At 66.1% G+C, this 114,031-nt stretch carries 108 protein-coding genes, 3 tRNA genes and 1 pseudogene (1 of these 112 cut by a window edge); 48 read left to right on the plus strand and 64 right to left on the minus strand.

Annotation, left to right across the window (positions count from 1 at the left end):
• Positions 1-389, plus strand: a 389-nt coding sequence (locus LH475_RS03775; protein ID WP_297412905.1) for an HNH endonuclease signature motif containing protein, incomplete at its 5' end; no start/stop codon positions are given.
• A gap of 100 nt (positions 390-489) precedes the next feature.
• On the opposite strand, the gene menD is transcribed toward LH475_RS03775, so the two are convergent.
• Positions 490-2,202 (minus strand): 2-succinyl-5-enolpyruvyl-6-hydroxy-3-cyclohexene-1-carboxylic-acid synthase, encoded by a 1,713-nt coding sequence (menD, locus tag LH475_RS03780; RefSeq protein WP_196842777.1) that lies wholly within the window; start codon positions 2,200-2,202, stop codon positions 490-492.
• A complete protein-coding gene (locus LH475_RS03785; protein WP_196842778.1) occupies positions 2,195-2,641 on the minus strand; it encodes a PLD nuclease N-terminal domain-containing protein in 447 nt (148 codons plus the stop codon). Before LH475_RS03785 ends, menD begins: the two co-directional genes overlap by 8 nt.
• Before the next feature lie 72 nt (positions 2,642-2,713).
• Here LH475_RS03785 and LH475_RS03790 point away from each other — a divergent pair, with 72 nt between their 5' ends.
• On the plus strand, positions 2,714-3,052 hold the full coding sequence (locus LH475_RS03790; RefSeq protein ID WP_196842779.1) for a DUF4229 domain-containing protein: 339 nt from the start codon (positions 2,714-2,716) through the stop codon (positions 3,050-3,052).
• Here the strand turns inward: LH475_RS03790 and LH475_RS03795 are convergent.
• The 3 genes from LH475_RS03795 to LH475_RS03805 all read right to left on the minus strand — a co-directional run bounded on the left by LH475_RS03795 (position 3,026) and on the right by LH475_RS03805 (position 6,125).
• The gene (locus LH475_RS03795; protein ID WP_297412949.1) at positions 3,026-3,883 is read right to left on the minus strand and encodes a 1,4-dihydroxy-2-naphthoate polyprenyltransferase; all 858 of its coding nucleotides are present in this window, start codon (positions 3,881-3,883) and stop codon (positions 3,026-3,028) included. The two genes, LH475_RS03790 and LH475_RS03795, sit on opposite strands and share 27 nt — an antisense overlap.
• A gap of 137 nt (positions 3,884-4,020) precedes the next feature.
• Positions 4,021-5,190 (minus strand): AMP-binding protein, encoded by a 1,170-nt coding sequence (locus LH475_RS03800; protein WP_297412906.1) that lies wholly within the window; start codon positions 5,188-5,190, stop codon positions 4,021-4,023.
• A gap of 23 nt (positions 5,191-5,213) precedes the next feature.
• Complete coding sequence (locus LH475_RS03805) at positions 5,214-6,125, minus strand: 1,4-dihydroxy-2-naphthoyl-CoA synthase (protein ID WP_196842780.1); 912 nt, start codon at positions 6,123-6,125, stop codon at positions 5,214-5,216.
• A gap of 219 nt (positions 6,126-6,344) precedes the next feature.
• Between LH475_RS03805 and LH475_RS03810 the strand changes: the two genes are divergently transcribed.
• The 4 genes from LH475_RS03810 to LH475_RS03825 are packed head-to-tail and all read left to right on the plus strand — an operon-like array spanning position 6,345 to position 8,984.
• Positions 6,345-7,328 (plus strand): sigma-70 family RNA polymerase sigma factor, encoded by a 984-nt coding sequence (locus LH475_RS03810; RefSeq protein ID WP_196842781.1) that lies wholly within the window; start codon positions 6,345-6,347, stop codon positions 7,326-7,328.
• Positions 7,329-7,362: 34 nt separating this feature from the next.
• A complete protein-coding gene (locus LH475_RS03815) occupies positions 7,363-7,698 on the plus strand; it encodes an ATP-dependent DNA ligase (protein ID WP_196842782.1) in 336 nt (111 codons plus the stop codon).
• Positions 7,695-7,949 (plus strand): hypothetical protein, encoded by a 255-nt coding sequence (locus tag LH475_RS03820; RefSeq protein WP_196842783.1) that lies wholly within the window; start codon positions 7,695-7,697, stop codon positions 7,947-7,949. Before LH475_RS03815 ends, LH475_RS03820 begins: the two co-directional genes overlap by 4 nt.
• 48 nt (positions 7,950-7,997) lie before the next feature.
• Positions 7,998-8,984: an o-succinylbenzoate synthase gene (locus tag LH475_RS03825; protein WP_196842784.1), complete on the plus strand. Its 987-nt coding sequence runs from the start codon at positions 7,998-8,000 to the stop codon at positions 8,982-8,984.
• A 37-nt stretch (positions 8,985-9,021) separates the two neighbouring features.
• Here LH475_RS03825 and ccsB read toward each other — a convergent pair whose 3' ends face one another.
• From ccsB to LH475_RS03850, 5 genes are all read right to left on the minus strand, one after another.
• Positions 9,022-10,032 (minus strand): c-type cytochrome biogenesis protein CcsB, encoded by a 1,011-nt coding sequence (gene ccsB / locus LH475_RS03830; RefSeq protein WP_196843032.1) that lies wholly within the window; start codon positions 10,030-10,032, stop codon positions 9,022-9,024.
• Between the two features lie 69 nt (positions 10,033-10,101).
• A complete protein-coding gene (locus LH475_RS03835; RefSeq protein ID WP_196842785.1) occupies positions 10,102-11,778 on the minus strand; it encodes a cytochrome c biogenesis protein ResB in 1,677 nt (558 codons plus the stop codon).
• Positions 11,762-12,523: a cytochrome c biogenesis protein CcdA gene (locus LH475_RS03840; protein WP_196842786.1), complete on the minus strand. Its 762-nt coding sequence runs from the start codon at positions 12,521-12,523 to the stop codon at positions 11,762-11,764. Before LH475_RS03840 ends, LH475_RS03835 begins: the two co-directional genes overlap by 17 nt.
• Positions 12,520-13,140 (minus strand): TlpA disulfide reductase family protein, encoded by a 621-nt coding sequence (locus LH475_RS03845; protein WP_196842787.1) that lies wholly within the window; start codon positions 13,138-13,140, stop codon positions 12,520-12,522. The genes LH475_RS03840 and LH475_RS03845 overlap by 4 nt, the downstream gene beginning before the upstream one ends.
• Complete coding sequence (locus LH475_RS03850; protein ID WP_196842788.1) at positions 13,137-13,781, minus strand: histidine phosphatase family protein; 645 nt, start codon at positions 13,779-13,781, stop codon at positions 13,137-13,139. The genes LH475_RS03845 and LH475_RS03850 overlap by 4 nt, the downstream gene beginning before the upstream one ends.
• Positions 13,782-13,858: 77 nt before the next feature.
• On the opposite strand from LH475_RS03850, the gene aspS reads away from it, so the two are divergent.
• Positions 13,859-15,187, plus strand: coding sequence for an aspartate--tRNA(Asn) ligase (aspS, locus tag LH475_RS03855; protein ID WP_196842789.1), 1,329 nt, complete (start codon positions 13,859-13,861; stop codon positions 15,185-15,187).
• Between the two features lie 98 nt (positions 15,188-15,285).
• On the opposite strand, the gene LH475_RS03860 is transcribed toward aspS, so the two are convergent.
• The 4 genes from LH475_RS03860 to LH475_RS03875 form a co-directional block, all read right to left on the minus strand.
• Positions 15,286-15,585 carry a Dabb family protein gene (locus LH475_RS03860; protein WP_196842790.1) on the minus strand — a complete coding sequence of 100 codons (300 nt, stop codon included), beginning with the start codon at positions 15,583-15,585 and terminating at the stop codon, positions 15,286-15,288.
• The gene (locus LH475_RS03865) at positions 15,582-15,851 is read right to left on the minus strand and encodes a glutaredoxin family protein (protein ID WP_196842791.1); all 270 of its coding nucleotides are present in this window, start codon (positions 15,849-15,851) and stop codon (positions 15,582-15,584) included. Before LH475_RS03865 ends, LH475_RS03860 begins: the two co-directional genes overlap by 4 nt.
• A gap of 104 nt (positions 15,852-15,955) precedes the next feature.
• A complete protein-coding gene (locus LH475_RS03870; protein WP_003792170.1) occupies positions 15,956-16,054 on the minus strand; it encodes an AURKAIP1/COX24 domain-containing protein in 99 nt (32 codons plus the stop codon).
• 129 nt (positions 16,055-16,183) lie between these two features.
• Positions 16,184-16,630, minus strand: a complete 447-nt coding sequence (locus LH475_RS03875) for a metalloregulator ArsR/SmtB family transcription factor (protein ID WP_297412907.1) — start codon at positions 16,628-16,630, stop codon at positions 16,184-16,186.
• A 118-nt stretch (positions 16,631-16,748) separates the two neighbouring features.
• Between LH475_RS03875 and LH475_RS03880 the strand changes: the two genes are divergently transcribed.
• The 3 genes from LH475_RS03880 to LH475_RS03890 all read left to right on the plus strand — a co-directional run bounded on the left by LH475_RS03880 (position 16,749) and on the right by LH475_RS03890 (position 20,312).
• A complete protein-coding gene (locus tag LH475_RS03880; protein WP_196843033.1) occupies positions 16,749-18,149 on the plus strand; it encodes a potassium transporter TrkG in 1,401 nt (466 codons plus the stop codon).
• Positions 18,142-18,813: a TrkA family potassium uptake protein gene (locus LH475_RS03885; RefSeq protein WP_196842793.1), complete on the plus strand. Its 672-nt coding sequence runs from the start codon at positions 18,142-18,144 to the stop codon at positions 18,811-18,813. Before LH475_RS03880 ends, LH475_RS03885 begins: the two co-directional genes overlap by 8 nt.
• A 113-nt stretch (positions 18,814-18,926) precedes the next feature.
• Positions 18,927-20,312, plus strand: a complete 1,386-nt coding sequence (locus LH475_RS03890; protein WP_297412908.1) for a chromosome partitioning protein — start codon at positions 18,927-18,929, stop codon at positions 20,310-20,312.
• Between the two features lie 34 nt (positions 20,313-20,346).
• On the opposite strand, the gene proC is transcribed toward LH475_RS03890, so the two are convergent.
• Complete coding sequence (proC, locus tag LH475_RS03895; protein ID WP_196842795.1) at positions 20,347-21,195, minus strand: pyrroline-5-carboxylate reductase; 849 nt, start codon at positions 21,193-21,195, stop codon at positions 20,347-20,349.
• A 96-nt stretch (positions 21,196-21,291) separates the two neighbouring features.
• Between proC and LH475_RS03900 the strand changes: the two genes are divergently transcribed.
• Positions 21,292-22,254: a cation diffusion facilitator family transporter gene (locus LH475_RS03900; RefSeq protein WP_196842796.1), complete on the plus strand. Its 963-nt coding sequence runs from the start codon at positions 21,292-21,294 to the stop codon at positions 22,252-22,254.
• A gap of 3 nt (positions 22,255-22,257) precedes the next feature.
• Here LH475_RS03900 and tadA read toward each other — a convergent pair whose 3' ends face one another.
• Positions 22,258-22,734, minus strand: coding sequence for a tRNA adenosine(34) deaminase TadA (gene tadA / locus LH475_RS03905; protein WP_297412910.1), 477 nt, complete (start codon positions 22,732-22,734; stop codon positions 22,258-22,260).
• A 45-nt stretch (positions 22,735-22,779) separates the two neighbouring features.
• Here tadA and upp point away from each other — a divergent pair, with 45 nt between their 5' ends.
• The 3 genes from upp (at position 22,780) to LH475_RS03920 (ending at position 25,468) form a co-directional block, all read left to right on the plus strand.
• The gene (upp, locus tag LH475_RS03910) at positions 22,780-23,412 is read left to right on the plus strand and encodes a uracil phosphoribosyltransferase (protein WP_297412911.1); all 633 of its coding nucleotides are present in this window, start codon (positions 22,780-22,782) and stop codon (positions 23,410-23,412) included.
• Positions 23,413-23,932: 520 nt separating this feature from the next.
• Positions 23,933-24,637, plus strand: a complete 705-nt coding sequence (locus tag LH475_RS03915) for a winged helix-turn-helix domain-containing protein (RefSeq protein WP_196842798.1) — start codon at positions 23,933-23,935, stop codon at positions 24,635-24,637.
• A gap of 354 nt (positions 24,638-24,991) precedes the next feature.
• Positions 24,992-25,468, plus strand: coding sequence for a MarR family winged helix-turn-helix transcriptional regulator (locus LH475_RS03920; protein ID WP_297412912.1), 477 nt, complete (start codon positions 24,992-24,994; stop codon positions 25,466-25,468).
• A 595-nt stretch (positions 25,469-26,063) separates the two neighbouring features.
• Here LH475_RS03920 and LH475_RS03925 read toward each other — a convergent pair.
• Positions 26,064-26,136: transfer RNA gene (locus LH475_RS03925), tRNA-Arg, on the minus strand.
• 149 nt (positions 26,137-26,285) lie between these two features.
• Between LH475_RS03925 and LH475_RS03930 the strand changes: the two genes are divergently transcribed.
• Together LH475_RS03930 and LH475_RS03935 are read left to right on the plus strand one after the other, a co-directional pair.
• Positions 26,286-27,023, plus strand: coding sequence for an NAD(P)H-dependent oxidoreductase (locus LH475_RS03930; RefSeq protein ID WP_196842800.1), 738 nt, complete (start codon positions 26,286-26,288; stop codon positions 27,021-27,023).
• 290 nt (positions 27,024-27,313) lie between these two features.
• The gene (locus LH475_RS03935) at positions 27,314-27,727 is read left to right on the plus strand and encodes a DUF1294 domain-containing protein (RefSeq protein ID WP_297412914.1); all 414 of its coding nucleotides are present in this window, start codon (positions 27,314-27,316) and stop codon (positions 27,725-27,727) included.
• Here LH475_RS03935 and LH475_RS03940 read toward each other — a convergent pair.
• From LH475_RS03940 to LH475_RS03955, 4 genes are all read right to left on the minus strand, one after another.
• The gene (locus LH475_RS03940; protein ID WP_196842802.1) at positions 27,714-28,283 is read right to left on the minus strand and encodes a hypothetical protein; all 570 of its coding nucleotides are present in this window, start codon (positions 28,281-28,283) and stop codon (positions 27,714-27,716) included. The two genes, LH475_RS03935 and LH475_RS03940, sit on opposite strands and share 14 nt — an antisense overlap.
• 234 nt (positions 28,284-28,517) lie before the next feature.
• Positions 28,518-31,046, minus strand: coding sequence for an MMPL family transporter (locus LH475_RS03945; RefSeq protein WP_297412915.1), 2,529 nt, complete (start codon positions 31,044-31,046; stop codon positions 28,518-28,520).
• Positions 31,047-31,051: 5 nt separating this feature from the next.
• The gene (locus LH475_RS03950) at positions 31,052-31,711 is read right to left on the minus strand and encodes a TetR/AcrR family transcriptional regulator (RefSeq protein ID WP_196842804.1); all 660 of its coding nucleotides are present in this window, start codon (positions 31,709-31,711) and stop codon (positions 31,052-31,054) included.
• Between the two features lie 493 nt (positions 31,712-32,204).
• Complete coding sequence (locus tag LH475_RS03955) at positions 32,205-33,227, minus strand: LacI family DNA-binding transcriptional regulator (RefSeq protein ID WP_196842805.1); 1,023 nt, start codon at positions 33,225-33,227, stop codon at positions 32,205-32,207.
• Between the two features lie 164 nt (positions 33,228-33,391).
• Here LH475_RS03955 and LH475_RS03960 point away from each other — a divergent pair, with 164 nt between their 5' ends.
• The 5 genes from LH475_RS03960 (at position 33,392) to LH475_RS03980 (ending at position 40,964) form a co-directional block, all read left to right on the plus strand.
• Entirely contained in the window at positions 33,392-35,428 is a 2,037-nt protein-coding gene (locus tag LH475_RS03960; RefSeq protein ID WP_297412916.1) for a beta-galactosidase, read from the plus strand.
• The gene (locus tag LH475_RS03965) at positions 35,425-36,375 is read left to right on the plus strand and encodes a sugar ABC transporter permease (RefSeq protein WP_196842807.1); all 951 of its coding nucleotides are present in this window, start codon (positions 35,425-35,427) and stop codon (positions 36,373-36,375) included. The genes LH475_RS03960 and LH475_RS03965 overlap by 4 nt, the downstream gene beginning before the upstream one ends.
• Positions 36,376-36,380: 5 nt before the next feature.
• Positions 36,381-37,295 (plus strand): carbohydrate ABC transporter permease, encoded by a 915-nt coding sequence (locus tag LH475_RS03970; protein ID WP_297412951.1) that lies wholly within the window; start codon positions 36,381-36,383, stop codon positions 37,293-37,295.
• A 94-nt stretch (positions 37,296-37,389) separates the two neighbouring features.
• Positions 37,390-38,715: an extracellular solute-binding protein gene (locus LH475_RS03975; protein WP_196842808.1), complete on the plus strand. Its 1,326-nt coding sequence runs from the start codon at positions 37,390-37,392 to the stop codon at positions 38,713-38,715.
• 149 nt (positions 38,716-38,864) lie between these two features.
• Positions 38,865-40,964, plus strand: a complete 2,100-nt coding sequence (locus tag LH475_RS03980) for an alpha-galactosidase (protein ID WP_297412917.1) — start codon at positions 38,865-38,867, stop codon at positions 40,962-40,964.
• Positions 40,965-41,060: 96 nt separating this feature from the next.
• Here the strand turns inward: LH475_RS03980 and LH475_RS03985 are convergent, their stop codons facing one another.
• The 4 genes from LH475_RS03985 to LH475_RS04000 all read right to left on the minus strand — a co-directional run bounded on the left by LH475_RS03985 (position 41,061) and on the right by LH475_RS04000 (position 45,619).
• Positions 41,061-41,852 (minus strand): carbohydrate ABC transporter permease, encoded by a 792-nt coding sequence (locus tag LH475_RS03985; protein WP_297412952.1) that lies wholly within the window; start codon positions 41,850-41,852, stop codon positions 41,061-41,063.
• A gap of 119 nt (positions 41,853-41,971) precedes the next feature.
• The gene (locus LH475_RS03990) at positions 41,972-43,234 is read right to left on the minus strand and encodes a sugar ABC transporter permease (RefSeq protein WP_297412918.1); all 1,263 of its coding nucleotides are present in this window, start codon (positions 43,232-43,234) and stop codon (positions 41,972-41,974) included.
• A gap of 10 nt (positions 43,235-43,244) precedes the next feature.
• Positions 43,245-44,498 (minus strand): extracellular solute-binding protein, encoded by a 1,254-nt coding sequence (locus tag LH475_RS03995; RefSeq protein WP_297412919.1) that lies wholly within the window; start codon positions 44,496-44,498, stop codon positions 43,245-43,247.
• Positions 44,499-44,500: 2 nt separating this feature from the next.
• A complete protein-coding gene (locus LH475_RS04000; protein WP_196842813.1) occupies positions 44,501-45,619 on the minus strand; it encodes a LacI family DNA-binding transcriptional regulator in 1,119 nt (372 codons plus the stop codon).
• 170 nt (positions 45,620-45,789) lie between these two features.
• On the opposite strand from LH475_RS04000, the gene LH475_RS04005 reads away from it, so the two are divergent.
• The 4 genes from LH475_RS04005 (at position 45,790) to LH475_RS04020 (ending at position 49,422) form a co-directional block, all read left to right on the plus strand.
• Positions 45,790-47,868 (plus strand): glycogen debranching N-terminal domain-containing protein, encoded by a 2,079-nt coding sequence (locus LH475_RS04005; RefSeq protein WP_297412920.1) that lies wholly within the window; start codon positions 45,790-45,792, stop codon positions 47,866-47,868.
• Positions 47,869-47,986: 118 nt separating this feature from the next.
• Positions 47,987-48,394 carry a DUF2256 and DUF3253 domain-containing protein gene (locus LH475_RS04010; RefSeq protein ID WP_297412921.1) on the plus strand — a complete coding sequence of 136 codons (408 nt, stop codon included), beginning with the start codon at positions 47,987-47,989 and terminating at the stop codon, positions 48,392-48,394.
• A 273-nt stretch (positions 48,395-48,667) separates the two neighbouring features.
• Positions 48,668-49,036, plus strand: coding sequence for a hypothetical protein (locus LH475_RS04015; RefSeq protein WP_297412922.1), 369 nt, complete (start codon positions 48,668-48,670; stop codon positions 49,034-49,036).
• A 242-nt stretch (positions 49,037-49,278) separates the two neighbouring features.
• Positions 49,279-49,422, plus strand: a complete 144-nt coding sequence (locus tag LH475_RS04020; protein WP_166786221.1) for a GPGG-motif small membrane protein — start codon at positions 49,279-49,281, stop codon at positions 49,420-49,422.
• A 357-nt stretch (positions 49,423-49,779) separates the two neighbouring features.
• Here the strand turns inward: LH475_RS04020 and LH475_RS04025 are convergent.
• From LH475_RS04025 to serS, 5 genes are all read right to left on the minus strand, one after another.
• Positions 49,780-49,870, minus strand: a tRNA-Ser gene (locus LH475_RS04025).
• Positions 49,871-49,958: 88 nt separating this feature from the next.
• Complete coding sequence (locus tag LH475_RS04030; protein WP_196842817.1) at positions 49,959-51,257, minus strand: LCP family protein; 1,299 nt, start codon at positions 51,255-51,257, stop codon at positions 49,959-49,961.
• A 100-nt stretch (positions 51,258-51,357) separates the two neighbouring features.
• A tRNA-Ser gene (locus LH475_RS04035) sits at positions 51,358-51,442 on the minus strand.
• 118 nt (positions 51,443-51,560) lie between these two features.
• A complete protein-coding gene (locus LH475_RS04040) occupies positions 51,561-52,376 on the minus strand; it encodes an HAD family hydrolase (protein WP_196842818.1) in 816 nt (271 codons plus the stop codon).
• Positions 52,373-53,653, minus strand: a complete 1,281-nt coding sequence (gene serS, locus LH475_RS04045; RefSeq protein WP_196842819.1) for a serine--tRNA ligase — start codon at positions 53,651-53,653, stop codon at positions 52,373-52,375. The genes LH475_RS04040 and serS overlap by 4 nt, the downstream gene beginning before the upstream one ends.
• A gap of 63 nt (positions 53,654-53,716) precedes the next feature.
• Between serS and LH475_RS04050 the strand changes: the two genes are divergently transcribed.
• Entirely contained in the window at positions 53,717-54,712 is a 996-nt protein-coding gene (locus LH475_RS04050; RefSeq protein WP_196842820.1) for a diacylglycerol kinase family protein, read from the plus strand.
• 24 nt (positions 54,713-54,736) lie between these two features.
• Here the strand turns inward: LH475_RS04050 and pheA are convergent, their stop codons facing one another.
• The gene (gene pheA, locus LH475_RS04055; protein ID WP_196842821.1) at positions 54,737-55,693 is read right to left on the minus strand and encodes a prephenate dehydratase; all 957 of its coding nucleotides are present in this window, start codon (positions 55,691-55,693) and stop codon (positions 54,737-54,739) included.
• Positions 55,694-55,728: 35 nt separating this feature from the next.
• On the opposite strand from pheA, the gene pgm reads away from it, so the two are divergent.
• Positions 55,729-57,345, plus strand: a complete 1,617-nt coding sequence (gene pgm, locus LH475_RS04060; protein ID WP_297412923.1) for a phosphoglucomutase (alpha-D-glucose-1,6-bisphosphate-dependent) — start codon at positions 55,729-55,731, stop codon at positions 57,343-57,345.
• A gap of 50 nt (positions 57,346-57,395) precedes the next feature.
• Here pgm and LH475_RS04065 read toward each other — a convergent pair whose 3' ends face one another.
• Together LH475_RS04065 and LH475_RS04070 are read right to left on the minus strand one after the other, a co-directional pair.
• Entirely contained in the window at positions 57,396-58,106 is a 711-nt protein-coding gene (locus tag LH475_RS04065) for an amidase domain-containing protein (protein ID WP_196842823.1), read from the minus strand.
• Between the two features lie 41 nt (positions 58,107-58,147).
• Positions 58,148-58,285: a hypothetical protein gene (locus LH475_RS04070; RefSeq protein WP_196842824.1), complete on the minus strand. Its 138-nt coding sequence runs from the start codon at positions 58,283-58,285 to the stop codon at positions 58,148-58,150.
• Between the two features lie 114 nt (positions 58,286-58,399).
• On the opposite strand from LH475_RS04070, the gene LH475_RS04075 reads away from it, so the two are divergent.
• Positions 58,400-59,818 (plus strand): GH1 family beta-glucosidase, encoded by a 1,419-nt coding sequence (locus LH475_RS04075; protein ID WP_196842825.1) that lies wholly within the window; start codon positions 58,400-58,402, stop codon positions 59,816-59,818.
• Between the two features lie 22 nt (positions 59,819-59,840).
• On the opposite strand, the gene LH475_RS04080 is transcribed toward LH475_RS04075, so the two are convergent.
• On the minus strand, positions 59,841-60,002 hold the full coding sequence (locus tag LH475_RS04080; RefSeq protein WP_196843073.1) for a hypothetical protein: 162 nt from the start codon (positions 60,000-60,002) through the stop codon (positions 59,841-59,843).
• A complete protein-coding gene (locus tag LH475_RS04085) occupies positions 59,999-60,904 on the minus strand; it encodes a DNA methyltransferase (protein ID WP_196842826.1) in 906 nt (301 codons plus the stop codon). The genes LH475_RS04080 and LH475_RS04085 overlap by 4 nt, the downstream gene beginning before the upstream one ends.
• A gap of 49 nt (positions 60,905-60,953) precedes the next feature.
• Here LH475_RS04085 and LH475_RS04090 point away from each other — a divergent pair, with 49 nt between their 5' ends.
• Positions 60,954-61,292, plus strand: coding sequence for a GNAT family N-acetyltransferase (locus LH475_RS04090; protein ID WP_297412924.1), 339 nt, complete (start codon positions 60,954-60,956; stop codon positions 61,290-61,292).
• A 50-nt stretch (positions 61,293-61,342) separates the two neighbouring features.
• Here LH475_RS04090 and LH475_RS04095 read toward each other — a convergent pair whose 3' ends face one another.
• Both LH475_RS04095 and LH475_RS04100 read right to left on the minus strand, forming a co-directional pair.
• Positions 61,343-62,395, minus strand: a complete 1,053-nt coding sequence (locus LH475_RS04095; RefSeq protein ID WP_297412925.1) for a biotin/lipoate A/B protein ligase family protein — start codon at positions 62,393-62,395, stop codon at positions 61,343-61,345.
• Between the two features lie 9 nt (positions 62,396-62,404).
• A complete protein-coding gene (locus LH475_RS04100; RefSeq protein WP_196842828.1) occupies positions 62,405-63,253 on the minus strand; it encodes an alpha/beta fold hydrolase in 849 nt (282 codons plus the stop codon).
• A gap of 82 nt (positions 63,254-63,335) precedes the next feature.
• On the opposite strand from LH475_RS04100, the gene LH475_RS04105 reads away from it, so the two are divergent.
• Together LH475_RS04105 and LH475_RS04110 are read left to right on the plus strand one after the other, a co-directional pair.
• Positions 63,336-63,842 carry a MarR family transcriptional regulator gene (locus tag LH475_RS04105; RefSeq protein ID WP_297412926.1) on the plus strand — a complete coding sequence of 169 codons (507 nt, stop codon included), beginning with the start codon at positions 63,336-63,338 and terminating at the stop codon, positions 63,840-63,842.
• Complete coding sequence (locus LH475_RS04110; protein WP_297412927.1) at positions 63,839-65,209, plus strand: MFS transporter; 1,371 nt, start codon at positions 63,839-63,841, stop codon at positions 65,207-65,209. Before LH475_RS04105 ends, LH475_RS04110 begins: the two co-directional genes overlap by 4 nt.
• 130 nt (positions 65,210-65,339) lie before the next feature.
• On the opposite strand, the gene LH475_RS04115 is transcribed toward LH475_RS04110, so the two are convergent.
• Positions 65,340-66,167 carry an SDR family NAD(P)-dependent oxidoreductase gene (locus tag LH475_RS04115; RefSeq protein WP_196842831.1) on the minus strand — a complete coding sequence of 276 codons (828 nt, stop codon included), beginning with the start codon at positions 66,165-66,167 and terminating at the stop codon, positions 65,340-65,342.
• A 266-nt stretch (positions 66,168-66,433) separates the two neighbouring features.
• Between LH475_RS04115 and LH475_RS04120 the strand changes: the two genes are divergently transcribed.
• The 3 genes from LH475_RS04120 (at position 66,434) to LH475_RS04130 (ending at position 69,823) form a co-directional block, all read left to right on the plus strand.
• Complete coding sequence (locus LH475_RS04120) at positions 66,434-67,330, plus strand: DMT family transporter (RefSeq protein WP_196842832.1); 897 nt, start codon at positions 66,434-66,436, stop codon at positions 67,328-67,330.
• A gap of 147 nt (positions 67,331-67,477) precedes the next feature.
• The gene (locus tag LH475_RS04125; protein WP_196842833.1) at positions 67,478-68,401 is read left to right on the plus strand and encodes a 2-hydroxyacid dehydrogenase; all 924 of its coding nucleotides are present in this window, start codon (positions 67,478-67,480) and stop codon (positions 68,399-68,401) included.
• A gap of 369 nt (positions 68,402-68,770) precedes the next feature.
• Entirely contained in the window at positions 68,771-69,823 is a 1,053-nt protein-coding gene (locus LH475_RS04130) for a glycerophosphodiester phosphodiesterase family protein (protein WP_196842834.1), read from the plus strand.
• Positions 69,824-69,877: 54 nt separating this feature from the next.
• Here the strand turns inward: LH475_RS04130 and LH475_RS04135 are convergent, their stop codons facing one another.
• Complete coding sequence (locus LH475_RS04135) at positions 69,878-70,630, minus strand: dienelactone hydrolase family protein (protein WP_196842835.1); 753 nt, start codon at positions 70,628-70,630, stop codon at positions 69,878-69,880.
• An 89-nt stretch (positions 70,631-70,719) separates the two neighbouring features.
• Between LH475_RS04135 and LH475_RS04140 the strand changes: the two genes are divergently transcribed.
• A complete protein-coding gene (locus tag LH475_RS04140; RefSeq protein ID WP_196842836.1) occupies positions 70,720-71,457 on the plus strand; it encodes an FCD domain-containing protein in 738 nt (245 codons plus the stop codon).
• A 7-nt stretch (positions 71,458-71,464) separates the two neighbouring features.
• Positions 71,465-72,829, plus strand: coding sequence for an alpha-hydroxy acid oxidase (locus LH475_RS04145; RefSeq protein WP_196842837.1), 1,365 nt, complete (start codon positions 71,465-71,467; stop codon positions 72,827-72,829).
• A 16-nt stretch (positions 72,830-72,845) separates the two neighbouring features.
• On the opposite strand, the gene LH475_RS04150 is transcribed toward LH475_RS04145, so the two are convergent.
• Genes LH475_RS04150 through ddaH form a run of 4 tightly spaced genes read right to left on the minus strand, consistent with a single transcriptional unit; the run spans position 72,846 to position 76,249 of the window.
• Positions 72,846-73,064 carry a Fic family protein gene (locus LH475_RS04150; protein WP_196842838.1) on the minus strand — a complete coding sequence of 73 codons (219 nt, stop codon included), beginning with the start codon at positions 73,062-73,064 and terminating at the stop codon, positions 72,846-72,848.
• Between the two features lie 16 nt (positions 73,065-73,080).
• On the minus strand, positions 73,081-74,043 hold the full coding sequence (locus LH475_RS04155; RefSeq protein ID WP_196842839.1) for an acetylxylan esterase: 963 nt from the start codon (positions 74,041-74,043) through the stop codon (positions 73,081-73,083).
• Positions 74,044-74,103: 60 nt separating this feature from the next.
• Positions 74,104-75,366 (minus strand): ornithine--oxo-acid transaminase, encoded by a 1,263-nt coding sequence (rocD, locus tag LH475_RS04160; RefSeq protein WP_297412928.1) that lies wholly within the window; start codon positions 75,364-75,366, stop codon positions 74,104-74,106.
• A gap of 28 nt (positions 75,367-75,394) precedes the next feature.
• Positions 75,395-76,249, minus strand: coding sequence for a dimethylargininase (gene ddaH / locus LH475_RS04165; RefSeq protein ID WP_196842841.1), 855 nt, complete (start codon positions 76,247-76,249; stop codon positions 75,395-75,397).
• Between the two features lie 226 nt (positions 76,250-76,475).
• On the opposite strand from ddaH, the gene LH475_RS04170 reads away from it, so the two are divergent.
• Positions 76,476-76,913 (plus strand): Lrp/AsnC family transcriptional regulator, encoded by a 438-nt coding sequence (locus tag LH475_RS04170; RefSeq protein WP_196842842.1) that lies wholly within the window; start codon positions 76,476-76,478, stop codon positions 76,911-76,913.
• Positions 76,914-76,922: 9 nt separating this feature from the next.
• On the opposite strand, the gene LH475_RS04175 is transcribed toward LH475_RS04170, so the two are convergent.
• Complete coding sequence (locus LH475_RS04175; RefSeq protein ID WP_297412929.1) at positions 76,923-77,690, minus strand: ABC transporter permease; 768 nt, start codon at positions 77,688-77,690, stop codon at positions 76,923-76,925.
• 149 nt (positions 77,691-77,839) lie between these two features.
• On the opposite strand from LH475_RS04175, the gene LH475_RS04180 reads away from it, so the two are divergent.
• The 3 genes from LH475_RS04180 (at position 77,840) to LH475_RS04190 (ending at position 79,653) form a co-directional block, all read left to right on the plus strand.
• A complete protein-coding gene (locus LH475_RS04180; protein WP_297412931.1) occupies positions 77,840-78,217 on the plus strand; it encodes a GntR family transcriptional regulator in 378 nt (125 codons plus the stop codon).
• Between the two features lie 69 nt (positions 78,218-78,286).
• Positions 78,287-79,294 carry a hypothetical protein gene (locus LH475_RS04185; RefSeq protein WP_297412933.1) on the plus strand — a complete coding sequence of 336 codons (1,008 nt, stop codon included), beginning with the start codon at positions 78,287-78,289 and terminating at the stop codon, positions 79,292-79,294.
• Positions 79,291-79,653, plus strand: coding sequence for a GntR family transcriptional regulator (locus LH475_RS04190; RefSeq protein ID WP_366145584.1), 363 nt, complete (start codon positions 79,291-79,293; stop codon positions 79,651-79,653). Before LH475_RS04185 ends, LH475_RS04190 begins: the two co-directional genes overlap by 4 nt.
• 32 nt (positions 79,654-79,685) lie before the next feature.
• Here LH475_RS04190 and LH475_RS04195 read toward each other — a convergent pair whose 3' ends face one another.
• From LH475_RS04195 to LH475_RS04210, 4 genes are all read right to left on the minus strand, one after another.
• Positions 79,686-80,687, minus strand: a complete 1,002-nt coding sequence (locus LH475_RS04195; protein WP_196842845.1) for an NAD-dependent epimerase/dehydratase family protein — start codon at positions 80,685-80,687, stop codon at positions 79,686-79,688.
• Positions 80,684-83,422, minus strand: a complete 2,739-nt coding sequence (locus LH475_RS04200) for an alpha/beta fold hydrolase (RefSeq protein WP_297412934.1) — start codon at positions 83,420-83,422, stop codon at positions 80,684-80,686. Before LH475_RS04200 ends, LH475_RS04195 begins: the two co-directional genes overlap by 4 nt.
• Positions 83,423-83,483: 61 nt before the next feature.
• A complete protein-coding gene (locus LH475_RS04205; RefSeq protein ID WP_297412935.1) occupies positions 83,484-84,506 on the minus strand; it encodes a 3-oxoacyl-ACP synthase III in 1,023 nt (340 codons plus the stop codon).
• A 207-nt stretch (positions 84,507-84,713) separates the two neighbouring features.
• Positions 84,714-88,295, minus strand: a complete 3,582-nt coding sequence (locus tag LH475_RS04210; RefSeq protein ID WP_196843043.1) for a bifunctional proline dehydrogenase/L-glutamate gamma-semialdehyde dehydrogenase — start codon at positions 88,293-88,295, stop codon at positions 84,714-84,716.
• A 157-nt stretch (positions 88,296-88,452) separates the two neighbouring features.
• Between LH475_RS04210 and LH475_RS04215 the strand changes: the two genes are divergently transcribed.
• From LH475_RS04215 to LH475_RS04225, 3 genes are all read left to right on the plus strand, one after another.
• The gene (locus LH475_RS04215; RefSeq protein WP_196842847.1) at positions 88,453-89,412 is read left to right on the plus strand and encodes a LysR family transcriptional regulator; all 960 of its coding nucleotides are present in this window, start codon (positions 88,453-88,455) and stop codon (positions 89,410-89,412) included.
• Between the two features lie 231 nt (positions 89,413-89,643).
• Positions 89,644-91,227, plus strand: a complete 1,584-nt coding sequence (locus tag LH475_RS04220; RefSeq protein ID WP_297412936.1) for an NAD(P)/FAD-dependent oxidoreductase — start codon at positions 89,644-89,646, stop codon at positions 91,225-91,227.
• A 71-nt stretch (positions 91,228-91,298) separates the two neighbouring features.
• Positions 91,299-91,805, plus strand: a complete 507-nt coding sequence (locus LH475_RS04225; protein ID WP_196842849.1) for an SRPBCC domain-containing protein — start codon at positions 91,299-91,301, stop codon at positions 91,803-91,805.
• A gap of 538 nt (positions 91,806-92,343) precedes the next feature.
• Here LH475_RS04225 and LH475_RS04230 read toward each other — a convergent pair.
• The 3 genes from LH475_RS04230 to LH475_RS04240 all read right to left on the minus strand — a co-directional run bounded on the left by LH475_RS04230 (position 92,344) and on the right by LH475_RS04240 (position 94,867).
• The gene (locus tag LH475_RS04230; protein ID WP_297412937.1) at positions 92,344-92,901 is read right to left on the minus strand and encodes a thioesterase family protein; all 558 of its coding nucleotides are present in this window, start codon (positions 92,899-92,901) and stop codon (positions 92,344-92,346) included.
• 228 nt (positions 92,902-93,129) lie between these two features.
• A complete protein-coding gene (locus tag LH475_RS04235) occupies positions 93,130-94,236 on the minus strand; it encodes an alpha/beta hydrolase (RefSeq protein ID WP_297412938.1) in 1,107 nt (368 codons plus the stop codon).
• A gap of 94 nt (positions 94,237-94,330) precedes the next feature.
• On the minus strand, positions 94,331-94,867 hold the full coding sequence (locus tag LH475_RS04240; protein ID WP_297412939.1) for a YbhB/YbcL family Raf kinase inhibitor-like protein: 537 nt from the start codon (positions 94,865-94,867) through the stop codon (positions 94,331-94,333).
• 78 nt (positions 94,868-94,945) lie between these two features.
• On the opposite strand from LH475_RS04240, the pseudogene LH475_RS04245 reads away from it, so the two are divergent.
• The 4 genes and pseudogenes from LH475_RS04245 to LH475_RS04260 form a co-directional block, all read left to right on the plus strand.
• Positions 94,946-95,176, plus strand: a pseudogene (locus tag LH475_RS04245) (hypothetical protein); the annotation flags it as partial.
• A gap of 155 nt (positions 95,177-95,331) precedes the next feature.
• Complete coding sequence (locus LH475_RS04250; protein WP_196842850.1) at positions 95,332-96,234, plus strand: ATP-binding cassette domain-containing protein; 903 nt, start codon at positions 95,332-95,334, stop codon at positions 96,232-96,234.
• Entirely contained in the window at positions 96,231-97,064 is an 834-nt protein-coding gene (locus LH475_RS04255) for an ABC transporter permease (protein WP_297412940.1), read from the plus strand. Before LH475_RS04250 ends, LH475_RS04255 begins: the two co-directional genes overlap by 4 nt.
• Positions 97,065-97,147: 83 nt before the next feature.
• Positions 97,148-101,143 carry a LamG-like jellyroll fold domain-containing protein gene (locus tag LH475_RS04260; protein WP_297412941.1) on the plus strand — a complete coding sequence of 1,332 codons (3,996 nt, stop codon included), beginning with the start codon at positions 97,148-97,150 and terminating at the stop codon, positions 101,141-101,143.
• A 14-nt stretch (positions 101,144-101,157) separates the two neighbouring features.
• Here LH475_RS04260 and LH475_RS04265 read toward each other — a convergent pair whose 3' ends face one another.
• The 12 genes from LH475_RS04265 to hemE form a co-directional block, all read right to left on the minus strand.
• On the minus strand, positions 101,158-101,508 hold the full coding sequence (locus tag LH475_RS04265) for a hypothetical protein (protein WP_196842852.1): 351 nt from the start codon (positions 101,506-101,508) through the stop codon (positions 101,158-101,160).
• A 100-nt stretch (positions 101,509-101,608) separates the two neighbouring features.
• Entirely contained in the window at positions 101,609-102,982 is a 1,374-nt protein-coding gene (gene hemL / locus LH475_RS04270) for a glutamate-1-semialdehyde 2,1-aminomutase (protein ID WP_297412942.1), read from the minus strand.
• Positions 102,979-103,962 carry a porphobilinogen synthase gene (gene hemB / locus LH475_RS04275; RefSeq protein ID WP_196842854.1) on the minus strand — a complete coding sequence of 328 codons (984 nt, stop codon included), beginning with the start codon at positions 103,960-103,962 and terminating at the stop codon, positions 102,979-102,981. The genes hemL and hemB overlap by 4 nt, the downstream gene beginning before the upstream one ends.
• A gap of 57 nt (positions 103,963-104,019) precedes the next feature.
• Positions 104,020-104,808, minus strand: a complete 789-nt coding sequence (locus tag LH475_RS04280) for a uroporphyrinogen-III synthase (RefSeq protein ID WP_196842855.1) — start codon at positions 104,806-104,808, stop codon at positions 104,020-104,022.
• 4 nt (positions 104,809-104,812) lie between these two features.
• Complete coding sequence (gene hemC, locus LH475_RS04285) at positions 104,813-105,766, minus strand: hydroxymethylbilane synthase (protein ID WP_196842856.1); 954 nt, start codon at positions 105,764-105,766, stop codon at positions 104,813-104,815.
• Complete coding sequence (locus LH475_RS04290) at positions 105,763-106,857, minus strand: ferrochelatase (protein ID WP_297412944.1); 1,095 nt, start codon at positions 106,855-106,857, stop codon at positions 105,763-105,765. Before LH475_RS04290 ends, hemC begins: the two co-directional genes overlap by 4 nt.
• Positions 106,857-107,609 (minus strand): hydrogen peroxide-dependent heme synthase, encoded by a 753-nt coding sequence (gene hemQ / locus LH475_RS04295; protein ID WP_196842858.1) that lies wholly within the window; start codon positions 107,607-107,609, stop codon positions 106,857-106,859. Before hemQ ends, LH475_RS04290 begins: the two co-directional genes overlap by 1 nt.
• Positions 107,610-107,679: 70 nt before the next feature.
• Positions 107,680-107,970, minus strand: coding sequence for a hypothetical protein (locus LH475_RS04300; RefSeq protein WP_297412945.1), 291 nt, complete (start codon positions 107,968-107,970; stop codon positions 107,680-107,682).
• Positions 107,957-108,376 carry a phage holin family protein gene (locus LH475_RS04305; RefSeq protein WP_196842859.1) on the minus strand — a complete coding sequence of 140 codons (420 nt, stop codon included), beginning with the start codon at positions 108,374-108,376 and terminating at the stop codon, positions 107,957-107,959. The genes LH475_RS04300 and LH475_RS04305 overlap by 14 nt, the downstream gene beginning before the upstream one ends.
• A 66-nt stretch (positions 108,377-108,442) precedes the next feature.
• A complete protein-coding gene (locus LH475_RS04310; protein ID WP_297412946.1) occupies positions 108,443-108,838 on the minus strand; it encodes a YtxH domain-containing protein in 396 nt (131 codons plus the stop codon).
• A gap of 116 nt (positions 108,839-108,954) precedes the next feature.
• A complete protein-coding gene (gene hemG / locus LH475_RS04315) occupies positions 108,955-110,448 on the minus strand; it encodes a protoporphyrinogen oxidase (RefSeq protein WP_297412947.1) in 1,494 nt (497 codons plus the stop codon).
• A 10-nt stretch (positions 110,449-110,458) separates the two neighbouring features.
• Positions 110,459-111,586, minus strand: a complete 1,128-nt coding sequence (gene hemE / locus LH475_RS04320) for a uroporphyrinogen decarboxylase (RefSeq protein WP_196842862.1) — start codon at positions 111,584-111,586, stop codon at positions 110,459-110,461.
• Positions 111,587-111,659: 73 nt separating this feature from the next.
• Here hemE and LH475_RS04325 point away from each other — a divergent pair, with 73 nt between their 5' ends.
• Positions 111,660-113,033: a glutamyl-tRNA reductase gene (locus LH475_RS04325; RefSeq protein ID WP_196842863.1), complete on the plus strand. Its 1,374-nt coding sequence runs from the start codon at positions 111,660-111,662 to the stop codon at positions 113,031-113,033.
• Here the strand turns inward: LH475_RS04325 and LH475_RS04330 are convergent.
• Positions 112,995-114,031, minus strand: partial view of an alcohol dehydrogenase catalytic domain-containing protein gene (locus LH475_RS04330; RefSeq protein WP_196842864.1) — the 3' portion only. 40 nt of this gene lie beyond the right edge of the window; 1,037 of the gene's 1,077 nt are visible here — the last part of the coding sequence; its start codon lies beyond the right edge, outside the window; its stop codon occupies positions 112,995-112,997. The two genes, LH475_RS04325 and LH475_RS04330, sit on opposite strands and share 39 nt — an antisense overlap.

Consider the following 114,031-nt stretch of genomic DNA (forward strand, 5'->3'; position numbering starts at 1 on the left):
CCGGCGGCACCCAACACGTCCTCGTCGGTGAAAACGGCGACGCGCTCTACCTCGGCGACAAAAGCCGCTGCTTCAGCCCGAAGCAACGCGCGGCCATCGCCGCCCGCGACGAAGGCTGCATCATCCCCGGCTGCACCATCCCCGCCCGCTGGTGCGAAATCCACCACATCATCCCCTGGCAACACGGCGGCCCCACCAACATCGACAACGGCACCCTGCTCTGCTGGTACCACCACCACACCATCAACAGCAACGGCTGGAAAATCCGCACAACCAACGGAAGACCCCAACTCCTCGGCCCCCTCCTCTGGGACCCCACCCAAACCTGGCGACCCGCCCACAGCCACCGCGCCAACACCCCCAGCCCAAAACCCCACTGGCGCACCTAGAACGCCTGATCCGCCTGAATTTCGTGATTTGCCGTGATTCAGTTACTGTCTGCGACCGGCGCTGGTGAAAGAGTCGCTGCTGAAACGGGCCGTGGCGAAGCTAGCGAACGAGCGGAACCTCGAGGATGGCGGGACGGGTAGGGGCGCCGGTGAGGGCGCGTTCGAGGTCGCTGCGGGTGGCGGCCATCTCGTAGTCCCAGCCATAGGCAGCGGCGAGCGCCTTGAGGTCCACGCTGCGCGGGGTGTAGAGCACCCGCTCCATCGCCTCGGCCGGAGCCGTCGCCGCAACCTCGAGGCCGTCGAAGATGCTGCCGCCACCGTCGACTCCGACGATGACCTGTAGTCGGGGTTGGGGTTCGCCGGGGGCGATCAGCAGCGAACCGACGTCGTGCAGAAAGGTCAGGTCGCCCATCAGAACCCGGGTCACACCGACCGAGCGCGGCTCCGGTTCAGCCTGGCTGGCCAGGGCCACACCGAGCGCGGTGGCGATGGTGCCGTCGATTCCGGCCAGGCCTCGATTAGCCAGCACGGGGATCTTCTTGCCGGGAACCCGTTTGTCGGCCTCGCGAATGAGCCGGGAGGCGCCGAGCACGAGCCGGTCGTGCGGCCACGACGCCCGCCAGACGGCGTCGACGAGCAGTGCCCGGGTCAGCGGCGCGCGCAACGCGGCCAATTCGGCGCGGGTGATGCCGCGTTTATCTATCGGCACCCGACCTTCGTCGGCCGCCGCCTCGGCTAGCGCCCGGCTGGTCATGATCCAGCGGCCCAGCCACGCTCGCCCGGCCGGCGTGCGGGCTGCCAGCGCGCACGAAGCATCCGCTCCGATCGAGCGGGTGAAGCCGCGCGCGGTGTGGCCCGGGTTGTACCATTCGAGTCCGGTCGGGGCGACCACGATGGTTTCCACCCCGTCTCGCTTGATGAGGGCCGGAATCTCCCGGCTGAGGGTGGGGTGGCCGAACACGATTACCCGTTCGACCTGGCCGCCGAGGTCGACCGCAGAGAGTAGCTCCCGGTAGTGCACGATCAGGTTGGGGCCGAATCGAGCGCCACTGGACACCTCGGCCAGCAGCGGCCAGCCACCGGCATGCGCCAGTTCTTCGGCTGCGGGCCCGGCGCCATCACCGGCGACGACGACCGTGCGCGGTCCCGGCGCGAGCAGCATGGCCGGCCCATCTGTTGACGTGGCCGGGGCAACACGGATAGCAGGTGTCGCGAAGGAGGACCCTGCAGGCAGCGCAGCCGACAGCGGCTCGCGAAATGCCAGGTTGAGTTGTGCCGGGCCGGGAGCAGTGGTGAACACGCCGGTCGCGGCATCCATCGCCTGACGGGCCAGCGCCACGGCGGTGCTGACCTCGTCGGGTTCGCCGACCGGTGCCGGAACGTCGAGGCACAGTCGAGTGGCGACCCCGAACAGGCCGGACTGCACGGTGGTCTGGTTCGAGCGGATACCGCGCAGCTCGGCCGGGCGGTCGGCGGTCAGCAGAATCATGGGCACCCCGGCGTGGTGCGCTTCGAGAACGGCAGGGTGCAGGTTGGCGACGGCGGTTCCCGAGGTCACCGCGACGAGGGCGGGAAGGCCGGTTTCGAGGGCGAGACCGACGCTGAGAAATCCGGCGCTCCGTTCGTCGGTGCGCACGTGCAAGCGGATGCTGCCGACCCGTTCCAACTCGGCCGCCGCCAACGCGAGGGCCTGCGAACGTGCTCCGGGGCACAGAACCAGGTCGCGCACCCCGAGCCGAACGAATTCGTTCAGGAGGGCTATGCTGAAATCGGTCGCCGGGCTGCTTCGGTTGCTGGTCGACCGCTCAGGCATCCCGACGGCCAGGCTGTTCGCCCTCGCCCGGTTCGTTCTTCTTCTTCTTCGTCGCCTCACCCGGTGTCGGATCGTTCTTGTCGAGGTCCGCGAGGTCCTGCTCCATCCGACGAATGCGTTCCTGCTGATCTTTCTCGTTGAACGGCCGGTTCTCGCCGCTGCCGGACTTCACGCTGCCGTCGCCTCTGAGACTACGCAGAAAATCAAGATCGTCATCTGGGGCGACCGATCGATACGACCGGGTAGTGGGGGCGGCACGGCCGTGGCCGACGAGCAGCCAGAGCAGCGGGCCGATTAACGGCACCAGAACGATGACGAAAATCCAGACCCAGCGCGGCAATCCGCGAATACGTTTGCGGTCGAACACGGCACAGTCCACGAGGGTGTAGACGGTGAGGATGACCAGGGCCAGTCCTAGTCCGATCAAGAGCTTGGGCATACCTAGATTGTAAGCCGCTTGACCGTGAGAGACATGTGCAGATCACCAGCCGGTGCATCCTAAGCTAGATTCATGAAATTCCTGCCTCCTTGGCTGTACTACTCCGTTCTGCGCGTGTTGATGTTTGCCGTTCCGCTGGCGATTCTGCTGTCCCTGGGATTCTGGCCGTGGGCATCTGCTGTCATCGCTGCCCTGGTTGGGCTGTGCCTGTCGTACCTCCTACTCGGCAAGTCACGCGAGAGTGTCGCCCGCGGCCTCTACAAAGCGCGGCACCCCGACAAGGAGCCGGTGAACCCCGATTCCGCGATCGAGGACTCGGCGCTTGATGCAGTTGACAGGCAGAGTGCAGTTGACAGGCAGAGTGCAGCTGACAGGCAGACCAACTCAGAACGCGAAAGCAAGTCCCAGTAGCAGGCCGTAAGCCAGCGCCGCCAGGCTCGTCAACTTGAGGGCGAGGATGAGTTCCTTTGCCGACGTCGCGGTGATCGTGATGAGGCAGGCTGGCAGGGCCAGCAGTAGCACGAAGAACGTAAAGATTCCCAGCGGATAGAACACGCTGAAGAAGCCGGTGATCACAAACGGCACCAGCAGAAAGACGCAGAACACGACCCGGGATGCCGTGCTGCCGATGCGTACCGAAAGGGTGCGCTTACCGGCGGCCTTATCGGGCACGATGTCGCGCAGGTTGTTGACCATGAGTACGGCGCTGGCGATCAGCCCCAGGGCGACACCGCCGAACACACTCTCGGTCGTGAAATCGCCGACCTGTACGTAGGTCGTGCCGGCGGTAGCCACGGGGCCGAAGAACACGAACACGAACACTTCACCGAGGCCCAGGTAGCCGTAGGGCTTCTTGCCACCGGTGTAGAACCACGCTGCGGCGAGGGCGACCACGCCAACGAGCAGCAACCACCAGTACTGGGTCAGGATAACGAGCGTCAGGCCGGCCATGGCGGCGAGGCCGAAGAAGACGAGGGCAACGCGCAGCACAGTGCGCGGGTTGGCGACACCGCCGCCGGTGAGCCGGGCCGGGCCGACGCGAAAGGCATCGGTGCCGCGAATGCCGTCGGAGTAGTCGTTGGCGTAGTTGACGCCGATCTGCAGCAACAGCGCCACGGCGAGCGCGAGGAGCGCGCGCACCGGATGGTAGACGCCGGGACCGCTCGCAACGATGGCCGCACCCGTGCCGAGCAGCACGGGCGCGACAGCGAGCGGCAGGGTGCGCAGGCGTGCGCCGGACACCCAGTCGGAGGCCGTGGCCGGTTTGACCTTGGCTGGTCCCTTGCGGGGTGGGCCGTTCTTGAAGGCCGGATGCCCGGACTTACCGTTGCCGCTGGTCTTGCTGCTCAGATCAACACCAGCCAGCTTCGCAGCGGGGTTCAATCGTTGTTGTTTGGGCCTGGTCGGCCGAGCTCCTTGTGCCACGCCCCCATGTTACTGGCCAGCGCTGCGCGGTCGGGCTTGCCCGAGGTCAGCAGCGGAATCTCTGCAACGCGAACGACACGCGCGGGCCTCGCCGCACGCCCGAGCATTGCCACAATGGATGCCATCAGATCCACCTCCGCACCTTCTCCCCCGGCCACCACGACGACCGGCACCTTTCCCCACTTCTCGTCGTCGCCGCCGATCACGACGGCCTGTTCGAACCCCGGATGGGACCGCACGATGTCTTCGACGGCATCGAGCGATACCTTCTCCCCACCCGAAATGATTACGTTGTCGGCCCGTCCGAGCACCGTGACCCGACCACTGTGCGGGTCGACCTCACCGAGGTCGCCGGTGCGATACCAGCGCACACCGTGCTCCACCAGAAAGCGGTCAGCGGTGCGCGCTTCATCGTCGAGGTAGCCCTCGGCGAGCACGGAACCCGACAGCTCCAGCTGCCCATCGACGACGCGCACGAGGGTGTCACCGATCGGAACACCGTTGTAGACGCAGCCGCCGGCGGTCTCCGACGACCCGTAGGTGCGCACGACCCGCACGTTGAGGGCTTCCGCCCGAGCGATGAGTTCGCCTCGAATCGCCTGCCCGCCGACCAAAATAGCGGTGAAGCGGCGCAGCACGGCCAACAGGGCCGGGTCATCCGCTGCGTCAATCAACCGGGCGAGCTGCACCGGAACGAGCGCGGTGTAACGCAGCGGCTCGGTCATGGTCTCGGCCAGCCGCCGAAAATTCTGCGGGTCGAAATGACCCGGCGGCAGCACGAGCGGGCTGGTCTCGGCGGCGATGGAACGCACGAGCACTTGCACCCCGGCGATGTAGTGCACGGGCAGGGCGAGCAGCCATTGTCCAGCCCCGCCGAGGGCAACCGTCGATGCCGCAGCACCGGCCAGTAAGGCGTTGGTCGCGAGCATGACCCGTTTGGGCACCCCAGCGGACCCCGACGTTTCGATCACAACGGCGACGCGCTTCGGCACGTCACCGACGAGCGGCTCCGCTGCGCCGGCCAGCACGGGCAGCAGGGCGGGCCCACTGCCCGCGAGCGCGTCGCGCACTGCGGCAAGAAAGTCGAGCGGATGCCCCGGCACGAGCACCCGCAGCGGCCTCACAACTCACCCCTGCGCGGCACGAGTCAGTACTGCCACGGGTACGGGGACCAGTCGGGTTCGCGTTTCTCCAGAAAGGAATCGCGGCCCTCGACGGCCTCATCGGTACCGTAGGCCAAACGAGTCGCCTCCCCAGCGAACACCTGCTGGCCAACCAGACCGTCGTCGACGGCGTTGAAGGCGAACTTGAGCATGCGAATAGCGGTGGGCGACTTGGTCAGAATCTCTCGAGCCCACTCCAGCGCGACCGTTTCCAGCTCAGCGTGCGGCACGACCGCGTTGATCGCGCCCATCTCGAGGGCGCGCTGGGCCGAATACTCCCGCGCCAGGAAGAACACTTCCCGGGCGGCCTTCTGGCCGACCTGGCGGGCGAAGTAGGCGCTGCCGTACCCCGCGTCAAACGACCCGACGTCGGCATCCGTTTGCTTGAATTTGCCGTGTTCGGCGCTCGCAATGCTCAGGTCGCACACGACGTGCAGCGAGTGCCCGCCGCCGGCCGCCCAGCCGGGAATAACGGCGATGACCACTTTGGGCATGAAACGGATGAGCCGCTGCACTTCCAAAATATGCAAGCGCCCGGCGCGGCCACGGTCGATGCCTGCTGCTGTCTCACCCTCGGCGTATTTGTAGCCGTCGCGGCCGCGAATACGTTGGTCGCCGCCGGAGCAGAACGCCCAGCCGCCGTCCTTGGCGCTCGGACCGTTTCCGGTGAGTAGCACCACACCGATCTTCGAGTTGGTGCGGGCGTCTTCGAGGGCCGCAAACAGCTCGTCGACCGTGCGGGGTCGAAAGGCGTTACGCACCTCGGGTCGATCGAACGCGATCCGGGCAATTCTGCCCGTCACATCGTGATGGTAGGTGAGGTCATCGAGGTACTCAAAGCCCGCAACGGCCTTCCACTGGCTCGCATCGAAGATTTCGGATACCTGTTCGCTCATGCCGTCAGCCTACGCGGAGCGAGAGGCCGTTTTGCAGCGTCGCAAACTCGTAATATCAAGGGTTGGAAGTCGAAATAACCTCATGTACTGTGAACCGAGCAAGAAGTCAATCCCTTGCCATCCACCCCATTCGGGGGTGTACTAATGACTTGAAAAGTATGGGGAGGTCGCCATGAAAATCACACACGGCATCAGCAACCACTGCGGGGGCACGTAACCATGACGACCACCGTTCAAGAGTCCCGCACTACAACGTCGTCACCTCGCCGCACCACGTCACCGGGCAATTACAACGCCGCTTCGACGGATGCCTTCGGCGACTACTTGCGCCGTATCGGCATGGGGAGCCTGCTCAACGCCGAGCAAGAGGTCGATCTGGCTCGCCGCATCGAAGTGGGGCTCTTCGCTGAGGCTCGACTGCTTCAAGATGGAAGCGCCACCGTGCGCGATCCGGTCGACGAGCGCGAGCTGGCCTGGCTCGTGCACGACGGGCGCCGCGCCAAGAACCAGTTCATCGAGGCCAACCTGCGTTTGGTCGTGAGCATTGCCAAGCACTATTCCGGCCGCGGAGTGCCAATCATGGACCTCGTGCAGGACGGCAATATGGGGTTGGTGCGCGCCGTCGAGAAGTACGACTTCATGACCGGGTACAAGTTCTCCACCTATGCGACCTGGTGGATTCGGCAAGCCATCCACCGTGGCATGGCCGACAAGTCACGCATGATCCGCATCCCGGTGCACACCGCCGAGAAGCTGAACAAGATCAAACGCATCCGACGCGACCTGACCAGCGTGCTCGACCGCGATCCCACGGCGCGCGAGATCGGCGAAGCGGCCCAGCTTCCGGTGCGCGATGTTCTGCGGCTGCTGCAATACGACAACGAGCCGATCTCCCTGCACACCCCGGTCGGCGACGGCGCCGGCGACATGGCGGAACTCATCATCGACGATGACCTTCCCCAGCCCGATGAGCACGCCACGCTGACCCTGCGGGCAGCGGATATCCGCTTTTTTCTCGACACGCTGCCGCCTCGGGAACGTTCCATTCTGCGGGCCCGGTTCGGCCTCGACGGCAACGAGCCACGCACCCTCGACCAGATCGCCCACATTGAAGGAGTGACCCGGGAGCGAGTGCGTCAAATCGAGAAGCGAGCCCTGGCGCTGCTGCACGTGCCGCGGCTGGAACACTACCTGAGGGACTGAACGCCGACCGATTGCACGCGAGCAGGAGCGAGAAATGGGAAAGCTGACCTACGACTCGACTCTCACTGCGGACTTCGACGATCGCGTGCTGGCCCACATTCAGGTCGTCATTGGCGCCAAGCTTCGGCGCGGGGAATCGTTCTACTTCACGTGGCGCGACGACCCGCAGGCCGGAGGCGGGCGCAGCACGATCTGGCTACACCCGGGTATTCCCCTTGCGTACAAGTATTTCGGCAGTCGCTCGCCCAAACTGAACCGCGAGTGGATCGAGGCGCTCATGGCTGCGGCCAATTCCTCCGGCGGATTGCAGATCATTCCGGAACCCTACTTCCCGGCCGCACATTCGAGTTCCGTGAAGGACGAACCATGAACCGCGTCGACATCGTCTACGGCGGCAAACCCTATTCACTCGGCGGCCGTTCCATTGAATCCATCCAGGTGGAGATCGACGGCGCCCTCGCCGCTGGTCTCGCCTACTGGTTGCGGGTGAACAGCGGTGAGGGCCGGTTTGAAGACGCCTACCTGCTCATCGCGCCCGGCATTCCCGTCGCCATGGTCAACGTCAAGCCGAACGGCTTCGACCACGGTAGCAACTCCGACGAGCTCTATGAGCAGGACTAGCCACAGGCTCTGGCTGTCTACCCAGCCGGAGGCTGGCACACTGGAACCATGATGCCCTCACTGGATGAGTTACTCGGTTCCGCGCACGTCGTCTCCCTGAAACTGTTCGACCGGTTTCGCGGCTTGGACAGTCGGGAAGCACTGGTGCTGGAAGGCCCCGAAGGCTGGACCGAGTTCTCGCCGTTCGTCGAGTACGACGACGCCGAGGCCGCCAACTGGCTGCGGGCCGCGATCGACTTCGGCTGGCAGAGTACGCCGCACGCGCTGCGCACGAGCATTCCGGTCAACGCCACGGTGCCGGCCGTGCCTGCACACAAGGTGGCGGAGGTGCTCGCACGTTTTCCCGGGTGCCGCACCGCCAAGGTGAAGGTGGCCGGCCCCGAGCAGACCTTGGCCGACGACGTCGCGCGGGTCGCTGAGGTGCGTCGTGTACTCGGCCCGGAGGGGCGCATTCGTATCGATGCCAACGGTCTGTGGAACGTCGACGAGGCCGAACACGCCATTCACGCGTTGAGCGCGTTCGACCTCGAGTACGTCGAACAGCCGTGCATGACGGTGCCCGAACTCGCCGAGATTCGCCACCGCACCACCTATCTGAGCGTTCCGATTGCCGCCGACGAGAGCGTGCGTAAGAGCGGCGACCCGCTCGCCGTGGCCCGGGCCGGTGCCGCCGACATTCTCGTGATCAAGGCTCAACCTCTCGGCGGTATCCGTGCCGCGTTGTCGATCATCGGCCAGACCGGTCTGCCGGTCGTGGTCTCCAGCGCCCTTGATACGTCGGTCGGGCTGTCGATGGGCGCTCACCTCGCGGCGTCCGTTCCGGGCCTGTACTTCGATTGCGGCCTCGGCACCGCCTCGCTGCTCGCCGACGATGTGACGAGCGAGCCACTTCTGCCGGTGAACGGTGCCGTTCCCGTGCGCCGGGTCGTGCCCGATTTGGCTCTGCTGCACCAGCGCGCGGCCAGCCCGGAGCGCCGAGACTGGTGGCTCGCCCGACTCGCGCGCACGCATGCATTGGTCGCCGCGGAGCAGTAGCGCCTATCAGCGACCTCCAGGCCGCGCAGTCGCTCCGTTAGAGGCCGGAGTAGGCGTGCAGGCCCTTGAAGAACACATTGACGACGCCGAAATTGAACATGACGGCAGAGAACCCGATGATCGCGAGCCAGGCCGATCGTGAGCCGCGCCAGCCGCGGGTCGCGCGGGCGTGGATGTAACCGGCGTAGATGACCCAGATAATGAAGGTCCACACCTCTTTGGTGTCCCAGCCCCAGTAGCGGCCCCAGGCTTGTTCGGCCCAGATCGAGCCGGCCATGAGCGTAAAAGTCCACAGAATGAAGCCGATGATGCTGATGCGGTAGGCCAGGTTCTCCAGTGTCGCCGACGACGGCAAGGTGGCCAGGAAGCGCAACCTCAGGGCGGATGCAACGGCCGAGCGCGGCGCGCTGGCGCCTGCAGGGTCGTCGAGCTCACTGTTTTCTCTACGGGACTGCAGCAGCTGCACGGTCGACAGCGCGAAGCCCAGCGCAAACATTCCAGTCGCCAGCGAGGCCACGAATACGTGAATGACCAGCCAAGCCGATTGCAGTGCCGGTGGCAGCGGGGCAACCTCGACGTAAAACTTCAGGGCGGCCACCCCGAGCAGAACGAGCACGAGACCAGTGACGAAGGTGCCGAGAAAGCGCAGGTCGGAACGGACCAGCACGATCAGGAACACCGTCATGATGAGCAAGGTGCCGGTCATGGCGAATTCGTACATGTTCGCCCACGGCACCCGATCGGCCGCGAAACCGCGCATGATCGTGGCCGCGAGGTGCACCGCCCAGGCCAGCACGGTCAGTGCGACTCCGACTCGCAGGCTGGACGACCGGCCGTACGGCAGGGCCGCATCGTTGTCGATGCGGGCGCTGATTCGCGACAGCACGGGCCGCTTCAGTGTGAGGGTGCTAGCGGCCGATGCTTCGAACCCGGCCGAGGGAGCAGTATCCATTTCGATCAGGTCGGCAGCCTGGATGGCGTCGACAGCACTCGAACGACGGGCTAGGTCGATAGCAAAAGCGATAAAGGCGAGGGCGTAGACGGCCATCGCTGAGTACAGTGCGTAGAGCGAGTACGTATTTAGCAGTGCGGAGTCAGTCAGATTCACTCTGTAAGCCTACGTCGATTCGGGGGTGGCTACGACGGGTTGGTGGGTTTTCAACAGTTTGAGGTGACGGTCGGCCAGAGCCGTGACGGCAGACTCGAGGGCGGCATCGTCGCCGCGAGCAAGGCCGGCGTATTCGAGGTGCACGGTTTTGTCGGGGCGGGTCGTGGCCTTCACCCAGAGTCGACGGCGTGGCACGAGGAGTCCGGTGAACAGGCCGAACAATACGAGCGTGGCGAAGCCGAAGAGCCAGATCTGTGTCGGATCGTGGTGAATGTCAAAGCTCGCAAATCGTGGAACCGACTTCGTGAAGTCTCCGACGGCCGACGCGGCCGGGTCATTGTCGACGAAGCTGACGGTGCCGAGGTCGCCCGGCAGCTTGGCCGATTCGCCGGGCTTGAGCTCGATCGAGTCGACGCCGGTTGTGCCGCCGGTCTGCTGTGTCAGGGTGTCGGTGGTGAGGGCATAAACGGATGTCGGTACGCCGGCATCCAGACCGAGATCACCGGTGTAGACGTTCAGTGTGAGCAGCGGGTATTCGAGGTCGGGATAGCTCGAGAAGTTCGCGCCGGACGCCGCTTTGTCCTGGGTCGGATAGAAGAAGCCGATCATGCCCAGCTGTTCAGCCAGGCCGTCGGGAACCTTCACGATACCGAGTGAGGTGAGATTGGCGTCCTGAGGCAGAAACGGCACCGAGTCGGAGAACACGACGGCGCCGTCCGGGGCCGTGACCTTAATGGTCGGCGCGTAACCATTGCCGAGCAGGTAGATGCTCGTGCCGTTTGTGCGCAACGGTCCGTTCACCTTCACGACGCCGGGCTCGGCAGCGTCACCCTTGGGGGTGACGGTCACGTCGGCGGTGAAGTCGATCGGCTGGCCGTAGGCCTGCAGGTTCCGTTGTTCGTAGGAGACCGAGAAGTCGTCCAGGCTCAGCGTGTACGGGTCGAGGGTGGTGTCATCGAAGAAACGCCCCGGGCTGAACGAGTCGTAGGCGAGCAGGGTATTCACAAAGGTCTGTCCTTCGACCAGCACGCGCTGGCCGGCAAAGCCGTAGCCGCCGCCGAAACCGACGGTGATCAAGATGCCGACGAGGGCACCGTGAAAGATGAGGTTGCCGGTCTCGCGCAGGTAGCCGCGCTCCGCCGAAACGGATGATTCGGTATCAGAATCAAAGCGAGCGACGCGGTAGCCGCTGGATTTCAGGAGGGTGCTGGCGTGCGTGATGGCGGCAGAGGCATCCGTTTGCGCGGGCGCCTCGCCCTCGGTGAAGCCGGACAGGCGGGCGAGGCGGACCGGTGTGGTCGGCGGCTTGGAACGCAGGGCCTGGAAGTGGTGTTTGGTGCGCGGAATGACGCAGCCGATGAGGGAGATGAACAGCAGCAGGTAGATCGCCGAGAACCAGGCCGAGGTGTAGACGTCGAAGGCCTGCAGCTTATCCAGCGTCGGCGCCAGGTCGGGGTGATCGGCGAAGTACTGGCTGACCCCGTTCGGGTCGGAGCTGCGTTGCGGCACGAGCGATCCGGGGATGGCCGCGATGGCGAGCATCAGCAGCAAAAACAGCGCGGTTCGCATGCTCGTGAGTTGACGCCAGAACCATCGCAGCCAGCCGATCAGGCCGAGCTTGGGCTGCACGACACCGGACGGGGGCGTCTGCGGGCGGGAATCGTAGTGGTCAGATGGCCGGGACAAAGTTGCCAATCACCCCTTGCAAATCGAGGAGCCAGGCGTTCCAGATACCGCTCACCATGAGTGCTCCGATGACGACGAGCAGAACGCCGCCGAACAGGTTGATGGCACGAATATGCCGTTTCAGGAATGCGACGGATCCGGTGGCCCAGTTGAGGCCGAGGGCGATCACCAGGAACGGAATTCCGAGGCCGAAGGAATAGAACAGCGCGAGCAGACCGCCCTGCCAGGGCGATCCGGTGCCGAGGCTGAGCGAGTTGATGGCGGTGAGGGTGGGCCCGGTGCACGGCGTCCAGCCCACCGCGAACACCGCACCGAGCAGGGGGGCGCCGGCCAGGCCCATTCTGGGGCGCCAATTGGTCTTGATGGTGCGTTGGAGGGCACCGAACTGGCCGACGAAGACCAGGCCGAGCAGAATGACCACGACGCCGGCGATGCGGGTGATCAGGTCACGGTAGGCGTTGAGCCAGAATCCGGCGGCGCCGAAGACCACGCCGGTGAGCACGAACACCACTGTGAAGCCGAGCACGAACAGGCCGACCCCGGCCAGGAGCCGGTTACGCCCGCGCCGGTCGCGATTGGAGGCGCCGGTGCGTCCGTCGGTGAAGCCGCCGATATAGGCGAGGTAGCCGGGTACGAGCGGCAGGATGCACGGGGAAGCGAACGACACCAACCCGGCGAGAAGTGCGATGGGAATAGCGAAGAGCAGCTGGCCGCTGAAGACGATCTCTCCGAAGGGATTGTTCACTCGATGGCGCCTTCGGCCTTCTCCGCGATTGTGTCGCGAATCAGGGTTTTCAGAATTGATGGCGAGGTGACCTGGCCCAGAATGCGCGCCGCGACCCGGCCCTCGGCGTCGAGCACGAGCGTGGTCGGCACCGCGTTCGGCGGAATACTGCCGCTGAACGCGAGCTGCATGGCTCCGGTATCAACGTCAAGCACCGAGGGGTAGGTCACGCTGTAGGTCTCGTTGAAGGCGATGGCGTTCGGAGCCTGGTCGCGCACGTTTACGCCGAGAAAGCTCGCGCCCTTATTCTCGAACTGCACGTTGATGCTCTGCAGATCGGATGCCTCGGCGCGGCACGGCGCACAGCTCGCGTACCAAAAGTTGACCACGAGAACTTCGCCGAGCGTATCGGCGCTCGTGACCGTCTCGCCCGTCTCCGTCACGCCCGAAAACTCGATGGCCTGGCCGCGGTCGGCGAGGGCGATCTCGGTGACGCTGCCGTCGCCGGCGATGAAGCCCTTGCTCGAGCCTTCCCGGTACTGATCTGCGAGCGGGTCAGAGGAGCAGCCCGAGAGCAGGAGGGCGCCGGCGGCCAGCCCGGCCAGCAGAGGGGCGAGACGGCGTTTGATCCGGTTCATACGGCACCCACATCATTGCTCGGGTCGAGAAGAGCCAGCGCCGGGCTGACGTAGGCGGTTTCGGCGAAGTGGTCGCCATGCCAGGAAAGCGTGGTGATGCTCGACAGGTCGCAGCGTCGTTTGCGCGGGTCATGGGCGAGGCGTTCATGGGCGAGGGCCCGGTGCACCATCCAGATCGGCAGCTGGTGGCTGACCAGAACGACGTCTCCCTCGGTGACCGAGTTCCAGGCGTCGTCGATCGCCGCCAACATGCGCGTGGCGACGGACGTGAACGGTTCGCCCCAGCTCGGCTTCAGGGGGTTGATCAGGGCCGGCCAGTTGCGGGGGTCGCGCAACGCGCCGTCAGGGCCGCCCATCCGCTTGCCTTCGAAGGCGTTGGTCGGTTCGATGATGCGTTCGTCGGTGTCGATCGACAGCACGAAGGCGGCGGCGATCGGAGTGGCCGACTCCTGCGCGCGCTGAAGAGGTGAGGCAATGACGCGCACGACTGCCCGACCGCGCTCGACCAGTTCCTCTGCGGCCGTTCCGGCCATGAGTGCGCCTCGCTCAGAGAGCCCATAGTTTGGCAGCCGTCCGTAGAGCACGCGTTCGGGGTTGAAAACCTCACCGTGACGCACGAGATGCACTTGACTAGCTACCACCTGACCAGTCTACGGAGGCCCCAGCCTAGAAACCGCCGTGAGAGCGGCCCCCGGGCGGCTCCGGCTAAACTCGACCTGTGACTTCGCGCGTATTGATCAAGAACCTGTCCGCTCTCGATGACGGCACCGTTTCGGTGTCCGGTTGGGTCGACACGGTGCGCGACCAGAAGAAGGTGCAATTCGTTGTGCTCCGCGACGAATCCGGCGCCGTGCAGCTGGTCAATCCGCGGACAACGGATGCCGATGGCGTCGTCGTCGCCGACGAGCCGGCCACGAGCATCTCGGGCCTCGCCCAGGGCACCTTCGTAACCGTCACCGGAGCGCTCAAGCACGACGAACGGGTCAAGCTGGGCGGCATCGAAATCAAGCTGGCCACCCTCTCTGTGGTGTCCGCCGCGATTCCCGAGACGCCGATCGCGCCCGACTCGAGCCTCGACAAGCGCATGGACTGGCGCTTTCTCGACCTGCGCAACCCCAAGCAGAACCTCATCTTCCGCATCCAGACCACGTTCGAGCACGCGCTGCGCACGTATTGGATCGAGCACGACTTCATCGAGCTGCACACCCCCAAGCTCATGGCGAGTGCGAGCGAGTCGCGCGCCGAACTGTTCGAAGTGGGCTATTTCGACACCAAGGCCTATCTCGCGCAGAGCCCGCAGTTCTTCAAACAGATGGCCCAGTCCGCCGGCTTCGGCAAGATCTTCGAGGTCGGGCCGGCGTTCCGCGCCGACCCCTCGTTCACGAGCCGTCACGCCACCGAGTTCACGAGCGTCGACTCCGAGATCAGCTGGATCAGCAGCCACGACGACGTCATGCAGCTGCACGAAGACCTCATGGTCGCCGGGTTCACCGCGGTCAAGGCCAAGCACGGCGACGAGGTCATGGCCCTGTTCGAGGTTGAGGTGAGCATTCCGAGCACACCGTTCCCACGCATCCCGCTGGCCGAGGCCAAGGAGATCGTCAAGAGCCGCGGCTACGAGGTTCCGCGCGACGACGACGACATGGACCCGGAGGGTGAGCGCCAGATCGCCGCCTATGTGGCCGAGAAGTTCGGGCACGAGTTCGTGTTCCTCACCGACTACGCCTCGAGCATCCGTCCGTTCTACCACATGCGGCACGAGGGCGACGCATCGATCACCAAGAGCTACGACCTCATTTTCAACGGCACCGAAATCTCCACCGGTGCCCAGCGCGAGCACCGCATTGAGGTGCTCGAAGCGCAGGCGATTGAGAAGGGTCTCGACCCGCAGGAGATCGAGGGCTACCTCGACTTCTTCCGCTACGGCGTGCCTTCGCACGGCGGCTTCGGCATGGGCCTGGCCCGTGTGTTGATGCTCATGCTGCACCAGGCGTCGATTCGCGAGGTCACCTACCTCTTCCGCGGCCCGACTCGCCTGGAGCCCTAGGCCTGGCCGGCCCGGGCTCGGCCCGGGCGTCGCCGAGCCGTGAGTTTGGGCCCGTTCTTCGCGGAAAATGGGCCGAAACTCACGGTTCGATGAGCGGTTTACACCTCGAGGTCCACCGCCAGGCGGTCCGCCACGACGGTGCGAATGAACGCGCCGACCTTTTCGTGCTCAGGGTGCTTCTGGTAGCGGTCGAGGGCCGCGAGGTCGTCGAAATCGGCGATCAGCGCGACGTCCCAGTTTTCGTTACCGACAACATCCGAGCCCACCGTCAAAGCACGAATCTCGGGAACGACGCCCACGAGGGCCTCGAGGCCGGTCACGATGCCGGCGGCATCATCGGCCTTCTTGCGCGGGGTGAGGGCGTTGAGCTTCCAGCAAACGATGTGACGAATGGTCATGAGACCTCCAGTAGGGCAGTGCGCAGGCGCACGGGATCGATGCGCCAGTAGTTGTGCACTTTGCCGTTGATGAGGAGCACCGGAATATCCTCCAGGTACAACTCGTGCAGTGCGGCGTCATCGAGAATGGAACGTTCCTCGAACGTGATCGTGGGGGCCGCCGCGTCGTCGGCGAGCTTGGCCACGACGCTGCCGACCAGGTCGCGTGCGTCGTCGCAGAGGTGGCAACCGGGCTTGCCGATCAGGGTCAGGTGTGCGGTAGGCATGGTTCCAGCCTAGGCCGACGGGCGCGGCACCCCGGCCGCCGGACAGCAAAAAGCGCCAGTCCCGAAGGGCTAGCGCTTTGCTCGAAGAACAGCTGAGTGTTGTTCTACTTCTTATTACGACGCTGGTGGCGAGTCTTGCGAAGCAGCTTGCGGTGCTTCTTCTTCGCCATACGCTTGCGTCGCTTCTTAATTACAGAACCCACACGGACCTCACAAGTATTGGTTTAGTCGCGGGAGCGACTGACACGAAAATACCATTCTATCGGACAAAACCGGCTCCAACTACTCAGTACCCGGATCGGGCGCTTCGCGAGCGGGCGAACGGGGTCGGTTTAGACGTTTCTCCGCCACTTTTTTGCGGTGGCATCTTTGACGACATGCGACATTTGCGAGGCGTCGGCGAAGGCCTTGCCGATGGCCGAAGCGAACGCCCGCTGTTCGTCTTTCAGACCGGCATCGGCCTCGTGATCGGCGTCCTTGACGGCCTGGTCGAAGTCGACGCTGAGGAACGGAATCAACCAATCCTCGATCTCTTCAAGCGGCGAATACTCCAGCCGGTAGAAGCGGTGCTGTCCGTCTTCACGCACGGTGACCAGGCCGGCTTCGCGCAACACCTTGAGGTGCTTGGACACGGTCGGCTGACTCAGCCCGAGGTGACCGACGATGTCGGACACGCTCAGTTCGCCACGGACTTCCCCGGAGGGAATGTATCGCTCTAAGAGGATGCGCAAGATGTCCCGTCGCGCTGAGTCCGCCACCACGGTAAAGATGTCTGCCATGACCTCAGGGTAGTCATTACGGTTGGGTAGTACCATGTCAAACTGTCCAGGGTCGCAGGTTAGTCAGGGGTTCTAGGTGCTGTCGAGAACCGGAACTGAACCATTTTTTCCGCGCCCGATGTCGATTCTGGTGCGCATTCGGGATGGCGTTGATTCGCTCGCCCACCAATCGCCATCGCGGTTCGCCATCCTCGTGTTCACCGCCCTCATCATGGTGTTCACCCTGCTGTTTTCGCTGCCGGTCGCCTCCGCCGACCGCACGATGACCCCGCTGCACGACGCCCTGTTCACCGCGGTCTCGGTCATCTGCGTCACCGGCCTCGCGACCGTCGATATGGCCACGCATTGGTCGACGTTCGGTGACATTCTGGTGTTCGTTGGCGTCAATATCGGCGGAATCGGCGTGTTGACGCTCGCGTCGCTCATGGGACTCGTCATCTCACGGCGGCTCGGGCTTCGCGCCAAATTGATGGCGGCGAGCGACTCCAACCCCTCGCGCATTCACGCCGGCCCGGTCAACGAGGGCCAGACCGTGCGGCTCGGCGAGGTCGGCAGCCTGCTGCTCACCGTCGCGATCAGCGCACTCGTCATCGAGGTCGGTGTCGCCGCCCTGCTTTTTCCCCGTATGCTGCAGGCCGGCGTAGCCCTGGGCGAAGCGCTGTGGCACAGCTTCTACTACAGCGCGATGGCCTTCACCAACACCGGCTTCAACCCGAACTCCGGCGGCCTGGACCAGTTCGCAAACGACTACTGGTTTCTCAGCGCGCTCATGATCGGTGTCTTTCTGGGCAGTCTCGGTTTTCCGGTGATCTACGCCTTCGCCCGCGGCTGGAGAAAGCCGCGCCGCTGGTCGGTGCACGTCAAACTCACCCTCGTCACAACGATCGCCCTCATGATCGTCGGCATGGTGCTGTACATCATTCTGGAATTCGACAATCCGAAGACCTTTGGGTCGCTCAATGCGGGCGACACCATCTTTCAATCGTTGTTCATGTCGGTGATGACCCGGTCGGGCGGCTTCGCGACGATCGAGATCAGCGACCTGAACGGATCCAGTCTGCTCCTCACCGACATGCTCATGTTTATTGGTGGCGGGTCGGCGTCGACCGCCGGCGGTATTAAAGTCACAACCCTGGCCATCCTCTTTCTCGCCGCGTTTGCTGAAGCGCGCGGCAAGCAGGAGATGGAGGCCTTCGGCCGACGTATTCCGAGCGACATTCTGCGCCTGTCGGTCAGCGTCGTGTTGTGGGGCGCGACTACCGTGGCTGTCGCGAGCATCCTCATTCTGCATATTTCGAAGCAACCGCTCGACGTCGTGCTGTTTGACGTGATCAGCGCGTTCGCGACCTGCGGCCTGTCAACCGGGCTCACCGCCGACCTGCCGCCGGAAGGCGTGTACGTGATGGCGGCGACGATGTTCATGGGCCGGGTTGGTACAGTGACTCTCGCGGCAGCACTGGCCGCGAGCCACAGCAGGCAACTGTTCAAACGCCCGGAAGAGAGACCCATCGTTGGTTGATCGCATCAAACACGATGCCCCCGTGCTCATCATCGGGCTCGGACGGTTCGGCGCGGCCACCGCTGGCCAGCTCGACCGACTGGGCCGCGAGGTACTCGTCGTCGACACGAGTGAGGTGCTCGTGTCGAAGTGGTCGGAGCGGGTGACGCATGCCGTTCAAGCGGATGGCCGTTCGCTTGAGGCCCTGCAGCAAATCGGCGCACAGGACTTCTCGATTGCCGTCTGCGCCGTCGGTTCATCGATTGAAGCCAGCGTGCTCATCGTCGCCAACCTGGTCGACTTGAAGATTCAGCAGATCTGGGCCAAGGCCATCTCCAAATCGCACGGTAAAATTCTTGAACGCATTGGTGCCAACCACGTCATCTACCCCGAGGCCGAGGCCGGCGAACGTGTCGCCCATCTGGTGTCGGGTCGCATGCTCGATTTCATCGAGTTCGACGACGATTTCGCCCTCGTGAAGATGATCCCGCCGAAGCCCATTCGCGGTCTCAACCTCGTCGATTCCGGGGTGCGCCGCAAGTACAACGTGACCGTCGTCGGCGTCAAGAGCCCCGGAAAACCGTTCACCTACGCGACCGCGGAGACCGTCGTCTCCAGCCACGACCTCATCATCGTGTCGGGCGCCGAGGCCGATATTGAACGGTTCGCAGCGCTCGGTTCCTGACGCTCCCCTATTCGGGGGAGACGACCGGCTATTCTCCTAGTACGGACATTTCTCGCCGCAGCTCACCTGAGGTTGCGCGCTGACGACGTGTGCGTGGACGGAAAGGCTCTCCCATGTCACACGACGTGCCCGCTCTCGCCAACACCCCGGCTGACATTGTTGCCGCAGTTCACACCGATACGACGGGCGAGGTGAACATCGATGGCTCCCGGCACCGCGTCACCGGTACCGATGAAGCCGGCGTTCGCGAGGAGATCATCGGCCTCGTGGTCGAGACCGCTCGCAGTCGCGGGCAATCCGTTCTGCTGCAGGTCAGTGATGAGCAAGGCGATTGGCCGCTGACCGTGCACCCGAACGGGCGGGTCGAGTCGGCCGGGCCGGTTGTGGTTGCCAGCCGCCCGAAGCCGGCGACTACGGCGCCTCTTCCAGTCGTGACCGAACTCGAGACATCGACACCCTTTGCCACGCTGATGCAGCCCTCCGTCACGGCGCCCGCCAACGCCCTGTTCGAGTCGCTGGTAGCGCCCAGAACGGATGCCGCGCCCGCGTCACCGGCCGCATCAAGCGTGGCGCCGAACCTCGCCGACTTTCTCAGCTCACGGCCACCGGCGCCCGCCGGACCGGCCGAGCAGGGCTGGCAGGGCGCCCTACGCCGCCTCACGGGCGGCCTGGTCTCGCCCACGCCGAGTTCGACCGAGCGCCAGCAACGCACCGCCATCACGGCCGTTCAGCGCAGCCTGAACGGCCCGCGCACGATCGTGGTGCTCAACCCCAAGGGTGGCGCCCATAAGACAACGGCGACGCTGCTCATCGCTGCCACGTTCGGCATCTATCGCGGCGGCTACACCCTCGCCTGGGACAACAACGAGACCATGGGAACGCTGGGTGTGCGCGCCCAAGCCGCCCGGCACACCAACACGGCCGTGGACCTGCTGCGCGACCTCGACCGGTTCGGCGATACCCGCTCCCGGGTCGGCGACCTCGACAATTACGTGCGCTCGCAGGGCGATGCCCAGTTCGACGCACTCGCCTCCGACCTCGATCCGGCGGGTGCAGCGAGTATCGACGACAACGCCTTTCGCAAGCTCCACAAGACATTGAGCCGTTTCTACCGGGTTCTCGTGATCGACACCGGCAACAACATGCGGGCCAGCAACTGGGAGGCTGCGGTCGATACCGCCGACCAGCTCGTGATCGTGTCGACGATTCGCGAGGACACCGGCTACGGTGCCGCCTCGCTGATCGACGGCCTGCGGCAGAAGGGTCACGCCGACAAGGTCGCCCAGGCCGTCACCGTGCTCGCGTCGCCGTCGAAAACCGCCGACGAGCAGCTGTCCAAGCGCCTGCATGACCATTTTCGCCAGCTCACCCGCACGGTCGTCGACGTTCCCTACGATGCCTCACTGGTCGGTGGCGGCCCGCTCAACGTCGACGCCCTGGCGCCGCGCACCCGCGCCGCGTGGCTGCAGGCCACGGCCGTCATCGCCGAAGGGCTGTAAGGCGCTGACGGGTGCGCTGGGAGGCGGGTGCGCGCTAGGAGGCGGCGAGTTCCCTGGCGCGCGCCAGGGCGGCATCCGTCGCGGTATCGAAGAGCTCCTTGAGGCCGCCCTTTTCGAGTTCCCAGACGGCACGTTCAGTCGTGCCGGCCGGGCTGGTCACCTGGCGGCGCAGTTCGCTCGGCGACTTGTCGGACACGGCGAGGAGCGCGCTCGCGCCGAGGAAGGTACCGTTGACCATGACGGCCGACTCCGCGGGGGTGAAGCCCTTTCCGATGGCCGTTTCCGTGAGCTGCTCGATCAGGTAGAACACGTAGGCTGGGCCGGAGCCGGAGATGGTGCTGAGGGCGTCGAGCTTGCTTTCGGGCACGACCAGCACGTCGCCGACGGTCGCGAACAGGGCGCTCGTGAGCGCGAGGTCGGCCTCGCTCGACCGGCTACCGGCGCTGATGCCGGTAACGGCCATGCCGACGACGGCGGGGGTGTTCGGCATGGTGCGAATGACGTGTACGGTCTCGGGCAGGAGCGACTCGAAGGTGTCGATCGTGACGCCGGCCGCGACGCTCAGAACGAGCGTGCCGGGGGCGAGGGAGGCGCCAATTTCGCCGAGCAGATCGGCCACCATGTACGGCTTGACGGCGATGATGACGATCTGGGCACCGTCGATGGCTTTGAGATTGGCGTCGGAGTCGACCTCGGTCGCGTAGGCGGTGACACCCTCGGTGTCCGCCAGCTCCGCGGCCTTCGCCGCGGTACGGTTGGTGACGCGAATGCCGCCGTCCACGGTCACGCCCGGCTTGAGCAGACCGGCCAGAATGGCGCGGGCCATGGAACCGGCGCCGAGGAAGGCGATCGTGGGCAGAGTCACATTCTGAGAAGAAGTCATCCGACCAGTCTACTTTTTCCGTCATCGGGCTGCCCATAACGATCGCCCAGAACCCTCCTGCTCCAACCCGCTGGCACACGGTTCTAAGATGTTTTCATGAGCGCACCGGGCGGAAACAAGGCAATCGTGGCCGCATTCGCGGCCAATCTGGGGATCGCAGTGACCAAGTTCGTGGCGTGGGGCTTCTCCGGCTCGTCCTCGATGCTCGCCGAGGGGGTGCACTCGGTAGCGGATGCCGGCAACCAACTGCTCCTGCTGCTGGGCGGTCGCAAGGCTAAGAAGCGGGCCGATTTGGAGCATCCGTTCGGCTACGGGCGTGAACGCTACGTCTACGCCTTCGTGGTTTCGATCATCCTGTTCTCGATCGGTGGGGTGTTCTCGCTCTACGAGGGCTTCGACAAGTTGCAGCACCCGCATCCGCTCGAAAATGCCTGGCTGCCGATTCTGGTGCTCGCCATCGCCATGGTGCTTGAGAGCTTTTCGCTACGCACTGCGATCAAGGAATCAAACCATCTGCGCGGAAACCAGACCTGGGTGCAGTTCGTTCGCCATGCCAAAGCGCCCGAGCTGCCGGTCGTGCTGCTCGAGGATGTCGCGGCCCTCACCGGCCTCGCCTTCGCGTTCGTCGGCGTCGGCTGGACTATCGTCACCGATGAGCCAATCTGGGACGCCGTCGGAACGCTTGCCATCGGCGTCCTGCTCGTGCTCGTCGCGATCATTCTGGGCATCGAAACCAAGAGCCTGCTGGTGGGTGAGGGCGCGAGCAGGAAGGACCTGGATGCGATCGAAGCGGCCATTTTGAATGGCCCGGAAACTAAACGCATCATCCACCTCAAGACTCTCTACCTCGGGCCGGATGAGATTCTGGTCGGCGCCAAGGTTGCCTTTGACGGCGAGCACCGCTTTGCCGACGTCGCCGCCGACATCAATGCCGTCGAAACCCGCATTCGCGCCGCGGTGCCGCTCGCCCGCACGATCTATCTCGAACCCGACATCTTCTTCGACCCGAACCTCGCCAACCCGCCGACCGACACTTTTGTGATCAAGGGACTGGAGTAGGCCTCAGCGGGCTGATCGACGAGCTGGATTCTCGAAAAACTCTCGAAGGAGCAAAGCGCACGCCTTCTCGTCGACGCCCGCGAAAACCTCAACCCGATGGTTGAGTCGACGGTCGCGCAGCACGTCGTAGACCGACCCGGCCGCTCCCGCCTTCTCGTCCCACGCACCGAACACGACGGTGGGCACTCGCGCGGCGAGGATCGCGCCGGCGCACATGACGCAGGGTTCGAGCGTGACGACCAGGGTGCATCCGATCAGGTGCCAGTCGTCGGTGTGCGCGGCCGCCTCCCGGATGGCCACGACCTCGGCGTGGAGCGTCGGGTCCTGGTGCAGTTCTCGCTCGTTTCGCCCCCGGCCGATCACCTGGCCCGCAGCATCGACAATGACGGCGCCGACCGGAACGTCGTCGGACGCCAGGGCCGCGCGCGCCTCGGTCAGGGCGAGCAGCATCCACTCAGTGTGCTGATCTCGTTCGCGCATGCGTCACCTCAAGCCGGGGGGATTGCCTCTAGTAGAATTGAGCCTATGCGAGTCCATGTTGCCGACCACCCGCTCATCACGCACAAGCTCACCGTGCTTCGCAATAAAGACACGCCGTCGCCGTTATTTAGATCGCTGGTCGAGGAGCTCATGACTCTGCTCGCGTACGAGGGCACGCGCGGCGTGCGCGTGGAGGCTGTCACCGTGCAGACCCCTGTATCGGCCGCTCCGGGCGTGCGCATCAGCGACCCGAAGCCACTCGTCGTGCCGATTCTGCGCGCCGGCCTCGGAATGCTCGAGGGCATGGTCAAGCTGCTGCCGACCGCCGAGGTTGGTTTTCTTGGCATGGCCCGCAACGAAGAGACTCTACAGCCCACAACCTATGCCGAGCGTCTTCCCGACGATCTATCGGATCGGCAGTGCTTTGTGCTCGACCCGATGCTCGCCACCGGCGGGTCACTCATTGCGGCCATCAATTTTCTGTTCGCCCGCGGCGCGGTCGACGTGACGGCGATCTGCATCCTCGCCGCCCCGGAAGGCCTTGCCGCCGTTGAGAAAGCCCTGGCCGGCCGCGAAGTGACGATCGTGCTGGGCGCCGTCGACGAAAAGCTCAACGAGCTGGGCTACATCGTGCCCGGCCTCGGCGACGCCGGCGACCGATTGTACGGACTGGTCTGACGACCTGACCGATACAACCCGACCAGCGCATGTAGGTCCTGCGACCAGCAACACGCCAGGCCCGGTTAACATTAACAATCTTTGATTGAATCACGCTTCATAACGGAATATTTCATAAAGACGTGATTGCGCACGGAATCGCCTAAATGGGCGCGGCCCTGCGAACGTGATGCACGTCATCCGGCGACTTCCCGTGACATCAAATTGACACACGGCGTCACATTCGGCTTTACTCGCAGTTATGACAACCAGCGCACGCCCCCTGACCTCCCTTGAGGCCCCCGGGACTGCCGCCATGATGATGGCCGGCACCCCCGCCATCCGCTGTTGCCGAATGTGCCGCTAACCAAGACGTTCCTCCTCGCGTCCTGCGCCTGACATCGTCAGGCCGACGCCTCGAATGCTGATTTGACGCATTCGCCCTCCGGCCCCACGGGCCACAGGGAGCCTCCACTTACGGAAAGCGCGCTTTCGCGCATCCGCCGGGCTCCCTTCGATCGAACAGTCAAGGACCCACGCCATGTCTCTCGCACACATCCACCCCACTCGCCCCACACACGTCAACCGCCCCGAACTCAATCTGGTCCCGCCGGTTGCCGCCCCGCGAATTCGCGCCGTGCCGACCGGCACCGAGGCTCGCGGTTTCGTGCTCTACGTCGGCATCGACGAGGCCAAGGCGGCCGCAGCCGGCACGAGCCTGAACCGCATCGTTGAGGCACTCAAGGCTCTCGCCGCCGAGATAGCTCCCTCGGCCGAGACTTACGCCGCCGTCGCACTGGCTCCCGAGGGCGCCGGCGGGCGCGATGTGGACGTCGTGCGCCTGGCCTTGCAGGACCCGGCCGCTCTGGCCCAGCGCCGCGCCGAGCCCGAGGAACTGGACCGTGCCCAAAGTGGCGTGGTCGTGGACATCTCCCGCAAGCGGGTCATTCTCGACAACGAGACCGCCGCGCTGACCTACAAGGAGTTCGAGCTGCTGCAGTACCTCGTGCTACGCGAGGGCCGCACCATCGACCGCGCCGAGATCGTCTCGTCGCTGTGGAACTCCGCCGACGAGGAAGACACCCCGAACGAGCGGACCATCGACGTGCACGTTCGTCGCCTACGCTCCAAGCTCGGCCGCTATGAAGACATCGTGCGCACTGTTCGCGGAGTCGGCTACCGCTTCGACCGCCACGCGGACGTCGCCATACGCCAGTCGACCACGCCGAGCCCCGACCTGTTCTAGGCCGGGGTTGCCGGGCAGAAATTTCGGTCTCTCACAGAGGCGTGAAGGTGGCGGCGTTAAAGTGATTGAGGGCCAGTCGCAGAGGCTACGACCGACCCTCTTCCCTTGCACCAAGAGTGTCCTGCAATCACATTTCACGTCATCCGCCACAGCAAACGATTGACGCACCTAAAACATATAACGAATAGGTAACGGGCGCCACCTTTCGTCAAGAAAATCACCTGCGAGTTTCATGCCAAGCACCTGACCATTGCCCCACGAGCGGATGCTGCCGGTGCAGCCATGTGCGATTCCCCGGCGACCTCCCCGAGTCTCTATCCTTGGAGAACAACTCGAAGAGGCAAGGAGCCGCAGGTGGTGGATCGAACGGCCGCGGTGAGCGCGTGGGAATCCCTGTTTCGCGCCCAGGTCGCCATCATGCGCAGCCTCGCGGCGAATTTTCCCTCCAAGGAAATTTCGCTCAACGAGTACGACGTGATGTTCAACCTGTCGCGGCAGCCGGACCGGCACATCCGCCTGCGTGATCTCAACCAACACGTGCTCCTGACCCAGCCGAGCGTGAGCCGGCTCGTTGACCGGCTCGTGTCCCGGGGCTATCTGCACAAGCACACCGACCCGGACGACGGTCGCGGTACCATCATCGAGTTGACGGATGTCGGCCTCGCCCTGTTTCGGCGAGTTGCCGTTGACCACATGGACTCCATTGCCGTGCGCATTGGCGAAACCCTCACCGACGACGAGCTGACGCAGCTGACGCTTTTGTGCGACAAACTGCGAGTTGATTGCCGCGGCGCATTGGGGGACGACTCGGTCAGTAGACCTGGAGGGTAGGGGGCGATGGAACGAGGGCCCTACCCCTCGTCCCACCGAGGCAATCCCTCGCAGGAATGCCTTCCTCACCGGGCGCCCGAACATTGCCCGGTGAGAAACTCGGACGCAACCTTGTACCGGATTCCTCTGAGAATCAAACGAATTCAAACTAGTGAATTTTGCTCACTTCGACCGATGCTATCCCAGCGCGGGGATGGAATTGTTATTCGTGCGCAACCACAGGGCATACCGTCCAGTCTGACTGTGTGACTTCCCTCGCCGGCTCATCCGTTCTTATCGTTGGAGCCGCTGGGGGGTTGGGCCGAGAAATTTAGCAGATTCTGAGCCAGGAAGGCGCCAAACTCACCCTGCACGCGCGCTGCGCCGAGCGCATTGCAGATCTGGGTATCGCCGGAGCCGTGGTCGCTGGTGACCTGCGTGTGCTGCCGGGCTCGTCGCTTTTGGAACTATGGCCGACGTCTCGGACGAGACGATCGACACCCTGATGGCGGTGAACGCGACCTGCCAAGAAAAGCCTTCGCCGCGTAACGACACGCAGCTGCGCGAAAAAAAACCCGTCTGACACGTAATAAGGCTTGTGCGACGGGTTTAGCTGTGCGCCCGAAGGGATTCGAACCCCCAACCTTCTGATCCGTAGTCAGATGCTCTATCCGTTGAGCTACGAGCGCATGTCAATCCCGCGAACAGTAGAGCCGGAGACAACTTGAAAACTATACCAGTTATCGGGGGCTTCCCGCGCCGCGCTGCGGTGCAGCGCGCCACCGGCACCGAAATCAACCCCCTTTTTTCCCGTATCAGTGAATGGTTTACTCAGTGAGTGAACGAGACGAGTGGTGCCCAGCGGAAATCCTTCGACTACTCCGGCCTGCGCGCCGTCTTCATCAATTGCACCCTCAAACGCAGCCCCGAAGTCAGCAACACCCAGGGCATCGTTGACCTCAGCGCGAGGATCATGCGCGAGCAGGGCGTGCAGGTCGACCTGATTCGCGCCATCGACCATGACATCGCCACCGGCGTCTACCCCGACATGACCGAACACGGTTGGCAAGCGGATGCCTGGCCGTCGCTGTTTACGACGGTGCAAGCCGCAGACATCCTCGTGTTGGCCGGGCCGATCTGGCTCGGCGACAACGGCTCGGTGACCAAGCGCGTCGTGGAACGGCTGTACGCTCACTCGGGTGAATTCAATGACAAGGGCCAGTATGTTTTCTACGGCAAGGTCGGCGGCGCCATCATCACCGGCAATGAAGATGGCGTGAAACACTGCACGTCCAACCTGCTCTACAGCCTGCAGCACATTGGCTATTCAATTCCGCCCGCCGCCGACTCCGGCTGGATCGGCGAGATCGGTCCCGGCCCCAGTTATCTCGACGAGGGATCGGGCGGACCGCAGAACGACTTCACCAACCGCAACACGACCTTCATGAGCTGGAACCTCATGCACCTCGCCTCGATCCTGAAGAAGAACGGCGGCATCCCGGCATTCGGCAACCTGCTCCGGGACTGGGACCGCGGCGAACGCTTCGGGTTTGAGCCGAACCCGGAATATCGGTAACAAACAACAGCAAGTTCGACAGATCGGGGTACTAGTGGTACTCCAAACGCTTTCGACAGAGTCTTCCTCCCTTCCACTCGTGCCAGCGCCGAGCGTGCTCGACGTGCGCGTCACCGGTGGTGTGGTGCGCGGCATTCGCGCACCACACCCGATCGTCGCGTGGTCGGGATGACGGCACGCCTCACGTTAGGGCGACGTCGCCCCGCAGCCGTGCCGCGGCTGCGTCACGGGCACCCACCGTCGTCTCTGGCAACGGTTTCTGCCTCGTCTGTAGCCTCTAGCATGGGGTCATGGTCATCGCCCGCTCCCGCCGTGCTGCGGGCCGTGGCAGTTACCTCGCGATCGCCGTCTTCGCGGTGCTCTACCTGGTCGGCGCCGTGTACTGGCCAAGACCGCTCTGGGTGGCCGTGCTCTACCTCGTCACCAGCCTGATGTGTTTCGCCCTCTACGGCGTCGATAAGCGCCGGGCGAGGTTCGGCGGCTGGCGGGTGTCGGAACGCATGCTGCTGTTCTGGGGCTTCATCGGCGGTTGGCCGGGCGCGATCGTGGCGCAGCAGGTTCTGCGGCACAAGACCCAGAAGAGGAGCTTTCGCGAGGCATTCTGGACCACTGTCGTCTGCAACGTCGTGTTCTTCGCCCTGCTCAGTACGCCTACATTCGACCAGCTGGTGGCCCAAACGATCACCGACTTCAGTACTCGTTGAATTCGGGGCTGGTGGCCGCGTCGTGCTTGGACTTCAGAATAGCCAGGTTGATGAGAACGAATGCTTCCAGACGTTCGCCGCGATGTTCGGCGTAGTCGGGCTCGCGCTGGTCGACGGCCAGCTCGATGAGCTTCGAGGAGACCGCTGAGCTGACCTCCTCGCTCGCCGACTGTTGTGCACTCGCCACGATCCGCGCCACCTGCTCATCGTCATCGGCCACGGCATCGAGAGCGAGTGTCAATCGCTCGTGCACGCGAAATCTTAGGGCGAACTGCTTCAGGTCGTGTCGTTGGTCGTCGGTGAGGCTCAACCGCCACTTCATTGCCGCGAGATCCCGACCCATCCGGCTGACCCGCCGGGCATACTCTTCGTTCTGCCGAGCCAGGCGATGCAGCTCGCTGCGGGCGTTGTCGGCGTAACGCCCGGGGTCGTAGTCGAAGTGCTCGCGCAGTGCGCCCACGATAATGTCATTCTTCACGGCCATCCGCACGGCCGACAAGGCGATGAGCAGGCCTTCATCGACCGTACGCTCAAGGTCGGGCAGCTCAGCGTTCACGTCGGGTTCACTGACGTGCGCGTGAGCGTCAGCACGACGCCGGGACCGGTTCCAAATGATTGCGCCACCACTTCCTCGTGCAGGTGACTTCTATTTTATCGGTGAATCCGGGTGCCGCTGCGCGCGGAACAGGGTGAGAACGTCACGGCCCCCGGAGCATGCACCCGCATTACCTAAGTTCTTCGGGAGCGGGCCCGCCGGGCGACAGAGTCAGATCCGTCGCCCGACAGCAGGTCAGGCAATCGGCGTCGTGACGCGCTCGGGTTCGCTCACGGGCACGACGGGGTGCAACCGTTCGAGCGAAGCGCCTTCCACATCGATGTTGGGCAGGATGCGGTCGAGCCACTTCGGCAGCCACCAGGCCGCGTCGCCCACCAGGTGCATCACGGCCGGGATGATGAGCAGCCGCACCACGAACGCGTCGAGCAGTACCCCGATGCCCAGCCCGAAGCCGATCGACTGGATCATCACCGAGTTCGAGAAGATGAAGCCAGAGAAGACCGAGGCCATGATGAGGGCGGCGGCGATGACCACGGTACGCCCGGCGTGAACACCGCGCTGGACAGCCAAGCGGGCCGAGGCACCATGAACGTACGATTCCCGCATGCCACTGACCAGGAACAGCTGGTAGTCCATCGCCAGTCCAAACAGAACACCAACGACGAGGATGGGCAAGAAGCTCAGGATCGGCCCTGGATCGTGGATGCCGAACACCACCCCGAGCCAGCCCCACTGGAAGACCGCCGTGATTGCCCCAAAGGACGCGAACAGAGACAGCACGAAGCCCAGCGTCGCGGTGACCGGCACCAGGATCGAACGGAACACGAAGATCAAGATGATCACCGAGAGCCCCACGACAACGAGAAGGTACAGCGGAAGCGCTGCGGCGAGTTTTTCGCTCACATCGATGTTGCCCGATGCGTTGCCTGCGACACCGAGGGCTGTGACACCGTCAATCTCGAGACCGCGCAGGTCCCGAACGAGCTGCTCGGTCGATTCGCTGGTCGGCCCCTCCGCGGGGATAACCTGGAACGCGAGCAGCAGGTCATCGTCGGATGCTCCGATCGGCGCGACGGCGACGACGTCGTTCTCCGCTTTTAGAGCGGCGCCGATGCGCACCTGTTCCGCGACCAGATCGTCTGCCGTGATGGCCGTATCAAGGTCTGCGACCACGAGCAGCGGGCCGTTCACTCCGGCGCCGAACTTTTCGTCAGCGAGTTTGTTGGCCTGGTAGGCGCTTGAGTTGAGCGGTTCTGAGGAGCCGGCGGGAAGCCCGAGGCGCATCGAGAGTGCGGGGATAGCCACGATGAGCAGCACGATGATACCGCCGACCACCGTCACGACGGCGCGCACGGTGTTCATCGGTTTGGCGGGCACCCGGGCGTGGTTGTCGGTGCTGCCGGCACGCACGCGGGCCTTCTTCGTGAGGATCCTCGTTCCGACCACGCTCAGCATCGCCGGCGTCAGGGTGATCGCGATGAGAATCGCGACGAAAACGCAGACGGCGCCCACCGTACCCATGAGCCCGAGGAAGGGTACGCCGGTGAGGTTGAGGGCGAGCAGGGCGATGAGCACGGTGGCGCCAGCGAACACGACCGCGTTGCCGGATGTGCCGTTGGCCAGTCCGATCGACTCATGCAGTTCCAGGCCGTTGCGCAGTTGGGTTCGATGCCGGTTGAGGATAAACAGCGAGTAGTCGATCCCGACCGCGAGCCCAAGCATCACACCCAGAACCGGGGTAACGGAGAGCATCTCGACGGTTCCGGACAGTGCAAGCGAGGCGAGCACGCCGACGCCCACCCCGATCAGTGCGTTCAGCAACGGGAGCCCCGCACCGATCAGGGTGCCGAGCATGACCCACAGCACGACGGCCGCAACAATCACACCGCCGATCTCGCCCGGGCCGAGGATCTCGGGAATACTGGCGGCTATGTCGTTGGAAACCTCGGCCGTGACGCCGTCAATTCCTGCGTCGTTCAGCTCCGCGACGACGGCGTTTTTCGATTCGGCTGGCACCTGGTTGAGCGACGTGTCGAACTGGACGCTCGCGACGGCGGTCGTCTCATCGGTCGATACCTGACGGATGCCTGCAGCCAGGTCAAGCAGAGCGGCTCCCTGCTCGAGCGTGGTGCTCTGCGCCTCGAGTTCGGTGCGGCTCGCATCGAGAGTCTCCTGCTGCCCGGCAATCGCCGTTCGGCCCGCATCGATCTGGGCCTGCTGCGCATCGAGCAGCGGCGCAGCGGCGGCGAGTTGCCCCGCCGACTCCGCCTGGGTGCGGCTGGCATCGAGCTGCGCCTGACCGGCATCGGCCTGGGCCATGGCCGCGTCAATCTGCACCTGCCCCGCCTTGATCTGGGCCGTTCCATTTGTGATTTTCTGCCGGCCGCTGATGACCTGCCCCGCCTGATCATCGATCTGGGACTGGGTGTCAAAGGGGTTCGTCGCCGATTTCACATTGTTGCGATCCACCGTACTCCGGAGCAGGTCTCCGATGGCGGTTTTTTGCGCCGCCGTGAACGTGGAGTCGTCAGTGGTGGTGAACACGACAGTGCCCCGCCCACCGCTGGCTGACGGAAATTTCGCGGCGAGCTCGTCGCTGACCTTCTGGGTGGCGGTGCCGGGGATACTGACGGCCGAGGTGAGCGTTCCGCCGAAGAGTGCGAACGCACCGCCGGCGAGAACGAGAATGGCCGTCCACGCGACGATGACCAGCCACGCTCGGCGCGCGGAGAACCTACCGAGTCGGTAGAGGAGGGATGCCATATTGATCAGGTTCTTTCTTGATGATCGGGAGTTTCGTAACCAGTGCAGAGGGTGGAGATGAGACGGTCGAGCAGCTCGTCCCACACGGTGCGCGAGGATGAGTCGAGCGCCCCGGCCGTGCGGGCTAACCAATGGCCAGACACCACGGCGATGCCGTTCATCACGGAGCTGACGAGGACCGCCACTTCGAATTCATCGATCGCGTTCGTTCGTTCGGCGATCTCGATTGAGAGCTGCTCGGTGGTGCGGGTGAAGACGTCGCCGATGCCGTGCTGGGAACGACCCGTCTCACCCTCCGCGGTGAGCACGCCGGCAAGGTAGGCGACCACGGGTGGCAGATCGACGTGACGAAGCGCCGAGGTGATCTCCTCAAACAGGCTTTCTCGAGTACCGTCTCCTGCGGGAGTCGACGCCGTCGCCGCACGGAACTCGTCGACGGTTGCGCTCAGCAGCCGGGTGCAGGTCGTCATGATCACGTCCTCGAGCGATGAAAAGTGGTTGAACACGGTTCGACGGGAGACGTCGGCACGCTCAGCGAGTTCGTCGACACTGAAATGCGGTTTACCCCGCTCCCGGATCAGGGAGTCGGCGGCATCCAGAATGGCCTGACGGTACCGTGCTTTGAGCTCGGCACGGCGATCGGGGGCGATGTTGAGGGAAGACACTTGCTTACACTAAGTGCAACGACGCACAAAGTGCAAGATGCGGCGGCGCACGATGCTGCGGTGCCAGATTTCGACCTCTACGCCGGTACACAGAACGGGCGGCCGTTTTTCGAGGACAGGTCGAGACAGGCGGTCACTCTCGGCCGCGCGCCAAAGGGTAGCTGACAACCCCAGTGATGTTCCTGCTTCATACAGGGTTTCAGGGCTCAATCTGGGTCTTTCTCAAATAGGTATATTTTGCCGTGCTCGGCCCACGACAGAGAAGGTATTGCGCTCTTCACTGTGAAGCCACTGGAGAACTTCGTGAAACCACTGGAGAACTTCGTGAAGCCACTGGAGAACTTCGTGATTGCTGGCTTAATCAATCAAGGGCAAAATGATGGCCAAACGGGGGGGATTCTCCACCACCGCCAGCGCCGACCGACTACTGGGCGCGGGGCAGCGGGAGCCGTTCCTGGCCCCGGTTTTCGCGACGATGAACCCCGGCAGGCGATCAGGCGGAATCGCGCCAGACGATGGGGGTCTCCAGCAGGATGCCGTCGGCCGGCTGCTCCTCGCCGCGCAGCTGGCCGAGCACGCACTCGGCAGCCGCGGCCCCGAGTCCGAAGGCCGGTTGGTGCACGGTGGACAGCTGCGGCTGGGTGCGGAGCGCCCAGGTGCTGTCATCGAACCCGACGATCCCCACGTCACCCGGCACGCTGCGCCCGGCATCGCGGAGCGCCTCGAGCGCGCCGGCGGCAACGGCGTCAGAGGCCGCGAAGACCCCGTCGATGTCAGGGTCGACAGCCAGCAGGGCGCGCATTCCGTCTGCGCCGTCCGAGAAGGTGTAGAGCGCCACGCGCGCCACGCGGGCCGGGTCGAAGCGGGAACCGAGGGCATCTGTGAAACCGGCCAGGCGATCGGCGCCGGAGTCCCGGTCCAGCGCGGCGGCGATCATACCGATCCGCCGGCGCCCCGTGCCGATGAGGCGTTCGGTGATCGCGCGCGCCGAGCGGCGGTTGTCGATTCCCACAAAGGGGAGCTGGCGCAGGTCGGGCGGATGCCCGACGAAGGCAGCGGGCATCGCCAGTTTCTCCACGACGCGGGTCATCGGATCCTCGTAGCGCGCCGAGACCATGATGACCCCGTCGACGAATCCGCCGCTCAGATAGCGGGCGACCCGGTCGGTATCACGTTGGGAATCGATCACGAGACTGACCATCTGATAGTCGGCGCGGGAGAGCACGGAGTTGGCGCCGAGCAGGATGCCGCCGATGTTGGGATCATCCAGGAATAGGGAGTGCGGTTCGTGCACGATGAACCCGATCGCCTGCGAGCGCTGCATGACCAGACTGCGGGCGGCGTTGTTCGGCACGTAGCCGACCTTCTCGATCGCCGCCTCAATTGCCGTGCGGGCCTGTTCGGAGACGTAGGGCTCGTTGTTGACCACCCGACTCACCGTGCCGCGGGACACACCGGCTTCCACGGCGACATCGTTGATGGTCGCACGCTTGCGTCGAGTCGGAACGGTCACCATTTGATAACTGTAGCCCCCGGTTTCGCCGATTCCGCTTGACACGGGCGCGAGCCAATACCTACTCTGTGTACGTTCACAGAATCTCAACGCGAAGTTGTCACTTCCCACCCTGTGCTCGTTCACAGAGCAACGTCGAGAGAAACGAAAGCACGGTCAGGGAGCACATGAATCCGGGAGCAACAACCGCGGTCCGCTTGCGTCCTGCCACCGTGTTCAGCCACGAGGGCATCGCCTTCGGCTGTGACTACAATCCCGAGCAGTGGAGCCCAGAGGTCTGGGTGGAAGATGTAGCCCTCATGCAGGAGGCGGGAGTCGACCTCGTCGCCATCAACATCTTCGGCTGGTCCCAGCTCGAACCGAGCCCGGGGGAGTACGACTTCGCCGCCCTCGACGCGATCATCGAGCTGCTGCACGCCGGCGGCATCCGCGTCAACCTGGGCACCGGAACCTCATCGCCCCCGCCGTGGCTGACCACGCTGCACCCCGAGATGCTCCCGATGGCCGAGGACGGCACCACCCGATTCCCCGGCGGTCGCCAGGCCTGGTGCTCGAGCTCCGCGGTGTTCCGCGAGCGCGCCCTCGCCCTGGTCGAGAAGGTCGCCGAACGCTACGGAAGGCACCCGGCCATCGCGCTCTGGCACGTGTCCAACGAACTCGGCTGCCACAATGCCCTCTGCTACTGCGACGACACCGCGGCCGCCTTCCGCACCTGGCTTCAGGACCGGTACGGCAGCATCGACGCGCTGAACGCCGCTTGGGGCACCTCGTTCTGGAGCCAGCGCTACGGCCAGTGGAACGAGATCCTCACCCCACGCATCACTCTCTCGAGCCGTAACCCCGGCCAGGTCCTCGACTTCCACCGGTTCAGTTCAGACGAACTACTCGAGTACTATCGCCGTGAGACCGCGGTGCTTCGCCGCCTCAGCGCGGTGCCCGTTACCACCAACTTCATGGTGACCACGCACATCAAGAATCTCGACTATTGGTCCTGGGCCCCCGAGGTGGACGTGGTCGCCAACGACCACTATCTCGACATCCGCCTGGCCGACCCCACCACCGAACTGGCCTTCGCCGCGGACCTCACTCGCGGCCTGGCCGGCGGCAAACCCTGGTTGCTCATGGAACACTCCACCGGCGCGGTCAACTGGCAGCCGGTCAACCTGGCCAAGACGCCGGGCCAGATGGCACGCAATTCCCTCACCCACGTGGCCCGCGGCGCCGACGCGGTCTGCTTCTTCCAATGGCGGGCCTCGCTGCAGGGCTCGGAGAAGTTCCACTCCGCTCTGTTGCCCCACGCCGGCACCGACACGGTGCTCTGGCGCGACGTGGTCGAACTGGGCGCGGCCATCGACCGGCTGGGAGAGCTCGCGGGCACCACCGTCGTGGCGGATGCCGCGATCATCTTCAGCTGGCAGGCACAGTGGGCCGGCGACGGCGAGTCCCGTCCGTCGCACGAGGTGCGCTACCTCGATCAGGTGCTCACCGCCTACACTGCCCTGCACGAGCTGGGCATCACGGTCGACGTCATTTCCCCCGACGCGGACCTCTCCGGCTACCGCCTTGTCGTGGCCCCCGCCCTCTACCTGGTCACCGATGGGCAGGCCGCGAACCTCGCCGACTTCGTCGCCGGCGGCGGCCACGCCCTCGTCACCTTCTACAGCGGCATCGTCGACGAGGACGACCGAGTGCGCACCGGCGGGTATCCCGGCGCCTTCCGGGACCTGCTCGGCATCACCGTCGAGGAGTTCGCCCCGCTGGCGCCCGGCCGGCAGGTCACCCTCGACTCCGGTGCCACCGCGAGCCTGTGGGTCGAACGGCTCCGCCCGACCGGAGCGGAGGTGATCGCCAGCTACCTGGACGGCCCGCTTCCCGGCATCCCGGCCGTCACCCGCAACGGTCACGGCGCCGGCACCGCCTGGTACCTGGCCACCGCTCTCGACGCCGAGGCCCTTCGCGACCAGATGCGCACGATCGCTCAGCAGGCCAGGGTCACCGCAATCGGCCCGGAGAGCGACGGCACGGTCGAGGTCGTACGCCGGACGAGCGACACCGCCAGCTACCTGTTCATCATCAACCACGGCGGCACCGAACTCACCCTGCCGGCAACCGGCCACGACCTCATCACCGGTGATCCGATCGGCCACGTCGTGCGCGTGCCGGCCGGAGCCGTTCGCGTCATCAGAGAGGACACCGCATCATGAGCGCATCAGCCGCTTTGTCCCCGGATGCCCAGGGCAGTGCAGCCCGGGTATCCAGGACCAAGAAGCCACGCGCGTCGAAGGTGCGGGTGCAGCACAAAGGGGCGATCCTCGCCTTCGTGCTCCCGTTCGGCATCCTGTTCGGACTGTTCTACCTTGTGCCGATCGGCTACGCGGTCTACGAATCCCTCCTGGTGATCAAGCGCGAGGGCACCTTCGGCGCGGCCACCGAGGTGTTCGGTGGCTTCACCCAGTACATCCTGGTCTTCCAGAACGGGCCCTTCTGGCAGTCGATCGGCCGAGTACTGATGTTCGGCGTCGTACAGGTGCCGGTCATGCTCGGCCTGGCGTTGCTGTTCGCGCTGCTGCTCGACTCACCGCTGCTGCGCGGCAAGCGCTTCTTCAGGCTCGCCTTCTTCGTACCGTATGCCGTGCCGGGTGTCATCGCGGCAATCATGTGGGGATACCTCTACTCGCCCAACCTGTCGCCGTTTCGCGCCGTCACCGAGAATATCAACTTTCTCTCGGCAGACCTGGTGCTGTGGTCGATCGCCAACGTCGTCACCTGGGTCTACGTGGGCTACAACATGCTCATCATCTACTCGGCTCTGCTGGCTATCCCCACGGAACTCTACGAGGCAGCCCGCCTCGACGGGGCAGGCCAGTTGCGGATCGCCTGGTCGGTCAAGATCCCGCTGATCATGCCCGCGATCGTGCTCACCGCGATCTTCTCCATCATCGGCACCCTGCAACTGCTCGCCGAACCGCAGGTGTTCCGCAGCTTCAGCTCCGCGGTGACCAGCACGTTCACCCCGAACCTGACGGTTTACTCGACCTCATCCATCCCGAACTTCAATCTCGCGGCCGCGTTCTCCGTCGTGCTGGCCCTGGCCACGTTCATCCTCTCCTTCACGTTCCTGAAGTTCACCCAGCGGAAGGAAACCACGTGAGCGCCATGAAGACCGACTCAGAGCGCCCGGCGCGCAGGGTCCGCCCGGTGCAATCGAAGAACCCGCACGCCCCGCGGGCCCCGCGCGAGAGCCCGCTGGCCCGCGGGGGTGCCCTGATCGTGATGGGCGTCTTCACCCTCTACTTCCTGGTGCCGATCTGGTGGCTCCTGGTCGCGGCGTCGAAGAGCCGCTCACAGTTCACCACCACGAACCCGCTCTGGTTCGCCGACTTCTCGTTGTTCGAGAACATCGGCAACCTGGTGGCCTACCGCGACGGCGTCTACCTCAAGTGGATGCTCAACAGTGCCCTCTATGCCGGCGGCGGTGCCCTCATCGGCACCATCATCGCCGGAATGTGCGGCTACGCCCTGGCCAAGTACAACTTCCCCGGCCGCGAACTCATCTTCAACGTTGTCCTCGGCGGGGTGCTCGTGCCCGCCACGGCCCTCGCGCTGCCTCTCTTTCTGATCTTCTCGCAGATCAGCCTCACCAACACGTTCTGGTCGGTGTTCCTGCCGAGTCTGGTCAGCCCGTTCGGGGTCTACCTGGCCCGCATCTACGCCTCGGCGAGTGTGCCTGACGAGTTGATCGAGGCCGCTCGTCTCGACGGCGCCGGCGAGGTGCGCACCTTCTTCACCGTCTCGGTGCGGATGATGGTGCCCGCCCTGGTCACGGTCTTCCTGTTTCAATTCGTCGCCATCTGGAACAACTTCTTCCTGCCGTTGATCATGCTCCGCGACGAGACCCTGTTCCCGGTGACGCTCGGGCTCTACGCCTGGAACTCGCAGGTCAACCAGATCCCCGTGCTGCGCGACTACGTACTGATCGGCGCCCTGCTTTCGATCATCCCCCTCATCATCATCTTCCTTCTTCTCCAGCGCTTCTGGCGAAACGGCCTCAGCGCCGGTTCGGTCAAGTAGTGCCCCACGCCGCACCTCCCGTTTTGCCCGCACCAGCCGTCTGGACAGCCCAGGCGGATTCCCTTCACCAAGAGAGAAGAAAAACAGAATGCACATGAAGAGAAGAGCAGTCGCCGTCGCCTTGCTCACGGCGGCCACCGTCGCCCTCACCGGCTGCGCCACCGCCAGCTCCCCCGACGGCACCGCGTCAGCCGACGCGTGTGCCCCCTCCACGGGCAAGGTCGACCTGACCTTCACCACCTGGATCCCGGGCGTGGAAGAAACCGTCGCCGTGTGGAACAAGGCCAACCCCGACATCCAGGTCAAAGTCCAGACCGGCCCGAACGGCAACGGCGGCACGTACCAGAACTTCTTCAACCAGCTCAAGGCCGGCAACGCGCCCGACCTGGGCCAGATTGAGTACGACGCCCTGCCGAACTTCCGCGTGCAGGACGGACTGACCAATCTGGCCGCCTGCGACGGCGTGCTCGACGCGAAGAGCGACTTCGTCGACTGGACCTGGGGACAGGTCAACTTCGGCGAGGACAAGTCGGTCTACGCCATCCCGCAGGACGCCGGCCCCATGGCCATGTTCTACCGTGCCGATCTGTTCAAGGCCAACAACATCGCGATTCCGACCACGTGGGCGGAATTCGCCACCGCGGCCGAGCAGGTGCGCGCCACTGGTGGGTACATCACCAACTTCTCCCAGAGTGACATCAACCAGTTCGCCGGATTTGTCTGGCAGGCCGGCGGCGAGTGGTTCAAGAACGACGGCGACAACTGGACCGTCGACCTGACGGACCCGACCACAACCAAGGTCGCCGCCTACTGGCAGGACCTGATCGACCGGGACCTCGTGTCGACGAACCCGCCGTGGACTGATGAGTGGAACAACGCCTACAACTCCGGCAGCAACTGGACCTGGAACTCCGCAGCCTGGGGTGCCAACTCCATCGCCAGCGGCGCCCCGGACACGGCGGGCAAGTGGGCCGTCGCCCAGTCCCCGCAGTGGAAAGCCGGCGACAAGGCCAGCGGCAACTGGGGTGGTTCATCGACCGCGGTCTTCAAGGGTTCCAAGCACCCCTACGAAGCCGCGAAGTTCGCCCTGTGGCTGAACACCTCCGACGAGGCGCTCACCATGCTGAACAAGTCCGCCAACCTCTACCCGGCGGCCAAGTCCGGCCTCGAACTGCCTGCGCTCAAGGCAGGCGTGCCGTTCTACGGCGACCAGGCGATCTACGACGAGTTCGCCATCGCATCCGCCCAGGTCTCCCCGAACTTCGTCTGGGGCCCGACCATGACCCAGACCTACAATGATGTCTCGGATGGCTTCAAGGCTGCGGTCAGCGGCAAGGGAACCCTCTCCGAGGCGTTGAAAGTCGGCCAGACCAACACGATCGCGGCCATGACGGCGCAGTCGATCCCGGTCAACAAGTAGTCGAAAAAGTAAGTCGGTCACCGGGTGGCCGGTCGCAGTGACCAGCCACCCGTTCCACCCGTTCCACCCGTTCACGCAGTGACAACCAGTTAGCAGCAGATCACGTGAGTTCTCCCGTCCGGACAACAACCGCCTCGGGTGTCCCGTCGATGGTCCACCACCTCCGTGCCGCGGGTACCAGTTTCGTACTGGACGCCCGCGGCACGGGCGTTCCCGTCGTGGTGCACTGGGGTGCCGACCTCGGTGCGCTCTCCATCACCGACCTGACCGCGCTGGCCGATTCGGCCGTGCCGGCCATCCCGCCGAGCTCGGTCGACATCCCCCTCCGCCTGTCCTTGCTCCCGACTGCCCGCGAGGGCTGGAGCGGCCGGCCCGGAATCACCGGATTCCGCTCGGGCGGCACCACCGCCGCGCTCGACCTCCGTCTCACCGAGGTGAGCTCCGCCGGCCCGCTCACTCTGGCCCTCCTACTGACGGATGCCGCCTTCGGCCTGAATCTGTGCACCGATCTTGAACTGTCCGTGCAGGGCGTGCTGCGGCTGCGCCACACCCTCACCAACACCGCGAACTCGGCCTTTGAACTCGGCTCGCTCGACGTCACCCTACCGGTGCCGGACCGCGCCGCCGAGATCCTCGACTTCACCGGGCTCTGGAGCCACGAGCGCCGCCCGCAGCGCAGTACCCTCGGCCACGGCGTCTGGAGTCGCGAGTCACGGCACGGCCGCCCGGGCCACGACGACGCGTTCCTGACCGTTGCCGGCAGCATTGGCTTCGGCTTCCGTGCCGGCGAGGTGTGGGCCACCCATCTGGCCTGGAGCGGCGACAAACGGTCCTGGGCCGAAAAAAGCTCGCTCGGCGCGTCCACCGTCGGCAGCGGCGAGCTCCTCGCCCCGGGCGAACTCAGCCTGGCGGCGGGAGAGAGCTACGCCTCCCCGTGGACCGTGGCGGTGTACTCGAACGCCGGGCTCGACGGACTCTCAGCGAGGCTGCACCCGTGGATCCGCTCCTGGCCTGCCCCCGCCCCACGGTCTCGCCCGGTCGTACTGAACACCTGGGAGGCGGTCTACTTCGACCACGACCTACCCACGCTGATCCGGCTCGCCGACGTGGCCGCGCGGGTCGGCGTCGAACGGTTCGTGCTCGACGACGGCTGGTTCACCGGCCGATCCGACGACCGGCGCGCGCTCGGCGACTGGTTCGTCGATTCAGAAGGGTGGCCGGATGGGCTGCACCCGCTGATCGACCACGTGCGCGACGCCGGCCTCGACTTCGGCCTCTGGGTCGAACCTGAAATGGTGAGCCTTGATTCCGACCTGGCCAGGCAGCATCCGGACTGGGTCCTCGGGCCAGACGGCGCACCGACCTGGCGGTTCCAGAGGGTGCTCGACCTCGACAACCCGGATGCCTTCGCCTGGCTGCTCGCGCGGCTCCACGCCCTGCTCACCGAGTACCCGATCAGCTACCTTAAGTGGGACCACAATCGCGACCTGCTGGCCGGCTCCGCACACCGGCAGACGGCTTCCCTCTACCGCCTCATCGACGCCGTGCGGGAGTCGCATCCCGGAGTGGAGATCGAATCCTGCGCATCGGGCGGCGCCAGGATCGACCTCGGCATCCTCAGCCGGGTCGACCGGGTCTGGACCAGCGACACCAACGACCCGCTCGAACGACAGGCGATCCAGCGCTACACGGGCGTGCTCGTGCCGCCCGAATACCTGGGCGGGCACCTCGGCGCAGCGACCGCGCACACCACCGGACGCACCGCCGACCTCGGCTTCCGGCTCGCCACCGCGCTCTTCGGCAGCGCCGGGATCGAATGGGACCTAACCCAGGCGAGCGAGGCCGAGCTGGCTTCGATCGCGGAGTGGGTCGGCCGGTACAAGGCGCTCCGGCCGCTGCTGCACTCCGGTACTGTTGTGCGGGCCGACCCGAGCGATCCCGCACTTGAGCTGCACGGAGTTGTGTCGGCCGACCGCGCCGCGGCCGTGTTCGCCTACGTCGCCTTGGCTGCTCCCCTCGCAGCCCTGCCCGCGCCGATCCGATTCCCCGGCCTTGACCCCGAACGGAGCTACCGGGTGACTCCGCTCGCGCTCGGCGGCGCCCCCCGCACCGTGCAGGATGCGCCGCCCGGCTGGCTGGGCGGCGGCGGCATCACCCTGCCCGGTTCAGTGCTCGCCCTCGTCGGGCTGCCAGCGCCGCTACTCTCCCCGGAGCAGGCCGCGATCTACACGGTCGACGCGGAGCCGTAGCGGCAGTAGCAGCAGTAGTGGCAGTAGCGGCGCGACTCGCCCCTCCCCGCCAGCCCTGTCCGTGACTCCCGCTATTTGCCGGGCCGACCGGCGGTGCTAGCCCTTCTCAGAGCCTTCCGTCGTGTTGGTGAGTCGCTTCTGGAATACGAAGAACATGATCGCGACCGGGATGGTCATCAGCACGGCGGCCGCCATCTTGAGGGGATACTCGTTGCCTGAGCCGAGCTGGCCGGAGAACAGCGACGCGATACCCGTCGTCAGGGTGTTCGTCTCCGGACTCTGCCGCGACACGATGAAGTGGCCGAACTCGTTCCATGAGCCCTGAAAGCTCAGAATGAACAGGGTCACCAGGGCCGGCCTGGCCATGGGCAGCACGATCGTCCAGAAGGTGCGGAAGACGCCGGCTCCGTCGAGGCGGGCCGCTTCCTCCACGCCGCTCGGGATGGACTCGAAGAACTGCTTCATAATGAAGATCCCGGCCGCATCGACGAGCAGCGGCACGATCATGCCCGCGTAGCTGTCGTACATGCCGAACTGCTTGAGGATGAGGAAGCGCGGGATGAGAAGCACGACCCCGGGGACGGCCATCACCGCGACGAGGGCTGCGAAGATGAGTCCGCGGCCGCGGAACCGCAGTCGGCTCAGCGCGTAACCGGCGAGGGAGTCGAAGAACACCCGGCCGAGAGTGATCGTGATGGTCACGAAGACCGTGTTCATGGTCCACAGCGGCAGCGGCACGTCCGTGAACAGCCGTTCGAACGAGGCGAACGACCACGTCTGCGGGATCAGTCGGAGCGGGTCGTTGGTGGCCTCATCGTCGCTCTTGAACGCCGAGGACACTGTTATCAGGAACGGGTAGATGTAGACCAGGGCGAGCACGCTGAGCATCAGGTAGCTGAGTCCCGCGCCGGTGCGGAGCCGCCAGCTGATCGATCGTTTACGCGGTCTGGGTGAGGGCGTCGACTCAGGGGCAACGGCAGCCGGGGCGTGCGGGGTGGTCACGGCGTTCATTTCTCTTCTCCGGTCTGGTTCGAGGAGGTGCTCCCGCCCGAGGAAGACGTCGAGGACCCCCGGTCTGCAGCGGATGCCACGGTGGTCGCCGCGACGACGACGGTGTGATCGGCGGCGATCGCCCCCGCCAGTGCCCGGCTCACCTTGCCCGTGTCTTTCCGATCCCGCAGCACATAGCGCTGCAGCGCGGTGAGCAGGATGATGATAACGAACAGGATGAACGAGATCGCCGCACCCTGGCCCCAGTTGAGGTCCTTGAACGAGCTCTGGTAGGCCAGGTACGCGGGTGTCAGCAGGGTCTTGCCCGGCTTGCCGCCTCCGGTGAGGTAGATCTGGTCGAAGACCTGCCAGGTGCCGATCAGCCCGAGCGTGAGCACGGTGAACAGGGTCGGCTTGAGCATCGGCAGTGTCACCGAGAAGAACTTGCGGAACGGGCCGGCGCCGTCCATCAGGGCTGCCTCGTCGACCTCGGCGCCGATCGCCTGCATGGCCGCGATGAAGAGCAGCATGAAGGTTCCAGACGTCGTGAAGACGGCGAGCAGGATGATCGCACACATGGCCACGCTCGGCCCGCTCAGCCAGTCCCACCAGCTGACCCCGAGCATCCCGCCGCCCGTGAGCGCATCCGGTGCGGAGGAGACGCCGACTGCGCCGAGGATGATGTGCAGCACGCCGCGCGGATCGGCGAACCAGACCGGGCCGCTCGCCCCGAAGAACCCGAGGATCTTGTTGACGGCGCCGGTCGCGCCGAAGAGGAACAACCAGATCGCGGTGATCGCGATCGAGCTCGTTACCGAGGGGAAGTAGAAGGCGGTGCGGAAGAAGCCGCGGCCCTTGAGGATGCGCCGGTTCACCTGAACCGCGAGGAACAGGGCCAGTCCGGTCTGCAGCGGCACGACGAGCAGCACGTAGTAGGCGTTGTTGCGGATGGACGTGCCGAAGTCTTTCTGGGCGAGTCCCGGGTCGGAGAGCACCGCCTCGAAGTTCTTCGAACCGACGAAACTGACCTGCGGGTTCAGCGGCGAGCCGAGCCCGCTCCAGTCGCTGACGCTCACCCAGATGGCGAGGAGCACCGGCACGACCAGGAAGATCCCGATGATGATGATCGGCGGCGTGATGAACAGCCAGCCGTACTTCGCCTCGCCGCGATGCAGGCTCGGCCGAGATGTGCCACGGCGACGATTCGGGGCCGCCCCAGCCCCACCGGGCGCCGTGCCGGCACCCGGTGTTGGTTTGATACTGCCCCGAATCGTGCTCATGATGTCCGGCTTACTTGTTCGCGGCGTCGAGGGCGTCTTGCAGGTTCGTCTGCAGGGTGCCGAGGATCGCCTTGGGGTCGGCCGTGCTCAGACCCTGCAACTGGGAATTGAAGTCGCCGATCACGGTGGATGCGCCGGCAAACGCGACCGGGCTGACCGCGTAGTCGTTGCTCTTGACGAAGGACTCGTTCTGCGGGTACGTCGTGGAGTAGACCTTGGCGGCCGACTCCTTCGACGGGATGACCCCGAAGGCATCGGAGAACTTCAGCTGCTGCTTGTCAGTGGTGAGGAACTTCACCAGGCTTTCGGCGGCGGCTGCCGTCTTGGACTGGGCCGGGATACCCCAGCAGTTGCTGAAGGTGAAGGTCGACTGTCCTCCGGGGCCGGCGGGAAGTTCAACGGCCTTGTATTTCAGGTCGGGGTAGTCCGTCTTGAGCCCGCTGATCCAGGGACCCTCGATGACCATGGCCGCCTTGCCCTTGCCGAGCGCTTCGCCGCTCCAGCCGGAGTCGAGGTCTGCCGGGAACTTGAGCACGCCGTCGGAGAGGAGCTTCTTCACCTCGGTGAGTCCGGCGAGGTTCTCAGCCGAGTCGGCCGTGACCTTCTTGCCGTCCTTGGAGATCATCGATCCGCCGGCCTGGTTCATGAATGTACCGATCCGGGCGTATTCGGCTCCGAAGGACAGCCCGGTGGTGTCGGCCGTGGTGAGCTTCTTGGCGACCGTCTCGAGGCCGGCCCAGTCGGTGGGGATGTCCGCGTCGGTGAGCCCGGCCGCGTCCCACTTCTCGGAGTTGATGATCAGGCCGAGGGTGGAGAAGTCCTTGGGCTCGCAGTAGAACTTGTCCTTGTAGCTGAACGCGCTCGTCAGCGACGGGTAGAAGGCATCCTTGTTCCCGGCCTTGTCGGCGTAGGGCTCCAGGTACTGCTTGCTCGCGTAGGTCTGGAACTGATCCCAGCCCATGTAGAACAGGTCGGGCGGGTTGCCGCCGGCGAAGCCCTGGCCCAGCTGTTGGGTGAGGTCGTTGGCGGCGACGACCTCGACGGTCGCCTTGTTTGCGGTGCCCCAGCTCGCGGCCGCGTCGGTCACGGCCTGCGTCTCGGCGTCGCCGCTCGAGCCGATCAGCACGGTGAGCTTCTGCCCGGCAACGTCGCCGCCGGTGCTGCCGGTGCCACCGGTGCCACCGGACGAACAGGCGGCCAGGCTAGCCAACAGTCCGCCAGCCACCAGAACAGCGCCCCAGCGTGTTCCTCGTCGTAGTTTCATTGTTATTCCTTTCCATTCCTGTGATTGCCGACCGCATTCTTGGTTGCGGTGGGGGTCGATACCGCGTCAGGGGCCAGCAGCCGCAGAGGCTGCCGGCTGACGAGGTGAGGTGTGATGAGCCGGTGACGGGTGTTCCCGGCGGCGGCGTCGCGGTGCACGAGGTCTCCCCCGGTCTCGCCGAGCAGCAGTTCGAGGGCGCCGGCGGCGACCTCGTCGAGGGTCTGGTCGACGCTGGAGAGGCCGATGGCCTGGCCGACGGGCGAGTTGTCGAAGCCGATGATCGGCAGGTCGCTCCGGCCAACGGATGCTGCGGCGATCATGGCGCCGAGGGCCAGCGTGTCGCTCGCGCAGACCAGGCCGTCGATCCGTTCGTCGCTCGGGAGGAGCGCGACCACGGCATCCCTCGCGTCTTCGAGACGGTCCTCCACACTCAGGTCGAGGGCGGCGAGGTCGTCGTCGCCAAAGGCCAGTCGCTCCTTGACGGCGGTCTGCCAGCCGCGGCGCCGGTCGTCTCCGGTGCCGGACAGACTCGGCCAGCCGATGAAGCCGATCCGGGAAGAGCCCTCGTCGATCAGGTGGATGGTTGCCTCGCGCATCCCTGCGAAACCGTCCACGTCCACCCAGAGGTGGCTCGGGTCGTTCATGTCATTGGCACCCCACGGCCGGCCGAAGGTGACGAACGGAACGTCGTTCTCCACCAGCCACTCGGTGCGCGGGTCGCCGTGGAAGGTGGCGGTGAGCACGAACGCGTCCACGTCGGCGCCGGCGCGCAGCTTGCGGATCTGCTCGATCTCAGCGGCAGGGTCGGCGGCGGTGAAGAGCAGGATCCGGATGCCACGGGCATCCGCCTGCTCGGTCAGGGCGTGCAGGAAGCGGTCGAGCAGCGCGCCGGAGATGCCGTTGGTCATCGGGTCGAGCCGGATGGCGATCGTGGAGGACTTGCGCATCCGCAGCCGGCGGGCCGAGGCGTGCGGCCGATAGGCCAGCTTGCGAATGGCGACCTCGACGCGCTTGCGGGTCGAGGGCTTGACGATGGCCGGGGTGTTCAACACGTTGGACACGGTCTGCCTCGACACCTTCGCAGCACGAGCGACGTCGTCGATCGTCGGTAACCGGGCCACGGTGCCTCCTTGCCATGAGCGGTGATTTGATCGTTCAAAAGTTTGATCGTTCAAATCTTGAGTGCTACGTTACCTGAATACGCGAATCTGTCAACAACCAGTCGCACATCGGGCCTCGAAATGCAGTGCTACCGGGCTCACCGAACCAACGAGGAGTCGTGAACCCAACCATGTCCGAGACACCCCAGCACCCCCACCAGCCCCTGCTCCACGACGAGTTGGTGGCGCTGTCCGCGCCCACCCAGGTCTGGTCCTCCCCCGACGGATCACTGGGCAGCCGCCCCCTGCACGGCATCTACCACTCCGATACCCGCATTGTGGGCGCCCTCACGCTGCTCGTGGGCGGCCAGGTGCCCGAGAATATCTCGCACAGCGTGACGGATGCCGCCACGCTCCGCTTCGTCTCCCTGCTGCGCCACCTCGACGGCCGCGGCGCCGACCCCCGGGTGCTGCTCAACCGGGTACGCCGGGTGCGGGACGGCCGAGTGACCGAGACGATCGAGCTCACCAGCGCCATCACCGACCCGATCGAGACGACCGTGACGCTCGAGCTCACGCCCTCATTCGACATCATCCACGACGTCAAGGGCGGCGTGCACACGCCCGACGTCGTGGTCGCCTCCGTACTCGACGATGTCGGGGTGCACTACTCCTCCGGCGCAATCACGGCCTCGTTCTCCTCCGCAGGCGCCGACCTCGTCGTCGACGCCAACGGGCTGACCACCGCACGTTGGAACGTCACGATCCCCTCCCACGGCAGCGTCAGCGTGAGCTGGGAACTGGACATCGTCGACCCGTCGGCCGTCGTTCGCGGCGCGAGCGGGGCGTCCGACTGGACCGGCGTCACAGCCAGAGCCGACGACTCCCGCCTCGGCGCCTGGGTGGACACCGCACTCAAGGACCTCGCCGGGCTGCGGATGGTCACCCGCGACCAGCCGGACGACGTGTTCCTCGCCGCCGGGGCGCCGTGGTTCTTCACCCTCTTCGGCCGGGACTCGATCTGGGCCGCCCGGATGCTGCTGCCGCTCGGCACCGGCCTCGCCGGGTCGACCCTGCGCGTGCTCGCCGCGCTGCAGGGCACCGAGACGGTCGCCGCGACCGCCGAACAGCCCGGCAAGATCATGCACGAGCTGCGCCCGGGCACCCTCGACATGCCCGGCGAGGAGACCTCCCTGCCGCCGCTCTACTACGGCACCGTCGACGCGACCGCCCTGTGGATCAACCTGCTGCACGACGCCTGGAAGTGGGGTATGCCCGACGCCGAGGTCGAGGCGCTGCTGCCCAACCTCGAAACCGCGCTGGTCTGGATGCGCTCCTACGGCGACAGCGATGGGGACGGCTTCCTCGAATACGTCGACTCGACCGGGCACGGCCTGGCCAACCAGGGCTGGAAGGACTCCGGCGATTCCATCCAGTGGCGGGACGGACGCCTCTCCGAAGGGCCGATCGCGCTCTGCGAGGTTCAGGCCTACGCCTACGAGGCTGCCATCGGCGGCGCGGCTCTGCTCGACCACTTCGGCCGCTCCGGCGGCGCGGGCTGGCGCGACTGGGCGGCCGCGCTGAAGACCCGGTTCAACGAGGCGTTCTGGATCGAATCCCCCGACGGCGCCTACCCCGCCGTCGCCCTCGACGCCCACAAACAGAAGGTCGACACAGTGACCAGCAACATCGGTCACCTGCTCGGCACCGGCATCCTCGACGAGGAAGGCTCGCGCCTGGTCGCCAAGCGCCTGGTCTCCCCCGAGCTGAGCTCCGGCTACGGTCTCCGCACGATGTCGACCGATTCCGCCGGTTACTGGCCGCTAAGCTACCACGGCGGCTCCGTCTGGACCCACGACACCGCGATCGCGATCGCCGGGCTCGGCCGTGCGGGCTTCGGCGCCGAGGCAGCCATCCTGATCGAGGGGCTACTGCGCACCGCGGAGGGCTTCGACTATCGGATGCCGGAACTCCACTCCGGCCACTCGACCGAGGAGACCGCCACCCCGATCCCGTACCCCGCGGCCTGCCGCCCGCAGGCGTGGTCGGCCGCGTCCGCCGTCGCCGTCATCGGCACGATCCTGGGCCTCGAACCCGACGCGCAGGCCGACGAGCTCCGGGTCTCCCCCCTCCCGATCGCCGGGGCGCTCGATGTGCGCGGCCTCGTCTTCGGTGGCCGCAGCTTCGAGCTCGCAACGGATGCCTCCGGCGCGGTGAACCGCAACTCGCTGCTCGAGACGGGAGCCGCCACCCTCGTCGCCAAAGAGTAGGTGTCTCACCGCGGTCGTACTGTCCTCGTCAGACGTCTATCGGCTTGCGTATGGGTGTGACCAGTTCACGACCGGGGTCCCCACCCCTGACAGCGACGGTCCACGGGTGCAGAATGGAATGGTGGCCCACCGACAGCGCGCATCCGACATCGATCAGGTCTCGCCGGTCGAGCGCACCTGCTCGTCCTGCGGCCGTCGGATCACCTGGCGGGCGTCTTGGGCACAGGACTGGGCCAACGTGAAGTACTGCTCCGACGCGTGCCGACGGCACGGAGTTGATGACACCGACCGAGAGTTGGAGCGCACTATCGAGCAACTGCTGTCGACGCGTGCTGGGAATGCCTCGATCTGCCCGTCCGACGTAGCGCGCGCGGTTGGCGGCGAATCGTGGCGCGCTCTCCTGGAGCCGACGCGTCGTGCCGCTCGGCGGATGGTCGCGGCCGGACAGGTGCAGATAACACAGGGCGGCGCGGTCGTGGATCCTTCTGCGGCGAAAGGTCCGATCCGTCTGCGCAAACCGCGGTAGAATTTGCGGCTTTCAGTGCGGGTAGTTTACGTAATTCCCACAGGCCACTCATAGAGCTAAAGGAAACCGAGACGAATAGTTTCGATTCCATCACATCGCCGACTTAATTCCATCTCAGTGCCTGATCGGTCGCCGTCCTAGCGGTGCCGGCCCTCCGTGTAGCGAATGGTGGGTTGCGCCGAGGAATCTGACATACCGACAGCTGACCAGACCCCAACGCCTCGAGGAGCTTGGCACAGCGAACAACTTGGCTTCTGTTGACGCCAACCGAAAATGAGGCCATTTCATCGAAGCGCGCTTATCTCGGAGGCGAGAAGAGCGAAGTACCTCGAGGACAACGACCTCGACGACCTGCCCCTCAGGCTTTCCGACTTCCTCGCGTTCTTTGGGGGACGGAGGAAACAAACCCGGAAGAAGCTTCTCGATGTGGAGTTTGACAAATGGCGGCGTTCCGTGGCCGCTCGATGTGCATTGCCGGACGGCTCCTTACAGCCGACCGCCACAGCGATCACCAACCTCCTTCAGGCAATCGTTCATGCTGATGACGCCGGGCTTCCTGCCAGCGAGCTCGGCGCTGAGCTCGTGGTGCAGCTGCTCGATTTCGCCGGCCGAAATCCGTTCAAGAGGATTACTAATGGTTAATCTCTCGTAGAGAAATTAACTAATGGGGGCACCTCGCGTGCCCTAACCCCCACCTGTCTGGTGCTTGGGTTCTCTTGGTCGTTTCGCATGGCCGCTAACAGCTGATGACAGAGTCTCACCTCCACGACATTCTGGATAAAACACAGTGGTCAGAGACCGAGCAGGGGGTACGTTCGCTTTAACAGATCAAAAACCGCTGTGGGCGTACGGCCCGTCGGCGCTGAATGAAATGGAGCAGCACCATGGCAACAATTCTCTGGATCATTGCAGTAATCCTTGTTATTGCAGGCATTTTCGCGCTATTTCGACGACAGATTCTCTGGGGTATTGTGCTCATCGTCGTGGGACTGTTGGTTGGTCCAGGTGGCGTGAGCCTCTTCACCTGAGACTGCGGATCGAGTAGCCGTTTCGAGGCGTGGCGAAGCTCCGGAACGGTTTCGGCGTGAAGGATCCACTGACGCTCTTCGTTGTCTGAGCGCTGCATGACGTCGAGGAGACCATAGCTTTTCCTGACACTTGCGATCGTCTCGCGGAGCGGACCGGCATGGACGGGTCTAACCGAGCCTTCCAAACAGGGCGTATCGCTGTTTAAGCAACGATCACGCTCCGAACACGACGTATTTCGGGGCGAACACCTTCAGAAACAGCGCATTAAAGCGAAAACCCGACGATGGGATCGCCGGTTTTTGGTTACCGCAAGAATTTCGTGAACAAATCGCCGGAATTACGTGAATTCCTCAGTGCGGAGACGGTGGGATTTGAACCCACGGTACCCCGTAAAGGGTACTCCACCTTAGCAGGGTGGTGCACTAAGCCGAACTATGCGACGTCTCCTTGGTGTTGCTTGACGCAAACACACTGGTCCATCCTAGCCGCATGGCATCCGTCGTTTACACCACGACGACGGATGCCGCACCGCGCACTATTGGTTTTTGAGCGTGCGGCCCTGGGTGCAGGTGTAGTCGCCCGCGGTTTGCCCGGTCACCTTCTCCGACAAGACGCCAGCCGAATCAGTGGCGGTTGGTTCCGGCGTCCCGGTTGGTTCCGGCGTCGCGGTCGGTTCCGGCGTCGCGGTCGGGTCAACCGGAACGGCCGGCGCTGGATCAGCGGCAACGGGTGCATTGGGATCAGCGGTCGTGCCCCGCCCAGTCGTACCGCTCAGCGTGAGCGGATCATCGGCGGCAACCGCCTGGAACAGGTTATCGAAGGCCGGCTGGGTGGCCGCGACGCCGCCGGCAACATTGCCCGTGGGCACCTGGGCGAAGACAACCTGATTCAGGTCGATGTCCTTGAGCGCAATGGCGATCGAGGCGATCGTCGATACGTTGTTGAGACTGTCGGAAAGGCGCATGTTCGCCGTCACGGCCTTGGCCAGCGAGTACACCTTGGTCGGGTCAGACAGGGTATCCGCGCTCTTGATCGTGCGCACGAGCGACGACATGAACAGCTGCTGGTTATTGATGCGAGTCAGGTCACTGCCGTCGCCAAGCCCGTGTCGGGTCCGCAGAAACTGCAGAGCGTCATACCCCGACAGCGTGTGCTCCCCGACATCGAGGAACATACCGGTGTACTCGTCTTCAATCTTGCTGGCCACACAGACCGGCACGCCGCCGACAGCCGTCGACATGGCCATGACGCCACTGAACTGCACCTCGGCCGCGAACGGAATCGACAGACCGGTCAGCTTTTCGACCGTCGCCACCGTGCAGGCGAGCCCGCCATAGCTGAGCGTCGTGTTGATCTTCTGGCTGCTCATGGCACTGTAGGTGCCGCCTCCCTCTTTCGGGCAGGACGGAATCGCCACGAACATGTCACGCGGAAAGCTGATGACGGAGGCGTTGCTATGGTCTTCGGAGATATGCAGCAGCATCGTCACGTCGTTGAGGTCGCCGGTGGAATCCACTGGACCAAAGGCCGCATCCTGGCCGACCCGACTGTCGCTGCCGACGATGAGCATGTTCACGCCGCCGTTGATGGCGCCGATCGAGGGAACGGGGCCGTTTGACTCATTGGCGAGGTGCACGCTGGGCTGCACGCTCGTGGCGACGTCATAGGTGGCGATGGCGGCCACGGAGAATCCACTGACCAGAACGACGGCCACGCTGGCCGCGATGAACTTTGCCACGGCGACGGCCGCGTTCGACTTCTTCAGCCGACCGTGACGAGCAACGGTTTTGAGGTTCGTTGAACCTGACTTGCGGGGGCGAAGTTGGTCGCTCACTCATGTCCTCTCATCGACTTGTTGGCGTGGTGTGCCTGAGGCGACAATCGTTGTGCGCCGGTCGTATTCAGTGCGGTGAAGCTGCATTGCGCTCGTGCTGCGGAGGGCGTGGGATTCGAACCCACGAGACATTTCTGCCCACCAGTTTTCAAGACTGGCTCCATCGGCCGCTCGGACAGCCCTCCCGGTTGCCCATTCCCCGCGCACAGTACAGCGCAGAAATATTGGGCGAACTGGGCCGATTCTAGCCGATGGCAGATTGCTCAGGCTGACAGAGCAGGCTGACAAACGGCTGGATACCCGTTAGAGCGTGCGTAACACCATGGCGAGGCCGTCGATGGACACGTTGCCGGTGACCTCCGAACCGGCGGCCAGAACATCATCGGGCGACTCTCCCATGACCACACCGCGACCGAATTCGGCGGCCCAGTGCAGCATGTCGATGTCGTTTCGACCGTCACCAACGGCCATTACCCGTTCGCGGGGAATACCGACCGACACCCGCACCCGCTCCATCGCCGTTGACTTGTTCACACCGTCGGGGGCGATGTCGAGCCAGGCCGTCCACCCGATCGCGTAGCTCACCCGGTTCAAACCCATGCGTTCAACGACCTGGAGAAAATCCTCCATGTCGTGATCGGGCGAGATGACGATCACGCGGGTCGCCTGGTGCTTCAGAAGCTCGTCGAAATCGACCCGTTCGCTGTCCATGCCGATCGTCGCATCCGGAATCGGCTCGGTGTAGCGGTAGAAGCCGTGCTCGTCTTCGACCGCAAACCGGGCCGAGCCGAGGTGCGCTCGAATCGAGGTGAGCACGTCGCTCGGGTCGAAGGTTTCGACCCATTCGCGGCGGTAGCCCATGGGCGCGGAGGCGTCGCGGTGCATGGTGATGGCACCGTTGGAGCAGACCACGTAGCGCGGAGAGATGCCGAGTCGGTCAAGCACCGGCAGGGCAGCGGCGGCGGAGCGCCCGGTGGCGAGCATGACCTCGTGGCCGGCAGCGGCGAGCCGGCTAACCTCGTCGATCACGGCCTGGCTGATCGACCCGTCTTCGTGCATGGTGGTGCCATCGATGTCGAGGGCGACGAGCCATGGTTCGGTGGTCACAACGCTGGTCACTTCGCTCCCCGCACCGGGAGGGGCATCAACACATCGAGGCCGCCGAGGTAGGGCCGTAGCGCGTCTGGAACGCGCACCGAACCATCGGCTTGCTGGTGCGTTTCGAGCATCGCGACCAGCCAGCGGGTGGTCGCGAGCGTGCCGTTGAGCGTGGCAACCGGCGCGGTCTTGCCCGAATCGGTGCGATAGCGGATGTCCAGCCGGCGCGCCTGATAGGTGGTGCAGTTGCTCGTGCTGGTGAGCTCGCGGTAGGCGTTCTGGGTGGGGACCCAGGCCTCAATGTCGAACTTGCGGGCGGCGCTCGAGCCGAGGTCGCCCGCGGCGACGTCGATCACTCGGTAGCTCAGGCCGAGGGATTGCAGCATGACCTCCTGCAGGGCGACGAGGCGCTCGTGCTCGGCTTCAGCGTTGTCGGGCAGCACATAGGTGAACATCTCGAGCTTGTTGAACTGGTGCACGCGGATGATGCCGCGGGTGTCTTTTCCGCCCGAGCCGGCTTCGCGGCGGTAGCAGGTGGACCAGCCGGCGTAACGCAGGGGTTCCTCGGACAGGTCGAGGATTTCGTCCTTGTGATATCCGGCGAGCGCGACCTCGCTCGTGCCGGTGAGGTAGAGGTCATCAGCGGGCAGGTAGTAGACCTCGTCGTTGTGTTCGCCGAGAAAGCCGGTGCCATCCATGATCTCGGGGCGCACCAGGGTGGGGGTGATGAGCGGCACGAAGCCGGCTTCGAGGGCCCGGTCGAGCGCCATGTTCATGAGGGCGATCTCGAGGCGGGCACCGATTCCCTTCAGAAAGTAGAACCGGGTTCCGGAGACCTTGGCACCGCGGGCCATGTCGATGGCGCCGAGCAGTTCGCCGAGCTCAAGGTGGTCGCGCGGCTCGAAATCAAAAACTGGTGCCGCTCCGTGAGTGCGCAGGGTCGCGAAGTTGGCCTCGTCGCCCGCGGGAACACCGTCAATGATCGGGTTTGCGATGGTTTTGACGATCGCGGTAAAGCGGGCGTCAGCATCACTGGCAATGACTCCGGCGGCCTTCACCTCGGCGGCAAGGCTCTGCGCTTCGGCGACGAGCGCCTTCTTTTCAGCTCCGGGCGCAGCCGCCACGCGCTTGCCGAACAGGTTCTGCGCGGCGCGCAGGTCTTCAAACGCGGTGATCGTCGAACGTCGTTCGGCGTCGGCGGCGAGCGCGGCATCCACCGCCTCAACGGAGTCGCCACGAGACTCCTGCGAACGCTTGAAGAGGTCAGGGTTTTCGCGTAACAGCACCGGATCAATCACTCGGCCAGTCTACAAGCGTGCGCTGTTGGGCAATCGCGAGTGCAACCCAGTAGCCTAGGCCTCGTGAGCGCCTCCGGAAAACTCAATCAGCACGCCGCCGTCGTCTACAACCCCGTGAAAGTTGACCTCGACAAGCTGCGGGCCAGCGTGGCCACGGCCGAACGAGCCGCCGGCTGGGCTGAAACACAATGGTTTGAAACGAGTGTCGACGATGTCGGTCAGGCGGCGACACGACGGGCCCTCGATGCCAACGCCGCCATGGTGCTCTCGGCCGGCGGCGACGGCACGGTGCGGGCCGTGGCCGAGGCACTGCGTGAGTCTGGCGTGCCCATGGCTATCGTGCCGTCGGGCACCGGCAACCTGCTCGCCCGCAACCTGCTGTTGCCGCTTGGCAGCATCGATGCCGCGACCACGATCGCGTTCAACGGCGTCGATAAGCCCATCGACCTCGGCGTGGCGAGCATGACCACCCAAGCCGGCGCCGTGGAGGAACACGTCTTTCTGGTCATGGCCGGGCTCGGCCTCGACGCTCAGATGATCGCCCACACCCGCGACGACCTCAAGAAGCAGGTGGGGTGGCTCGCCTACGTCGACGGGGTGGCACGAGCGCTGCCCAAAGCGCAGCCATTTCGTATCCGCTACAGCGTGGGGGGGCGAACCGACCGGCCAGCGCAGGTGAGCGCCATTCTCATCGCCAACTGCGGACTACTGCCGGGCAACCTGCAGTTTCTACCCGAGGCGCGCCTCGACGACGGCATTCTCGACATTGCCGTGCTGCAGCCCAAGGGCGTACTCGGTTGGCTGACCATCTGGCGCCGGGTGACCTGGGAGAACGGGGTGCTGAGGCGCTCAGCGGTGGGCCGACGCATGATTCAGGCAACCGAATCATCGAATGAGCGCGTCATGACAACCCTGCGTGGGCCCGATATTCGCATCGTGCTCGAACACGCGCAAGAATTTGAGCTCGACGGCGACGAGTTCGGCCTGGTGCACAAAGTGCGACTGCACGCCGATGCCGACGCGCTCATCGTGCGCGTGCCCGCTGACTCCGGCGCCTGAGCCCGGCGCGCGACTCGGTGCGCTTCAGTCGGTGGGCTCCCCGGCGATCAGGCCACGCAACCAGTCCCTGGCCTCGATGAAGATGCCGTCGTCGTAGCGGGAGGTGAATTCGATCCGGCGCTTGTCGGCTCGCGGATACGACCCGAGAAAGATCACCTTGGGGCTGAAGCGACGAAGGCCGAGTAGCGCGTCAGCGACGCGCTCGTCGAGAATATGTCCGTCAGCGTCAACGACGAAACGGTAGCGGCCGAGGGAATCGCCGATCGGCCGCGATTGAATGAGGCTGAGGTTCACGCCACGGGTGGCGAACTGCTCGAGCATCTCCAGCAGGGCACCCGAACGGTCGCTCGGCAGCTCAATGATGACGCTGGTCTTGTCCGCACCGGTCGGCGCGGCGACTTCCGACGTGCGGGCGACGAGCACGAACCGGGTCACCGCGTTCGGGTTGTCACCGATTTCTGACGCGAGAACGACGAGGTCGTGGTGCTTGTCTATGCCGGGCGGGGCGATCGCGGCATCCGCTTGATTGTTGCCGAGGAGGGCAGACGCGGCGGCGACGTTGCTCGAAGCGGGAATGTGACCGTGGCTCGGCAGTGTGCGTTCGAGCCAGTTGCGGCATTGCCCGTAGGCAACCGGATGCGCGTTGACGACACGCACGTCGGCGAGGGTGGTGCCGGGGCGCGCGACGAGCACGAAATTCACCGGTACGAGATATTCGCCGACGATGCGCAGGTTTGGCACGCTCGCCAGCGCGTCCTGGGTGGCGGTGACGCCGCCGTCGACCGAGTTCTCAATGGCGATCATCGCCGCCTGGCTGCGGCCCGATGCGATGTCGGCGAAGGCCTCGCCGACATTGTTGACCGGGCGCCAGATCTGCCCGCGCGCCTCGGGCACCTGGGCGAGTGCCGCTTCGGTAAACGTACCGGCCGGACCGAGATAACTGTAGGTCTGGCTTGTGGGCGCATTCGGCGAGTCGGGCATGGCTCTCAGCCTACTGGGGGTGCCAGACTGTGCTCATGAGCGAACGAGCGGGAACCCGAGCCCTGGAAACTGATTTGATCGATGTTGATGAGCTGATCAAGGCCTATTACGACCTGAAACCGGATGTGGCGGTGCCGGCCCAGCGGGTCGTCTTTGGCACCTCCGGGCATCGCGGCAGTTCGCTGAACACCGCGTTCAATGAGGATCACATCAGTGCGACGACGCAGGCGATCGTGGAATACCGCGCCGGCCAGGGCATCACCGGCCCGCTCTTCATCGGCACCGACCCGCACGCGCTCAGCGGCCCGGCCTACACGACCGCGCTCGAGGTGCTCGTCGCCAACGGCGTGCGCGTGCTCGTCGACGAGTTCGACGACTACGTACCCACTCCTTCCCTGTCGCACGCGATTTTGGCCTACAACCGCGCCGAGCACGGCGACCTGGCCGACGGCATCGTCGTCACGCCGAGCCACAACCCACCGATGGACGGCGGCTTCAAGTACAACCCGCCGCACGGCGGCCCGGCCGACAGCGACGCCACCTCGTGGATCGCCAACCGGGCCAATGAACTCATCGCCACTGGCCTGGTCGGCGTGCTGATGAGCGAGCCGAGCGCCGTGGAAACCTACGACTTTCGCGGCCACTACGTAAATGACCTCGAGAACATCATCGACATGCAGGCCATCCGCACCAGCGGAATCCGCATCGGGGCCGACCCGCTCGGCGGCGCCAGCGTGGGCTACTGGGGTGCCATCCGCGACCGCTACGAGATCGACCTGGTCGTGGTCAACCCCACCGTCGACCCCACCTGGCGATTCATGACTCTGGACTGGGACGAGAAGATCCGCATGGATCCGTCGAGTGCGTCGGTGATGGCATCCGTTGTCGCCCACAAGGACGAATACGACATTCTCACCGGGAACGACGCCGACGCGGACCGGCACGGCATTGTCACTCCCGACGGCGGCCTGATGAACCCGAACCATTTTCTGGCCGTCGCCATTGACTACCTGTACAGCCACCGGGAAGGCTGGAAGCCCGACGCCGCTGTCGGCAAGACCCTCGTCTCGTCGACGATGATCGACCGGGTGACCGGCTTTCTTGGCCGCGACCTGTGGGAGGTGCCGGTCGGCTTCAAGTGGTTCGTGCCCGGACTCATCGACGGTTCCGTGGCCTTCGGCGGCGAGGAGAGCGCTGGCGCAAGCTTCGTACGTTTCGATGGAACCGTCTGGACCACCGATAAGGACGGCATTCTGCTCGCCCTGCTTGCTTCCGAGATTCTCGCGGTGACCGGCAAGACTCCCAGCCAGCGCTACGCGGAACTGGCCGAGCACTTCGGCGCTCCGTCCTATGCCCGAGTGGATGCCGCAGCAACGCCCGCGCAGAAGGCAGCGCTGAGCAAGCTCGACGGCTCGATGATCACGGCCACTGAGCTGGCCGGGGAGAAGATCACCGGGGCGTTCAGTGTGGCCCCCGGCAACGGCGCGGCCATCGGCGGCGTCAAGGTGACGACCGAAAATGCTTGGTTCGCGGCCCGGCCCAGTGGCACCGAAGACGTCTACAAGATCTACGCCGAGTCCTTTCTCGGCCCGGAGCACCTGGCCCGGGTGCAGGCCGAGGCGAAGGCAATCGTCGACGACGCGATCGCCTAACCGAGCCCCGCCCTCAGCGCAGCACACGCGGTAGCGTTCACGCGATGCGGTTACGGAACGCTCCAGTAGTACGCTCGGCCGCCCGGGTGGTCGACCGTGATCGCCGTGTCGACCGAGCGGTAATCGGAATCCAGGGTGTGCCCGGCAAACGAGATTGAAATGGTGTCGCCGACCCGCTCTACCCTGGTGACGATCCCGGTGTGATCGCGGTCGCCGGTGTTGTCCCAGTCGAACTGCGCGATGTCACCGACCTTCACCCGGTCGCGCTGCTGATCGGTCAGGGCGGTCGCCTTGCCGGTCGAGGCGATGTAGTTCATGAATGCGGTGGAACTGCGCCAGGCCGCCGAGGCGTCGTAGGCGTTGCCGTTCTTCGGGCTTGACCAGACGCCGTCCATGGTCCAGCCGCGCGCGATCATGGCCTGGCTGGCGAAGTTGACGCAGTCGTTTTCACCGAGAACGCCCCACGCGGCGGCGTTGTAGTTTTCCAGCTTCCAGTGCGCCAAGGCGTAGTCCACCTGTGCGGTTACGGGGGCGCTGAGGGCCGGTTCGGCCGTCGGTTCGACTGCAACGGCAACGGCCGGGTCGGTGGGGGTGGCGCGAGCCGGGTCATCCGTTGCGGCGGGGGTGGCGGCATCCGTTGTCTGCGCGGTGTGCGCCGGGCCCCTGGGACCCTCGAGGGCCTGAACGACGAGCGCGGTCGCGCCGACCGCGAGTGCGGCTCCGATGGCCGTCGTCAGGCCGAGTCGCTGCCACCGGGTCAACTGCACAATGTACTCACTTCGATGGGGAGAGGGGGAAGAGGTCAGGCACTGACTGCGGCGCTCAGGTAAAGCGCGATCGCCGCGAGGGCAACGAGTACTCCAACGATGATGACGCCGATCAGAAACCGGCGTCGGAGACGCCGTTGGTCGGCCTCCGTGGGTTCGTTGTTCTGCAGCATGATTCGAGCTTAGCCGCGACGACTATCAGAGTCCTGAAAGCCCTGCGGCGAGGTGTCGACGAGGATACGGCCCAGTCACTGGTCGAACGCGGCACGGCAGGGTACCGTGACGTCATGTCGCAGATCGAACCCACACCGTTCCCCTGGCCGCGCGGATTCATCTGGGGGTCGGCGACGGCCGCCGCGCAGATCGAGGGCGCCGGCCACGAGGGCGGCAAAGAGGATTCGATCTGGGACACGTTCGCGCGCGTTCCGGGTGCCATCGCGGGCGGTGACGACCTCGAAAGGGCGGTGGATCACTATCACCGCAGGCCCGCTGACGTGCAGCTCATGTCCTCGCTCGGCCTCGACTCCTACCGGTTCTCGACCAGCTGGTCGCGGGTACGACCGGGCGATCGCGCCGTGAACCCGGTGGGGCTCGACTTCTACTCCCGGCTGGTCGACGAACTGCTCGGCGCCGGTATTCTGCCCTGGCTCACGCTCTATCACTGGGACCTGCCGCAGGCCCTCGAAGAGCGGGGGGGCTGGGCCAGCCGCGACACAGCGTACCGGTTCGTTGACTACGCGACGGATGTCTACTCCGCGCTCGGCGACCGGGTCACGCACTGGACTACGTTCAACGAACCGTTCTGCTCCTCGCTGCTCGGTTATGGATCGGGCGTGCACGCGCCGGGCCGGCAGAATGGCCGGGCGGCGGTGGCCGCGGTGCATCACCAGCACCTCGCGCATGGGCTCGCGGTGAACGCGCTGCGGTCAGCCGGGGCCGAGCACCTCGGCATCACGCTCAACCTCACCAATGCCGTGCCGCGGGATGCCGCCGACCCGGTCGACGTCGAGGCGGCCCGGAGGCTCGATTCGCTCGCGAACCGAATCTTTCTCGACCCGCTGCTGCGCGGCGCCTATCCGGACGACATCCTGCGCGACCTTGAGCCGTTCGGCCTGGCCGAGGTCATCCATTCTGACGACCTGGCAATCATCGGCGCTCCGCTGGATTTTCTGGGCGTCAACCATTATCACGATGACCTCGTGAGTGGGCATGCGGATGTCTCGGCGAGCGACGGACACACCGGTGGCGCCACCCGACCGGTCGGGTCACCCTGGATCGGATCGGAGTACATCACCTTTCCCAGCCGCGGGCTGCCGCGCACCGCGATGGACTGGGAGGTCAACCCCGACGGGCTGCGCCTGCTGCTGGTGCGGCTCGGCCAGGAGTACGACCGGCTACCGCCACTCTATGTGACCGAGAATGGCGCGGCCTACGACGACGCGGTGGGCGCCGACGGCGCTGTGCACGACGCCCTGCGCACCGACTACATCGCGGCGCACATCAACGCGATGGGCGAGGCGATTGCGGCCGGCGCCGACGTGCGGGGGTACTTCGTCTGGTCGCTGCTCGACAACTTTGAGTGGTCGTACGGCTACGAAAAACGGTTCGGTATCATTCGGGTCGACTATGACACGCTCGAGCGCACGGTGAAAGACAGCGGGCGCTGGTATGCCTCGCACATTCGGGCGGTGCACGCGGGGGTCTGACCAACGAGCTGCTCGCCTCAGTTCAGCTGCGGAACGACCCCAGCGGCGAGACGATCGTGTGCCACCAGACATCCGTCGGGCCGGGCAGGCCGTCGCCCTCACCCACGACCTGATAATGGTCGCTGCGCAAGAAGGCGTCGAAGCCGGCACCCTGCTGGGGCGCGGTGAAAATGCGAAGTCTCACCCGTTCTTCTCGGGTTCAGCGGGTAGTTCAAGGAATTCGACACCGGAAACCGATTCGAAGCGCGCACGCATGACAGCGAGCGCTTCGGGGTTCTGGTCGATGAGCACAAAGCGGCGGCCAAGCGCGGCCGCGACCGCGCCGGTCGTGCCGCTACCGGCGAAGAAATCGAGCACCCAGTCATTCTCCCGACTCGATGCCTGGATGATGCGGCGCAATATTCCAATCGGCTTCTGGGTGGGGTAGCCGGTTTTCTCCTTACCGGTGGGCGAGACGATCGTGTGCCACCAGACATCCGTCGGCAGTTTGCCCCTGGCCACTTTTTCGGGCGTGACCAGGCCGGGCGCCATGTACGGCTCGCGATCGACCGTGGTCGAGTCGAAGAAGTACCGGGCCGGGTTTTTCACGTAGACCAGAATCGTGTCGTGCTTGGTCGGCCACTTGTTCTTGGATTTCGCGCCGTAGTCGTAGGCCCAGATGAGCTCGTTGAGAAAACTCTCACGGCCGAACAGGGCGTCGAGCAGCACCTTGGCGTAGTGCGCTTCGCGGTAGTCGAGGTGCAGGTAGAGCGTGCCGTCATGTGCGAGCAGGCGCCACGCCTCGATCAGGCGCGGCTCCAAAAAGGCCCAATAATCGTCGAATTGGTCGTCATAGCCGAGCACGTCGCCTTTGATGCGTTCGTAACGCTGCCCCTTGAACCCCGTGATCGTGCCGACCGCGTGCGAGCCGTCGGTGCTGACCGAGCGCACCGAGGTGGTGCTCTGTCGTTTCTGCGATCGGCCGGTGTTGAACGGCGGGTCGAGATAGATCAGGGTGAAAGCGCCATCGGGCAGGCTCGGCAGCACCTCGAGATTGTTGGCGTGGATGACGCGGCTCGGGCTGGTCGGTGTCCACGCGGTTGGCATTTGTCCATTCTTTCAGCCTCCGCGCCAACAATCGGTTTAGTCTGTCGTGGTGACTGCTGAATCGACAACCATTCACTCGCAGAATCTGGCCGAGCTGGGCCTATTGATGGTGCGCCGCGAACCCGAGCAGAGCCGCTACACGGTGTGGCTCGGCGGCGAGACCGTGGGGCTCGCTGACTACGTCACGACATCGAATGCCGTGCATTTCACTCACACAGAGATCGATCCGGCGCAGCGTCAACTCGGTGTGGCGAGCATTCTCATCGAGCAGGCGCTCGACGACGTGCGTGCGCGCACCGACCTCGCCGTGGTACCGGCCTGCTCGTACGTTGCGCACTGGATCGACACCCACGCTGAATACCAAGACCTGCTGACGCGCGGACGGTAACGGCGAGCGGACGCTCTGGGCCCGGCCGGCAGCACCCGCTCGTGGCGCTTTCAGGGCACCCGCGCCAGCCAGGCCTCGGTGCTGAACTTATTGGCGACGAGCTCGGTGGCCTTGGCATATTCCTCGGTGGTGACGTCATCCTCGGTGGCATCGTAGAGACCGATGAAGGTCTCCTTCATGCGGTCGATGATCGCGGCCCGGCTGAGGCCGGTTTGCCTGCGCAGCGGGTCGACGCGCTTGGCGGCGCTCGTGATGCCCTTGTCGCTGAGCTTCTCCCGGCCGATGCGCAGCACCTGCACCATCTTTTCGCCGTCCATGTCGTAGCTCATGGTGACGTGGTGCAGCACGGCGCCACTGCCGAGGCGCTTCTGCGCGGCACCGCCGATCTTGCCGGTCGGGCTCGTGATGTCGTTGAGCGGCTGGTAGAACGCATCGATACCGAGTGATTTGAGGGCGATGATGAGCCACTCGTCGAGAAACGCGTACGAGTCGGCGAAGCTCATGCCCTGCACGAGGTCGGTCGGTGCATAAATCGAATAGGTGATGACCGAGCCGGCCTCCATGAACATGGCGCCGCCGCCGCTGATGCGCCGCACCACGGTGAAACCGTATTTCGCGGCGTTCTCCGGGTCGACCTCGTTCTTGAGCGATTGAAAACTGCCAATGACCACGGCCGGCTCATTCCACTCCCAGATGCGCAGGGTGGGACCGCGGCGTCCTTCGCCGACCTCGGTCGCGAGCACCTCGTCGAGGGCCATCTGCAGCACGGGCGCGTCGGGCGTCTGCGAATGGATGATCTGCCAGTCATAGTCCCGCCAGGTGCTCGCCTGAGCGAGTGAACGGCGAATCGCGACCGCCACCGCCTCCGGTGAAAAGCCCAGCAGAATGGCGCCACTCGGCAATGCATCGCGCACGGCAGCGGCGATTGTGGCCGCCGAGCTGCCGGCCGGCAGGCCGGTCACGGCGGCATTGATGTCTTCGAGGGCATCGTCGGGCTCGAGAAAGAAGTCCCCGGCCAGACGAAAGTTCGTGATGACATCGTCGATGACATCGAGATCGACGACGACCAGTTTGCCGCCCGGAACCTTATATTCACCATGCATGAAACCAGCCTACGGCTTACGCGGAAAGCGCGCGTCGAGCCAGGCCACCAGGTCGCCGATCACCTCGTCGCGGTTGGTCTCGTTGAAGACCTCGTGCCGCGCTCCCGGATACACGACCAATTGCACATCCCGCAGCCCGGAGCGCCGGATATAGGCGTTCACCAGTTTGAGCGCACTGCGCTCCCCGCCAACGGTGTCGTCGCCGCCGACGAGCACCAGCAGCGGCAGGGTACCCGGCAAATCACGGGCTGGCCGACCGAACAGGCGGGCGGCCTCGCGAAAGCCGAACAGCTTCGCGAGCGGCGTCGCCGTGGTCAGCGGGTCAGCCACAAAGCCGTGCGCGACGGCTGGGTCCCGGCTGAGCCACTCGACCCCGGTCGTACCGAGCGTCTGGTGTTTACGGTTGAGGTCGCCGCCGTCGAGGTAACCGGGCCAGCGGTACGCGGTGCCCGAGAGCACAATGGCGTCGTATTCCGCGGCATGCTCGTTGACGATCATCTGCACCATGAACGATCCCCAGCTGTGCCCGAGCAGCACGAGTGGCAGCGCCGGGTGCTGTGTGCGGATGATTCCGCTCAGCTGATGCACGCCGGCCACGGCAGCGCGCAGCCCGCCCGTGCCGAGCCGACCGAGCTGGGTATGGTCGCCGCCGTGTTGGGCGAGTCCGGTCTGGCCGTGGCCGAGGTGGTCGTCGGCGTAGACCGTATACCCGGCGCGGTTGAGGTCGGCGGCGAGCGCAGCATAGCGCTGGGCATGCTCACCGACGCCGTGCGCGAGTTGAACGACAGCTCGGGCAGCATCGACCGGCCAGAGGTAATAGGTGATAACCAGGCCAGAGGCATCCGTATATGTGGGCACGAGGCCAGTCTGCCCTGTTCGGAGCCGCTGGGGACAGGAAAACAATATACTTAGCGAGGCTAATTTGCTATGCTAAGTATCTATGGAATCGCGAACGCACCCGAAATCCGCAGCCCTGGGCGTCATCAAGGCGCTGCGGCCGGCCACCGCACACCGGCCGGCCGCAGCGCCCAACACCGCCGAACTCAGCCACGAATTTCGCCTGGCCAATGGCCGTCTGGCGCGGCGCCTACGTCAGGAGAAGGCCGACAACGAGTTGGGGAGCGGCCAGTTCTCGGCGCTCGGCGCGCTCTACGTGCACGGCCCGCTGACGCTCACCGAACTCAGCGAGTTCGAGCGGGTAACCCCACCGTCGATGACCCGCACCGTGAAGTGCCTCGTCGATGCCGGCCTCGTCACCCGCACCGATTCCACGCTCGATGGCCGCAAGATTGTGCTCAGTACAACGGATGCCGCGAGCGAAATGATGACCGAAACCCGCAAGCGCCGAGATGCCTGGCTGGTGCAACGCGTCGCCCAGCTCAGCCCCGAACAGCATCGCGTTCTCGCCGACGCAACCCTGATCATGAAGGAGCTCGCCGACAGTTGAGTGCCATGTTTCGCTCGCTGAGCGTTGTTAATTACCGCATCTGGTTCGCCGGAGCTTTGGTGTCGAATATTGGCACCTGGATGCAGCGCACCGCGCAGGACTGGATCGTGCTGACCCAGCTCACCGACTATAACGCCACCGCGGTCGGCATCACCATGGCGCTCCAGCTCGGCCCGATGTTGCTGCTCATGCCGTGGTCTGGCCTGATCGCCGACCGGTTCAATCGGCGCAAGCTGCTCATTCTCACCCAGACCCTGATGGGGCTGCTGGCCCTCGGCCTCGGCATTCTTTCTGTCACCGGGGTCGTTGAGCTGTGGCACGTGTACCTGTTTGCTTTCGGCCTCGGCGTCGTCGCCGCGATCGACGCGCCGGCTCGCCAGACGTTCGTCTCCGAGCTCGTCGCCGAAGAGAACCTCTCGAACGCGGTCGCACTCAACTCGGCGTCGTTCCACGGTGCTCGCCTGATCGGACCGGCCGCTGCCGGCCTGCTCACGGTCGCCGCCGGTGCCGGCTGGGTATTCATGATCAACACCGTCACCTTCGCCGCGACCGTCTTCGCGATGACTCTGCTGCGCACGCACCAGCTGCGCCGCCAGCCCAAAATCTCCCGCGAGCGCGGGCAGCTCATGGCCGGCTTCCGTTATGTGCGCGGGCGTTCCGACATTATCGTGGTCATGATCGCGGTCTTTCTGATCGGCACATTTGGACTCAACTTCGCCATCTTCACCTCGACCATGGCCACGATTGAATTCGGCCGGGGGGCCGCAGAATTCGGCCTGCTCAGCTCAATCATGGCCATTGGCGCCGTCGCCGGATCGCTGCTCGCCGCCCGGCGCAGTCGGGCCCGCTTGCGGCTCATCGTGCTCGGCGCCGCCCTGTTCGGAATCGCCTGCGCACTGTCCGCGATCATGCCCACCTATGCGAGTTTCGCCGTCTCTCTCGTGCTCATCGGATTGTCCTCGCTCACGCTCATGACGACCGCGAACGCCTACGTGCAGACCACGACCCGCCCCGAGATGCGCGGCCGCGTGATGGCGCTCTACATGGCCATCTTCGTCGGCGGCACTCCCCTCGGTGCACCGCTCGTCGGCTGGGTAGCGGATGCCTGTGGCCCGCGCTGGGCGCTCGGCGTCGCCGCGATCTCCGGCCTGTTGGCCGCAGCCGTCGTGCTGTTCTGGATGGTGCGCTATCGCCGACTACGGGTGCAATTGCATCCGTTCACCGCGCCCCGGGTGCGCGTGCTGCACTCCGGCGATGGGCGTGACCTGCAGCCGTCCAGGGACCGGGACCGGGAGACTGCCGCCGAACTCAACCGTGAGACCGCCACCCGCGAGATCGCGATCGTCGAGGCCACCGTCCCGCGCTGAGTTCTTTTTTTTCTGTCCGGGCTCGGGCCCGGAACGTGACTCGGTGCGGGGTGCGGGGTGCGGCAGATTGCACTGGGTTGGTTCGCGGCCCGGCACGAATCCGGCGGGCTGAGCGCCCACCAGGAACCTCCTAGATGCTGCGGTGGTCGCGGACCGCGAGTTCGAGGGCCTCGAGGCCGGGCGCGAGGGCGGCATCCACGGCCAGGGGGTCGGTGATATTCAGCTGCTGCATCGCCCGGCGGCCTTCCGGCGCGGTGTTGATTTCATGCTCGCCCGCCTCCAGCGCCGCAATCAGGTCGGTGATGACGTCAGCGAGCGATCGGCGCTCCCACCCAAGGTCGGCACCGGCGTTCTGCGAGGTCATCATGGCCGTGTCCGTCGCGCCGGGATACACGGTGGCAACATGCACGCCGGTTCCGATCAGCTCGCGGCGCAGCGATTCGCCGAACTGCGCGATGCCCGACTTCGTTGCCGCGTAGATCGAGTAGAACGGCATCCCGACGAGCGCAATCCCGCTGGAAATGTTCAGGAGAATGCTGCCACGGCCCTGCCCACTTCGTCGAAGGGCGGGAAGGAGGCTCTTGGTCAGCAGGATCGGGGCGGTGAGATTCAGATCGATCATCGCGTGGACATCCGCGTCGGCGGTCACGTCGAGTCGACCGGCTCGCACGTTTCCGGCGTTGTTGATGAGGAGGTCAACGACACTCCAGGGTGCAACCGCCTCCGCGATTCGCTCCACGGCGCCCGGCGCGGTCAGGTCTTCGACCAGGAGCTGGGTCGTTCCGCCCTCGGCGGCAACGAGCCGCGCGGTTTCGGTGAGGGTGGCGAGCTGACGGCCAACCAGGAGCAGGTGTCCGCCGCGTCGACCGAATTCGAGCGCGAGCGCCCGGCCGATGCCCTGTCCGGCACCGGTGATGATTCCGCGTCGATTGGTGAGATCAACAGTGTTGAGGTCCATGAGCGAGCTTCTTTCCGTTGGTTTCGCGGGGTGACAGCATTCGGGCTGTCCCGATCGCCGCCACACGTGCTCCTCTAGTCAACAGGCCACCTCGGTGAAAATTCCCGGTTCGCCCGCACCGGTCGACAGCGCCGGGATGATGGTCGCGCGCGGTCTAGGGTCGAAGGAGACCGTTCACCGAACGTCAGGTACACGATGACCCATTCCACGCCAGCCCTCCTCGGTCCGGTTCGCCGTGGCCGCGCGACCACCGGGGCGGGCTCCACATGAGGGCAACAATCGCGCTCGTTCTCGCCACACTCATGTGGGCCGGGAACTACCTCGTCGGCAGTATCGCGGTGCAGACCATGTCACCGGTGGAACTCACCTGGCTCCGCTGGCTGCTGGCCTGCGCGCCACTGCTGATCCTCGCCCAGGTCGTCGAGAGGCCCGACTGGCGACAGGTACTGCGCCATTGGCCGCGCCTTCTGCTGCTCGCCGGTCTCGGCGTGGGCGGCTACAACCTGCTGCTCTATACGGCTCTGCAGTACACGACCCCGCAGTCCGCCTCACTCATCAACGCGGCGAACCCGGCGGTGATGGTCGTGCTCGCCGCGCTTCTGCTGCGGGAACGTATCGGCTGGCGCGGAATCGCGGGGCTCGTACTCGGCCTCTTCGGAGTCGTGTTGATCATCACAAATGGCGCCCTCGCATCCGTTTTGACTCGACTACCAAACGCGGGCGACGTGCTCATGGTGGGCGCGATCGTGGTGTGGAGCCTCTACACCATCGTGGGCCGGGGGCTTCCTGTGCCACCGATCACCGCCACGGCCGTTCAGGGTACCCTCGTCGCGGTGTTACTCGCACCGGTCGCCGTTCTCAGCGGGGCACGTTGGCCAGCGGATGCCCAGATCGGCTGGGCTGTGATCTTCATCGCCATCTTCCCATCGATCGGCTCCTACGTGCTCTGGAACTCGGCCCTGAAGACCATTCCACCGGGGCGTGCGGGGCTGTTTCTCAACCTCATCACCGTATTCACCGTGATCATCGCAGTGATTCTCGGCGCGCAGCTCACTACGCCGCAGCTGATCGGAGGCGTGATCGTGTTCGCCGGGGTCGGCCTGAGCACCCTGCGGCGAGCGACGGCCACCGTGCCGCAGCCGCGGGAACGCCTGCGGCGGTAAGGGGCGAGGCGCAGGGGGCGAGGCGCCGGGGCCACCTGCGCCAATCGCACCCTCCCGGGCAGCGGGACGATGTGACGGCCGCCGGTCGACCAGTACGCGACCTGGGGCACGCGGCGACAGCACCGGTGTCGCGTCTAGGCTTGACCGATGAGCCCCCTTGCGTTGCGCGTCAGCCTGCCCGAGTCCGACCTGCGCGAGGCGCTCGGGCACATCGACGGTGTGGAGTTCGTACAGTGGTCGATGGAGGGCCCCGCTCCCGCTCCCGAGATAGACCTCGTGGTGACGCCGTACATGGGCGCCGCCAACCGGATGGCGCACCTCGCCGGCGTCGAGACCCGGCTCGTGCAGAGCCAATCCATCGGCTACGACGGCATCGACCAGCTGCTTCCGGCTGGTCATGTCTTCGCCAACGCAGCGACCGTGCACGAGACATCGACGGCTGAACTCACCCTTGCGCTCATCCTCGCCGCACAGCGGGGAATCCCCGACTTCGTTCGCGCCGCGCAGCAGGGCGACTGGGCGCCGGCGCACCACCCGAGCCTCGCCGATCGCACCGTGCTGCTCATAGGGTACGGCGGAGTCGGAGCCGCGATCGAGGCTCGGCTGCTCGCCTTCGAGACCACGGTGGTTCGGGTCGCGCGCACCGCCCGCACCGATGCGCGCGGCGAGATCTACGCCATGGACGCACTCCCGGAATTGCTGCCACGGGCCGACGTCGTCGTGATCGGTGTGCCGCTGAGCGAGTCCACCACCCATCTCGTCGACGATGCCTTCCTCTCGCGCATGAAAGACGGCGCCCTGCTCGTGAACATCGCGCGCGGCCCGGTCGCCGATACCGACGCGCTGCTGGCCCACGCCGGCAGCGGGCGTCTGCGGCTCGCGCTCGACGTGACGGATCCTGAGCCGCTGCCCCACGGGCATCCGCTCTTTGCGCTGCCCAACGTGCTCGTCACGCCGCATGTCGGCGGCGCGACGAGCGCGATGCGCCCGCGCATGGTTCGCCTCATTCGCGACCAAATAGAGCGGATGCAGCGTGGTGACGCCCCCGCGAACGTCGTGCTGCGCAGCTAGCTCGATTCACGTACAAAACGTCGAGGCGGGCGACGTCACCGGAGGACGAATAGTAGGTGTCGTGCCGGTTCTGGGCGTCGGCCCAGGTGGAGAAGTCGCCGCAGTTCTTGGTGTCGCCCGGGTTGGCCGGGTGGGCCGGGTTGGCCGGGTGGGCCGGGTCTCGGTCGCCCGTGGACCGGTTCACGTTGTCGGTCACGGCTTCGAGTCCCACAGCGAGGCCGCGAGGGCAGCGAGCGCAGAGTCGGCTCGGTGACCGCCCCCAAGCGTTCACCGAGCGGACAGGCCGACAACAGGCATCCGTCACGTTCGGTTTCTACCGTGGCAACACGGACCGAAAAATGGCCCGCCCGGCAACCAAAGGAATTCGCAATGCGCCTGCGCAACATTTTGACGATCACGGTCGTCGCTGCTCTCTCGGTGGGAGCCGCGACCGTCTCGGCCGCCCCGGCAACGGCAGCCCCCACCACGCCCACCGGAACGCCGCTCCAGGCCGACGACAGCAACGGCTCCTTCGACCTGCAGTCGCACCGCGGCGGCCGCGGTCAGTGGGGTGAAGAGTCGATCACCGCGCTCGCCCACTCGCTCGAACTCGGCGTGAGCACGCTCGAACTCGACACGCACCTCACCCGTGACGACCGCATCGTGGTGTGGCACGACGACGTGATGACCGCGAGCAAGTGCGCAGACACCGCCCCGGCGTTCGCGGACGACCCGCAGTTTCCCTACGCGAACGACCGCGTGCGCGAGCTCACGTATGCTCAGATCGAGACGATGGACTGCGGTTACCAGCAGCTGCCGGGCTTTCCCGAGCAGGTCAACACACCCGGAACGCGCATCGCGCTGCTCACGGATGTCTTTGGTCTCGTGAACGCGTACAAGGCCGCGAAGGTGGGCCTCAACGTTGAGACCAAGGTGGAAGTGGCCGGTCCGACCGGTGATGCCGAGATGCAAGCGCTTACTCGCAGGGTCGTCGCCGAGATCCAGCAGAGCGGAATGGCCGAGCGCACCACGGTGCAGAGCTTCGACTGGGCCTCCCTCAACCTCACCAAACAGATCGCCCCCGAGCTCTCTCTCGTTGCCCTCTCGAGCGGCGACGCGTGGATGGGCGTCGGTCAGCCGGGAATCAGCCCCAACCTCGGCGGGATCGACATCGATGACTACAACGGCTCCCTGGCCCAGGCCGCTGCCGCCCAGGGCTACGACGTTGTGTCGCCGACCTTCGCCTCGGTCACGGCGCAGATGGTGACCGAGGCACACGAGCTCGGGCTGCCGGTCATCCCGTGGACCGTGAACACCACGTCCGACATCACCGCCATCATGAACCTCGGCGTCGACGGAATCATCACCGACTACCCCACGCGCCTGCGTGACGTCATGACCGAGCGCGGCCTGAAGCTCCCGAAGAGTTACACGCTGCGCTAAAGCACTGCCCACCCAAGAGAGCGGATGCCGGGGTCACGCATCCGCTCTCGGCGTTCAGGGTTCGACGGGCCCCGGGCCCAGATGTTCGGAGAAGAACTCCTCGATGCGGGTCCACGCGTCGGCGGCGGCCACCGGGTCGGGGCCGGCGCCGAGAATACGCTTGAGCACGGGCCGGAGAACCCGCGGCCCGGTCTCTTCGTCGTTGAGGAAGGCATGGCCGGCACCCGGGTATTCCTTGACGTCGTGCTCGATCTTCAGCCGGTCCAGGGCGGAGTCGAGCGTGGCTGCCGCGCCGATCAGGGAGCGGTCGGCGCCGCCGAAGCTGCCGACGATCGGGCACGCGCCGAGCAGGTGATCGTCGAGCTCCTTCGGCAACCGACCATAGTTGACCGAGGCGGCATCGAAACCGCGCGTGGCCGTGGCGAGGGCAAAACCGCCGCCCATGCAAAAGCCGAGCACGCCGATGCGACCGGTGCAGTCGCTGCGCTCACTCAGGAACGTGCGGGCCGAGTCGATGTCGACGAAGGCCCGGCCGGCGCCGGCCGACAGGGCGCGAAAGGTCGCAACGAGGCATTTGCGGGTTCCACCCTCGGTGAAGAGGTCGGGCATGAGTGCAAGATAGCCGGCCTCGGCCATTCTGATGGCCTGGCGGCGCATGACGTCGGTGAGCCCGAACGCCTCGTGCACGAGCACGACGCCGGGCCACGGGCCGGCGCCGGCCGGGATCGCGAGGATGGCTTTCAGACCAGCGCTCCCGCCCGGTCCGTCGGGCAGTTTCAGGTCGATGAGCTGGGGTGCGGCGGTCATGGTCTCTCCCGGGTTGGCTGAAACTGTATCCCGCAATCCCGGAAAAATCGTGTATCCTGTGGTCAGACCACAGCGACCGAGAGGACACCATGACCGCGTTCAGCCCGCGTGCCTGGCAGGTCGTGCTCGACGCCGTCGAACTCGACCTGCTCGAGGGGCGGCTCAGCCCGGGCGATCATCTGCCGCCCGAGCGCACCCTCGCGGCCGACCTCGGTGTCGGCCGGTCGAGCGTACGCGAAGCGCTCCGCGTGCTCGACGTGCTGGGGCTCATTCGCACCGCCGTCGGTTCCGGGCCCTCCGCAGGCGCGATCATCGTTGCCCGCCCCGGCGGCGGCATGTCGGCGCTCATGCGTCTGCAGGTCGCGGCGCAGGGTTTTCCGGTGGCCGACGTCGTCAAGACCCGTCTCGTACTGGAAGGGTCGATCGTCTCCGAGCTGGCCGAGGCCTGCCGCACGACCTCCATCGATCTGGCTGGCTGCGCGCAAATCCTCAGTGCGATGGAATCCCAGCCCCTCACCGAAGCCGAATTCCTCGCCCTCGACACCCAGTTTCACCTCTCGCTCGCCGAAGCAAGCGGCAACCAGGTGATCACCGCGACCATGGCCGGCCTCCGCAGCGCGATCGAGGGGTACGCGCGGGCGGGCGTGGCGGGTCTTTCGAGCTGGCGGGCAACATCCGCTCGGCTGATGATGGAGCATCGCGGCATTCTCCGTGCCGTCCAGGCCGGTGACGCAGATGCCGCCCGCCTCGCCGTGCACGCCCACATCTCGGGGTACTACGCCGAGACGCATCTCACTCCAGCCACTTCCCTCCCGACGACACGATAGGACGACCATGGTTCAACGACGCATCCCCAAGATCACAGACCTCGCTCCGCTCATGAAATTCAAAAGCCCCGAGTTCAACGCGAAGAAGCGCCGCCTCGACGCCGCGCTCACGATTAACGACCTGCGCGCCATCGCCAAAAAGCGCACCCCGAAGGCCGCATTCGACTACACCGAGGGGGCCGCCGAGGCCGAGATCTCGATCAAAAGGGCCCGCCAAGCCTTCGAAGACATCGAGTTTCACCCCGCCATCCTGCGCGACGTGTCGACCGTGTCGACGGGTTGGGACGTACTGGGCGCCCCGGTGGCCCAGCCCTTCGGCATCGCGCCCACCGGCTTCACCCGCATGATGCAGACCGAGGGCGAGATCGCCGGGGCGCACGCCGCGGCCCGGGCCGGTATTCCGTTCGCACTCTCGACCATGGGCACGACCTCGATTGAAGACGTCAAGGCCGCCAACCCGAACGGACGCAACTGGTTTCAGTTGTACATGTGGAAGGACCGCGACCGCTCCATGGCTCTCGTCGACCGGGCCGCCAAGGCCGGCTACGACACCCTTCTCGTCACCGTCGACGTACCCGTCGCGGGCGCTCGGTTACGCGACCAGCGCAACGGTTTCTCGATTCCGCCCGCCCTCACCCTCGGTACCGTCGTCAACGCACTGCCGCGCCCGGAGTGGTGGATCAACTTCCTGACCACCGAGCCCCTCTCCTTCGCAAGCCTCGACCGCTGGAGCGGCACCGTGGCCGACCTGCTCGATACGATGTTCGACCCCACCGTCGATTTCGAAGATCTCGCCTGGATCAAGGCGCAGTGGCCCGGTAAGGTCGTCGTCAAGGGCGTGCAGAACCTCGAGGACGCCAAGCGTCTCGTCGACCTCGGTGTCGACGGCATCACCCTCTCGAACCACGGCGGTCGCCAGCTCGACCGCGCGCCGATTCCGTTTCACCTGCTGCCGCAGGTCGCCCGTGAGATCGGCGCCCACACCGAGGTGCACCTCGACACGGGCATCATGTCGGGAGCCGACATCGTCGCCTCGGTCGCCCTCGGCGCCCGCTTCACCATGATCGGCCGCGCCTACCTCTACGGGCTCATGGCCGGCGGCGAGGCCGGGGTCGACCGCACAATTGCGATCCTGTCGGAACAGGTTGCCCGCACCATGCGGCTGCTCGGCGTGAACGCGCTCGAGGAACTGAACCCCGCGCATGTGACGCAGCTCGCCCGGCTTCAACCGGTCGCCGCGCCCCTGGTCGCCGCCGCCGACGCCGCCCCCGCGCGCAAGACGCCCGTGCGAAAGGAAACCGTCAGCGTATCCGCTGCCGTCACGGGCACACCGGTACGGCGTGCGCCGAAGAAGGCAACCCCGGCGCAGTAGCGCTGTCTGAGGCACTTCACCACCACGAGTGTCGAACGGCCCGGTCAGTCCACTGCTGGAAGGAGGCCACGGTGAGGATCCAGGACACTCGTTTGTTGCCGTCGGCGAGTGGATCGTTCCGGGCCAGCGACGAGAAGAGGCCTGCAGCCTTCAGCTCCAGCGTGGAATCGGCGTCTTCCCGTCGTTGCAGGAGCTCGGCGTAATCCTGGGTCGGCGCGTCGGCGCTGGCCAGCACCCGCTCGCCCGGCGGTTCAGGCGAGGTGTTCGCGAAAGGCCCGCAGGGCGAGTGCGTCGTCTTCCCAGGCACCACCCTCGTGTCCGTTGTACGGCCAGAGGGTGATCTGCTTCGGTCCGGCGTAATTGTTGTAGGCCGCGAACACCGTCGACGGCGGGCAGATCTGGTCCATCAGGGCGGCCGTCACGATCACCGGCGCGGTGGCGCGCTTGGCGAAATTGACCCCGTCGAAGTAGGCGAGCACGTCGTGCACCCGCTTCACTTTCAACCGGTTCGTGGCGAGGTACTGGCCGAGCTCCCGGTACGGCAGGGCGTCGGTGATGACGGATGCCCGCGGAAAGTCGCACAGAAACGGTACCCGGGCAACGACTGCGGCCAGCTCGGGCACGAGCCCGGCCACGGCGAGCGCAATGCCGCCGCCCTGACTCACCCCGGTCACGCCGACCCGCGCTGCATCGACGAGATCGAGGCTGCGTGCCGCCGCGACCGCACGCACCGCATCCGCGAAGACCCTGCGATAGTAGTACGTCTCGCGGGCCCCAATGCCGCGCGTCATGAACCCCGGAACCTGCGGGCCACTGCCCGCGTCGTCGTCGGTGTCGCCGGTACTGCCGCCGAATCCCTGGCCGCGGACATCCATTTCAAAATGGGCGAAGCCAGCGGATGCCCAGAGCAGGTTCTCAAAAGCCTGGCCCCGCCCCCGGCCATAACCGTGAAACTGCACGATGGCCGGCATCGGGTCGGTCGTCCCGGCCGGAACCCGCAGCCAGGCCTTGACCCTCTGCCCGCCGTACCCGCAGAAGGTCACGTCGAACACGTCGAGGGTAATCAGGCCGGCATCGACCTGGGTGACCGTGACATTGAGGTCGTACATCTCGGTCTCGGCTAGCGTTCCCGCCCAGAATAAGTCGAAGTCGGCGGGGTCGGCCTGCGCGCTGACGTAGCGGCGCAGGTCAGCTTCGGGCAGGTCCGTGTACATGGCTGCCAGCCTACGGGGGCGAGCGCGGCGGTGCGCGGGCGCGAAAATCTCCGAACTTACCTACAGCGCAGCGAGGTCGGCGAGCACGAGGCGCAGCTGCTCGACGGCCCAGTCCACGTCCTCAGCCGAGACGACGATCGGCGGCGCGAGGCGAATGGTCGAGCCGTGCGTGTCCTTGGCGAGCAGGCCGCGGGCCAGGAGCGCCTCGCAGACGGCCCGGCCCGGGGCGAGGGAGGAGTCGATATCGATACCGGCCCAGAGCCCCACGCCGCGCACGGCGACCACGCCGTGGCCGATCAGCGCACGCAGCCCCGCGTGCAGGCGCGCACCGAGCTCGGGCGCGCGCTGCTGGTATTCGCCGGTGGCCAGCATGTTCACGACGGCCAGGCCGACGGCCGCGGCGAGCGGGTTGCCGCCAAAGGTCGAGCCGTGCTCGCCCGGGTGCAGCACACCGAGCACGTCGGTGTTGCCGACGACGGCCGAAACGGGAACGATGCCGCCGCCGAGAGCCTTACCGAGCAGGTAGAGGTCGGGCACGACGCCCACGAGATCACAGGCGAAGGTCGAGCCGGTGCGACCGAGGCCCGACTGAATCTCATCGGCGATGAACAGTACGTTGTGGCGCGTGGTGATCTCGCGCACCGCCGGCAGGTACGACGCCGGCGGCACGACGATGCCAGCCTCACCCTGAATGGGTTCGAGCAGCACGGCGACGGTGTTCTCGTCGATTGCGGCTTCGAGCGCCGCGGCATCGCCGTAGGGCACGGTGCGAAAACCGGGCGTGAACGGGCCGAATCCTGCGCGGGCCGACTCGTCGTCGGAAAAGCTGATGATGGTGGTCGTACGGCCGTGAAAGTTGCCGGCGGCGACGATGATGTTCGCCAGATCGGGCGCGACGCCCTTCACCCGGTAGCCCCAGGCGCGGGCAACCTTGATGCCGGATTCAACCGCTTCCGCGCCGGTGTTCATGGGCAACACCATGTCTTTGCCGGCGAGTTCGGCGAGCGCGGTCACGAACGGGCCGAGCTGGTCGTTGTAGAAGGCCCGGCTGGTCAGGGTGATGCGGCCCAGCTGCGCACGAGCAGCGTGAAGCAGCACCGGGTTGGAGTGCCCGAAGTTCACGGCGGAGTAGGCGGCGAGGCAGTCCAGGTAGCGATGACCCGCGACATCCGTTACCCAGGCACCGTCGCCGGACGCGACGACGACCTCGAGTGGGTGGTAGTTGTGCGCGGCGTGCGCGCTCTCCTGCGCAATCAGGCCGGCAGCCGCAGGCGAAACGGATGCGGCGGCTACGGCCCGCGCGTCGGTCAGGTTCGTGGTCATTTGTGCTCCTTCAGGGTGGTTCGGTCGGTCATCGGCGCAGCTCGAGCGTGCAGCACTTGACGCCGCCGCCACCCAGCAGCAGCTCGGACAGGTCGACGCCGATCGGGTTGTAACCGCGCGCGCGCAGCTGGCGTTCGAAGTCCTTGGCGCGGGCCGCGATGACGACGTTGTAGCCGTCGGAGTAGGAGTTGAGGCCGAGGATGGCGGCGTCTTCCTCGGTGACGATGATGGCGTCCGGGTAGCGTTCCTGCAGAATGGCCAGGCTCGGCGCGTCGAAGGCGCTCGGCAGGTACGCGATGTTTGTGTCGTCGAGCACGGCGACGGCGGTGTCGAGGTGGTAGAAACTCGGATTGATCAGGCGCAGGGTGATGACCGGACGGCCGGCGATGGCCGACAGTTCCGCGTGGCTGTTCGAGTCGCTGCGAAAGCCGGTGCCGGCCAGAATGACGTCGCCGACCAACAGAAAGTCGCCCTCGCCCTCGTTCGTCTCGACGGGCACGCGCACGTTGAAGCCGTTTGCACCGAACCAGTCCATGTAGGCGGGGCCTTCGGGCTGGCGCTCCACGTGGGTGAATTTGGCGCCGTAGGCCGAGTTGTCGATGACGAAGCCGCCATTGGCCGCGTAGACCATGTCGGGAAGGCCGTTGATCGGGTCAATCAGGTGCACGTCGAAGCCGAGGCCGATGTAGGCGTCATACAGGGTCTGCCACTGGGCCACGGCGAGGGAGGTGTCGGTGGGAAGTGCCGGGTCCATCCACGGGTTGATGCGGTAGACCACGGTGAAAAACTGCGGCTTGCACATGAGAACGGTGCGCTTGGTGGCGGTGCGCACGGGAACGGCGGCTTCTTCGGCAAGAACCGGGGTGGCTGAAACGATCGACATGAGGCTCCTTCGGGGATCCGCGGGCCTGTCGACCCGGCGGAACTCGGGGTGAATGGCGGACCAAGTCGCTCACGAGAGCCCGGAACGACTAACCTCAATCGTTCCGGGACGCCTTTTCCAGTCTCACACAGCATGATTCAACGTTTCACGCTTATATGCGCAAGAAAGCTTCGAGAATTGTGGCCTTGACGCAATTTTGCGCAGGGTGGTCGCCTAGACTCGGCCCATGGACAACCTCGACCACAGCATTCTCGACCTGCTGCGCCAGAACGCTCGCGCCGGCTATGGCGATATCGGCTCGGTCGTGGGCCTGTCGGCATCCGCTGTGAAACGCCGCGTTGACCGGTTGGTGGCCGACAAGGTGATTCGCAGCTTCACCATTCAGGTCGACCCGGCCGTCGACGGCATGAGCACGGAAGCGTACGTCGAGCTGTTCTGCCGCGGCACCGTGGCGCCCCACGAATTACTGCGCATTCTCTCGGGCGTGCCCGAGGTCGTCGACGCGGGAACCGTCACCGGCAGCGCCGACGCCATGGTGCACATTCGCGCCCGCGACATTCCGGGCCTCGAGGCGGCGCTCGAGAAAGTACGCCTGGCCCCCAACGTCGACCACACCCGCAGCGCGATCGTGCTCTCCCGCCTGATCCACCGATCGATCGAGTAGCGCACTCGTCTAGGCGGGCACCGGCTTGTGGCGCACCGGGGAAACCAGGTGCAGCAGGGTGACCGCGGCGATCGACCCGGCGCAGAGGATGCCGGCGAGCACGACGATCTGAAACCTCCCGGCCTCCAGCGGCGAGGCTCCCCCGAATATCGCGCCGACGAACGCTCCCGGTAGCGTGACCAACCCCGTGGTCTTGGTTTGGTCGGTGGACGGGATGATGGCGAAATAGACGGCCTGCCGGGCCAGTTCACGGGTGGACTGCCGCGGCGTGGCCCCGAGCGCGATCCAACCCTCGACCTCGTCCCAGTGGTCCCCGACCGCCTCGGAGAAGCGGCGGCCGCTGAGGGTCGCGATCGACATGGCATTGCCGATAATGATGCCGCCGATCGCGAGCACGTAGCGCGGTGAGAATTCGATCGCACCGGTCATGAACACAACGGTGAGTGTCACGGTCACGCCGAGCCCCATCGCAACGGCCACGCGCAGCAGATGCGACCGACTGAAGCCAATGCGCCGCGCGACGGTGCCGACCGCTGCCGCGAACATAACGAGTAATCCCACGCTGACCCACAGCGGATCGTTGATGATTCCACTGAGAATGAGACTGATCGCGGCCAGCTGCAGGGTTCCGCGCAGCACGGCAAGCGCCGGGGCGAACGGATGCTGCGTGCTCGAGGCGCGTAGCACCGTCACGACCACCGCGAGTAACAGCACAACCCCGATCAGGGTCGGCAGCAGCCCGGCCAGCTCGGCGCGGAGATCGGCCGGAAAGTTCATGAGTCGAGCCTACCCAGCCGCGCGTGCGCCGGTCGTTGTCGGCATTGTGCGAACGATTGCACAGTACCAACGAAACGTACCGAAGGTATGCGGTTGCAGCATCCGTTGTAGCGAGGCAATATTATTCCTAACGTTGATCGGAGAATGTCGTGCCCGCTTCATTTTTTGCCATTGATTCCCAGTCGCGTACGCCGCCGTTTGAACAGTTGCGCAGTCAGGTGATTGCGGCCGTGCGCTCCGGGGAGCTGACCCACGACACCCGCCTGCCAACCGTGCGGGCCCTCGCCGCCGAGCTTGGCCTGGCCACGAACACCGTCGCACGCGCCTATCGCGAGCTGGAGCGCGACAGCGTGATTGAAACACGTGGCCGATTTGGATCGTTCATCGCCCCCTCCGGCGGTGCGACCGAGCGGCACGCGCAGGCGGCCGCTGATTCCTTCGCTTTGCGCATCGAACAACTCGGTGTGAACCCGGCCGAGGCGCTCGTGCTCGTCACCGACGCCCTGAATCGTCGGTCCGACAGCTGAGCGTTCGGTCGGACACCTCGAGTTTCGTATTGCTACTCTGGTACAAAACGCACACAAAGAAAGGGTTTCGTGAATACGGTCTCAGTGATTCTGGTGGCGGTGGTCGTAACGGGCCTCGGCATCCGTCTGGCGTATCTCACGCGTGCCGAACCGCGTCAACGGATGCTGCACGCCTACTCTCGGCAGGTCGGGCTCGCGTTGGTTCCGGCGATCGTTCCCGAACTCTCGTACCGGATCTATTCCCGCGAACGGGCCGGAATCGTCGGGTCAATGGCTGGTCTCGTCGTCGGAACGGCGGTGCTGGTCGGGATGGTCGGGATGACCGACGGCCGCAGCCCCTGGAACGGGCTCTTCGCCGGTATCGCAATGACCGTCGGGTCAACGATCGCCCTCATCGCCAACGATTCCCGCTCGGCCTTTGCCCCGGTTCCCGAGGCGCCGCGACTGGCCCGCAGCCTGTCCCCCCGGCTGGCCGACTACGTCACGCCCCTCGATCGCACGTTCTCGCTGAGCCTGTTGACGTTGGCCACCCTCGGCTACATTGCCGTGCTCGCGGTCATCGCGGTCAACCCGGAGCGGGTGTTCGATGACGTCTCGGTGCGATCAATTCTCTGGCCGGCCGGACTACTGCTGGCCCTCGCGGCCGCCGCAAGCCTGCTGACCTGGACCGCGGCGAACGCGCTGCTCGGTCGCGGCCAGCCGGCCCGCACGTACATCGAACTGGCCTGGAGTGATGCCTTTCGCAGCACGACCCTGCGCAGCCTCGTTGGGATTCCGGGGATCATTGCCGCCGTGAGCACCTGCGTGTTGTTCCTGTCGTTGAGCGACGCAATCAACCTGCCCGCGCCCGGCTCGGTCGGCGAGATACTGCGCGGCTCCTTCACGATCATGGGGCCCGTGCTGGTGTTCGCCCTCATCAGCTGGGGCATCACCAGCCTGCGCAATCGTAGTACGACGCACTACCTGCGCCGCCTCTGGCCCGAGACGGCCGTCGAGCTCGACCGGCGCCGACGCGCGTGCGGCCCCGCGGTTGACGATCAGCCCGGCGAGGACAGCCGAGCGAAGACTCCGGCATGATGCTCCTGGTCGATCCTCGTTCGGCAACGCCGCCCTTCGAACAGTTGCGGGTGCAGGTGCTCGCCGCCGTGCATTCGGGCGATCTCGCCCCCGGCGACAAGCTGCCGACCGTACGCAAGCTCGCCGAAGAGCTTGGGCTAGCCGCCAATACCGTCGCCCGTGCCTACCGCGAGCTCGAGCGCGATGAGGTGATCGAAACGCGCGGCCGAAATGGATCCTTCATCGCCGCGAACGGCAACGCCGCCCAGCAGCAGGTGCAGGTTGCCGCCGCCCTGTACGCCGGCACGGCGCGGCAGCTCGGCGTCGCCCCCGAGGAGGCGCTCGCGTTTGCGCGCGCGGCCCTCGGCATCCGCTCGTAGCAGGCTAGCGACAGGCCGCTGGCGACGGGCAGCTAACGGCCGACGCGATAGTGGGCGGCGAGGCGCTCGAAGCCCTCGTCGAGCGAAACCAGAGGGGTCCAGCCGAGGTCGGCGCGGGTGCGCCGCTGGTCGAACCAGTGCGCCGTCGAGAGCTGCTCGGCCAGAAACCGAGTCATCGGCGGCTGGTCGGTTTGGCCGACACCATCCGGGCGACGCCGCCAGATGGCCTCGATGATCGAGCCGGCAGCGCGGGCAGCGGATGCCGGCACCCGCCAGGCCGGGGCCGCCACGTTCGCCGCACCGCAGATTCCGGCGAGGAGTTCCGCGACCGGGCGGGGTTCGCCGTTAGTGATTACGTAGGACTGCCCGTGCACTCTTTCGGCGGCATCGAGCGCCGCGTGGATCGCTGATGCCGCGTTATCAATGTAGGTCGTGTCGATGAGCGCCGCGCCGTGCCCGAGCAGCGGCAGCCGGCCGAGGCGGGCGCGGTCAACGATGCGCTCGATCAACTGGGTGTCGCCGGGGCCCCAGACCAGGTGGGGGCGCACGGCGACCACGCTGAATCCGGGAGCGTCCGCGGCGAGCGCCAGCAGCTCGGCCTGAGCCTTGGTGCGGGCGTAATCGCCGCGGGCCTGATCCGGCGAGGCCGGTAGGGCATCGGAGCCCATGATCGAGCTACCCGAGTGAGCCACGGAGGGCGAGGAGACATAGACGAAGCGGGAGACGCCGGCATCCTCAGCCGCCTGCAGCACGGTGCCGGTGCCGCCGACATTCACGGCCTCGAACTCAGCCGGGTCGCCGGTGAGCGACACCTTGGCCGCGAGGTGCACGACCGCGTGCATGCCGCTCACGGCATAGGCCAGGCCGGCGTAGGGCGTGTCGGCACCGGTCGTGATCGAGCCGTGCACGTCTTCGACGCCGGGCAGGCCCGACGGTCGCCGCTGAAAGGTGCGCACCTCGTGACCGGCCGCGCTGATGCGGGCAGCGACGGCTCGGCCGAGAAATCCGCTGGCTCCGGTCACCAGTACTCTCATGGCTTGACCCAGTGCCCGCCCGAGAGGATGCCGGTGGCCCAGCGCGATAGACGGCTGCGGTCGATCTTGGAGTTGTGCCGAATATCGGTGGGCAGCCCGGGCACGACGAGCACGGCGGCGACCGGCGAGCCCACCGCGGCGCGCACGGCGGCGGCGAGCGGCCCGGGTGCTCGGTGTAATCGGCGGGCCGGCGGCACGGTTTCGATCACGGCGACCTGCTGCTGCGTGCCGGGCGGGCCGACGCCGACGAAGGCCGCGCGGGCGACCTCGGGCAACGTTTCGATGCGCTGCTCGGGCCCGACCGGAGTGACCACGCCGGCGGCCGTCACGATGACGTGCGGCATCCGGCCCTCCACCCACAGGCGGCCGCTGCTGTCGAGATGGCCGACGTCGCCGGTGCGATGCCAGCGTTCGCCCGGTACCGCGCCGCGCCGCGAGGCCCGCTCGGTGAGCCAGAGCCGGTCATAGTGGTCCTTGACGTGTGGCGCCGACACGACGATCTCGCCGGTCACGTCGGGTTCCTCCGACAGCTCACCAGCGGATGCCCCACTCGCGTCGAGCGCACTGATACGGATGCGCGTGGTTGCGGTCGCCCTCCCGACGCAGACACCCCCGGCCGGGTTCACGCTGCCGTCCGGGGCCCAGGCCGCTGCCCGAATTCCCTCAAGAGTGATGTCGGCCATGAGCAGGCCCTCGGTCATACCGTACGGTGTGTGCGCGGTCGCTCCCGGCATGAGCGCCGCGGCCTGGGCGAGCAGGCTTTCGGAGATGGGTGCGCCGGCCGAGAGAAAACGCTGCACCCCGGCGAGGGCCGCGTGGTCGGCGGGCGTGAGTGCATCGGCCGTCGCGACGACGTTCACGAGCGCGGCGGGCGAGAGAAAGACGACCGTTGCGTCGATCGCGGCGACGGCGGCCGCGACCGCGGTGGCGGTGAGGGTTTTGGGTGCGGTGACGTCCATGTCGGGGGTGACCGAGCGGGCGCCGAGGGCGGGTCCAAGCAGCGCGAACGGGGCAAATCCGGCGACGAGACCGGTGCCGACGCCGACGCCGTACTGCAGGAAGAGGGCGCGGCTCACGGCGGAAAGCTGGCCGTGGGTGTAGACGACGCCCTTGGCCGGGCCGGTCGATCCGGAGGTGAACAGCACGGCGGCCGGGTCGCTCGGTGCAGGCTCGGGCGGGAGCTCGTCGCCGGCTGCGAGTCGAGCCTGGCCCAATCGGATCAGCTCGGCAAGGGTGTGCCGGGTACCGAGCAGCCGGGCCATCGGGGCCGGGTAGCGGGCGGTGGAGATCGCGCGCCCCGGCCAGCCGAGCACACGGGCGGCCATCAGGCCGGGAGCGGCCCCAATAATGTAGTCGGGGCGCGCGCCGCGCACGGCGCGAGTGAGGCCGACCAGCCCGAGGCCGGCATCCGCTACGACGACAATCGCGCCGATGCGCACGCAGGCGTAGAGCACCGCGGTGAGGTCGGCGCTCGGCGGTACGAGAAGCGAGACGCGGTCGCCGGGCCCCACGCCGATGTGCACGAGGCCGGCCGCGATCTGCCGCACGCGCAGCGAGAGCAGCCGCCAGCTGACCGTGCGCGGGGCAGGCTGCATGTCGACGAGGGCGGTCTCGTCGGAGTCACGCAGTTCGTCGAGGAAATACCACAGCGGATGCGTCCCCGCCACCGCCCAGGGTCCCGCGGCGGCGGCGGCGTTCCCAGGCGGCTCGACCGGCGGCACGACCGGCGGCGCGGCCGGCGGCACGACGGCGTCGCCCAGCCAGAGCAGGGCGGCGGCGGAGTAGTCCGCATCTTCAGCGAGCAGATGCCCCGCTCCCTCGAACCGGTGCACGCGGGCGTGCGGCATCCGTTCGAGCAGGTCATCGAGGTAGCGGTCGTTGAAGATCGGATCGCGCGGACCCCAGAGCAGCAGCGTCGGCACCGCGAGCGCTCGCACTTCCTCGGCGATGCGGTCGAGTTCGGGCCGGCTCTCGTGGGCGAGAGCGACCGGGATGTCGGCGACAAAGCCGCCGACACCGCCACGGCGGGCGCTCGTCAGGTAGGGCGCGCGATACCCGTGCTTCACCGCGGCCGACAGCGGCGGATGCGCGAGAGCCAGGGTGGTGGCCAGGAAGGCGGGCGTGGCCACGGTCGCCTTGCCGAGGACGCCCCGCCCGAGCACGAGCCGGAGCGGCGCCGGAATCGGGTCGCCAGCCGGTTGGTGCACGGCCGTGTTGAGCAGCATGACGCCGGCCAGTAGTTCGGGGTGGGCGGCGGCCCAGCCGAGCGAAACGACGCCACCCCAGTCGTGGCCGAGGGTCACGATGGGGCCGGTCAGTTCGAGAGCGTCGGTCAGATCACCAAGGTCTCGCACTCGGCGGGCGAGCGGGCGAAAACCTCTGGTGCGGGCGGAGAAGCCCATGTCGAGCTGGTCGACGGCGATCACGCGCCAGGCCGGCGCGCCCGACGCCGCAGCCTTCGTCGCCGACGTCAGGAGTCCGCGCCAGAGGTAGGACCAGGTGGGGTTGCCATGAACGCACAGAATGGTGCCGACCGGACTGACGCCGAGCGCGTCGAGCTGCGGGCCGTTGTCGAGCAGGTGCCAGCCGTGCCGTACCCCCGCAGTTCCACTCTCCACGACGTCGATCAGCCGCGACCACTCCGGTTCGAGCCCCACCAAGCCGGCTGGCGGCAGCGCGGCCGGTGCTGAAGCGGTGCGGGGCAGACGACGGGATGAGGTGCGGGTATCAGTCACAGGGCCATTTCTGAGCAGTCCGAGCGGGGTTACAGCGAACACAAAACACGGGGCGGCACCGTCACCAGACGAGTTCCATCATGGCGGTATTGAGGCCGGAGCCGACGCCCATGAGCAGTACCCGGTTGCCCGGCTGCAGCTTCGACGCCTCCTGCGAGAGCGTGATCGGAATCGACGCCGGGCCCACGTTGCCGAGCGTGGGATAGGTCAGCGGCACCTTGGTCTTGTCCATGCCGGTAGCCTTCACGATGGCGTTGGTGTGCACGTCCGACACCTGATGCACGATGTAGCGGTCCATGTTCGACCAGCTCCAGTCGCGTTTGGCTTCGGTCCAGGCCGAGACGACCAGTTCCATGCCGCCCTTGAGCAGCGCCTTGGCATCGGTGAACATGCCGTCGACGCTGCCGACGCACAGTCCGTTGAACTGGGGGGCGGCGCGGGTGACGCCGCCCAGGATGCGGTGTCCACCGGGGTGGGCATCCGCTGGACCGAGCACGGCGGCGGCCGCACCGGAACCGAGGGTGAGGCTCGCGAACTCGCTCATGAAGTCTTTGCGCTTGATGCCCGGGCGCCCGAGGCGGTCGATCGTGTTGGTCTGGATCTCGTCGGCGTCTTCGCCGTCGATGATGACGGCGTACGTGATCTGGCCGGAGTCGATGAGCTGCGCGGCGAGCGTCATACCGTTGACGAAGCCGAGGCAGGCGTTCGCAATGTCGAAGTTGATCGCCGACGAGGGCAACCCGAGTCCGTGGTGAATACGCACGGCCACGGAGGGTTCGAGATGCTTGCGGGTGACCGAGGTGTTGATGAGCAGGCCCACGTCGCTCGGCTTGATGCCGGCCTCGCGGAGGGCGATCTTGCCGGCCTTGACCGCGGCGTCGTCAAAGGTTTCGTTCGGGCCCCAATTGCGGCGCTCGTAGACGCCGGCCACGCGCTGCAGCAGCCCGGTGGGCAGTTTGAGGCGCGTCAGAACCGGCATGAGGCGTCGGTCGATTTCTTCCGACGTCGTGATGTGGGGCGCCATCTTACTGGTGACCGACAACAAAGCGACGTTTCGGTGCGTCGTCGTCGCGTTTCCGTTCAAGCGTGAACCCCTGTCGAAGTGTGGACAGCGGTAATCATACGTCCCCTATGAGTTTCCCCCACAAAACTGCATGTAAACCGCGCGTAGCCTGTGAACGCTCGTACGCGCTCGTGCAGAAATGCGAAAATTCCGCCGAAACCGCCCCCCAAATAACGCGATTGGGGGAGGCTCGGCCAAAAATCTTCGCAGTGACGTATCGTATCCGGCCTAGATCACACCCTCGGAGAGCGTGCTCGGGTTGCCGAACCGGTGCGCGGTGATCGAGATGGCCTGTTCGCGCAGGAACGGCAGGACCTCGATGCGGCCGGCCTGGGTGACCGCGTGCGAGTACACGGCAATGTCCGGGCTGCCGTTGACGGCATCGGCGAGAGCGGATGCCGCCTCCCACGCTCCCAGCACCGGGTCACTGCCGATCAGGCGCACGCGGCTGGCCGTGATTCCGCCGGAACGGGCCCGCGCGAGCCATTCCTCGTCGCTCTCGATGACCACCGGAATCTCGCGCTCGGCGAGGATGTTGCGCACGGCGGGCGGCACCGGGATGGTGCTCGACACGTCGTAGCGCGACGTCGACAGGGTCGCGGCGGCGATCACGCGCAGCAACTGGGCGAGCGTTCCGTTCTCGGTCAGGCGCACGGTGACCGGCAGTGCGCGGTAGCGGAACAGGTTGCGCTCCACGCCGAGGCCGGTGGCGTCGCGCACGACGTTGAATTCTTCGCGCCAGGCCAGGGCGTCGCTCACGGCCGAGCGGCGCAGCACGTCGAAGTCGGCGTAGTCGAGAAAGGGCTGGCTGGCCTCGATGATGTCGGTGACGCGCTGCTCAAGCCCGCGCAGGTGCAGTGTCGAGCTGTTGCGCCCCGGTTCGCTGACCCAGCTGCCGAGACCGAGGAGGTAGTTCGGTCCGCCGGCCTTGGTACCGGCGCCAACGGCGGAGCGCTTCCAGCCGCCGAACGGCTGGCGTTGCACGATGGCGCCGGTGATGCCGCGGTTGACATAGAGGTTACCGGCTTCGACGGTGTCGACCCAGAGGGCCAGTTCGTCGGTGTCGAGCGAGTGCAATCCGCTGGTGAGGCCGAAGTCGACGGCGTTCTGAAAGCGGATGGCTTCTTCCAGGTTGCGCGCGTGCATCACGCCGAGCACCGGGCCGAAGAACTCGGTGAGGTGAAAATACGATCCGGGCGCGACGCCGGTGCGAATGCCGGGTGACCACAACTTGCCGGTCTCGTCAAGCTGCTTGGGTTCGACCAGCCACTTCTCTTCGGCTCCAAGCGTTGTGAGGGCGTGCAGCAGCTTACCCTCGGCCGGCGACATGATCGGGCCCATCTGGGTGACCGGATCGCTTGCCAGGCCGACCTTGATCGAGGTCGCGGCGTCGACCAGCTGGCCGAGGAACCGCTCCGACTTCGCGACCGATCCGACCAGAATGACGAGGCTCGCGGCCGAGCACTTCTGGCCGGCGTGGCCGAAGGCGCTCTTCACGACATCGGCGGCGGCGAGGTCGAAGTCGGCCGAGGGGGTGACGATGATGGCGTTCTTGCCGCTGGTTTCGGCGAGCAGGGACAGGTCGTGCCGGAACGAGCGGAACAGCTCGGCCGTCTCGTAACCGCCGGTGAGGATGACCCGGTTCACGGCGGGGTGCGCGATGAGCTTGGCACCGAGGTCACGGCCCTGCAGGTTGACCAGCGCGAGCAGTTCCCGCGGGATGCCGGCTTCCCAGAGCGCTTCGACGACCACGGCGCCGGTGCGCTGGGCGAGGGCGGCGGGCTTGATGACGACGCCGGCACCGGAGGCGAGGGCGGCGAGTACGCCGCCTGCGGGTATGGCCGTCGGAAAGTTCCACGGCGGGGTGACCACGATGAGCTTCGAAGGCACAAAGATGGCACCCTGCACGTGGTCGAGGTCCTTGGCACGTTCGGCGTAATAGTGGGCGAAGTCCACGGCTTCGCTCACCTCGGCGTCACCCTCGGCGATGGTCTTGCCGCACTCGCTCGCCATGACCTCGATCAGGCGGTCGCGGTTGGCAGCGAGCGCGAGCCCGGCGCGGTGCAGCACGGCGGCGCGTTCGGCGCCGGTCTTCTGGCCCCAGGCGGTCCCGGCGGCCAGCACGCCGTCGATGATGGTGCCCAGCGCGGCCTCATCGGCTACCGCGGCGGCCGCGATGGTGTCGGTGCCGAGTGTGGACGCGTCGGCGCGGGCCAGAATACGGCGGCCCCAGGCCCGGTTGGCGGGAAGCGACGGGTCGGTGTCCGGCTCGTTGTGGAAGGTCGAGTGGCTGGGCACCGAGCCGCGCGTGATGCCGAGCAGCGCGCCGGTCAGCTGCGGGTCGGCGTCGGGGGCGGTCTCGGATGTCTGGCTGCGGGCATCCGTGTGGGCCGCGGCGAGGCGGCCCTGGTCGTAGCTGCTGGAGCGGTCCTGCACCCGGTTCGGGGTGGGCACCCGGTCGTCGAGGGCGTCGAGGGAGGCTTGAAAACGGGCCTTCTCACGGTCGAAAAGCTCAGGGTTGCTGGTCAGCTCAAACACGGCCGACATGAAGTTCTCCTGGCTCGCGTTCTCTTCGAGCCGGCGGATGAGGTAGCTGATGGCCACGTCGAACTGCGAGGGGTCGACGACGGGCGTGTAGAGCAGCAGCTGGCCGACGTCCTTGCGCACGGCCTGGGCCTGGCCGGTGGCCATGCCGAGCAACATCTCGAAGTCGACCCGGTCATCGACGCCGCGGGCGACGCTGAGCAGGTGCGCCCAAGCCACGTCGAACAGGTTGTGGCCGGCGATGCCGAGCTTGACCGCGTCGGTGTTCTGCGGGGTGAGGGCCCAGTTGAGCACCCGCTTGTAGTTGGTGTCGCTGTCCTGCTTGGTTGAGAAGGTGGCGAGCGGCCAGTCGTGCACGGTCGCATCGACGTGCTCCATGGCGAGGTTTGCACCCTTGACCAGGCGCACCTTGATCGGGGAACCGCCGGCAGCCCGGCGGTTCTGGGCCCAGTGGGTGAGGCCCTGGATGGCGCTGAGGGCGTCGGGCAGGTACGCCTGCAGCACGATGCCGGCTTCAAGCTGGGCGAGCTGCGGCTGGTCAAGCAGCCCTTCGAACACCGCGATGGTGAGGTCGAGGTCGCGGTATTCCTCCATGTCGAGGTTGATGAACTTCGGGGTAGGGGATGCCGCGGCGAACTCAAACAGCGGCGTCAGCCGTTCAATCACCCGGGCCACGGTCTCGTCGAAGGCCCACATCGACAGCTGGCTGGCGATCGATGACACCTTGATCGAGACGTAGTCCACGTCGGGGCGTTCGAGGATACGCTTGGTGCCCTCGAGGCGTTCGAGCGCTTCCTTCTCGCCGAGCACCGATTCTCCGAGCAGGTTGATGTTGAGGCGGTTACCGCCCTCTTTCAGGTGCACGAGTGCCGGGCCGAGCTTGTCGGGGGTGGAGTCGACGACGAGGTGGCCGACCATCTGGCGCAGCACCGTGCGGGCGGCAGGGATGACGACCCAGGGCAGCACCGGTCCGAGGATGCCGCCGAGGCCGATGGCCGCGCGCATGTGTGGCGGCAGAAAGCCGGGCGCCTTCTTGGCGACCTTCTGCAGGCTGTAGCCGGCGACCATCTTGTCCTCGGGGCGCATGACGCCGTCGACGAAGCCCACCGTGAAGTCCAGGCCGTTCGGGTCCTTGAGCACGCCGGCGAGCCGCTCGGCCGCGGCATCCGCTGGGATGGTGGCGCTCTCGTCGAGCCATTTCTTGACGAGCGCGACGACCTCCGAACTGAAATCCTCGTTGGCGGGGCGGGTGGAGGCGTTGGTCATGGTCACGAGACTAGTCTTTCGTTCGCGGATGGGTTGCTCGGGTGCTTCAAGTCTGCGGCCAGCCTATATTTAGCAAAAGCAATTGTTTATGCATAATATTCGTTACACTTTCTAATGATTCGGTTTTGAGTGCGGTGATGGGTGTAGGGGGCAGCGGATGCTGGATGTCAGACGGCTGCGCCTGCTGCGCGAACTGAAGATTCGCGGCACCCTCGCCGGGGTCGCCGAGGCCCTCGCCTACAGCCCCTCCGCGGTGTCGCAACAGCTCGCGTTGCTCGAAAAGGAGGCCGGCGTCGTGCTGCTCAAAAAAGTCGGCCGCCGGGTGCAGCTCACCCCGCAGGCGGAGATTCTGGTCGAGCACACCACCCACCTGCTGGAGCGGCTCGAGCTCGCCGAGGCCGATCTGCGCGCGAGCACCACGACGGTGTCGGGCACCGTGCGGGTGGCCGTGTTTCAGTCGGCGGCCCTCGCCGTGATTCCCCGCGCGCTCACCTTTTTGGCCGAGGATTTTGCGGCATTGCGGGTCGAGGTGACCGAGCGGGAGCCCGAGCGCGGCCTGTTCGAGGTAGCGGCGCGCGACTTCGACCTCGTGCTCGCCGAGCAGTATCCCGGGCACACCCGTGCGCACTGGCCCGACCTCGACCGGGTCAACCTGGCGACGGATGCGCTGCGGCTCGCGGTGCCGCCCGAAGAGAGCTCGCGGGTGCGCGCCGGCACGCTGGAAGAGACCGCCGGGCTGCCCTGGGTGATGGAGCCGGTGGGCACCGCGTCACGGCAGTGGGCGACACAGCTCTGCCGTTCGGCGGGGTTCGAACCCGACGTTCGATTCGAGACCGCCGATCTGATCGCGCACATCCGCTTGATCGAATCCGGCAATGCGGTGGGCATTCTGCCCGACCTGGTCTGGGCTGGCCGCATGCCGGCCGTGCAGTTGCATGACCTGCCCGGCACCCCGCATCGCACCCTGTTCTCGGCTGCGCGCCGGTCGAGCGCGCTACGCCCCGGCGTGGTCGCGGTGCGCGACGCCCTCGCCCGGGCGGTGAGCAAAGTGGCCAAGCCCACCGAATCCGACCCGCTCGAGCCGCCGCGCCCGTTCGAGCCGCTCGCGCCGGTGTAGCCGGGCCCGGAGCAGGCCACCGCCGAGCAGCAGGAGCAGAGCGGTACAGACCAGTCGTGCCGCCCTGCTTGTTGTCGGCATCCGCTTCGAGGCGCCCTCATTGGCGGTGACGGCGTAGGTACCGTCGGCGGAGAAGCTCACCGTGTCCGGCTGTGCCCCGACAGTGACCGCGCCGAGAACGGTGGGCGCACTGGCGTTGGCGAGGCAGGGTCGTCTCGATAGGCTCTGGGCATGAGCGAACCCAGACACGACGTCGTGATCATCGGTGGCGGCCACAACGGCCTCGTCGCCGCCACCTACCTCGCCCAGGCCGGTCGCAGCGTGCTCGTGCTCGAGCGCGCGCCGCAGGTCGGTGGCGCCGCCGTTTCAGCGGATGCCTTCCCCGGCGTCGACGCGCGCCTCTCCCGCTATTCCTACCTGGTGAGCCTGCTGCCGACGCGAATCATTCGCGAGTTGGGCCTCGACATTGAGCTGGCCCGGCGCCGGTACTCGTCCTACACGCCGGGGCTCTCCGTCGACGGGCTCCTCGTGGACGGGCTCCTCGTGGACCACGGCGACGCCGAGGCAACCCAGGCCTCCTTTGCGCGCATCGGGGCGGCGGCCGATTTCGACGCCTGGAACGCCTTCTACGACGACACTGCCCGGCTGGCCCGCGCCGTGTTTCCCACGGTGTGCGAACCGCTGCTCACCCGCTCGGAGGCGCGGCGGCTGGTCGGCGACGACGCGCTCTGGACCGCGCTGATCGAGCAGCCGCTCGGCAAGGTGATCACCGACCGCTTTACGAACGACCTCGTGCGCGGTGTCGTGGCCACCGACGGCCTGATCGGAACATTCACGAGCCTCGACGACCCGAGCCTCGACGCAAACCGCTGTTTTCTGTACCACGTGATCGGCAACGGAACCGGGGACTGGGACGTGCCGATCGGCGGTATGGGCGCCGTGACCGGCGCATTGGAACGGGCGGCCCGCGCGGCCGGATCTCGTCTGGAGACCGGCGCCGACGTGACGGCTGTGACGCCCGAGGGTGTTGTGACGTACCGGCAGCACGGGCGACTGGAGACGGTTCGGGGCGCAGTGGTTCTGGCGAACGTGGCGCCGTGGGTGCTGCGCGAGTTGCTGGGCGCTGCAGGCGGGGCATCAAATGCAGAAAACAAGCCGGAGGGCGCGCAGGTCAAGGTCAACCTGTTGCTGACCCGACTGCCACGGTTGAAGGACGCGAGCGTCTCTCCGGAGGCGGCGTTCGGAGGCACGTTTCACATCAACGAGAGCTTTGAGCAACTGCAGACCGCGTATGAGCAGGCGGTGGCGGGCACGATTCCCGCCCCGGTGCCGTGCGAAATCTACTGCCACTCGCTGACCGACCCGAGCATTCTGTCGCCGGCGCTTGCCGCGGCCGGGGCGCACACCCTCACCGTGTTCGCCCTGCACACACCGAATCGCACTCTCACCGAGGCGAACAACGACGACTCGCGGGCGCAGTTGCAGGCCGCCGTGCTGCGGTCGCTCAATTCGGTTCTCGCCGAGCCGATCGAGCCACTGTTGTTAGCGGATGCCGACGGTCGCCCCTGCATCGAGACCAAGACGACCCTCGACCTCGAGCATGCCCTCAACCTGCCCGGCGGCAACATCTTTCACGGCAGGCTGTCTTGGCCGTTTCTGGAGGATAACGAGCCGCGCGACACGCCCGCCGCGCGCTGGGGAGTCAGCACCGAACATGCGCGCATCCTCATCTGCGGCGCCGGAACCAGGCGCGGCGGCGGAGTCAGCGGGCTCGGCGGCCACAACGCCGCTATGGCCGTTCTCGAGGTCTCCTGACGTATAGCCGAGGGGCTGAAAGTGGCCTAGCCTGAGTCAAGACTCGCGTTTCACTCATAGTGGAGGTCACCATGTCAGCCAGGCCCACCGGACGCCTCGTTCACCGCGAGGACGGACTGTATCTCATGCTCAATCGGCTGTTCAACGCGCCGATCGCACAGGTGTGGGCGAGCATGACCCGCCCCGCCGAACTCGAGAAGTGGATCGGCACCTACACGGGTGCGCCGGCGACCGGCGCCGTCAAATTCAAGATGACGGCGGAGCCAGACGCCTTGTGGGAGTACGTGAGCATTCGCGAATGCCAGGCTCCGCACCGCTTCAACGGCGATTTCGGCGAGGGCGAGGATTCCTGGCGCGCACTGTTCCACCTGGTCGAGGGCGACGGCATGACCAACCTGACCTTCGGGCAGCGGTTGCGCTCGGCCTCCGAGGCCGCCACGGTCGGTCCCGGCTGGGACTATTACCTCGATCGCCTGGTCGCCTCGCGCGCCGGTCTGCCACTGCCGGAGTGGGAGCACTACTATCCGGCGCACGCCCAGTTCTACAAGGACCTCATCGTTCCAGTGCGCACCGCCTGAACCCAGTACGGCTGCGGCCTCCTTCGTCCCTCATGCGTGCGGGCAGATCGGAGTGGCGAAGGGGCGCCGCGCTGGCACGATGCCGCCCGTCTTCCCTGGGTTGTGCCGCACTGTTTCCGCACCCAAGAATCGTAAATAATTCTGACTGTAGTTCAATTTAATGCTGATATTCTCTCACTTATAGAAGTGATTTGAGCTATAACTGTGGGTGAAGGAGGCACCGCCGCCATCGGTGCCGTGCCGACACCGACATCGACACTGCACTCTGCTCTGCTCTGCTCTGCTCTGCTCTGCTCTGCTCTGCTCTGCTCTGCTCTGCTGGTACCACCACCACACCATCGACAGCAACGGCTGGAAAATCCGCATGACCAACGGAAGACCCCAGGTACTCGGGCCCCTCCTCTGGGACCCCACCCAAACCTGGCGATCCGCCCACAGCCACCGCGCCAACACCCCCAGCGCCAACACCCCCGGCCAAAAACCCCACTGGCGCACCCAGCGTCATTAGTGCGCGGCTTGACGCTGCCGTGGCGCTTGGCTAGGTCCAGATGCTCGGAGCCGGGGTGCGGGTGGCTGGCGCTGCAGCGTTTTGGCTCCACTCGAGCAGCCACTCGGGAACTGTCACGTCGTCGGGGGCGACTCCGATCGCCTCGAGCAATTCCTCGATCGTGACGATGCCGCCGGTGCGCTTGAGAAAACGGCCACGAATGTATCCATGGGAGTAAATTTCAGGTGAGCCATCGGCATCCGGTCGCACGAAACGTTGCTCGACGTACACGGCTTTCTCGTCGAAGCCGAGGATGCGCGACTCGACCGTGAACTTCTGGCCGACCGTGAGCGACTTGCGAAAGCTGATGGTCTCGGAGACGACAACCGGATACCAGCCACGCGCCTTGAAGATCGCCCACACACCGGTGCGGTGCAGCATGTCGAAGCGGGCCACGTCCATGATCGACAGGTAGACGCCGTTGTTCATGTGCCGCAAAATATCCTGATCCGTCGGCAGGGTCACGAAGTTGGTGCGGGCGACATCGAAGTGACCGAGCCGAGGACCGAATTTCGACAGCAGGGCGTGGAGGAGGGTTCTAAAAAACATATGCACGACCCGATGCTAGCGAAGCCGACACAACCGGCGGCATCCTTTGTGGGTGACCGCCATTCGTAATAGGCGCAAAGCAGCCACGCTGAGCGCGGCGCGCGTGGCCCTCAGGACCGAGCCCTCAGGACCAAGTGGCGACTCGTGCTCGGGGGGCGCTGTTCCACTGCAGCTCGCGGTGCTCGGACCGGTCTTCGTGGTGCTGGCGCTGCTCCACGCGGTCCTCGATCACGCAGTAGCCACTGCACGCGGCGCGACGGCGCGTACAAAGGCGCCCAGGCGGCGGTAGACCTCCTGCGATTCCGGATGCGTGTCGTCCTGCTGCCAGGTGTGTCTGGTGTTCACACTGCGACGGCCATAGATCAGGGTATCGACGCGAATCGCGCGCGCCCGCAGTGCCTCGATGAAGTTGAGGTTGGCGCGATAAAAATAGTCCCGCTCCGACGTGGTGACGAAGACCGGCGGAAAACCCCGCTCGAGCCACTCGATGGGCGACATGAAGCGCGCGGCCGTGCGCAGGTGCAGTCCACGACCCCGCTCGGGCAGCAGCATGCGCACAAAGTTGAGGCTCAGCACAAACCCGCGGTCGAACAGAACCGAGAAGTCGGCGATGCTGCAGTGCTGCACCAGGCCGCGCAGGTTGCGGGCGGCGACCGGCGGCTGAATGTCATAGTGTTCGGCAAGCTTGGGCTCGTAGGCCGCAGCGGTGAGCAGCGCCGCGATGTGGCCGCCGGCGGAATCGCCGCCAAGCACGATGCGGGTCGGGTCTCCCCCGTACGCGGCGATATTGCGGGCGACCCAGTCGAGCACCGCATTGCCGTCATGCATCATGTGCTTGAGTTGAAAACGCGTGGCCATGCGGTAGTTGGCGTTGATAACGACCATGCCCTCGGCAGCCTGGCTCGCGCAGTACTTGGTGAGCGGGTCTTTGTCCCCCGATGTCCAGCCGCCACCGTGAAAGTACACGTAGACGGGCAGCGGCTCACAGACAGCATCAGCGTCGCGCTTGGGAACGAGAACGTCGAGCCGGTGAATCTTCTCGCCATCCCCCACGTAGTCGATATCGAGGTCGTACTCGACCGAATCGATCGGGTGCAGGTTGAACTTGTGCACCGGTGCCCGGCGCCGCAGCATCAGTGCACGCCAAGCCCAAACCGGCAGCCGACGGATGCCCGTCTCCCGGTGAGCAGACCGATCAACGGTCACGCCGTCATCGTGCAAACGAATGCCGTGCAGCCAGGACTTTGCCGACGTAACGGCGCTGTCCGACGAAGATGAGGGGCGGTGCGGGGGAATGGGACGAACAGTGTCGGACGTGGTGCTGGTTTTTTTCACTCCGTGATCTTAAATCGACTCCCCCGAATCCTCGCTGGGAAGTACCCCATTTGGGGGTAACTCCCGGTTTCAGGTGGGCCTTCATCTCACTCGCTCAGGCAGCGGATACCCCACCCGCGACCCCCGTCGCTTCCAGAACCGCACGCGCGAGCGTGTGAAAGTGCAGGTTGAAGCCAAGAACACCCGGCGTGGACTGCGAGTCGAGGTCGAGAGCGCCAACATCGACGGCGTGCACGATGAACTGGTACCGGTGCGTGCCGGTGCCCGGGGGCGGTCCGGCCCCGATGAAGGAGGTGAGTCGCACCTCGTTCGGCAGCACGAGGGAGCCCGCCGGCAGGGCACCTCCGGCGGAACCGACTCCAGCCGCGAGGTCGGTGACGGACACCGGCAGGTTCGCCACGGCCCAGTGCCAGAATCCGGAGCCGGTCGGGGCGTCGGGGTCGTACACGGTGAGGGCGAAACTCTGGGTCTCGGCCGGAAAACCAGACCAGGAGAGCTGCGGCGAAACATCCGCTCCCCCGGCACCGGCGGCATATTGGGCTGGCCGCAGCGGGCCCCCATCGGTCATATCGGTGCTCGTGAGCGAAAACTGGGGCACCTCGCCGAAGCGGGCGAGCGGGTCGTGGGTCACGGGGGCCTCCGTTAGACGTGCTGCCCTGTTGCAGTGCAGTCAGTGCGGCCAGCCTACGCGCGCCCTCGTAAAATGAGTCCATAGCTCGTCGTCAAGGTGCGCGACGAAATCGTGAGCTTCGGCGCCCCCGGCGAGCTGCGCGTCGATGCAACCGGAGTCGTCGGCGGCGGCACCAAGCTGCAACCGATGGAGCTCAATGCGCTCGTCGCCGAACGCGGCGACGACGTCGTCTTCTTCGATGGGCGCAACAAATTCGAGGCTGAGATCGGCCATTTTCGAAACGCGGTCGTGCCCGATGTCGCCAACACCCGGAAGGTCGTGGTGTGTGCGGAATGCGTCGCGCTGGCCGCGCCGACCTGCGCAGAGCGCGCGCAGGTACCGGTCTCCTGACTCATAGCGCCCGGTCGGCGGCCTGAATCGGCCAGCCGGGTAATAGGGTGGGAAGAATCACGTAGGGGAGTCTGATGCCTACCGGCGCTGTTATCGAATTCAGGAACGTCAGCAAACGTTTTGGCGGTGTCACCGCGGTCAACGATCTCTCCTTCACGGTCGAACCCGGCCGGGTCACCGGCTTTCTCGGACCGAACGGTGCCGGCAAGACCACGAGCCTGCGCATTCTGCTCGGGCTGGTCGGGGCCAGCAGCGGCACGGCCACATTCGGCGGCGTGCGCTACCGCGACCTGCCGCAGCCGCTTGAGACAGTGGGCGCTGCCCTCGAAGCCGCAAGCTTTCACCCCGGCCGCACCGCCCGCGACCACCTCGGCGTCTACGTGATCGCAGCCGGACTGCCGCGCTTCCGGGTCATGGAGGCGCTCACCCAGGTCGGCCTCGCTGCCCACGCCGGCCAGCGGGTCGGCGGCTACTCGCTCGGCATGCGCCAACGACTCGGCCTGGCCTACGCCCTGCTCGGCGACCCGGGCGTGCTCGTACTCGACGAGCCGATCAACGGGTTGGACCCGGAGGGTATCCGCTGGATTCGCGGTTTTCTGCGCGACATGGCCGCCGAGGGTCGCACCGTTCTGGTGAGTTCACACCTGCTCTCCGAAGTGCAGCAGAGCGTCGACGACGTCGTCATCATCGCCCGGGGTGAGCTCGTGCACCGCGGACCGCTGTCGAGCCTCGATACGGATGCCGCCCCACAGACGATCGTGGATTCTCCCGACCGCGACGCCCTCGCCGCCGCACTCACGGCGGCCGGGATCGGTTTTTCGATCGGCCGTACCGGACTGTTGGCAGCGACGCCCGACCCGGCGCTGCTTGGCCATCTCGCCTTCACCGCCGGGGTCGAACTGAGCGTGCTGCATCGGCAGAAAGCCGGCCTCGAAGACTCGTTTCTCGCCCTCGTCGGCGGAGGCCACTCGCTATGACAACGTTCCTGCGGTCTGTCGCGGCCGAATTCTCCAAGATTTTCACCACGCGCCTGTGGTGGATCCTCGCCATCGTGCTCTTCTGCTACATCGGCCTGCTGGCCGGCGGCCTCGCGGCGCTGTTCGCCGGAATCCAGACCGGCGTGATCAGCCCGGATGCCGTGAATACCGGCGGCGGAGTAACCACCTTCGGCAGCCTCCCGCCCCTCATCTACAGCTTTGCTTCCTCGGTCGGCTACGTCTTTCCGGTGCTGCTCGGCGCCCTCGCGACGACCGGCGAGTTTCGCCACCAGACCCTGACGCCGACCTTTCTGGCCACACCGCGCCGCGGCGTGGTGCTCGGAGCAAAGACGGTCACCCTGATTCTGATCGGTGCGGGCTTCGGGGTCGTCGCGCTGGCGGCATCCGTTGGTCTCGGCGGCGGGCTGCTCAGTGCGTTTGGTGTGGATGCGCTCCTGCTCGATTCTCAGACCTGGCTGCTGGTCGTTCGCACGCTGCTCGCCATGGGCCTGTGGGCGGCGATCGGCGTTGGTCTCGGCGTGCTCGTACCGAATCAGGTCGCCTCGATTGTGATCGTGCTCGCTTTCACCCAGTTCATCGAACCACTGCTGCGGCTGGCCGCCTCTTTTCTCGAGGTCACCGCGCAGATCGGCAACTTTCTGCCGGGCGCCGCTTCCGACGCGCTCGTCGGCGCGAGCGTCTTCACCATTGCGAACCCGGCCGGCGCCGCGCCGCTCGACTGGTGGCAGGGTGGCCTGGTGTTGCTCGGCTATGCCGTCGTCGGAACGGTCATCGGTTACGCCGCGAGCTGGAAGAAAGACGTCACGTAGCCCCACTCCCGAATTCGGGACGAAGTGTTTCACCCCCGCTTGGGGGCATTACACGCTGAGAATTCCTCACTAGGCTCCGACTCGTGCGGTGGCTGTCCTACGGCTGCGAACAGACTCGAAGCGAGGCCTCCCTGGTGAGTGTGCTGCGTTCTGCCCGAATTGGGCTACTAGCCGGCGTCTCAACCGTCGCGCTCGTTCTGGGTGCCCTTGCCGTTCCGCTCACGGCCGCCGCCGACAGTCGGCCCGCGGATGCTGCCACGCCCGTGACGGTATCTGCCGACTCGCTCCCCACCGCACAGATCAATGGTGTCGTGTGGGCACAACTCATTGTGGGTACCACCGTGTACGTGGGTGGAGAGTTCACCCGCTCGCGCCCGGCCGGATCGGCCCCCGGCGTGAACGAGGTCGTGCGCAACAACCTTCTCGCCTACAACCTCACCACGGGCGTGCTGGTGGCATCCTTCAATCCCAACGTCAACGGCGCGGTCCGCGCCCTGACCGTATCGAACGACGGGTCGCGGCTATTCGCGGGTGGCGCGTTCACGAGCGTTGGTGGCGTCAGCCGGTCCCGCGTTGCCGCTTTCGACACGATGAGTGGCGCCCTCATCGCCGGCTGGGCGCCGGTCATGAACGCGGGCGTCAAGGCGCTGGCCTTCGCGGGTACCACCGTCTACATGGGTGGATCGTTCACTGCTGCAGGCGGTCAGGCCCGCGCCAGGATGGCTGCCTTCAACGGCACCACCGGCGCCCTGCAGCCGTGGTCGGGCACGCCGACCGGCGGCAGCATCAATGCCCTCGCCGCGTCCCCCGACGGGAGCAAGGTCGTCATCGGCGGCTCGTTCACCGCCTACAACGGCAGCTCCGACCCCGGCTACGGCATGGCCGCGACCGATGCCACAACCGGCACCTCACTGCCGTGGAAGATCAACGGTCTCATTCGCAACGGCGGCACTCAAGCGGCCATCCTCAGTCTGACCGGATCAGCCGAGGGGCTGTTCGGCACCGGTTACGTGTTCGGAAGTGGGGGAAACTTCGAAGGAACATTTCGGGCCGGCTGGGCTGACGGCAGTCTGATCTGGGTCGAAGACTGCCACGGCGACACCTATTCTGCGGTGCCGGCCGGTGACAAGGTCTACACGACCGAGCATGCGCACTACTGCGGCAATATCAACGGCTTCGAGCAGACCGAGCCGTGGACCTACCACCGCACCCTGGCCTTCAGCATGGATGTCGGCGGTACCATCACCGCAGACAAGCACGGCTACTACAACTTTGCCGGCACGCCTCGGCCCAACCTGCTCACGTTCTATCCCGATATCAACACCGGTACCTTCACCGGGCAGGGACAGGGGCCCTGGCATGTCACGGCAAACGCGCAGTACCTGCTGTACGGCGGAGAATTCACCATTGTGAACAACAAGAGACAGCAGGGCCTCGCCCGATTCGCCGTGCCGGCCATCGCCCCGAACAAAGAAGGGCCGCGCGTTGCCAATGCGACCTTCGTCTCATCGGCGTTCGTACCGTCGGCAGCTTCGTTCGTGAGCGGGACGGCACGCCTCAGCTGGAAGTCGGCCTACGACCGCGACAACGAGAACCTCACCTACGAGGTGCTCCGCGACGGAGTCGTCGTCACCACGTTCCAGGCGCTCTCCTCCGACTGGAATCGGCCGAACCTCGCCTTCTCAGACACCGGACTGAACCCGGGGCAAATCTACTCCTATCGAATCCGGGTCACCGACCCCTTCGGCAACACGAACACCGGAGGCGCGGCCAACGTCACGGTCGCATCCGGCGCCCTCAGCGGCTATGCAGCGAGCGTCCTGGCGGATTCCCCTCGTTCCTACTGGCCGCTCAATGAGGCATCCGGTCCCACGGCCTTTGACTGGATGAGCGGCGCCGACCTGGTCCGAAACGGCGGCATCTCCCCCGGCGCGCCGGGGGCAATCCTGGGCGACACGAGCACGGCCAGTAGTTTTGACGGCACGGCCGCCGGATTCGCCGCGACCCAGAATGCCGAGAGTCCGTCGAATTCGTTCAGCGTTGAGACTTGGGTGAAAACCGCGACCACGCAGGGCGGCAAGATCATCGGCTTCGGCAACAGCGCAACCGGCCAGAGCGGCGGGTACGACCGGCACGTCTACATGGACAACGACGGTCGCATCTGGTTCGGCGTCTACCCCGGCGCATCGCAGACGATCAATTCGACCACGTCGTACAACGACGGCAAGTGGCACCAGATCGTGGCCAGTCTGGGCAACTCCGGTATGTCGCTGTCCATTGACGGCAAGAGGGTCGCTCAGCGTGCCGATGTCACCTCCGGCCAGGACTACCAGGGCTTCTGGCGTATCGGCGGGGACAATCTCGGCGGCTGGCCGGCCCGGCCCACGAGTGCGTTCATTGCCGCCGACATTGCTCAGGTCGCCGTCTATTCCGCCCCGCTCACGCAGACGCAGATCGCGGCGCACTTCGTGGCATCCGGCCGAACGAGCCCCATCACACCGGCCCCGACCGACGTGTACGGCGCAGCCGTCTACGCCGCTGCGCCTGACCTGTATTGGCGTCTGGGTGAATCGAGCGGAACGAAAGCGATCGATTCATCGGCATCGGGCCAACCCGGAACGTACTTCGACTCGGTCACCCTGGGCACGCCAGGGCTTCTGAACGGCACGAGCAACACCGCGGCGTCGTTCAGCAGCGGGCTTGTGAGCAGTGACACCCAGATTGCGGCTCCCAGTACCTACGCGCTCGAGTCCTGGTTCCGCACGACGACGACGCGGGGTGGAAAACTCATCGGCTTCGGAAGCGCCTCCACCGGATTGTCGGACAGCTACGACCGACACGTTTATATGCAGGACGATGGCCGCCTCGTCTTTGGCACCTGGACCGGCCAGGCGAACACCGTCGTGACCGACGCCAGCTACAACGATGGGCAGGCGCACTACGTTGTGGCTGAACAGTCATCTGACGGCATGGCGCTCTACGTTGATGGCGCTCTGGTCGGCACGAACCCGCAAACGGGTGCGCAGGGGTATTCCGGCTACTGGCGTATTGGGGGCGACAACACGTGGGGCTCGTCGAGCCCGTGGTTCGCCGGCACCCTCGACGACGTCGCCGTGTATCCCCATCTGCTCAGCGGCGCCGCGATCGCCCAGCATTACTCGCTGGGCTCAGCCACGGCCGCCCCGCACAATGCGGCGCCGACCGCCGCATTCGTCGCCACCACCGACCAGCTGTCTGTGGCAGTGGATGCTTCGACCTCGACAGATTCTGATGGGACCGTGACCGGTTTCGCCTGGTCTTGGGGTGACGGCAGCACGAGCACAGGCGCGACGGGAACGCACACCTATGCGGCCGCCGGAACCTACTCGATTACCCTGACCGTCACCGACAACGGCGGGGCCACCGACACGGCGACCCAATCCGTCACTGTCACCGCGCCGGCACCGGTGCCAACCGGCATCGCTGCGGATGTCTTCGCCCGCGTGGTCAGCGGCGGCCTCGGCGCGGCCGACCTCGGAGGCGCCTGGACCACGACCGGCCCGGCCAGCAACTACTCGGTTGCCAATGGCGCCGGTCAGCTCCGGGTCGCAGCCGGGGGCGCGGGGAACGGTTATCTGGCCGGTGTTTCGTCATCGAGCACCGATCTGACCGTAACCACCTCGCTGCAGCAGGCAACAACGGGAGGCGGTTCATTTATCTCAGTGATTGGGCGACGTGTCGGATCCGACGACTATCGCGCGCGGGTGAAGATTCTTGCGGACGGCAGCGTGCAACTGCAGCTCCTGCGTGGCGCCACGACCCTGCGAGCGAGCACGATCGCCGGGCTCAGATACCGCACCAACGATGCGTTGCAGGTGCGCCTGCAGGTCTTCGGGATGGCGCCGACCACAATTCGGGCCAAGGTGTGGGCGACGGGAACCACTGAGCCGACGACCTGGCAGCTCAGCGGCACAGACGCGACCCCGGCCCTCCAGCAATCCGGATCAATCGGGTTGGCGCTCTACCTCAGCGGGTCTGCCACGACGCCGATGACCGTCGCCTTCGATGATCTCGCCGCGACGCCGGTGGCTGGGCCGTAGCGAGGGTTCGGACGCTATGTCGGCAACTTGAGCGAGCCGATGAAATCGATCGCATGCTGGCTGGTGAGAATGACACGGGCGAATTCTTCGTCGACGAGGTCGATCACCACGGCCGGTCGATGGCGCTTAATGGAGACGAAATCTTTGCCGCCGTGAAACTTCCACGTTCCGGCGGCCACGACGAGCGGGATAATCGAGCCGAGGGACCGAATTCCGCGCAACCAGATCCACGGATCCTCGGTGATAATCACTGAGCGAATATTCTCCCGCTGTACCACGATCGACTCGCGTCGTAGCGCAAGGGTTCTTTCGGCGCGCGTCAGGTGGATCTCGAGCCGGTCGGAATGCACGCTCAGGGAGGCCATTGTTCCAGTCTGCCCGGTCGCGCCCGAAAACCCACTGTCTGAACCTCACAAAGCAGTAACGTCCCGGCAAGAGGAACCCACAACCCGACCGATGAGCGGTCTAGGCGGGCATGGTCGCTGCGGCTGCAGCCCTGGCCGCCGCCGGCAGCGCCTCGAAGATGCGCCCGATGGCGCTCTGGTCGTGCGCGTCGGAGACAAACCAGGCCTCGAACACGCTCGGCGGCAGCGACACGCCGCCATCGAGCATGGCGTGAAAGAAAGGTGGGTAGCGAAAAGCCTCCTGCCGCTTGACGTCGGCGTAGGTGCGCGGGGCCGAGTCCTGCGCTTCCTCACCGAACACGAAGCTGAACAGGTTGCCGGCCCGCTGCACCCGGTGGGCGACGCCCTCGGCGGCGAGCGAGGCGGAAACCGCTTCCGAGAGGATGATGGCGGTTGCGTTGAGCCGATCGTACACGCTCTCGTCGAGCAGGTTGAGGGTCGCGATGCCGGCCGCGACGGCGACCGGGTTACCCGACAGTGTGCCGGCCTGGTAGACCGGGCCGGTCGGTGCGAGAAAGTCCATCACGTCGGCCCGACCACCAAGGGCGGCCGCGGGCAGACCGCCACCGATGATCTTGCCGAAGGCGAGCAGGTCGGGCGTGTAGAACTTTTCGCCAGCCGACTCGAGGCTGCTGGTCTCGAGGCCCCAGAAGCCGGAGCGGCTCACCCGAAAGCCGGTGAGCACTTCGTCGAGAATGAGCAGGGCGCCGTTCGAGTGCGCAATCGCCGACAGGGCCGCGTTGAAGCCGGCATCCGGGGCGACGACGCCCATGTTGGCGGCGGCGGCCTCGGTGATGATCGCGGCAATACCGCCCGGGTGCGCTTCGAAGGCGGCCCGAACGGCGCCCAGGTCGTTGTACGGCAGCACGAGCGTCTGCGCGGCGGTCGCCGCGGTGACGCCGGCCGAGCCGGGCAGTGCGAGCGTGGCGAGGCCCGAACCGGCCTGGGCGAGCAGACCGTCGGAGTGGCCATGGTAGTGCCCGGCGAACTTGATCAGCAGGTCACGACCGGTGAAGCCGCGCGCTAGGCGAATCGCGGTCATGGTCGCTTCGGTGCCGGTGGAAACGAGGCGCAACTTCTCGACCGCGCCGACCCGCTCGGCGACGAGTTCGGCCAGTTCGGTTTCGGCCGGCGTCGACGCACCAAAGGACAGCCCGAGGGCGGCGGCATCCTGCACGGCCTTGATGACCTCGGGATGCGCGTGACCGAGAATGGCCGGACCCCACGAGTTGACGAGGTCGACATACTCGCGGCCGTCGGAATCGGTGACGTAGGCGCCCGCAGCCTTCACGAGAAAGAGCGGGGTGCCGCCGACGGAGCCGAAGGCACGCACCGGCGAGTTGACCCCGCCGGGAATCACGCGGCGGGCGCGGTCGAACAGTTCGTCGTTGTGGGTAATCGTGTGTTCCATTGAAGTCGACATCGTGCCGGTCATGCTTGCTCCTCCTTGAACCAGATGGCCAGTTCGACGGCCCAGTACGTGAGTACAGCGTCGGCGCCGGCTCGGCGGATGCCCAGAACCGATTCTTCGACGGCGCGGCGCCGGTCGATCCAGCCCTGCGCGGCGGCCGCCTCGATCATGGCGTATTCGCCGGACACTTGATATGCCCAAACCGGAATATTACTCATGGCGGCGACGTCGGCGAGCACGTCGAGGTAGCTGCCGGCCGGCTTGACCATGACGATGTCGGCGCCCTCGTCGATGTCGAGCTGGGCTTCGCGCACACCTTCCCGGCGGTTGGCCGGGTCAAGCTGGTAGGTGCGCCGGTCGCCGACCAGTGTCGAGGCGACAGCTTCGCGAAACGGGCCGTAGAAGGCGGAGGCGTATTTGGCCGAGTAGGCGAGCAGGGCCGTGTCTTCAAAACCGTTGGTGTCGAGGGCCTCGCGCACGGCGGCGACCTGGCCGTCCATCATGCCGGAGAGGCCGAGCAGCGCGGAACCGGCCGTTGCCTGGGCCAGCGCCATGTCGCGGTAGCGCTCCAGGGTGGCGTCGTTGTCGACGTGGCCGTCGGCTGCGAGCACGCCGCAGTGGCCGTGGTCGGTGAATTCGTCGAGGCACAGGTCGGTCTGCACGACGAGCGCGTCGCCGATCTCGTCGACGAGCGCGCGAGTGGCCAGGTTGAGGATGCCGCTGGGGTCGGTCGCACCGGTACCGGTCGCGTCACGCCTCGATGGCACCCCGAACAGCATGATCCCGCCAACGCCGGCTTCGGCCGCCTGAACGACGGCACGTCGTGCACTGTCGATGCTGTGCTGCACGACACCGGGCATCGAGCCGATCGGGCGGCTGTCATCGCCTTCGCGCACGAACATGGGAAGCACAAGCTCGGCCGGGTGAACACGAATTTCACTGGCCAGGCGACGAAGGGCGCCGCTGGTGCGCAGACGTCGTGGGCGGATTACGGGGTTGGTCACCCCTGTACCCTACGCCGCCTGGCTGTACGTTTCGTTATCCGGTCGTTACCTGCCCGGTCAGAGCGCCCGTGCGGTCCCCGCCAGCGCGGCGTCGACGAGGGCCTCGATCAGGGACTCAGCGCTGCGCTCGTGGGCAATCACATCGACGCGCAGTCCGAGGGCCCGGGAGTCCTTGGCGGTCTGCGGGCCGATACAGGCCACGAGGGTGCGTTCGGGAATGTCACCGAACTGTTCGCGCACCTGGCGTGCGACGCTGCCGCTCGTAACGAGCACGGCGTGCACGAGGCCCGCCTTGACGTCGGCGACGACCTGGTCACTGACCGGAACACCGATGGTGCGATAGGCGACGACCGATTCCACGTTGTGGCCGACGCGGCGCAGACCCTCGGTGAGCAGCGGTTTGGCGATCTCACTGCGCAGGGTCAGCACGCGCAAGGGGATGACGCCGGCCGTGGCGGTCTCCCATTCCTCGAGCAGGCCGCGCGCGGAGTTGTCTTCGGACGGAACGATGTCCACATGATAGCCAGCCGCAACGAGCGCGGCCGCGGTGGTTTCACCGACCGCGGCGATGCGCGTTCCGCGCGCGACGACGGCGCGGTGCGACGACAAAACGTCCACGGTCGTGGCGCTGGTGATGGTCATCCAGTCGAATTCCCCGGCGGCGAGGCGGGTCAGCGCCGCGTCGAGCGCGGGGGCGTCGTCGGTCGCGGCGAAGTTGATCATGGGAGCGACGATCGGATGCGCACCCTTGGCCCGCAGGTTTGCCGCCACCTGGTCACCCCAGGGTCCGCCGCGCGGAACGAGAACTCGCCAGCCCGCCAGGGGCTTGGTCAGTCGTTTGGTCACGTGGTCACCCAGTCACTTTCAGGGGAGCGAACTCGGCCGCGCCACCGGCCAGAAGATCTATGGACACTCGTTCAGCCACATCGAGCGCGGCTTCGGTCAGATGGAGTGCGGAATGGGAATCGGGAGTCGCCGCGTGCGAACTGGTGACCCTGCGGGAGCCATCCGGGCTGTAGACGGTCGCGGTGAGAAAGAGCAGCCCATCGTCGAGGACCGCGGTCGCACCGATCGGTGCGGAACAGCCGGCCTCCAGGCGGGCCAGCACGGTGCGTTCGGCGGTGGTCGTCGCCTGCGTTGAAGCATTGTTCATGGCGGCGAGCGCCACCCCCAGCAGGCGTTCGGGCTTACCCGCACGCACCTCGATGGCGAGTGCACCCTGGCCGGGCGCGGTCGGCCAGGCGGACAGGTCGAGAAAGTCGGTCGCGACGGAATCGAGGCGGCCGAGGCGACCGAGGCCGGCGGCGGCGAGAACCACGGCGTCGAGGTCACCCTCGGCGACACGGCCGATGCGAGTGTCGATGTTGCCGCGAATATCGACGATCGTCAGGTCGGGGCGACGCTCCCGGAGCTGGGCCATTCGGCGGGGCGAGCCCGTTCCGACGCGGGCCCCCTCGGGCAGGGTTTCCATGGTGAAGCCGGCGCGCGCGCAGAGCACGTCGCGGGCATCCGCCCTCTTGGGTGTTGCGCCGATACGCAAACCCGGGTGGGCCTCGGTCGGCAGATCCTTGAACGAGTGCACGATGGCGTCACACTCATCGTTCAACAGGGCTTCGCGCAGGGCGCTCGCGAATACACCGGTGCCGCCGAGGCTCGAGAGCGGCTCGCTGGAGCTGTCGCCGTGCGTGGTGACGCGCACGATTTCGACCTCGACACCGGCCGATGCCGCGATGCGGTTGACGATGGTCTGGGTCTGTGCGAGCGCGAGGGCACTCGCGCGCGTTCCCACGCGAATCACGGTCACGGTGCCATCCCGGCAACGGCGGGCTTGAAACCGAGGCGCACGTTTTCACAGCAGCCGGGGCGGCACACGTCATACCAAGGGCCGAGCTCCGTTACGGCCGGGCGGTCGGCCACCGGGGTGTCCTCGAGGCGTTCCACAACGAGGTCGACGAGTCCGCTGACGAATTCCGGCGCGACCCCCGGGGTGGGCACGCGCACAGCAACCAGGCCGTGCTGCTCGCAGCTCTCGAGTGCCTCGTTGTCGAGGTCCCACATGACCTCCATGTGGTCGCTCACGAATCCGAGTGGCACGATGACGATGGCACGGATGCCGCGGGCCGGCAACAGGGCGATCGCGTCGTTGATGTCGGGCTCGAGCCACGGCATGCTCGGTGGGCCGCTGCGTGACTGGAAGACCAGCTGCCAGGGGGTATCAGTGCCCGTCATGACCTTCTGGGCTACCGCGAGGTGCTGGGCGGCATAGGCACCGCCCTCACCGAAGCCACGATCGGCCGGGCCGCTTTTATTCGCGTCGGTCATGGGAATCGAGTGGGTGGAGAAGAGAACCTCCACCTCGGTGTCGAGGTTGATGCCGGGAACGGCTGCCGCGACATCCGCCAGTCCCTTGCGCACGCCGGTGACGAAGGGTGCGACAAAGCCGGGGTGATCAAAGAACTGGCGCACCTTGTCGATGGTCACGACGCCCTCGAGGTTATTCTTGGTCAGGGCAGCGGCGAAGTCCTCACGGTACTGGCGGCAGCCCGAATACGAGCTGTACGCGCTCGTGGCAATGGCGAGCAGTCGGTCTTGGCCGTCGGCGTGCGCCCGGGCGATGGTGTCGGAGAGGTAGGGCGCCCAGTTGCGGTTGCCCCAGAGCACCTTGAGGTCGATGCCGCGGCGGTCGATCTCGGCCTGCAGTGCCGCCTGCAGCACACGGTTCTGGTCGTTGATCGGGCTGACGCCACCGTAGTGGCGGTAGTGCTTGGCGACGACTTCGAGACGTTCCTCGGGAATGCCGCGACCACCGGTCACGTTTCGCAGAAACGGAATCACGTCGTCCTGGCCCTCGGGCCCGCCAAAGCCGGCCAACAGAATTGCGTCGTAGTGGGTCATTACTGCAACACCTCCACGAGCTCGGCGGTGCTGATGCGGCGTCCGGTGTAGAACGGGATCTCTTCGCGCACATGGAGACGGGCCTCGGTATCGCGCAGGCCACGCATGAGGTCAACGAGCTCGGTCAGCTCGTCGCTCTCGATCGGCAGCAACCACTCGTAGTCACCGAGGGCGAAAGCTGACACCGTGTTCGCGATGGCGCCACGGTACGCGGCCCCCTTGCGACCGTGGTCAGCGAGCATGCGGCTGCGGTCAGCTTCAGGCAGCAGGTACCACTCAAAGCTGCGCACGAAGGGGTAGACGGTCATCCATGCCTTCGGCTCGATGCCGCGCAAAAAGCCCGGAACGTGGCTCTTGTTGAATTCGGCGTCGCGGTGCACCCCCATAGCGTTCCAGGTGGGTAGCAGGCTCTTGAGCAGGCGGCTGCGGCGCAGCTCACGATTAGCCCACTGCAGGCTTTCGGCGTTGGGCGCGTGGGTCCAGATCATGACGTCGGCGTCCGACCTGAGGCCGGAGACATCGTAGAAGCCACGCACGGTGACGCCCTCATCCTCGATGAGGGCCAGCACATCGTCGAGTTCGTTCACGGCGTGCGGTACATCGCGGCCATCGAGGTCATCGGGGTTGCGCGGATCTTTTCGCAGGACGGTAAAGAGGGTGAAACCTTGCGGCGAAGCCGTCGGTACCTCGGAATCGGTGGAAGTGGTGGGCTGAACGCTGGTTACTGCCTCTCCGGCAGCCGGGTGAGTCATGAGACTAGTTTGCTCCGTATTGGCCCGGCACCAAAATCAGCGTTGCGGTTTCTGTGAACCGGCTCGGAACCTAGCGGTTCTTGGCGACCGCGGACGCACCGAACCAGACGATGACACCCACGACCGTGGCCGCGCCAGCCGCAATGCCGGCCAGGGCAGCCGGGCTGTCTTCGCCGAGCTGACGCAGGGCGTGCGCCAGGCGACGCCGTTTGATGCGCAGTTGCTTGGGCAGGTTGAACTTGTACTCGATCGCATCGAGCGTGGAGGCGAGCTCCGCGCGGGCGTGCCGGGCTTCAGCGCGGAACTCCTTGATGTCGTGCTTCTCGCCCGACGGGCTGACAGCGGGGCTATTTGTGGTCATATTCGCCAACTCCCTTGAATGCATCGACGTCGTGACGAATACTCGCGTGTACACCCTCGGGGTCGGCTTTCGTGGCTGCCTTCACCCGGTTGACGCCGATCAGTACGAGGATGACGGCGATGAGCAACAAGGCCACCGCCACGATGAGGGTGGCCAACCAGAGGGGCAACACGAGGGCCAGGGCTATCACTGCGAGGGCGACCAGGACACCGGTCGCAAAAAAGGCAAAAACGCCGGCCACAATGAACATGCCCGCACCGATGCCGACATTCTTGGCCTTCGCGGCGAACTCGGCCTTGAAGGCATCCAATTCGGCCTTGACGAGGGCACTGATCTGGCCGGGCAGCTCCCCGATCAGGGCGAGCAACGGGCGTCTGCTCTTCGGGTTGAATCCACTGCTAGTCACGGATTGCCTTCCCTATGTTCGGGTGTCGGTGTTTCGGGTGTCTGAATTCTACGAGCTCAGAGACGGCTACGGCGTTCCGGACTCGTCAAGGCCAGCCGCCGGCTTGGCCCGGGGCGCCGTCTTCGGTTTCGTCTTCGCGGCGGCCGGGCGGCTCGCAGTGGTGTTGGCCTTCGAGGGAGTGGCGTTGGCCTTTGCGGGAGTGGCAGCGGGGCGCGCGGCTTGCTTTTTCTTGGCCACTGCCTGGTTGACCGCCTTCTTACCGGCCTTGTAGAGGGTGGAGGGAACGTCGCCGACCAGTTCGAGAGCCGCGTCGCGCACCTCAGTCACCCGGCGCTGCACGGGTTTGGCGTTCCAAAGATCGTTCGCAGCGGCAGCGATCTGGTCGTAGCGTTTGCGGCCGGCACGTGCACCGAGCACATAGCCGACGAGTCCGCCCGTGATGAACAGAAGCTTTCCGCGCATTGAGTCTCCACTTTCGTAAGGTTTTCCCAGAGTAACCCGGTTCGTCGTTTCGGTCCCGGGTGCTGCCCGGTATGTCTTGGCGCTCTGGTATCAATACAGGAAGCGCACAGTCTTGGCTAGAGGTCTGGCGCGGTGATGGTGAGGCCGAGGGCGGCGTGCCGAATGCGGTCGCCGGCTTCGAGGGCGTGCGGAATGACCGAGGCGAGGCCGGTTCCGGCCAGCCAGGCGCCGGTGATCTCCAGGGCGGGGGTCGCGGCGACGGCCTCGCGCACCTGCCGCGCACGCTCGGGCGCGCCGAGCGTGGCGGGCGACAAGGCGTCGCGCCACTCGGTGCGGGCGAAGGCGCGCACCGAGTTGGACAGCAACGGCACGCCGAGCAGGGTGGATGCGTCGTGCAGGGCCAGTGCTTGCAGCTCGTCGTCGCTCAGGTCGTCGGTCGGGTTGGGGTGGCCGGCCCGACCGTAGGACAGCCTGACGACGTGGCGGCCGGGGCCGGCCGCTTCGGCAACCCATGCCCACTTCGCCGTGACGTGGGTGAGCGCCTTCGCGGTCACGTTTGGGGCGTCAATCGAGACGAGTACGCCGGTACCGCGCGGGTGCGCGTCAAGGGCGGGCGCGTCGAGGACGAGTGTGGTGAGCGTGACGGCGGTCGGGGCCGGCCAGTCGAGTTCGGCGAGCGCGTCGAACGCTCCGCCGAGCGGGTTGACCAGCCGGAGGGCCTGCGCGCCCTGGGTCGCGACGATGACGTAACGAGCGGTGAGGGTCTCGGCCTGGTCTTCATCAGCTCGCCGAGTGACGGTGACGGCCCAGGTCGGCGCATCGTCGGTGCCGGAACGGGCCAGGGCCTCGGCCGTGATTCCGGTCAGAATGGTCACGTTGTCGTGTTCGAGCGCGGCCACGATGGCGGCGGGCAGGCTGGCCATGCCGCCGAGCAGCCCGCCCACGTTGGAGCCGGCCGGGGCGCCGGAGCGCAGGGCCGAGACAGCGCCGGAGAGCGAGCCGGCGGTGGTGAGGGCGCGGTTGAGTCCGGGGGCGACAACGTCGATTTCGAGGTCGACGGCGCTCGTTGTGTAGACGCCGGAGGCGACGGGTTCCACGAGGCGGTCGAGCACGCGCTGGCCCATGCGCTTCTTCACCAGGTCGCCGAGGCTGTGCTCGCGACCGATGGTGAGCACAGGCATGAGCCGGTCGAGGTAGGCGCGCAGCGAGCCGCTCCAGCCGATGACGCGGCGCACGTCGTCGGCGAGTGGTGAACCGGGAATTCCGAGAACGCCGGCCTTGGGCAACGGAACGCTCACCGCGGCATCCGTTGGTGAGCGCGGTGTGAGGGCGGGCAGGTGCAGCCAGGCACCGGCCACGTTGGGGGAGACGATCTGGTCGGTGAGACCGAGATCATCGACGAAGGCGGCGACGGTACCGCCGCGCACCGCGAAACTCTCAGCACCGCTGTCAAGGCTGAGCCCGTCGAGGGTGTGGCCGGCGACCGGGCCGCCGACGGCATCCGTGGCCTCGATGATGGTGACGGTCAGGCCCACTTGGGCGCATTCGCGGGCGGCGACCAGGCCCGCCACTCCCCCGCCAATCACGAGAACGTCGATCGGTGTGGTCATGTTGCTGCTCCTAGTCGGCCGCGCTCACGTCGTGCACAAGGCTGACCAGACGGGTCAGCACATCGGGGTCGGTGTCGGGCGGAACGCCGTGGCCGAGGTTGAGCACGTGGGAGGGTGCGGTGCGTCCGCGTTCGAGCACGTCGCGCACGTGCGCTTCGAGAACGGGCCACGGCGCGGCAAGCAGAGCGGGGTCGACGTTGCCCTGCACCGGAACGGCGCCGCCGAGCCGACGGTTGGCCTCGTCGAGCGGCACCCGGTAGTCGACGCCGACGACGTCGGCGCCGATGTTGTGCATTGCCTTGAGCAGTTCGCCGGTTCCCACGCCGAAGTGTACGATCGGCACGTTGCGGTCGACCGGCTCCGCGCCGTCTTCTTTGCCCGGCACACTGTAGCTCAGGTCGCGCACGTGGGCGATCGCGGCGGCCGAGGCGGGGGTAACGGATGCCGCATAGTCGGCCAGCGAGAGCGCTCCGGCCCACGAGTCAAACAGTTGGGCGGCGCTGGCCCCGGCGAGCACCTGTGCGCGCAGAAACCGACCGGTGACGTCGGCGGTCCAGGCCATGAGCTTGGCCCAGGCCCCGGGTTCGGCGTGCATGAGCGTGCGGGCGTGGATGTGGTCCTTCGACGGACCGCCCTCGACCAGGTACGCGGCGAGGGTGAACGGAGCGCCGGCGAAGCCGATGAGTGGGGTCGATCCGAGCTGGGCGACCGCGAGGGAAACGGCCGCGCTGATCGGTGCCACGGCCTCGTCGAGCAGGGCCGGGTCGAGGGCGGTGAGTTCGTCGACATCCGCTTCTGTACGCACGGCCTTGCCGAGAACCGGACCCTTGCCGGCCACGATCGACACGTCGACCCCGACGAGTTTGAGAGGCACGACGATGTCGCTGAAGAAGATTCCGGCGTCGACGTTGTGGCGGCGCACCGGCTGCAGCGAGATTTCGCTCGCCAGTTCGGGGTCGAGGCACACGTCGAGCATGCGCGTTCCGACACGCAACTCGCGGTATTCGGGCAGCGATCGGCCGGCCTGGCGCATGAACCACACCGGCGTCACGGCGGGTCGGGTGCCTTGGTAGGCCTGAATCAGGCGGGAGTCGGCGGTGAGACCGGAGGAGAGTGGATGCTGCGCGTTGAGGATCATCTCGCCCATTCTCTCAAAGATCCCTGACCGGTGCGCGACGGAAGCGTACAGCAAGAAGTCGTACAATCGTCTAGTGCTCATTCTTCTGTCCGCCAGCCACAAAAACGCCACCTTCGATGTGCTGGAGAAATTGTCTGTGGGCGGGGGCTCGTCGGCCACCCGCATGGTGAAGCAGCACGGGCCGCTCAGCGGTGCCGTCGTCGTCGCGACCTGCAACCGCTTTGAGGCCTACCTTGACCTGGATGAGCCCTACGGCGTGTCGCCCCTACCCGCCGTGTACGCCGCGATTGAAGCCGTGAGTGCGAGCAGCGGCCTCGACGAAGGCGTTCTGCGCGACAATCTCACCCTCGTGCACGGCAACGGCGTTGCCGAGCATCTGTTCGCGGTGACGAGCGGGCTCGAATCGGTCGTCGTCGGCGAGGTCGAAATCGCCGGCCAGGTGCGCCGTGCGCTCGAGCAGGCTCGCGCCGCCGGAACCACCAGCCCCGAGCTCGAGCGCCTGTTTCAGCGGGCTTCCCAGACCTCGCGCGGCGTCAAGAACCGCACCGGCATCGGCTCGGCCGGTCGCTCGATCGTGCGTCTCGCCCTCGAACTGGCCGAAAGCCGAGTCAGCGACTGGTCGAATGCCCGTGTGCTTTTGGTTGGCACCGGCCGCTACGCCGGCGCCTCTCTCGCCGCCCTGCGCGACCGCGGAGCGGAGAACGTGCGGGTTTACTCGCCGTCAGGTCGCGCCGTCGGATTCGCCACCTCGCACAGCATCGACGCCGTTCCCGCCGGGAATTTCGCCGCCGAGGTCGCCCGCGCCGACGTCGTCGTGGCCTGCACCCTGCGCGATGACCACGTCATCGACGCGGCCCTGATCACCCGCGGTCGCGCCGAAATCGGCGTCGACCCATTCTCGATTGCCGGCGCCACCGCTGACGCGCCGGCCCGCCTCTGTCCGGCCGATGTCAGCCCCGAAGCTCCGCCGCAGCTCATCATTGACCTCGGCTTACCCCGCAACGTGGCGCCCGATGTCACCCTGGTGCCCGGTGTCGAGCTGCTCGACCTCGAGACGATCAGCATCCACGCCCCGCTCGAAGAGCTCAACGCCACGACCGAGGCGCGCGAGATCGTCGGTAGGGCCGCCCGCAAATTCTCCGACGTCGCCGAAGAGCAAAGCCTCACTCCAGCCGTTGTGGCCCTGCGCAGCTACGTGTTCGGGCTGCGCGACGCCGAGATCGCCCGGGCTCGCAGCCGCGGCGACTCGAGTGAAGCGACCGAATCGGCACTGCGCCACCTGGCCGGCGTGCTGCTGCACACCCCCATGGTGCGTGCCCGCGGACTCGCCCGCGCCGGTGAGCAAGACGCCTACCTCAGTGGCCTCGACGCCCTGTTCGGCATCGACGTCACCCTGCCCGCCGTTGGCTCAGCGGAGGCCGCCGGTACCGGTTCCCTCGCGTCCTAGTTCGATCAGGGTGACTCCGGCTGGCGCACCGGGCGTCGACATGGCGGCGAGCGCTGCGGGCGTTTCGGCCAGGGTGATTCGTGTGCTGATCAGGTCGTTCGGGCGCAGTCGACCGGTCAGGACGAGGTCAAGCAGCGCCGGATAGTCCCGAGCGGGCATGCCGTGGCTGCCCAGAACAGTGAGTTCGCGAGCGATCACCGTGCCGAGCGGCAGGCGCGGATCGTCGGCCAGCAGGCCGATCTGCACGTGCCGCCCGCGGGTGGCCAGAGAACGGATGCCAATGGCCACGGTGTTCTCGCGGCCGAGCGCTTCGAGACTCACCTGGGCGCCGGAGCCGTCGGGAGTGACGGCGACGATGCGCCGCACCACCTCGGCGTCATCCAGCCCGGCCGAGTTGACCACGTGCGCGGCTCCGACCCGGGTGGCCGCTTCAAGCGCGTCAGAACTGATGTCGACGGCGATCACGGTGGCGCCGAGCGCCTGCCCGATCATGACCGCGCTGAGGCCGACTCCACCGCAGCCCACCACCACCAGGGTTTCGCCCGCCTGGAGGGCGGCCTGGTGCACGAGGCCGCGATACGAGGTGGCAAACCGGCAGCCGAGCAACGCGGCCGCGCCGGCGTCGAGGTCGTCCGGAATGGCGATGAGGTTCACGTCGGCGTTGTGCAGGACGACCCGCTCCGCGTAGGAGCCCCAGTCGGTGAAGCCGGGCTGGGTCTGGTTGCGGCAGACCTGGCCGTTGCCCGCATCACACTCCGGGCACTCGCCACAGGCGCAGACGAACGGTACGGTCACCCGCTGGCCCACCCGAAACCGACGCACGAGCGGCCCGACCGCGTCGACCACTCCGACCAGCTCGTGTCCGGGAACGTGCGGCAGGGCGATGTCCGCGTCGTGGCCAAGCCAGCCGTGCCAGTCGCTGCGGCACAGTCCGGTGGCCTCGACCCGCACGATCACGCCGGCCGCGCTCAACCGCGGCTCGGGCACCTCGCGCAGCA

The organism is Cryobacterium sp., from assembly GCF_026786305.1.
Lineage (GTDB): Bacteria > Actinomycetota > Actinomycetes > Actinomycetales > Microbacteriaceae > Cryobacterium.

What these genes read in the sequence shown, in the direction of transcription:
- LH475_RS04105 (WP_297412926.1), top strand. Translation starts at nt 63,336, where the DNA reads ATGGAATCGCGAACGCACCCGAAATCCGCAGCCCTGGGCGTCATCAAG.
- LH475_RS04265 (WP_196842852.1), bottom strand. Translation starts at nt 101,508, where the DNA reads ATGGCCTCCCTGAGCGTGCATTCCGACCGGCTCGAGATCCACCTGACG.
- LH475_RS04155 (WP_196842839.1), bottom strand. Translation starts at nt 74,043, where the DNA reads ATGTACACGGACCTGCCCGAAGCTGACCTGCGCCGCTACGTCAGCGCG.
- upp (WP_297412911.1), top strand. Translation starts at nt 22,780, where the DNA reads ATGCGAGTCCATGTTGCCGACCACCCGCTCATCACGCACAAGCTCACC.
- LH475_RS03935 (WP_297412914.1), top strand. Translation starts at nt 27,314, where the DNA reads ATGGTCATCGCCCGCTCCCGCCGTGCTGCGGGCCGTGGCAGTTACCTC.
- LH475_RS04290 (WP_297412944.1), bottom strand. Translation starts at nt 106,857, where the DNA reads ATGACCCACTACGACGCAATTCTGTTGGCCGGCTTTGGCGGGCCCGAG.
- LH475_RS03880 (WP_196843033.1), top strand. Translation starts at nt 16,749, where the DNA reads ATGTCGATTCTGGTGCGCATTCGGGATGGCGTTGATTCGCTCGCCCAC.
- LH475_RS04115 (WP_196842831.1), bottom strand. Translation starts at nt 66,167, where the DNA reads ATGGACCTCAACACTGTTGATCTCACCAATCGACGCGGAATCATCACC.
- hemG (WP_297412947.1), bottom strand. Translation starts at nt 110,448, where the DNA reads ATGACCACACCGATCGACGTTCTCGTGATTGGCGGGGGAGTGGCGGGC.
- LH475_RS03985 (WP_297412952.1), bottom strand. Translation starts at nt 41,852, where the DNA reads ATGCTCAGCGTGCTCGCCCTGGTCTACATCTACCCGTTCCTGATAACA.
- LH475_RS03900 (WP_196842796.1), top strand. Translation starts at nt 21,292, where the DNA reads ATGAGCGCACCGGGCGGAAACAAGGCAATCGTGGCCGCATTCGCGGCC.
- LH475_RS03965 (WP_196842807.1), top strand. Translation starts at nt 35,425, where the DNA reads ATGAGCGCATCAGCCGCTTTGTCCCCGGATGCCCAGGGCAGTGCAGCC.
- LH475_RS04135 (WP_196842835.1), bottom strand. Translation starts at nt 70,630, where the DNA reads ATGACCGCCGCACCCCAGCTCATCGACCTGAAACTGCCCGACGGACCG.
- LH475_RS04070 (WP_196842824.1), bottom strand. Translation starts at nt 58,285, where the DNA reads ATGCTGCAGAACAACGAACCCACGGAGGCCGACCAACGGCGTCTCCGA.
- LH475_RS03970 (WP_297412951.1), top strand. Translation starts at nt 36,381, where the DNA reads ATGAAGACCGACTCAGAGCGCCCGGCGCGCAGGGTCCGCCCGGTGCAA.
- LH475_RS04140 (WP_196842836.1), top strand. Translation starts at nt 70,720, where the DNA reads ATGACCGCGTTCAGCCCGCGTGCCTGGCAGGTCGTGCTCGACGCCGTC.
- LH475_RS03810 (WP_196842781.1), top strand. Translation starts at nt 6,345, where the DNA reads ATGACGACCACCGTTCAAGAGTCCCGCACTACAACGTCGTCACCTCGC.
- LH475_RS03945 (WP_297412915.1), bottom strand. Translation starts at nt 31,046, where the DNA reads ATGGCATCCCTCCTCTACCGACTCGGTAGGTTCTCCGCGCGCCGAGCG.
- LH475_RS03890 (WP_297412908.1), top strand. Translation starts at nt 18,927, where the DNA reads ATGTCACACGACGTGCCCGCTCTCGCCAACACCCCGGCTGACATTGTT.
- LH475_RS03960 (WP_297412916.1), top strand. Translation starts at nt 33,392, where the DNA reads ATGAATCCGGGAGCAACAACCGCGGTCCGCTTGCGTCCTGCCACCGTG.
- hemL (WP_297412942.1), bottom strand. Translation starts at nt 102,982, where the DNA reads ATGACCGGCACGATGTCGACTTCAATGGAACACACGATTACCCACAAC.
- LH475_RS03820 (WP_196842783.1), top strand. Translation starts at nt 7,695, where the DNA reads ATGAACCGCGTCGACATCGTCTACGGCGGCAAACCCTATTCACTCGGC.
- LH475_RS04215 (WP_196842847.1), top strand. Translation starts at nt 88,453, where the DNA reads ATGCTGGATGTCAGACGGCTGCGCCTGCTGCGCGAACTGAAGATTCGC.
- LH475_RS04225 (WP_196842849.1), top strand. Translation starts at nt 91,299, where the DNA reads ATGTCAGCCAGGCCCACCGGACGCCTCGTTCACCGCGAGGACGGACTG.
- LH475_RS03975 (WP_196842808.1), top strand. Translation starts at nt 37,390, where the DNA reads ATGAAGAGAAGAGCAGTCGCCGTCGCCTTGCTCACGGCGGCCACCGTC.
- LH475_RS04085 (WP_196842826.1), bottom strand. Translation starts at nt 60,904, where the DNA reads ATGCCAACCGCGTGGACACCGACCAGCCCGAGCCGCGTCATCCACGCC.
- LH475_RS04015 (WP_297412922.1), top strand. Translation starts at nt 48,668, where the DNA reads ATGAGGCCATTTCATCGAAGCGCGCTTATCTCGGAGGCGAGAAGAGCG.
- menD (WP_196842777.1), bottom strand. Translation starts at nt 2,202, where the DNA reads ATGCCTGAGCGGTCGACCAGCAACCGAAGCAGCCCGGCGACCGATTTC.
- LH475_RS04020 (WP_166786221.1), top strand. Translation starts at nt 49,279, where the DNA reads ATGGCAACAATTCTCTGGATCATTGCAGTAATCCTTGTTATTGCAGGC.
- ddaH (WP_196842841.1), bottom strand. Translation starts at nt 76,249, where the DNA reads ATGTCGATCGTTTCAGCCACCCCGGTTCTTGCCGAAGAAGCCGCCGTT.
- LH475_RS03790 (WP_196842779.1), top strand. Translation starts at nt 2,714, where the DNA reads ATGAAATTCCTGCCTCCTTGGCTGTACTACTCCGTTCTGCGCGTGTTG.
- LH475_RS04130 (WP_196842834.1), top strand. Translation starts at nt 68,771, where the DNA reads ATGCGCCTGCGCAACATTTTGACGATCACGGTCGTCGCTGCTCTCTCG.
- LH475_RS04075 (WP_196842825.1), top strand. Translation starts at nt 58,400, where the DNA reads ATGTCGCAGATCGAACCCACACCGTTCCCCTGGCCGCGCGGATTCATC.
- pgm (WP_297412923.1), top strand. Translation starts at nt 55,729, where the DNA reads ATGAGCGAACGAGCGGGAACCCGAGCCCTGGAAACTGATTTGATCGAT.
- LH475_RS04210 (WP_196843043.1), bottom strand. Translation starts at nt 88,295, where the DNA reads ATGACCAACGCCTCCACCCGCCCCGCCAACGAGGATTTCAGTTCGGAG.
- LH475_RS03865 (WP_196842791.1), bottom strand. Translation starts at nt 15,851, where the DNA reads ATGCCTACCGCACACCTGACCCTGATCGGCAAGCCCGGTTGCCACCTC.
- LH475_RS03990 (WP_297412918.1), bottom strand. Translation starts at nt 43,234, where the DNA reads ATGAGCACGATTCGGGGCAGTATCAAACCAACACCGGGTGCCGGCACG.
- LH475_RS04250 (WP_196842850.1), top strand. Translation starts at nt 95,332, where the DNA reads ATGCCTACCGGCGCTGTTATCGAATTCAGGAACGTCAGCAAACGTTTT.
- LH475_RS03955 (WP_196842805.1), bottom strand. Translation starts at nt 33,227, where the DNA reads ATGGTGACCGTTCCGACTCGACGCAAGCGTGCGACCATCAACGATGTC.
- rocD (WP_297412928.1), bottom strand. Translation starts at nt 75,366, where the DNA reads ATGACCACGAACCTGACCGACGCGCGGGCCGTAGCCGCCGCATCCGTT.
- LH475_RS04300 (WP_297412945.1), bottom strand. Translation starts at nt 107,970, where the DNA reads ATGACCACAAATAGCCCCGCTGTCAGCCCGTCGGGCGAGAAGCACGAC.
- LH475_RS03815 (WP_196842782.1), top strand. Translation starts at nt 7,363, where the DNA reads ATGGGAAAGCTGACCTACGACTCGACTCTCACTGCGGACTTCGACGAT.
- proC (WP_196842795.1), bottom strand. Translation starts at nt 21,195, where the DNA reads ATGACTTCTTCTCAGAATGTGACTCTGCCCACGATCGCCTTCCTCGGC.
- LH475_RS03980 (WP_297412917.1), top strand. Translation starts at nt 38,865, where the DNA reads ATGGTCCACCACCTCCGTGCCGCGGGTACCAGTTTCGTACTGGACGCC.
- LH475_RS04230 (WP_297412937.1), bottom strand. Translation starts at nt 92,901, where the DNA reads ATGTTTTTTAGAACCCTCCTCCACGCCCTGCTGTCGAAATTCGGTCCT.
- LH475_RS03875 (WP_297412907.1), bottom strand. Translation starts at nt 16,630, where the DNA reads ATGGCAGACATCTTTACCGTGGTGGCGGACTCAGCGCGACGGGACATC.
- LH475_RS04010 (WP_297412921.1), top strand. Translation starts at nt 47,987, where the DNA reads ATGGTGGCCCACCGACAGCGCGCATCCGACATCGATCAGGTCTCGCCG.
- LH475_RS03805 (WP_196842780.1), bottom strand. Translation starts at nt 6,125, where the DNA reads ATGAGCGAACAGGTATCCGAAATCTTCGATGCGAGCCAGTGGAAGGCC.
- hemE (WP_196842862.1), bottom strand. Translation starts at nt 111,586, where the DNA reads ATGATCCTCAACGCGCAGCATCCACTCTCCTCCGGTCTCACCGCCGAC.
- LH475_RS04125 (WP_196842833.1), top strand. Translation starts at nt 67,478, where the DNA reads ATGAGCCCCCTTGCGTTGCGCGTCAGCCTGCCCGAGTCCGACCTGCGC.
- LH475_RS04310 (WP_297412946.1), bottom strand. Translation starts at nt 108,838, where the DNA reads ATGCGCGGAAAGCTTCTGTTCATCACGGGCGGACTCGTCGGCTATGTG.
- LH475_RS04170 (WP_196842842.1), top strand. Translation starts at nt 76,476, where the DNA reads ATGGACAACCTCGACCACAGCATTCTCGACCTGCTGCGCCAGAACGCT.
- LH475_RS03995 (WP_297412919.1), bottom strand. Translation starts at nt 44,498, where the DNA reads ATGAAACTACGACGAGGAACACGCTGGGGCGCTGTTCTGGTGGCTGGC.
- LH475_RS04145 (WP_196842837.1), top strand. Translation starts at nt 71,465, where the DNA reads ATGGTTCAACGACGCATCCCCAAGATCACAGACCTCGCTCCGCTCATG.
- pheA (WP_196842821.1), bottom strand. Translation starts at nt 55,693, where the DNA reads ATGCCCGACTCGCCGAATGCGCCCACAAGCCAGACCTACAGTTATCTC.
- LH475_RS03860 (WP_196842790.1), bottom strand. Translation starts at nt 15,585, where the DNA reads ATGACCATTCGTCACATCGTTTGCTGGAAGCTCAACGCCCTCACCCCG.
- LH475_RS04095 (WP_297412925.1), bottom strand. Translation starts at nt 62,395, where the DNA reads ATGCATGGTGAATATAAGGTTCCGGGCGGCAAACTGGTCGTCGTCGAT.
- LH475_RS04220 (WP_297412936.1), top strand. Translation starts at nt 89,644, where the DNA reads ATGAGCGAACCCAGACACGACGTCGTGATCATCGGTGGCGGCCACAAC.
- LH475_RS03915 (WP_196842798.1), top strand. Translation starts at nt 23,933, where the DNA reads ATGTCTCTCGCACACATCCACCCCACTCGCCCCACACACGTCAACCGC.
- hemQ (WP_196842858.1), bottom strand. Translation starts at nt 107,609, where the DNA reads ATGACTCACCCGGCTGCCGGAGAGGCAGTAACCAGCGTTCAGCCCACC.
- LH475_RS04195 (WP_196842845.1), bottom strand. Translation starts at nt 80,687, where the DNA reads ATGAGAGTACTGGTGACCGGAGCCAGCGGATTTCTCGGCCGAGCCGTC.
- LH475_RS03845 (WP_196842787.1), bottom strand. Translation starts at nt 13,140, where the DNA reads ATGAACCGGATCAAACGCCGTCTCGCCCCTCTGCTGGCCGGGCTGGCC.
- LH475_RS04120 (WP_196842832.1), top strand. Translation starts at nt 66,434, where the DNA reads ATGAGGGCAACAATCGCGCTCGTTCTCGCCACACTCATGTGGGCCGGG.
- LH475_RS03825 (WP_196842784.1), top strand. Translation starts at nt 7,998, where the DNA reads ATGATGCCCTCACTGGATGAGTTACTCGGTTCCGCGCACGTCGTCTCC.
- tadA (WP_297412910.1), bottom strand. Translation starts at nt 22,734, where the DNA reads ATGCGCGAACGAGATCAGCACACTGAGTGGATGCTGCTCGCCCTGACC.
- LH475_RS03785 (WP_196842778.1), bottom strand. Translation starts at nt 2,641, where the DNA reads ATGCCCAAGCTCTTGATCGGACTAGGACTGGCCCTGGTCATCCTCACC.
- ccsB (WP_196843032.1), bottom strand. Translation starts at nt 10,032, where the DNA reads ATGGCCGTCTACGCCCTCGCCTTTATCGCTTTTGCTATCGACCTAGCC.
- LH475_RS04255 (WP_297412940.1), top strand. Translation starts at nt 96,231, where the DNA reads ATGACAACGTTCCTGCGGTCTGTCGCGGCCGAATTCTCCAAGATTTTC.
- LH475_RS04005 (WP_297412920.1), top strand. Translation starts at nt 45,790, where the DNA reads ATGTCCGAGACACCCCAGCACCCCCACCAGCCCCTGCTCCACGACGAG.
- LH475_RS04190 (WP_366145584.1), top strand. Translation starts at nt 79,291, where the DNA reads ATGATGCTCCTGGTCGATCCTCGTTCGGCAACGCCGCCCTTCGAACAG.
- LH475_RS04175 (WP_297412929.1), bottom strand. Translation starts at nt 77,690, where the DNA reads ATGAACTTTCCGGCCGATCTCCGCGCCGAGCTGGCCGGGCTGCTGCCG.